The organism is Falsiroseomonas sp., from assembly GCF_041690465.1.
In the GTDB taxonomy this organism is placed as follows: domain Bacteria; phylum Pseudomonadota; class Alphaproteobacteria; order Acetobacterales; family Acetobacteraceae; genus Falsiroseomonas.
In genome coordinates, this window is sequence record NZ_JAWLHG010000013.1 from 1 (window position 1) to 108,820 (window position 108,820).

The following is a 108,820-nucleotide window of genomic DNA, read 5'->3' on the forward strand; positions in this document are numbered from 1 at the left end:
TCATCTCCGCCTCCAGCCAAAGCTGGACGCCTACGAATCACACCCTGCCGCGCCGCATCCAATCACAAGCCGATTCCAGCCTGGGCTACTCGGGTCTAGTCGCCGCCTCGTAGCTTCGCGCCGTCGCGAGCGCCTCCCAGGAGTGCCCGCCGGGCCGCCTTCGCCTGGTGCGGCCATGCGGGCGGTGCCGCGCCGCCTTGCGGCCCACGAGGAACAGCGCTGCTCATGAACACCTCTTCCAATGGACTCCTTGGACCTCGCGGCGGCATCGGCCGCCGTCTCGTGCTCGGCTTTGCGGCCGTGCTCGGGCTCCTCGTGGTGCTCGGCGCCGTGGCGATGCATCGCGTCAACGCCATCAGCGCCAGCCTCGCCACCGTGAACGACATCAACAGCGTCAAGCAGCGCTTCGCCATCAACTTCCGGGGCAGCGTGCACGACCGGGCGATCAGTCTGCGCGACGTTGTGCTGGTGACCGCATCGGCCGAGCGCCGCGCCGCGCTGGAGGAGATCGAGCGCCTCGCCGCCTTCTACGCCGAAAGCGCCGTGCGGCTCGACCGCATGATGGCGACGGGCGCGGAGGTCACGCCCGATGAGCAGCGCATCCTCGCCTCCATCAAGGAGACCGAGGCCCGCACCATGCCGATGGTCCGTGCCGTGATCGAGGCGCAGCAGGCCGGCGACGCGACGCGCGCCCGTACCCTGTTGCTGGACCAGGCGCGGCCCGCCTTGGTCGAGTGGCTCGCCCGCATCAACCAGTTCATCGACCTGCAGGAGGCGAAGAACGGCGTGGTCGCGCAGCAGGCGCGCAGCGTCGCGGAAGGCTTCCAGGCGCTGATGCTCGCGCTGGTGGCGATCGGGCTCGCGCTCGGGTCCGGCATTGCCTTCTGGTCCATGCGCGCCATCGCGCCGCTGCGTGCCCTGGCCAGCACCATGCGGCAGATGGCGGCGGGCGATCTCGGCCTCGCCATCCCGGGCCGCGACCGCAAGGACGAGGTCGGCCAGATGGCCGAGGCGGTGGAGGTGTTCCGCATGCAGGGTGAGGAGGCGGTGCGCCTGCGCGCCCAGCAGGAAGCCGACCGCGCCGCCGCGCAGGAAGCCCAGGTGGCTGCGCTGCGCGGCATGGCCGACCGGGTGGAGAACGAGACGCTGGTCGCGATGGCACGCATCGCCGAACAGGCGCGCACGCTGGCGACCGACGCCGCGGAGATGGCGGCCGCGACCCACCGGGTGGACGAGAATGCCGGCGCGGCCGGCAGCGCGGCCGCGGAATCGCTGCGCATGACGGAGCAGGTGGCGGCCGCCGCCGAACAGCTCGCCGACGCCATCCGCGCCATCACCACCGAGGTGCGCGAGGCCGCCGAGGTGAGTCGCGCCACCGCCACCGACAGCTCGGAGACGGAGACGGCGATCGTCGAGCTTTCCACCGCCGTCGGCCAGATCGGCGACGTGACGCGGCTGATCAGCGACATCGCCGGCAAGACCAACCTCCTCGCCCTCAATGCGACGATCGAGGCTGCGCGCGCGGGCGATGCCGGCAAGGGCTTCGCCGTTGTCGCGGGCGAGGTGAAGGAGCTCGCCGGCCAGACCGCGAAGGCGACGGAGGAGATCCGCCAGCACATCGAATCCGTCAGCCGCCGCACCGATGCCGCCGTCGGCACGGTGCGCCGCATCGCCGCCTCCGTCGCGCGGATCGACCGCTTCGCGGCGAACCTGGCGGATGCCGTCGGTCAGCAGGACAACGCGACGCGCGAGATCGCGCGGAGCATCGCGGAGGCGACGCAGGCGACGCGCGAGGCATCGCAGCGCATCGCCCATGTCACGGCGGACTCGCAGGATGCCGGCAGCCGCGCCAGCCGCACCCGCGCGGAGACCGCGAGCCTCGCCGCGGAAGCCGAGGGCCTGACGCAGCAGGTTGTCGGAATCGTCCGCACTTCGGTGCCCGAAGTGGACCGGCGCAAGGAAGCGCGCGACGCGGCGGGCGGCCAGGCGCAGGTGGAGTTCAGCGGCGTGGTGCGATCCGTTCAGGTCGCCGATCTCAGCAGCGGCGGCCTTGGCGTGATCGGCATCAGCGATCTGCAGCCCGGGCAACGCGGGGTGGTCCGACTGCCCGGCAAGCCGCCGATGCAGGTGGAGGTGCGCCATGTCCGCGGCGACCGCGTCGGGCTGGTCTTCACCGGCGCGGCGACCGCGCGGCAGGGCCGCGCCGCATAGGGCCGCCCGGCCCACGCCGCCAGGCGGCGATGCGCGGCGGTCAGGCGGGCCTGGCCTAGTCCGCCGCGTCCAGCCCCTGCCGCTCCACGCGGTAGCCCCGTTCCGGCGGGTAGTTGGCGGCAAGCCAACCCGGCCCGTCATGCGCAATCCAGGCGCCCGCCGCGATGCGCGAGCAGGCGACGATCACCGCCAGATCCACCGGCCGCATCGTTCCGCGCGCCTGCGCCGCCATGATCAGCTGCCCATGGAAGGCGCCGCGCCACATGATCGGCGCAAAGATCGTCGAGCCCATGCGCGACGTCTTCAGGTATTGCCGGAAGCTGCCGTGCTCGTCGGTGTTCTCCAGCAACAGCTTGCTTCGGTTGGCGTACACCCAGCCGGGATGCCCGCCGTCAATCGGCACCAGCAGCCTCTCCTGCTCCGGCGGAAAGCCCAGGCTGCCGACCAGCATGTGCCAGGCGCGGTCGGGCGTGACGAAGAAGGTGCCGGCAACGAAATACTGCCGCTCGCTCTCCTTGAGCGCGCCGGGCTGCAGATGCGCCTCGCGGTCGCCGAGCAGGTCGAAGCAGCCGCGGGCGATGGCGCGCATCGCCTCCTCCGGCCCCGGCGCATCCAAGGCTTCCGCCCCGGCGCGCTCCATCATGGCGAGCGCAGCGGCGGAGAGTTCGGCTTCCGTCATGCGCGGTTCTTCAGCGCCTCTATGCGCTGCACCAGCGCCCGCCCGTCGGTGCCGGAACGCTGGCACCGCTCGTACCAGTTCGCATAGACGGCTTCGACGTTCGGGGCCGCGAAGAGACGGTCGAGCTCGGCCTGCGGCGCCTCCCATACCTCCATCCCGCTCGATGCAAGGCGTCGGATGGCGGCCTGGCTGAATGGCGCATGGTTGGCGAAGTGCTCGTCCTCGGCCTTGCGGAACTCTGCCTGCGCCGCGGTCCGCACATCTTCCGGCAAGCGGTTCCAGGCATTCTGGTTCACGATCAACGACCACGGCACGATGGTGCCGATACGCCAGATCGAGACATGCTTCGCCACGTTGTGGAACCCGAAGCCGCCGGCGGTGCCGACCGAGGTCATCACGATGTCCACGATGCCGCGCTGCAGGGCCGGCACGATCTCGCCGAAATTCACCGGGGTCGGCGCCGCGCCCAGCCGCTGCATGAGCGCCGCGGCTTCGGTGTTGTGCACGCGCACCTTCTTGCCGCGGAAATCCTCCACCTTGCGCAACGGGTCGCGGCTGATGATGCACTGGTCCTCGAACACGCCGGTCATCACCTGCACCGAGCGGTAGCGGTCGCGCCAGACCTTCGCCATCTCCTCCCGCAGCAGCGGATCGAGCATGCGATGGTATTGCGCCACATCGGTCAGCAGTCCCGGCAGATGCCCGAAATTGATGTAGGGCGCCTCCGCCGAGAGCCATGGGCTGACCGCGAAGGAGCCGTCGAGCCGCCCATCCCGCACCGCCGCCGGCTGCTGGTCGCCGCTCACCAGCGTGTCGTAGAGCTCGAGCGCAAGGCGATTGCCGGTGGCTCGCCCGATCCGTTCAGGCAGCGGGCGCAGCGAGGCGACGTAGCTGCTGCCGGTGGCGTTGACGAAGCCCACATTCAGCTTCGTCGCGGATTGCGCAGTGGCGCCGCGCGACACCGTCAGCATCGCCGCAGCGCCGAGAACACCACGCCTGGTCGCAAAGCCGGACATGCACGCCCCCTCTTGCATTCGTACGGACAAGTCTACAGGCTCACGCCGGCGGGCTGTCAAGGCATCGGGCGGAGCGGAAATGTCGGCTGCGGCGCAGCAGGAATTGTCGGTGCCCGGCCGCCTAGCGCAGCATACCGCGCAACTTTTCCTGATCCTTGCCGCCGTCGGCGTCGTGCTGATGGCGGGCTCGACCGTATGGGAGGTCGGCGCGCGCTACCTGTTCAATGCGCCGACCATCTGGGCGACCGAGCTCAGCACCTATTTCCTCGTCGCCACCATCTTCCTTGGCGCCGGCGCCGCGCACCTCGCCGGCGCCAATGTGCGCGTCGAGTTCCTGGCCAACCTGCTGCCGCCACGCGGCCGGCGCGCGCTGGAGCTTGCGACGGCCTGGTGCGGCCTGGCCTTCGTTGCAGCGCTGGCCTGGCAGTGTGCACTGATGGTCTGGTCCGACTACGTGAACGGCGCGCGCATCTTCTCGCTTCTGCTGACGCCGACCTGGATACCGAAGCTGCCGATCGCGGTCGGCCTTGCCGGGCTGGCGCTGGCGCTCGCCATCGAGATCGAGCGGCTGACGCCGCGCGGCTGGCGGCGCATGGTGCCATACGCGCTGCTCGCCGCCCTGGCGCTTCTGTTCCTACTGCTCGGCGCCCGACCGGTGCCCTCCGGCATCGGGCGGCAGGATCTCGGCAGCGTGATGCTGCTCGCCGGCATGATTGTCGGCGCCTTCGTCGCGAATGGCGTGGCGGTCGCCGGGCTGGTGGTCGCCGTGCTCGGCGGCGGTGCGGTGGCCTTCGCGTCCGTGGCCGGCGGTGCGGCGGGGCCGGTGACGCTGGTTCTCTTCGCCGCCATCGCCATGGCGCTTGCGCTCGGCCTGCGCATCGCCTTCGCGCTCGGCCTGGTCGGCACGCTCGCGATCTACTGCCTGCTGCCGCTGCCCTTCCCCCTGACGCTTGCGGAGCGCAGCTGGGCGGGCGTGAACAGCTTCTCGCTCACCGCCGTGCCGCTCTATGTGCTGATGGGGGCGCTGCTGGTGCGCAGCCGGCTGAGCGGCGAGCTCTTCGCCGTACTGTCGCTGGTGCTGGCGCGGCTGCCGGGAGGGTTGGCGCATGCTGCGACGGCGGGCTGCGGCATCTTCGCCGCGGTCTCCGGTTCTTCGGTCGCCACCGCAGCAACCATCGGCACCGTCGCCTGCCCGGAGATGACGCGCCGCGGCTACAGCCCGGCGCTGGCCTTCGGCAGCGTCGCGGCTGGCGGCACGCTCGGCATCCTCATTCCACCTTCCGTGCCGATGATCATCTACGCCACCGCCGTGGGTGTCTCCGTCGTGGAGCTGTTCCTCGCAGGCATCCTCCCGGGGCTGCTGATGATGGTGTTGTTCATGGCGATCATCCTGGCCTGGGCGCTGTTGTGGCCAGGCGACGCACCGCGCCTGCCGCCCGGCGGCGCGCCGGCGATCGGGCGCGGCGCGGTACTGGATTCCGCGCTGGTGCTGCTGCTGATCCTTGCCGTGATCTTCTCGCTCTATGCCGGCCTCGCCACCGCGTCCGAAACCGGCGCGGTCGGCGCCGCGCTGGCGGCGCTGATCTGCATCGCACGCGGCCGGCTGCCGAAGGAAGCCGCCTGGGCCTGCCTGGTGGAGACGGTGACGGTCACCTCCTTCATCTTCCTGATCGTCGTCGGCGCGAGCATTCTCTCCTACGGCTTCGATTTCCTGAAGGTGTCGCAGCAGGTGATGGCGCTCGCCACCGATGCGCAGCTCGGGCGCTGGACGGTGCTGCTGCTGATCGTGCTGGTCTATGTCGCGCTCGGGATGTTCCTCGATTCCATCTCGATGCTCGTGCTGACGCTGCCGGTGGTCTACCCGGTCGCGCAGGCGCTGGGCTTCGATGCGATCTGGCTCGGCGTGGTTCTGGTCATCATGGCCGAGGTCGGGCTGATCACGCCGCCGGTCGGCATGAACCTGTTCGTGCTGCAGGGCATCGGCAGCGGCGTACCGCTGCGCACCGTGGCGTTCGGCGCGCTGCCCTTCCTGATCGCGATGCTGGCGACGGTGCTGCTGCTGTGCCTGGTCCCCGGCATTGCGCTGTTCCTGCCGGGCACGCTTGGCTAGAGCCCGAGATACGCCGCCCGCACAGCCGGGTCGTGCAGCAGGGCCACACCGCTGCCGTGATGCGCGATGCGCCCGGTCTCGATCACGTAGCCGCGGTCGGCAATCGCCAGCGCGGCAGAGGCGTTCTGCTCCACCAGCAGCACCGTCACGCCATCGCGCTTGAGCGCGACGACCGCGTCCAGGATCTGCTCCACCAGCACGGGGGCGAGCCCCATGCTCGGCTCATCGAGCAGCAGCAGCCGCGGGCGCGACATCAGCGCACGGCCGATCGCCAGCATCTGCTGCTGCCCGCCGGACAGACCCGCTGCGGCGAGTGCTCGCTTCTCCTTCAGGATCGGGAACATCTCGAAGGCCCGCTCAAGGCTTTCCTCCGTCTCGACACGCGCGCGACGAAAGGCGCCGAGGCGGAGGTTGTCCTCCACGCTCAACGGCCCGAACACCTGTCGGCCTTCCGGCGATTGCGCTATGCCGGCCGCGACGCGGCGATGTGGCGGCCAGGCAGTGATGTCCTCGCCATGGAATTTCACGCGCCCCGCGCTCACCGACTGCACGCCGGACAGGCAGCGCAGCAGCGTGGTCTTGCCAGCGCCGTTGCCGCCGACCAGCGCGGTGATCTCGCCGGTCTCGACGCGCAGGCTCACGCCCTTCAGGGCCAGGATGCGGCCATAGGCGGATTGCAGCTCCTGCACCTCAAGCATGCTGGTCCCCGCGCGCTCCGGCGCGGCTCGCCTCCGCGACGCCATGCGTACCGAGATAAGCCGCCACGACCTCCGGGTCGCTGCGCACCTGCTCCGGTGTGCCCTCGGCCAGCATGCGGCCCTGGTTCAGCACGACGACATGGCGGCTGATCCGCATCACCAGCTTCATGTCGTGCTCGATCAGCACCACCGCGACGCCGCGCGCCGCAACCTGCGCGATCAGGCGGTCGATCTCCTCCGTCTCCACGGCGTTGCAGCCGGCTGCGGGCTCGTCCAGCAGCAGCACGCGCGGCCCGGTCGCCAGCGCGCGCGCGATCTCCAGCCGCTTCAGCGCGCCATAGGGCAGCGATCCCGCTGGCCGGTCGGCTGCGTCGGCAAGGCCCACCTCCGCCAGCAGCGCCAGCGCGGCCCGCCGCGTCGCGGTGTTAGCCCGGCGCGCAGCGGGCAGGCGGAACAGGTCGGCGAACAGGCCCGAAGGCTCGTGCAAGTGCCGGCCGGCCATCACGTTCTCCGCCGCGGTCATGCGGAAGAACACCTGCAGGTTCTGGAATGTGCGCGACAGACCGAGGGCGGCGAGGCGATGCGGCGGCGCCTGCGTGACGTCCCGGCCATCCAGCAAGATGCGCCCGGCACCGGCGCGGTAGAGGCCGGAGACGATGTTGAACAAGGTGGTCTTGCCTGCGCCGTTCGGGCCAATGATCGCCAGCACCTCGCCGGCGCGCGCAGCGAAGCCCACACCATCCAGCGCGCGCAGCCCACCGAAGGAGATGCCGATGTCCTCCGCCGTCAGCAGGACCTCGCCGCGTGCATCCACGCGTGGCCGAGCCACCCCTTCGCGCCCACCGGGCGCCGCGGCGGTCGGCCGCGTTGCGTTCACGCCGGCTTCCTCCGCAGCAGCGCGGCGAGGCCGGGCACGATGCCGATGCGCAGGAAGATCATGAACAGCATGATCAGCAGGCCGATCACCGCCTGCTCGTATTCGTGCAGGAAGGTCAGCGCCTGCGGCAGAAGCACCAGCAGCGCCGCACCCACCACCGCGCCGGGCACCGAGGCGAGCCCGCCGATCACCACCATCGTCACGTATTCGATCGAGGCGAGGAACCCCGCCGCATCCGGCGTGACGAAGCCGTTGAGCAACGCGAGCAGCCCGCCGGCCACCGCGCCGTACACCGCGGCGATGACGAAGGCGCGCAGCTTGTGTCGTGCGACGTCGATGCCGACGGTGCGCGCCGCCACCTCGCTGTCATGCAGCGCGGCCAGCGCGCGGCCGGAGGGGCTGTGCTGCAGGTTCAGCGCCACCCAGACGCCGAGCAGCAGCGCGCCGCCGGTGATCCAGTAGAAGCTCTCGCCGCCGCGGATGACCCAGCCGAACAGCGCCGCACGCGGCACGCGGGTGCCATCCGGCCCACCGGTGATGCCGACCTCGTTCACCAGCACCATCGTCACCAGCATGCCGAAGCCGAGCGTCGCAACCGCGAGGTAATGCCCCTTCAGCCGTAGGATGGGCCGCCCCACCACGAAGGCCACCGCCGCCGCCACCGCGGCGCCGAGCGGCAGGCAGAGCAGCACGTCGAGGCCGAGGTATTTCGGCCCGAGCGCCGTCGTATAGGCGCCGATGCCAACGAAGCCGGCGTGCCCCAGGCTCACCTGCCCCGCCTGGCCCATCAGGATCTGCAGCCCCACCGCGGCCAGCGCCGTCACCCAGATCAGCGCGGCAACGCGGAAGTAGAAGCCGGAGGGGAAGAACCAGGGAATGATGGCGATCACCGCTGCCAGCATCAGCAGGGTGGCCCAGCGCGCGCTCACCCTATACGCGCTCCACGCTGCGCCGGCCGAACAGCCCCTGCGGCATTGCGAAGAGCACGCCGAGAATGACGATGAAGGCGACTGCATCCTTGTAGGCGGAGGAGATGGTGCCCGCCGCGAAGCTCTCGAGCAGGCCGAGGAGCAGCCCGCCCGCCACGGCGCCGAGGGGGCTGCCCATGCCGCCCAGCATCGCCGCCGCGAAGCCCTTCAGCGCCAGCAACGTGCCGACGTCGAAGCTTGTCAGCGTGATCGGCGTGATCAGGATGCCGCCCAGGGCGCCGATCGCGGCACTCAGCCCGAAGGACAGGGCGAGCACGAAGGAGGTGTCCACGCCGACCAGCCGCGCCGCCAGCCGGTTCGCCGCGGTGGCAAGCACCGCCTTGCCGAGCAGCGTCCTTTCCAAGAACAGGAACAGCGCGGTGAAGACGAGCACCGCACCGCCCAGCACCCAGAAGCTTTGCGGCAGGATCGCCGCACCGCCCAGGAGGATCGGGTCGTTTCCCGAGAAGGCAGGCAACTGGTGGAAGCGCTTGTCGAAGACGATCTGCGCGACGCCCCGCAGGAAGATCGAGGCTCCGATGGTGATGATGATCAGCGTAACCGCCGAGGCACCGCGCGCCGGCTCGATCGCCAGGCGATGCAGCAGCAGGCCGGCGGCAACGGCAACGATGATCGCCGCCGCCGCCGCGAGCGGCAGCGCCAGGCCGGCGGCGTGGACGAAGACCGTGACCATGCCGCCCAGCATGACGAACTCGCCCTGTGCGAAATTCACCACGTCGGAGGCGTTGTAGATCAGCGTGAAGCCGAGCGCGACGAGGGCGTACACGGCGCCGACGGTCAGGCCGGAAACGAGGAATTGGAGGAGTTCCGCGGTCATGATGTGCCCGGCCAAGTGGTCTCCCCCACCCGGACGCCTCCCTGCACTCCTGGGGGATGGCCGGAGTAGGGGAAAGGCCTCTCCCTCAGTTCCCGCTCAGCCGGAACTGCCCGTCCCTGATCTCCACCATCCGGAAGGCGCTGAGATCCAGGCCCATGTGGTCCGTGGCGCTCATGTTCACCACGCCGCCAGTGCCGACGAAGCCGCGCGTCTGGCGAATGGCGTCGCGCAGCCGCGTGCCGTCCGTGCTGTCGGCGCGCTTCAGTGCCTCCACCAGGATCATCAGCCCGTCATAGGCGTGGCCGCCGAAGGTGGAGACCGGCTGGTTGAACTCGCGCTCGAAGGCTGTCTTGTAGTCGATCAGCACCTGGCGCTGCGGATCGTTCGCCGGCAGCTGTTCGGCGACCAGCAGCGCGGCGGCGGGCAGGCGCACGCCCTCAGCCGCCGCCGGCGTGGCGAGCTGGATGAACTGCGCGCTGGCCACACCGTGCGACTGATAGAGCGGCAGCCGGATGCCGAGCTGCGCATAGCCGCGCGTGACGATCGCGGGACCCTGGCCGAAGCCTGGATTCACCACCGCCTGCACGCCTTGCGCGTTGCGGATGCGGGTGAGCTGCGGGGTCATGTCGGAATCGCGCGGCCCGTACTGCTCGTCCGCCACCACGGTGATGCCCATCGCCTGCGCCACCCGCAGGCATTGCGTGCGCATGGATTGGCCGAAGCCGTCGGTGCCGGAAATGAGGGCCACCCGCGTCAGGTTGCGGTCGCGGAGCTCGGCGAAGATCTTCTCGCAGGCCATGCGGTCGGTGTGCGGCGTCTTGAAGGTGTAGGGCGAGACCGGGTCCACGATCTCGATGCCGCCGGCAAGCGAGATGAAGGGGATACGCGCTTCCTCGAAGACCGGGCGCATCGCCATCGTCGTGCCGGTGGTGGTGCCGCCGACCATTGCGTGCACGCGGTCATCCTCCACCAGGCGGGTGGCGAAGGTGCGCGCGCGGTTGGCGTCGCCGCCATCATCATACACGATCAGCTGGATCTGCCGCCCGTTGACGCCGCCGGCCTGGTTGATGCGGTTGACGTAGAGCCGCAACGTCTTGTCCTCGGGGTCGCCAAGGAAGCTCGCCGGACCGGTGACCGACAGAACCGCGCCGATGCGGATGGGTTCGCTGCGCTGCGCGAGGGCAGGGAGCGCCAGCATCGCCGTGGCGCCGAGCGCGAGCACTCCGCGGCGGAACATCGAGCCCAGACCCATGACGTTGTCCTCCCTGTTCTGTCGTTGCGTGAAGGCTACGCGGCGGCGGGGCGGCGCGCCATGGCGATGTGGAAGCGGTTGGCCACGAAGGCGGCATCGGTCAGGCAGGAGGTGCCAGCCGGATTGGCGCCGGAGACGTGATAGTCGCTGAATGCCGCCGACTGGTTGACGAAGACGCCACCGGTCAGGTTCTCGCTGAGCGCGACGCCGGCGCGGGCGAAGGCGGCCTCGGCGCGGGCGAGGAACGCCTCGTCCGTGCTGTGCACCAGGGCGGTAATCGCGCCGCGCGTGCGCGCGGAATGCGCGGCATGGTCCAGCGCGGCGTCCGCGTCGGCGCAGCGGATCAGGAAGGCGATCGGGCCGAAGCGCTCCTCGCCCCAGGCCTCGCGGGCCCCGGCGTCCACCGCGACGAGCAACGGCGTGGCGCTGCGTGCCTCCGGAAAGCCGGGCATGTCCACGCTGCCGCTGTCGCGCACCACCTGGCCGAGCTTCCGTGCCTCGGCGATGCGGTCCAGCGTGGCCGGGCTCTGCACCGTGCCGAGCACGCCGGCGGCGCGGCCAGGATCCTTCAGCAGCGCATCCACTGCGGCGGCGAGTGCCCGGCCAATTTCGTCGAAGCCCTTGTGGCCTTCGTCGGTGGCAATGCCGTCCTGCGGCACGAAGAGGTTCTGTGGAGCGGTGCACATCTGGCCGCTGTAGAGGCTGAGCGAGAAGGCAAGGTTGCGGCACAGCCCTGCGAAGTCGTCGGTGGAGTGCAGCACGACCGGGTTGATGCCCGCTTCCTCGGTGTGCAGCGCCTTCCGGCCACCGACCTGCTCTCTCAGCCACCGCCCGAAGGCCGGGCCGCCGGTGAAATCCACGATGCCCACCGCCTCGTGCGCCGCGAGCTGCGCGGCAATCGGCGCGTCGGGCGTGTCCGGAGCGAGCTGGATGACATCCTCGGCAAAGCCCGCCTCGGCGAGCACCGCGCGGGCGGTTCGCACCGTCAACGCCAGCGGCAGGATCGCCGCCGGATGCGGCTTGACGATCACGACGTTGCCGGTGACGAGGTTCGCGAAGATGCCGGGATAGCCGTTCCAGGTCGGGAAGGTGGCGCAGCCGATGACCACGCCGATCCCGCGCGGCACGGCGCGGAATAACTTGTCGAGGACGAGCTGCTCCTTGCCGGCCTGTTTGGTCCATCGCACCGCGGGGGGAATCCTGCCGAGTTCCTCCATGGCGTAGGCCACGGCTTCCAGCCCGCGATCCTGCGCGTGCGGGCCACCGGCCTGGAAGGCCATCGCCCAGCCTTGCCCGGTGGTATGCATCACCGCCTGCGCCATCAGGAAACTGTCGCGGTTGAGGCGGTGCAGGATCTCCAGGCACACGCCGGCTCTGTCTTCCGGCGAGGCGCCGGCCCAACCGCGAGCCGCAGCCTCGGCACGCGCGATCAGCGCCGGGACGTCGAGCGCGGGATAGGTGACGCCGAGCGCGGAGCCCCAGGGCGAGCGCTCCGCGCCAATTTGCGGCGCACCTGCGGCGAAGGGATGATTGAGCAGCGCGTTGAAGGCGGCTTCCGCCTCGGCCTTCGCCGTCTCGCCGTAGATCTTGCCGGAGGGCGCTTCCGGATAGGCCGAGAAATGCCCGCGCCCGCGCGCGGCGGCGATGGCCTGGTCCAGCGTGGCGCGATGCTTCGCCGCGAGAGCTGCCGCCGCCGCGATCATCGCCATCCTCCCTGCACGCCGTTGACGCCCTGTTACCTCGAAAATAGACTGACTGAACGGCCAGTCAATAGTCTTGCACCAGAGGGATAATATTCCTTCGCTACTGAGTAGCGCAAAGGAATCACGTCACAGGAGAGACGCCGTGAACGACAGCGCTGCAGTGCTGCTGGTGGAGCAGAGGCCCGGCTTCCGGGTGCTGACGCTTCACCGACCAGAGAAACTCAATGCCTTTGACGCAGCGCTGCACGCGGCGCTGCGTGCGGCGCTGGAGGAAGCCGGGCGCGACGCTACGTGCCGCGCCGTGCTCCTCACCGGCGCTGGGCGCGGCTTCTGCGCCGGGCAGGATCTGGCGGAACCGGGGTTGACCGGGCCTGACGCGGACCTCGGCGCTGTCATCGACCGCGGTTGGAACCGACTGATCCGGACAATACGCGGGATGGAGAAACCGGTGGTCTGTGCGGTGCACGGTATGGCCGCGGGCGCCGGTGCCTCCATCGCCTTTGCCTGCGACATCACGCTGGCGGCGGAGAACGCCAGGTTCGGGCAGGCCTTCATCAGGATCGGCCTGATCCCGGATTCCGGGGCCACCTGGGCACTGCCGCGTCTCGTGGGGCCGGCGCGGGCGCGGGCGATGGCGATGCTGGGCGAGCCGATCACCGGCACTGACGCAGCCGCAATGGGGCTGATCCATCGCGCAGTGCCGGAGGCGGAGTTGATGACGGAAGCAGAGGCACTCTGCGCAAAGCTGGCGCGGCTGCCGGCGAAGGCGCTGGCGGCAACCAAGCGCGCATTGGACGCGGCGGAGGGCAACACGCTCGACGCGCAGCTCGAACTGGAAGCGCGGATGCAGCAGGAGCTCGGCCGAAGCCACGACTACAAGGAAGGCGTCGCGGCGTTCCAGCAGAAGCGGCCCGCACGGTTCGAGGGCGCGCCGGAATGACTCCGCAGGCGCTTGCGGAGGCATGCGCCGCAGCGATGTGGGCGGAGGATCGCGCTTCGGCGGGGCTTGGCATGCACGTCACACGCGTGGCGCCGGGGGCATGCGAGATGACGATGCGCGTGGAGGAGCGGATGGTGAACGGCCACGGCATCTGCCATGGCGGCTTCCTCTTCGCGCTTGCCGATTCGGCCTTCGCCTTCGCCTGCAACTCCTTCAACCGCCGCGCCGTGGCACAGAGCAACACCATCACCTATCTGCGCCCTGCGCGCCTCGGTGACAGGCTCACCGCCAGCGCCGTGCAGACCGCGAGCGCCGGCCGCAGCGGGATCACCGACGTCATCGTCACCGACCAGGAAGGCCGGCAGATCGCGGTGTTCCGCGGACTGTCGCGCACCATCGAGGGCAAGCTCGTGGAGGATGCGGCATGACCAGGCGACTCGGCGACACGCCGCCGGAAGGGCTGCTCGACCGTGCGGAGCGGTTCTCGCCTTCGGAGATGCGGGCGCTGCAACGCGAGCGGCTCGCCTGGACGCTACGCCATGCCTACGAGAACGTGCCGCACTACCGCCGCGCCTTCACAGCGGCCGGCATCACGCCTTCCGATTTCCACGACCTGCCGGACCTCGCGAAGTTTCCGTTCACGACCAAGGCGGATCTGCGGGACAACTACCCGTTCGGCATGTTCGCCGTGCCGCGCGAGCAGGTGGTCCGCATCCACGCCTCCTCCGGCACCACGGGCAAGCCGACCGTCGTCGGCTACACGAAACGCGACATCGAGACATGGAGCGGCGTCGTCGCTCGGTCCATCCGCGCATCGGGTGGGCGTCCGGGGATGATGGTCCATGTCGCCTATGGCTATGGCCTGTTCACCGGCGGCCTCGGCGCGCATTACGGCGCGGAGCAGATGGGCTGCACCGTCATCCCCGTCTCCGGCGGCATGACCGAGCGCCAGGTGCAGCTGATCGAGGACTTCCGGCCCGAGATCATCATGGTCACGCCTTCCTACATGCTGGCGTTGCTCGACGAGTTCCGGAAGCAGGGCGTGGATCCGCGCGCCTCCTCGCTGAAGGTCGGCATCTTCGGCGCCGAGCCCTGGACCGAGGCGATGCGCGCGCAGATCGAGGACGCATTCGACCTGCATGCCGTGGACATCTACGGCCTGTCGGAGGTGATGGGCCCCGGCGTCGCCAATGAATGCGTCGAGAGCAAGGACGGCCCGCATGTCTGGGAGGACCACTTCTTCCCCGAGATCGTGGACCCGAACACCGGCGCGCCGCTTCCCGATGGCGAACCCGGCGAGCTGGTGTTCACCTCGCTGACGAAGGAGGCGATGCCGATCATCCGCTACCGCACGCGCGACCTGACGCGGCTTCTGCCCGGCACGGCGCGCCCCGGCTTCCGCCGCATGCAGAAGATCACCGGGCGCAGCGACGACATGATCATCCTGCGCGGCGTCAACCTGTTCCCCAGCCAGGTGGAGGAACAGATCCTGCGCGTGCCGCAGCTGGCACCGCACTACCAGCTGATCCTCACGCGCGAGGGGCCACTGGACGCGATGACGATCGCGGTGGAGTGCGAGCCCGGCGCCGACGACGCCGAGCGCGAAGCGGCCGCGCGCGCGCTGGCGCAGCATGTGAAGGCGATGATCGGCGTGAGCGCGGCGGTGGAGGTGCGCGATCCCGGCGCGATCGAGCGCAGCATGGGCAAGGCGCGGCGCGTGCTGGACAGGAGGCCGAAGAGCTGATGGCACGCCCGCGCGCCGCGGACCATTTCGAGAAGCGCAACGCGATCCTCGCGCAGGCGGCGGAGCTGTTCGCAAGGCATGGCTACGACCGCGCCTCGCTGACGATGATCGCGCAGGCCAGTGGCGTCTCCAAGGCGCTTGTCTACCACTACTGGCGCGACAAGGAGGAACTTCTGTTCGACGTGCTGGCGCAACATCTGCAGAGACTGGTAGAGACCGCGCGCGGCGTGGCAACGCTGACGCGCGGCCCGCTCGATCGGTTGGAGACCTTTGCCTTCCTGCTGCTGGATGCGTATCGCGATGCCGACGCGGTGCATCGCGTGCAGATTGCCTGCCTGTCGCTGCTGTCGCCGGACCGGCAGGAGGCGCTGCGCTCGCTGGAGCGCGCGCTGGTGAACGAGGCGGCGGTGATCATCGCCGAGCTGCATCCGGAGGCCGCGCGGCAACGGCACCTGCTGATGCCGCTGACGATGAGCTTCTTCGCGATGCTGAACTGGCACCATCTCTGGCACCGCGAGGACGGGCGGCTGACGCGGCTGGACTATGCGCGGATGGTGGCGACCCTGATCGCGGCGGGCACGCCGGCGGTGGCGGAGAGCTTCCGGCCGGAAGGCGTGCCGGCAGTGTAGCCTTCGGGGGGACCACAGGGCCCGCGGGGTGCGAGCGGCGCCGGTCGAACTGCCGCGCCGCGCCGGTTGGGCGCGGCGCGGTTCGCGATCAGGTCCAGTTCAGCAGCAGCGCGCCACCCGCGACCACGGATGCTGCGGCGCCGGCGATGCGCAGCGCGTGGCGCGGTTCGCCGAGCCCGGCGCGAAGGGTGAGCAGCAGCCCGGCTCCGTGCAGCGACGCGGTCGCGACGAGGAAACCAGCCGCATAGCCCAGCGCGTCACCGGCCATCTCCGTGCCATGTGCATGGCCATGCAGCAGGCCGAAGACCGCACCAAGCGAGAGCGCCGCCGCGGCAGGCAGGCTGGCCCAGGCGGCGACGAGCGCGCCCAGCACGATGATCGAGGCCAGGATGCCTGCCTCCACAAGCGGCAGGACGACGCCGGCCATGCCGAGCGCTGCGCCGGCCGCCATGGCGCCGAGGAAGGCCAGCGGCAGCCGCAGCCGCGCTCTGCCACCCAGGATGCCGGCCCAGACGCCGATTGAGAGCATCGCCACAAGATGGTCCAGGCCGCCGAGCGGATGCAGCAAGCCGGCGGCGAGGCCGTGCGCATGGCCGATACCGGTGTGGGCCAGCGCCGGCGCCGGCGCGCAGAGGGCGAGCGCGAGAAGCAGCGGGCGCATCAGGCGGCCGGCCCGCGCGCGGTCAGCCCGCCCGATTTGAGGATGAAGGAAGCGATCTCCGCCACGCCCTGGTTCTCCTTGAGGTTCGTGAACATGAATGGCCGCTGGCCGCGCATCTTCCGCGCGTCGCGGTCCATGACACCGAGATCCGCACCGACCAGCGGCGCGAGATCGGTCTTGTTGATCACCAGCAGGTCGCTGCGGGTGATGCCCGGCCCGCCCTTGCGAGGGATCTTGTCGCCAGCCGAGACATCGATGACGTAGATCGTCAGGTCGGCGAGCTCCGGGCTGAAGGTGGCGGCCAGGTTGTCGCCGCCGCTCTCGATGAACAGGATCTCCAGCTGCGGGAAGCGCGCGCTCATCTCCGCGACGGCAGCCAGGTTGATCGAGGCGTCCTCGCGGATCGCGGTGTGCGGGCAGCCGCCGGTCTCGACACCCATGATGCGGTCCGCTGGCAGCGCGCCGGAGCGGGTGAGGAACTCCGCGTCCTCCTTGGTGTAGATGTCGTTGGTGATCGCCGCGACCTCGTTGCCGTCCCGCATGTGCTTGCACAGGCGGTCCACCAGCGCAGTCTTGCCAGAGCCGACGGGACCGCCGACGCCGACGCGAAAAGGGCCGTTCGTCCGATGACCGGAACGCACGTCCTGCGCGGAAGCCTGAACCGGACGATCCAACATCGTGCTCATGATCTGAACAGCCTTGTGTACTGTGTCTCGTGACGCATGGAGAAGAGGTCGAGCAGCGGCGCCGCGGAGCCGAGCGCGTCGTCGTCGCGCACCGCCAGCGCCGCGTCTGTGGCGCGCGTGACTGCCGGCAGCAGCGCGGCGGTGGCGATCTGGCCGTCGGTCTGGCCGAGCGGGATGAGACGCACGCCGGCGGAAACGATGTTGGCCGCGAAGGCGGTCAGCCAGCCGAAGCAGACTTCGCGCAGCGGCAGCGCGTGGAAGGCGGCGGCCGCGCCGAAGGCCACGGCATGGGTCAGCCTGCCGCTGTTGCGGGTGGCGTAGGCGGCGAAGCGCGGTTCCGGCCAGGCGGCGGCGGTGACCAGCGCGAAGGCGGCGCCCGGCTGCTTCGCCTCCACGCCGAGCTCCGCCGTGCCGCGCCAGGCGGCGGCGAGTTCCGTCACGTCGTCCAGCGCGTCGCCGTCGCCAGCATCGGCTGCACGCCAGGCGAGCGCGAGCAGCCCCGCATCCACCGCGCCGGCCCCGTGCAGCAGCGCGGCCTCGACATAGGCGACGAGGTCTTCGCGCCGCACCACCGCGCCTTCCTCCACCGCCATCTCCAGCCCATGGCTGTAGGAGAATGCACCGACCGGGTAGGCGGGCGACAACCAGGCCAGCAGCCGCGCGAGCGACGGATCAGTGCTGATGGTCGTCATCGCCATGGTCGTGGTGGTGGTGCCCGTGTTCGTGGTCGTGGTGATGATGATGGCCATGCGGATGGCCGGGCGCACGGTTGTGCTCGCCATAGGCGCCGCCTTCTGGGTTGAAAGGCGCCTGCACTTGCCGTGCGGTCGCGCCCAGCCCTTCGAGCATGCGCAGGATGACATGGTCGTGGCGGATCAGGATGCGGCCCTCGGCGATCTCCGCCGGCAGGTGACGGTTGCCGAGATGCCAGGCCAGCCGCAGCAGGTGCTGCGGCGATTGCGCCGTCACCTCGACCAGCGGCTCCGGCGCCGCCTTCACGCGCACGAAGCCGCCGGTGGCGAGCGCCAGCCCGTCGCCCTCGCGCAGCACCTGCGCCTCCGGAAGGTCGAGCAGGAAGGCGAGGCCACCCTCGCCGCTGTAGAGCCTGCGGCGGCGGAAACGATCGTCGAAATCCACCGTCACGGTATCGCGCGCTTCGCTCTCCGGCCAGGTGCCGGCGGCGGCGACCGCGGTGGCGCGCGGGATGCTCTCTTCCATGGTGATGTCCATCGTGCTTCTCAGAACAGGAAGTAGCGCTGCGCCAGCGGCAGCACGCTCGCGGGCTCGCAGACCAGCAATTCACCGTCGGCCCGCACCTCGTAGGTTTCGGGATCCACCTCGATTCTCGGCAGCGCGCTGTTCAGCAACATGTCCTTCTTGCCGATCCCGCCGCGCGTATTGCCCACAGCGAGCAACGGGCGTTGCAGCCCGAAGGCGTCCGCGATGCCCGCCTCGATCCCCGCCGCGCTGACGAAGGTGACGGCGGAGAGCGTCTTCGCCCGCCCGAAGCTGGCGAACATCGGCCGGTAATGGATCGGCTGCGGTGTCGGGATGGAGGCGTTGGGATCACCCATCGGCGCCATTGCGATGGAACCGCACTTCAGCACGTAGTCCGGCTTCACCCCGAAGAAGGCCGGCGACCACAGCACCAGGTCGGCCAGCTTGCCCACCTCCACGCTGCCGACATGCTGCGCCACGCCCTGCGCGATCGCGGGGTTGATGGTGTATTTCGCGATGTAGCGGCAAACCCGGTGATTGTCGTTGTCGCCTGTCTCCTCCGCCAGCCGGCCGCGCTGCTGCTTCATCTTGTGCGCGGTCTGCCAGGTGCGGATGATCACCTCGCCCACTCGCCCCATCGCCTGGCTGTCGGACGACATCATGCTGATCGCGCCGAGGTCGTGCAGGATGTCCTCCGCCGCGATGGTCTCCTTGCGGATGCGGCTTTCGGCGAAGGCGACATCCTCCGGGATGCGGGGGTCGAGGTGATGGCAGACCATCAGCATGTCGAGGTGCTCGTCCACCGTGTTGACGGTGTAGGGCATCGTCGGGTTCGTGCTGCTCGGCAGGAAGTTCGGCTCGCCAACGACGCGGAGGATGTCGGGTGCGTGACCGCCGCCGGCGCCCTCGGTGTGGAAGGCCTGGATGGTGCGCCCCGCCACGGCACGGATCGTGCTATCCACGAAGCCGCTCTCGTTCAGCGTATCGGTGTGGATCGCGACCTGGATGTCGAAGGCGTCGGCAACGCGCAGGCAGGTGTCGATCGCCTTCGGCGTGGTGCCCCAATCCTCGTGCAGCTTCAGGCCGCAGGCGCCGGCGCGGATCTGTTCCTCAAGCGCCGCGGGCAGCGCGGCGTTGCCCTTGCCGAGGAAGCCGAGATTCATCGGGAAGGCCTCGGCGGCCTGCAGCATCCGTTCGAGATGCCACGGCCCCGGCGTGGCGGTGGTGGCCAGCGTGCCGTGCGCCGGGCCGGTGCCCCCGCCGAACATGGTGGTGATGCCGGAGGCGAGCGCCTCCTCGATCTGCTGCGGGCAGATGAAGTGGATGTGCGGATCGATGCCGCCGGCGGTGAGGATGCGGCCTTCGCCGGCCAGGATCTCGGTGCCGGGACCGATGATGATGGTGACGCCCGGCTGCGTATCCGGATTGCCGGCCTTGCCGATCGCCGCGATGCGCCCGTCCTTCAGGCCGATATCGGCCTTGATGATGCCGGTGTGGTCCACGATCAGCGCGTTGGTGATGACGGTGTCCATCGCGCCGCCGGCGCGTGTCACCTGGCTCTGGCCCATGCCATCGCGGATGACCTTGCCGCCGCCGAACTTCACCTCCTCGCCATAGGTGGTGAGATCGCGCTCGACCTCGATGATCAGGTCGGTGTCGGCGAGGCGCAGGCGGTCGCCGGTGGTCGGGCCGTACATGCCGGCATAGGCGCGGCGGGACATGCGAGCGGGCATGATTCAGACCTTCCCTTCCGTCTCGCCGCGGAAGCCGTGCACGATGCGCGCGCCGGCGAAGGGCACCAGCCGCACGCGGCGCGCCTGCCCGGGTTCGAAGCGCACCGCGGTACCAGCCGCGATGTCGAGGCGCATGCCCTTCGCCTGCGCGCGATCGAATGCGAGGGCAGGATTGGTCTCGGCGAAGTGATAGTGGCTGCCGACCTGGATGGGACGGTCGCCGGTGTTCGCGACCTCGAGCTCGATCGCCGGGCGGCCGGCGTTCAACTCGATCTCCCCGTCGGCGGGAAGCAGCTCTCCCGGGATCATCGGATCGGCTCGTGTACGGTGACGAGCTTCGTGCCGTCGGGGAAGGTGGCTTCCACCTGGATCTCGTGGATCATTTCCGCCACGCCCTCCATCACTTGCGCCCGCGTCACGACCGTTGCGCCGTCGCGCATGAGTTCGGCCACGCTGCGGCCATCGCGCGCGCCTTCCACCACGAAGTCGGTGATCAGCGCGACGGCCTCGGGATGATTGAGCTTCACGCCGCGCTCCAGCCGGCGGCGCGCCAACATGGCAGCCATGGCGACCAGCAGCTTGTCCTTCTCGCGTGGCGTCAGGTTCATGCATTCCCTCCTTGCGCCGCCAAGCATGCCGCGTGCCAGGTCATGTTCGCCAGAGCCGCGGCAGGCGTGGCGGATGGCCGAAGGCAGCTTCCCGCAGCACGGCGATGGCGGCGCCGAGCGCATCGCGAACCAGGCCGGCCTCGCCCACCCAGCGCGCGACGAGCAGGTCCGGCGCCACCAGGCTCGCCCCGCCCGCGGCGAGGTCGCGCGCCTGGTCGCGACAGCGGGCGGCGGCGGAGCCAGCCAGCAGCAGGGTCGCCAGGGCGCCGGCGCCGCCGAGGGCGAAGGGCGCGGCCCGCGCCGCCGCCGGATCGTCCAGGCGCAGCGCATCGGCCCAGAGCAGCCGCCCCTCACGGCTCACGCGCCAGCGGTCGCGCAGGCTGCCGTGGCGCAGCGACTCGCCATGCGCCGCGCGGCCCAGGACCAGCGTCTCCGCCGCCAGCAGCCCCGCGCCAGGCGCGAGCGCAATGTCGATCCGCCGGGCCAGCCGGCAGCCGTCGAAGATGATCGTCTCCTGCGGCAGCCATTCGCAGCAGGCGTCTTCCCCGACCTGAAGCGAACAGGCGATCCGGGTCTCCTCGCCGAGGCTGCGATAGATCTTTTCCGCCGCCGGCGTCGTCGCGGTAAAGCGCGCGCCGGGTTCCAGTGCGAGGGCGACCTCGAGGGCATCGCCGCCGGCCAGCCCGCCCGCGACATTCACCAGTGCACCGAGCTTTGGATCGCCTGGATCCACCTCCGGGAACAGCCACCGCAGCGGCGCAGCCTGGAACAGATGCCGCAGCCGCGCACCCTCCGGCGCTGCCGCCAGCACGAGTTCGGCACGGCCACGGGCACGCTGATGGGCGATGGGTTGCGGCGCGTCGCGTGGCATCGCGGCAGAGACTTGCACGGCGCGGCGGAGGCGCAAACCCGTCGGCACGCGCAGCGTGATGTTGACTTTCCCTCATCTGCACAGCGTTGCGGCAGACGAGTGCACGCGACGGGCAGCGAACGCCTTCACGTGCGGCAACTCTAGACTGGCGTTCCCCGCAGGGCGCGAGATTGGGCGCAAAATCGTATGCAAAGGCGTTGGCACGCATCTCGCTAGGTGGGGCAAGGCGAAGACGCGCGCCGGCTTGCAGCGCGGTCGGAAGCGCCGTGCCCATCAAGGAGGCGAGTAGAAAATGACCAAGCACTTCGCGCTGACGCGCCGCGCGGCGCTCGCCGGCCTCGGGGCCGCGCTGGCTGCGCCCGGCATCCACCCATCCTTTGCGCAGGCCGCGCCGATCAAGGTCGGCGTGCTGCATTCGCTCTCCGGCACCATGGCGATCAGCGAGACCGCGCTGCGCGACACGGTGCTGATGATGGTGGAGTGGCAGAATGCCCGCGGCGGCATCCTCGGCCGCCGGCTCGAAGCGGTGGTGGTGGACCCGGCCTCCAACTGGCCGCTCTTCGCGGAGAAGGCGCGCGAACTGCTGCAAGTTTCGAAGGTGGATGTCACCTTCGGCTGCTGGACCTCGGTCTCCCGCAAGTCGGTGCTGCCGGTCTTCGAGGAGCTGAACGGCATGCTGTTCTATCCCGTCCAGTACGAGGGCGAGGAGGAGAGCAGGAACATCTTCTACACCGGCGCCGCGCCGAACCAGCAGGCGATTCCGGCGGTGGAATACCTGATGTCCGCCGATGGCGGCGAGGCGAAGCGCATCGCGCTGCTCGGCACCGACTACGTCTATCCGCGCACCACCAACCGCATCCTGCGCGCCTTCCTGAACTCCAAGGGCATCGCCGATGCCGACATCATGGAGGAATACACGCCGTTCGGGCACAGCGACTGGCAGGGCATCGTCAGCCGCGTCAAGCGCTTCGCCGGCGAGGGCAAGCGCACCGCCATCGTCTCCACCATCAACGGCGATGCCAACGTTCCCTTCTATCGTGAGCTCGGCAACCAGGGCATCAAGGCGGAGGACATTCCCTCGGTCGCGTTCAGCGTCGGCGAGGAGGAGCTCGCCGGCATCGACACCCGCCCGCTGGTCGGCCACCTCGCGGCGTGGAACTACTTCATGTCGGTGCAGTCGCCGGCGAACACCGAGTTCAAGACGCTCTGGGCCAACTACATCAAGAACCCGCGCCGCGTGACCAACGACCCGATGGAGGCGACGCTGGTCGGCTTCAAGATGTGGGCACAGGCGGTGGCGCAGGCCCGCACCACGGCGGTGGATGCGGTGCGCACGGCGATGTACGGCCAGAAGGTGGATGCGCCCTCCGGCTACACGCTGGAGATGCACCGCAACCATCACCTCTCCAAGCCGGTGATGATCGGCGAGGTGCAGGCCGACGGCCAGTTCAACGTCGTCTACAAGACGGCGAACGCCATCCCGGCGGAGAACTGGTCGCCCTTCATCCCCGAGAACGCCAACCGTCGCCGCGGCTGAGGCGAACCGGTGGGGGTGGCCTTGCGCCGCCCCTGCCTTCCCCGCGCATGAAGCGTTTCCTTCCCTTTCTCCTGCTGCTCGCGTTGGCGCTGCCGGCGCGCGCGCAGGATGCATTCGTCGCCGCGTTGCCCGGCCTGGCCGGCGGCTTTGCCGCACAGGCGCAGGCGGTGGAGCGGCTGGGCGTGCTCGGCGATCCGCGCGCGATTCCGGTGCTGCGCGCTCTCTCGGATGGGCGCCTGCTGAAGCGCGCAGATGGCACGCTGCTGATCCGCGAAGGCGACACCGCGACCGAGGCCGTCACCGGGGCGGCTGCCGATGCCGCCGGCGCGGAGCTGGTACGCATCAACAATCGCGTGCGCGGGGCGCTGCGCGGCGCGCTCGGCCTGCTGCAGATCATCTCGCCCGACCCTACCGAACGTCTGGCCGCCGCAGAATCAGTGTTGCGCAGCCGCAGCGCCAACAACGTGCCGCTGCTCGAAGGCGCGCTGGCGCGCGAGACGGTGCCGCGCATCCGCGAACAACTGGCGCTTGCCCTTGGTGCCTCGCGCCTCGCCTCGGACGATGCCGAGGCCAAGCGCGCCGGCATTGTCGTGCTGGGCGCATCCGGCTCGCCGGAGGCGCGCTCCGTGCTGCTGGAGGCGCGGGCCAGCAATCCGGCGCTGCAGGTGGAGATCGAGGCGGCCGTCGCCGCGATCGACCGCCGGCTGACCATTCGCCGCGGCGTCGAGACCGCCTTCCAGGGTCTTTCGCTCGGCTCCGTGCTGCTGCTCGCGGCGCTGGGACTTGCCGTCACCTTCGGCGTGATGGGCGTGATCAACATGGCGCATGGCGAGTTCGTGATGCTCGGCGCCTATACCACTTTCGTCGTGCAGGAACTCTGCCGCGACATCCCGTGGCTGCTGCCGTGGTCGCTGCCGCTCTCCGTGCCGGCGGCCTTCCTGGTGACCGCCGCGATCGGCGCGGCGTTGGAGCGTGGCTTGATCCGCCATCTCTATGGCCGTCCGCTGGAGACGCTGCTGATGACCTTCGGCGTCGGCATGATGATCCAGCAGGCGGTGCGGCTGGCCTTCGGCGCGCAGAACCGGGAGGTGCTGAGCCCCGCCTGGATGCAGGGCACGCTGCTGCTGCCCGGCGGCATCCCGGTGACGCAGAACCGGTTGTGGATCCTTGCCTTCAGCCTGGTGGTGCTGCTGCTCGTCTTGGCCGCGATCCGGCTGACGCGGTTCGGGCTGGAGATGCGCGCAGTGACGCAGCGGCGGCCGATCGCGGCTGCGATGGGCATCCGCACCGGCCGGGTGGACGCGCTGACCTTCGCCTTCGGTTCGGGCATCGCCGGCATCGCCGGCGTCGCACTCAGCCAGATCGACAACGTCTCGCCGAACCTCGGCACCGGCTACATCATCGACAGCTTCCTGGTGGTCGTGTTCGGCGGTGTCGGCAGCCTGGCCGGAACGCTGATCGGCGCCTTCAGCCTCGGCCTCATCAACAAGGTGATGGAGCCCTGGGTGGGTGCGGTGCTGGCGAAGGTGGTGGTGCTGGTGGCCATCATGCTGTTCATCCAGCGCCGGCCGCGCGGCCTGTTCGCGCAGAAGGGCAGGGCGGCGGAGGCATGAGCGCCACCGCGCTTCCCGCGCCGGGCATGTCGCGGCTCCGGCTCGGGCTGCGGGCCGGACTGATCGCGGCGGTGCTGGCGCTGGCGGCGATGCCGCTGCTGAACCAGTTGCCGGCGGACCACGCGCTCTACGTCTCGGACTTCCTGGTGAGCGTGACCGGCAAATGGATCTGCTACGCAATCCTTGCGCTCTCGCTCGACCTCGCCTGGGGCTATGCCGGAATCCTGTCGCTCGGCCACGGCGCCTTCTTCGCGCTCGGCGGCTATGCGATGGGGATGCACCTGATGCGGCTGATCGGGCCGCGCGGCGTCTACGGGCACCCGGTGCTGCCCGACTTCATGGTGTTCCTCGGCTACCGCGAGCTGCCCTGGTACTGGCTCGGCTTCGACAGCTTCCCCTTTGCGATGCTGATGGTCTTCCTGGTGCCGGGGACGCTCGCGCTGGTGCTCGGCTTCCTCTGCTTCCGCAGCCGCATCACCGGCGTCTATCTCTCGATCATCACGCAGGCGATGACCTATGCGCTGATGCTGGCCTTCTTCCGCAACGACATGGGCCTGGGCGGCAACAACGGCTTCACCGACTTCAAGGAGCTGCTGGGCATGCCGCTGAACACCGGGGCCGCGCGCATGGCGCTGTTCTACGCCTCGCTGGTATCTCTGGTCGGCTGCTACCTGCTGTGCCGCTGGATCACCGGCACGAAATACGGCCGCGTGCTGACCGCGATCCGCGATGCCGAAAGCCGGGTGCGCTTCCTCGGCTACTCCGTCACGCAGCACAAGCTGTTCGCCTTCGTACTCTCGGCAATGATGGCGGGGCTGGCCGGTGCGCTCTACGTGCCGCAGGTCGGCATCATCAACCCCGGTGAGTTCAGCCCCGGCAATTCGATCGAGGCGGTGGTCTGGGTCGCGGTCGGTGGCCGCGGCACGCTTGTCGGGGCGGTGCTCGGCGCGTTCGGCGTGAACGGGCTGAAGACCTGGCTGACCAGCGCGGCGCCGGATCTCTGGCTGTTCGTGCTGGGCGGCCTGTTCGTGGCCGTCACGCTGTTCCTGCCGCGCGGGCTGGTGGGTCTCGTGAAAGGCCGCGCACGGTGAAGGGGCGGCGCCTCTACCTTGATGGCGTGTCGGTGGTCTTCGACGGCTTCCGCGCGCTGAACAACCTCTCGCTGGTGGTGGACCCCGGCGAGCTGCGCGCGGTGATCGGTCCGAACGGCGCCGGGAAGACCACGATGATGGACGTGATCACCGGCAAGACACGCCCCACGGCGGGCACTGTCAGCTTCGGCGAGTCCGACCTGACGCGCATGGACGAAGCCGCCATCGCGAATCTCGGCATCGGTCGCAAATTCCAGAAGCCCACCGTGTTCGACGCGCTGACGGTGTTCGAGAATCTGGAGCTCGCGCTGAAGGCCCCGCGCGGTCCGCTCGCCTGCCTGCGCTGGGCGCTCTCGGGCGAGGCGGAGGCGCGTATCGCGGCGACGCTGGACGAGATCGGCCTGGCGGAGCGTGCGCAGGATGCCGCCGGCATCCTCTCCCACGGCCAGCGGCAATGGCTGGAGATCGGCATGCTGCTGATGCAGGACCCCGACCTGCTGCTGGTGGACGAGCCGGTCGCCGGCATGACCGATGCCGAGACCGAGCACACCGCCGCCCTGCTGGCCCGCATCGCCGGAAGGCGCAGCGTGGTGGTGGTGGAGCACGACCTGGAATTCGTCCGCGCGATGAATTGCCGCGTCACCGTGCTGCACGAGGGCAGCGTGCTGTCCGAAGGTTCCATCGACCACGTGCAGAACGACCAGCGCGTGGTCGAAGTCTATCTGGGACGGTAGGGCATGCTGGATGTCGCCGCGATAGACCTTTCCTACGGCGCCAGCCGCTGCCTGCGCGGCGTCTCGCTGATGGCGGAGCCGGGGCAGGTGACGGCCGTGCTGGGCCGCAACGGGGTCGGCAAATCCTCGCTGCTGCGTGCCATCATGGGGCTGGAGCGCGTACAGGGTGGGCGCATCGGCTGGGACGGGCGCGACGTCACCCACCTGCCGCCGGCGGAACGCGCGCGTGCCGGGATCGGCTACGTGCCGCAGGGCCGCGAGATCTTCCCCTTCCTGACGGTGCAGGAGAACCTGCAGACGGCGCTTGCCGCCGCGCCGCGCGGATCGAAGGTGCCGGACGAGGTGTTCGACCTGTTCCCGATCCTGCGGCAATTCCTGCGCCGGCGGGGCGGCGACCTCTCGGGTGGCCAGCAGCAGCAGCTCGCCATCGCGCGGGCACTCTGCGCGCGGCCGCGGCTGCTGATCCTCGACGAGCCGACGGAGGGGATCCAGCCGTCGGTCATCAAGGACATCTCGCGGGTCATCCGGCACCTGTCGCGCGACCGCGGGATGTCCGTGATCCTGGTGGAGCAGTACTACGATTTCGCTCGCGAACTGGCGGATCGCATCCTCGTGATGGTGCGCGGCGAGGTGGCGATGGCAGGGCGCACCGGGGAACTGGACGAGCCTCGTGTGCGGGCACTGCTGACCGTGTAGGCCAGCCGGGGCGCGGCGGTCGGTTCGGCGCCTGCTGGGATACAGCTTGTGTGCGATTGCGGCAGGCTGCTAGCCTGCCAGGGTCACTGCACGCCGGAACAGCCCGCATGAAGCCGTGGGACGGAATCATCTCCGAGGAGGAGCAGAGGGCGTATGGCGCCGCCGGGTTCGGGCGGCGTTCCGGCATCGGGACGCGGCCGGCCCTGCTGATCATCGACGTCCAGTATCGCACGGTCGGCACCAGGCCGATGCCGTTCTGGGACGCGATCAAGGAATTCCCGACCTCCTGCGGGCAGGTCGGCTGGGATGCGGTCATCCATATCCAGCGCCTGCTCGCGCTGTTCCGCGAGCGCGGCTGGCCCGTTCTCTACCCGCATGTCGCGCCGAAGGAGAGCTTCGATCAAGGGCGCCTGGCGGAGAAGGTGCCTGCGCTGATGACCGTCGCACGCCACGGCTACGACTTCGTCGAGGAGATCAGGCCGCGGGGCGACGACGTCCTGCTGCCGAAGAAGCATCCCAGCGCCTTCTTCGGCACGCCGCTGGCGAGCTACCTGATCGACCTGCGGGCCGACACGCTGGTGGTGACCGGCTGCACCACCAGCGGCTGCGTCCGCGGCTCCGTCGTCGACGCCTTTGCCTACAACTTCAAGGTCATGGTGCCGCAGGATGCGGTGTACGACCGCAGCCACACCTCTCATGCGGTGAACCTGTTCGACATGGCGGCGAAATATGCCGACGTGATGACGACCGATGCGTGCATCGAGGCGCTGCGCGCCCTTAACGGCGACGCAGGCTGAGGATCCGAGCTGGGAGAGACGGTTCCGGATGACCCCTTTCGATCTCCTGCTCACCGGTGGGACCGCCGTGCTGCCCGGGCATGCCGCGCCGGTGGCCTGCGACATCGCCGTGCGCGACGGCCGGATCGCGGCGATACTGGCCCCCGGCACGGGGGTCTCGGCCGCGGAGACGGTCTCGGTGAACGGCCTGGTGATCATGCCGGGCGCCATCGATGCGCATCTGCATCTCGGCCACGGCAAGGACATCGCACGGCCGCGCGTGCCGGAGGATGCCAGCCAGGAAAGCGCCGCCGCTGCCGCCGGCGGCATCAGCTGCTTCATCCCCTACCTGATGGCGACCGAGCCCTTCGAGGACATCCTCGCCGAGGTGATCGCCGTCACCGAGGCCGGCTGCCGGATCGATTTCGGGTACCACCCGATCATCTCCACCGAGGCGCAGCTGGCCGGCGTGCCGGCCTATGCGCGCGACTGGGGCGCGCCGAGCTTCAAGATCTTCATGAACAACCGCGGCGGCGAGGGAAAGCGGCTCGGCCTGCCCGATATCGATGACGGCTTCCTGCTGCGCCTCTGCGAGCTTGCCGCGGCGAACGGCGGCATGGTCTGCCCGCATCCCGAAAGCATCGAGATGGCGTGGGTGCTGCGCGAACGCGTGATGCGGGCCGATCCCGAAGGCACGGGTGGCCTCGCGGCCTGGAACGCGACCCGCCCGCCCTTCGTGGAGGCCGATGCCGTGCAGCGCGCGGCCCATGTCGCGCGGATCACCGGCGCGCCGCTCTACGTCGTGCACACTTCCTCGGCCGAGGCGTTGCACGCCGCGCTGCGCCAGCGTGCGGCGGGGGCGCAAGTCTTTGTCGAGACCTGCCCGCACTACCTGACGCACGATCTCGGCTGGGAAGGCGGCGTCACCGGCAAGATCAACCCGCCGCTGCGCGAGGCCGCCGACCGGGAGGCGCTGTGGCGCGGCCTCCTCGACGGCAGCATCGACACGGTGGCGACCGACCATGTGCATCGCGACATCTCATCGAAGTCGGGCGGGATCTGGGGCGCTTCGCCTGGCTGCCCCGGCATGGAGACGATGCTGCCGGTGCTGCTCTCGGAAGGCCATGCGAAGCGCGGCCTCGGCCTTGCCCGCATCGCCGCGCTGACGGCGACCAACCCGGCGCACGCGATGGGTCTCGGCCATGTGAAGGGCTCGATCACGCCGGGCATGGATGCGGATTTCGCCATCCTGGACCCGGCGGCGCGCTGGACGGTGGAGCGGGCGAAGGTGCTCTCCTCCGCCGGCTATTCGATCTATGAGGGATGGGAGTTGACGGGGCGCGTCGTCCACACCCTGGTGCGCGGACGCTTCGCGCTGCGCGACGGCGCGCTGCCGCAGGATGCCGTCGGCACCGGGCGCTATGTGCGGCGGAAGCTGGATCACCAGCGGGGCTGACGCGGCGCGCGGCCCTGCCCTATGCGAAGACGGGCCAGCTGGGATACAGCTTGGTCTTCTCCGTTCAGCCTCGCGCTTCGCCGCGCTGCAGCTGGAAGACGGCGAGCGAGCTTGGACGAGACATGGCCCGGAAATCCGCCCAGCCTCCCGCGAACCTGCGCGAGCAGGCACTTGCCAGCATCCGCCGCGGCATCCTCGATGCCCGTTACCCCGCGGGCAGCCTGCTGTCGGAAAGCCAGCTTGCCGAGGAGTTGAGCATCAGCCGCACCCCGATCCGCGAGGCGCTGCGCGAACTCGCCGGCAGCGGGTTGGTGCGCATCCTGCCGCAGCGTGGCGTGGTCGTCTCGGAGCCCTCGGTCCAGGACATCGTGGAGGTCTACCAGCTGCGCGAACAGCTGGAATGCTTTGCGGCGCGGCTTGCCGCGGAACGGCTGGCGCCGGCGGATGGCGCCGCCTTCGAGGCCGACCACGCGGAGGCCATGCGCCACATGGAGGCGGACCGGCTTCGTCAGGCCTATGACGCATCGATACGCCTGCACAGCCGCATCATTGAGCTCGCGCGCAACTCGCGGCTGACGCAGTTCATGAGCCAGCTCAGCGACCAGGTGCACCGTTTCGGCCTGCTCACCCTGCGCCACGGCCGCGTCGAACGGGCGCTGCAGGAGCATGGCGAGATCATCGAAGCGCTGCTCCGCCGCGATGGCGCTGCCGCCGACGCGCTGATGCGCGCGCATCTGCGCGCCGATCGCGACCTGGCGCTCCGAATTACCCTGCCGGCGGGCTTCGCCCTGCCGGAGTTGCCGGGCTGAGCGGCGCTGCTGCCCCATCCGGCGGCGGGTCCGGGCGCCGTCGCGCCAGCGTGATGGCCTCCGCAGGCTCGACGCGGCAAGATGCCGGTGTCATCGATGCGGGCCGACGAGAACGTGGCCCGGCGTGGCCAATGGCGGAGCTGTGCATGGCGCTCAGACTTGTTTCCTCCGGTGACGGCCCGGCCCTCGCGATCCGCGACCACCTGGTGCCGGTGGTGCGCAGGCTGGGAAGCATCGAGACCCAGCAAGGTGCCCTGCGCCTGGTCGCGTTCCGCCCGGAGGGCTGGGCTATCGAGCATTGGACCCCGTTCAACGAATTGGCGCCCGACGAGGCGGCCTCTCCCGGTTATCGCCATGCGCTCGAGCGTCAGCGCAGCGTCGCGGATCTGCCGTACGGGCTCGATGTGTGGCGGGGTGGAGTGAAGGTGCTGAGCATCCTCTGGGCCGATGACGGCCGCTTCGAGGTCGGCGCCTTCCATCGTGGCGCATGGGAGGAGCAGGCGCTGTCATTCTGACGCTGCGCGGGTGCGCGCGCCGGGCCGCGCGAAAGTCCCTTGCCGAGCGGCGGAATGCGGCGCGAACATATGGCGCTGCCTGCCTGCGCGCGGCCGCGGGCCAGGTCATCCGGCGCGATAGGAGATCTCGGGAGATGCGGAACAGGCAAGGGATGCGTGCCTTCGCGGCGGCCCTGCTGCTCGCCGGCACGGCGCTGACATCACCCGCGGCGCCGCAGGAGCTGCGCATCGGCATGAAGGCGCAGGTGGATGGGGCCGATCCGCACCAGCTCTACACGCCGAACCGCAACGTGCAGCTGCACGTCTATGAACCGCTGGTCTGGCAGGATGAGCGGCTGCACCCGCAGCCCCGGCTCGCCGTGTCCTGGCGCGTGGTGGATCCGCTGACCTGGGAGTTCACGCTGCGACAGGGCGTCACCTTCCAGGACGGCTCGCCGCTGACGGCGGAGGACGTGATCTTCTCCATCCGCCGCGCCCAGCAGATCGAGGGCGCACGCACCTACCGCGTCTATGTGCGCGACATCGTCGGCATGGAGGCCGATGGGCCGCACCTCGTGCGCATCCGCACGCGCGCGCCCGCGCCGACGCTGCCGAGCCTGTTGACCGGCTTCGGCATCGTCTCCGCCCGCGCCGCGCAGGATGCGACGGCGGCCGATTTCAACGGCGGCCGCGCCGCGATCGGCACCGGCCCCTATCGCTGGGTCCGCCTCGCCCTCGGCCAGGACGTGCAGCTCGAGCGCCACGCCGGCTATTGGGGCCAGGCGGAGCCGTGGTCGCGCGTGACCTTCAGCTTCGTGCCGAACGACAGTGCCCGCGTGGCTGCGCTGCTCGCCGGCGATCTGGACGTGATCGATACCGTCCCGCCGGGCCTCTACAACCGCGTGCGGGACAGCGACCGGACGCAGTTGCTCACCGCGACATCGAGCTTCACGCTCTACATGCAGCTCGACCAGAAGCGCGACCGTTCGCCCTTCGTGGTGGGCGCCGATGGCCAGGCGCTGGAGCGCAATCCGCTGCGCGACCGGCGCGTGCGGCAGGCCATCACCCATGCGCTGAACCGCACCGCCATTGCCGAGCGCGCGATGGAGGGCGCGGCGGAGCCGGCCGGGCAGTTCGCTCCGCCGGGCTTCGACGGCCATGTGCCCAGCATCGCGCCGCCCGCCTTCGATCCGGCCCTGTCGCGCCGGCTGCTGGCGGAGGCCGGCTATCCGAACGGCTTCGGCATCACCGTGCACTGCACCAGCGACCGCTTCGCGGGCGACGGGCGGGTGTGCCAGAGCGTCGGGCAGATGCTGAGCGCAGTGGGCGTCCGCGCGCAGGTGGATGCGCTGCCGGCCTCCGTGTTCTTCCGCCGCGCCGGCACCGCCACCAGCGATCCCGAATTCAGCATGCTGCAATCGATCTACAGCGGCCTGCCGGGCACGGCGCAGGAGAACATGACGGCGCTGCTGCGGACCTTCACGCCGAGCCTCGGCCTCGGCGCCGCCAATCGCGGCCGCTACAGCAACCCTGAGCTCGACGCGCTGCTCGCGCGGGCGGATGCGACGGTGGAGGATGCCGCACGCGAGCGGCTGGTCGCGCAGGCCGTGACCATGGCGATGGAGGATGTGGCGCTGGTGCCGATCTTCTACTGGAAGGGGTCGTGGGGCCTGCGGCGCGGCCTGACCATGACGCCGCGCGGCGACCAGTACACCTACGCCACCGATATCCGCGCGACGCGCTGATGCGGATCGCGCTGACGGGCGACAGCATCGCCACGCGGCGGGGGCTCACCGCGGACCCCGCCGCGGCCCCGCTCTACGATCTGCTGCGCGGCGCCGATGCGGCCTTCACGAATATCGAGGTGGTGCCGTGCGGCTTCCGCGGCGACCCCTCCTTCGAGAATGACGGCTCGCACCTGGCCGCGGAGCCCGGCGTGCTGGACGACCTGCTCGGCGCGGGCTTCAGCCTGTTCACCGCCGCCAACAACCACATCCTGGATTACGGCATCGCCGGGCTCCGCCTGACGATGCAGGAGATGGACCGGCGCGGCATGTGTCATGCCGGCCTGGGCGACACGCTGGAGACGGCGCGGATGCCCGCCTATCTCGACGTCCCGGCCGGCAGCGTCGCGCTGCTGGCCTGCTGCTCCACCTTCCCGAAGGGCAAGGAGGCCGGTGCGCAAAGGCCGGACATGCAGGGCCGCCCGGGCCTCAACCCGCTGCGCTACGACACCGTGCACGAGGTGACGGCGGCGCAGCTCGATGCGCTGAAGGGCATTGCGGACTCGCTCGGGCTGGAGGCGCAGCGGCGCGAGAAGATCCAGCTCGGCTTCGGGTTCCCGCCCGCCGATCCGGCGATCTTCCACTTCCAGGGCCAGAGCTACCGCGCGGCGGAGGCGCCCGCCATCCGCACCGCGGCGCTGCAACGCGACGTGGAAGGGATCGCCAAATGGGTACGCGAGGCGCGCGGCCGTGCCGACCTTGTCGTGCTCAGCCTGCATGCGCATGAGCAGGGCGCGACGATGGAGGATCCGGCCGAGTTCATCCCGCCCTTCTGCCGCCGCATGATCGAGGAAGGGGCGGACATCGTCGTCGGCCACGGCCCGCATCTGCTGCGCGGGATGGAGCTGCATCGCGGCCGGCCGATCTTCTACAGCCTCGGCAATTTCGTCGGCCAGAACGAGCTGACGCAGAAGCTGCCCGCGGATTCCTACGACCTGTTCCGCGTTCCGCAGGAGAGCACGCCGGGCGCGATGTACCGCCAGCGCCACGACGACGACCGCAAGGGCTTCCCCGCCGACCGGCGCTTCTGGGAAGCGGTGGTGCCGATCTGCCGCTTCGACGATGGCCGCCTGGTGGAGGTCGAGATCCACCCGATCGTGCTCGGGCATGGACTGAAGCCGCATCGGCGCGGCCGGCCGAAGCTGGCGCCGGGCGCAGACGCTCGCGCGATCCTCGACCGCTTCGCGCTGCTGTCGCAGCCCTTCGGCACCGCGATGGAGATCGGCGAGGGCATTGCGCGGCTGCGCATCCCCGCCTGACGGAGCCACGCCTCACGGATAAGGACAGCCCTGGCATGAACGCGATCCTCATCACCGCCGCGCGCCTGATCGACGGCACCGGCCGCGCGCCGATGGAGCGCGCTGCCGTTCTGGTCGAGGACGGCCGCATCGCCGCGGTCGGCCGTGCCGGCGAGATCGCCGCCCCGCCGGGCGCGACGCTGGTCCATCGCGGCGAGGAGACGCTGCTGCCCGGGCTGATCGATGCGCACACGCACATCTCGATCATTCCCGGCCTCGGCGACCAGGGCGGCCAGCTGAAGAGCCGCGCGGCGCTGGCGATGCTGCGCGCCGTCCCGAACATCCGGAAGGACCTGCTCTCCGGCGTCACCACGATGCGCGTGGTTGGCGAGGAGCATTTCCTCGATATCGACGTCCGCAATGCGGTGGCCGCCGGCCGCATTCCCGGCCCGCGCCTGCTGGTCGCCACGCGGCCGATCGCCGCGCGCCACGGCCACGGCACGGCGTTGACCGCAAGCGACGGGCCGGAGGAGATCCGCCGCCATATTCGCGAGAACCTCGCGGCCGGCGCCGACCTCATCAAGTTCTTCGCCACCGGCGGCACCTCCTCCGCGCGCGCCGCGGCGGATACCTGCTTCTACTCGCCCGAGGAGATCCGGCTGATCGTGGAGGAGGCGCATCGCGACGGCCGCCCGGTTGCGGTGCATGCGCATGGCGGACCTGCGATCCGCTGGTGCGTCGAGGCCGGGGTGGACACGATCGAGCACGGCAAGCTCGCGACGCGCGAGGATTTCGAGATGATGCGGCGCGCCGGCACATGGCTGGTCTCCAACCACGCGATCTCCTTCCATCCGGAGGGGATCGAAGGTGGTGACGGCGGCAATCCGCGCATCATGGAGAAGCTGGCGATCGCCCGCCGCCGCGCACCGGAGACCTTCGGCTTCGCACTGGAGAGCGGCGTGCGCTGGGCGCTCGGCACCGATTCGATGCACGGCCTGCTGTGGTTCGAGGCGCAGAAGGCGGTGGAGTTCGGTGCGACCAACGAACAGGCGCTGGCCGGCGTGACGCGCAACGCGGCGGAGGCGATCGGGCTGCTCGACCAGATCGGCACGCTGGAGGTCGGCAAGCGCGCGGACATCGTCTCGGTCCGCGGTAACCCGCTGCAGGACATCGCGGCGCTGCGCGAGGTCGGGCTGGTGATGAAGGAAGGGACGCGCTTCGACCAGCTCAGTGCGGCCTAGACCCGAGTTGCCCGGACTGTGTCCGGGCAACTCGGGTCCAGCCCTTTCGAGCCGGCGATTCACGCCCTGGCGTGCCCGCCTGCGGCGTGCACACCCAGGGCGATCGCGGGCTAAGCGTCGCCGCCGCGCTGTGCCGTGATGGCGTCGATCTCCGCCAGATCGGCTTCCGTCAGCGCCCAGCCGCCGGCCGCGGCGTTCGCCCGCACCTGGTCCGGCGTCGTCGCGCCCGCGATAACGCTCGCGATCGGCGGTCGGGCGAGCAGCCAGCTGAACGCCAGTTCGAGCAGCGTGTGGCCGCGCGCCGCGGCGAAATCGCCCAGCTTCTTGGCCACGGCCCAGTTCCCGCTCGTCAGGTAGCGGTCCGCCAGGCGTTGCGTCTTTGTCAGCCGCGCGCCTTCCGGCAGCGCAGTGTTGCGCTTGTACTTGCCGGTCAGCAGTCCGCTGGCGAGCGGGAAATAGGGCAGCAGCCCGAGGCCATGGGCACGCATGGCGGGCATCAGCTCCGCCTCGTGCTTGCGGACCAGCAGCGACACCTCGTCCTGGCAGGAGATGAAGCCCGCGAGGCCGGCGCTGCGGGCGGTCCACACCGCGTCCACCACCTGCCATGCCGGCAGGTTGCTGCATCCGGCGTAGCGGATCTTGCCGGCGCGCGTGAGATCCTCCAGCGCGCGCAGCGTTTCCTCGATCGGCGTCAGCGGATCGGGCTGGTGCTGCTGGTAGAGGTCGATCCAGTCGGTCCGCAGCCGCTTCAGGCTGGCCTCGACGGCGGAGATGACGTAGCGGCGGCTCGCCCCCTGCAGCGCGCCGGCGGCGTCCATCGGCATGGCGAACTTGGTGGCCAGCACGATGTCCTTGCGGTGCGGCCCCAGGATCTCGCCGAGCACCGTTTCCGATCCGCCGCGCTCGCCATAGACATCGGCCGTGTCGAACAGCGTGATGCCCGCGTCGAGGGCGGCATGCACCACCGCGCGGCTGGCTTCGAGGTCGATGCGGCCGCCGAAATTGTTGCAGCCGAGCCCGATTGCCGAGACCCGAAGGCCGGAACGGCCGAGATTACGCATGTCCACGGCGATGCATCCCTCCAGCACGGCGCAGGCCATGGGCCTGGCGCGGGGCCTTTGTCGAGCATACGCCGAGGCCCGGCCGCGGCAACGCGGCTGGGCAAGGGTGCCCCCACGCCGTTGACTCACACCGCACCCGGCCGCTATACGCCCCTCCCTCCGGCAGGCCCTGCGGCCGCCGGCGGTGGCGTTTGACCCGCTGGCCAGGGTAGCTCTGGCAGGGCGGGGCGGGCGCCGCCACCGACCACCGGGCGCTCCATGCCCATACGATTCAGAAGCACCGGACCCCGAAAGCCCGAGCGCGACCATGACCTACGCAGTGATCCGCACCGGCGGGAAGCAGTACCGCGTCACCCCCGACGCCGTGCTCACCGTCGAGAAGCTCGAGGCCGAGCCGGGCGCCACCATCACCTTCCACGACGTGCTGGCGATCAGCACCGAGGGCGGCCTGACACTCGGCGCGCCGACCGTGCCAGGCGCCCGCGTCACCGCGACGGTGGTCGAGCAGTCGCGCGGCGACAAGGTGATCATCTTCAAGAAGCGCCGCCGGCAGAACAGCCGCCGGAAGAACGGCCACCGCCAGCACCAGACCGTGCTGAAGATCGCCGAGATCGCGGCAGCCTGACGCAGCAGAGCTGAGAGAGAGCACCCCCACCATGGCACACAAGAAGGCAGGCGGCTCCTCGCGCAACGGGCGCGACACCGCCGGCAAGCGCCTCGGCGTGAAGCGCTCGGGCGGGCAGGTCGTGAAGGCCGGCAACATCATCGTCACCCAGCGCGGCACCAAGATGCGCCCGGGCACCAACGTGCTGGTCGGCCGCACCCACTCCATCCACGCCGCCGTGGACGGGCAGGTGAAGTTCGAGCGCAAGGCCGAAGGCCGCGTGCACGTCTCCGTCGTGCCGCTGCCGGCCGCCGCCGAATAAGCCTCCTCTCCGAGAGGATGCGGGACGGGGGCCCCCACGGCCCCCGTTTTGCGTTTCTGGAGGGACCAACGCCATGAAATTCCTCGACGAGGCAAAGGTCCATCTCAAGGCCGGCGACGGCGGCGACGGCGTCGTCGCCTTCCGGCGCGAGAAGTACATCGAGTTCGGCGGGCCGGATGGCGGCAATGGCGGCAAGGGCGGCGACGTGGTCGCCGAGGCGGTGGAGGGGCTCAACACCCTCATCGACTACCGCTACGCCCAGCATTTCCGCGCCCGGAAGGGTGGCAACGGCGCCGGCTCGGACCGCACCGGCGCGGCCTCGGAGGACGTGGTGCTCAAGGTGCCGGTCGGCACCCAGATCCTGGCCGACGACCGGGAGACGCTGCTCGCCGACCTCACCGAGGCCGGGCAGCGGGTTGTGCTCTGCCGCGGCGGCGATGGCGGCCGCGGCAATGCGCACTACAAGACCTCGACCAACCGCGCGCCGCGCCGCGCCGACAAGGGCTGGCCGGGCGAGGAACGCTCGGTCTGGCTGCGCCTGAAGCTGATCGCCGATGCCGGGCTGGTCGGGCTGCCGAATGCGGGGAAGTCCACCTTCCTCGCCGCGGTCTCCGCCGCGCGGCCGAAGATCGCCGACTACCCCTTCACCACGCTGCATCCCCAGCTCGGCGTGGTCCGGCCCGATGCCAACACCGAATTCGTCCTGGCCGACATCCCGGGACTGATCGAGGGCGCGCATGAGGGCGCTGGCCTCGGCGACCGCTTCCTCGGCCATGTCGAGCGCTGCGCCGTGCTGCTGCACCTCGTGGACGGCACCCAGCCCGACCCTGCCGGCACCTACGCCACCATTCGCGCGGAGCTGGAAGGCTATGGCGGCGGCCTGGCCGACAAGCCGGAGATCGTCGCGCTGAACAAGGCCGATGCGATGACGCCGCAGGCCCGCACCTCGCGGCTGAAGGCGCTGTCGCGCGCCGCCGGGAAGCCGGTGCTGCTGGTTTCCGGCGCCACCGGCGAGGGCGTGCCGGAGGTGCTGCGCGCGCTCGCCGCCATCATCGCGGAAGCGCGGCGCGCCCGATAGCGCGCCGGTTGCCTGTAGAGCGGGCCCGCGCTTTCGGGCGCGCCTCTCTACCCGACCGCCGGCGCCCTGGCCTGCCGGAGCACCCGGCCCAGCCGCTCCGCCACCACCTCCGCGCCGGCGGGCTTGCGCACCAGGGCGAAGGGGCCGCCGCGCTCGACCGAATCGAGCTGCTCGGGCAGCGCCTCGGCGGCATGGCCGGTGACCAGCACGGCTGGCAGGCGCGGCAGGCGCCGGCGGGCCTCCTCGACCAGGCCGAGCCCGTCCAGCCCGCCCGGCATGGCCAGGTCGGTGACCAGCGCATCGGGGTGCAACCCGCGGTCCAGCAGGGCGAGCGCCGCCGGGCCGCTGCCGGCGGCGGTCACCACGAAGCCGCGGTCGCCGAGCTCCGCCATCAGGATCTCCCGCACCTCCGGCTCGTCCTCCGCCAGCAGCACGGTCGCGGGCAGGTCGGTGGCGCAGGCCGGTTCGACGGATCGGGCGGCCGGCCGCGCCCCGGCTCCCGGCGTGACCGGCGAGGGCGGTGCCTGCGGCAGGATGAGCGCGACCGTGGTGCCCTGGCCGGGCGCGCTGCGGATGGTCAGCGCGCCGCCCGACTGCTCGGCGAAGCCGCGCGCCATCGCCAGGCCCAGCCCCGTGCCCTGGCCGCGTGGCTTGGTGGTGAAGAAGGGTTCGGTGACGCGCGCGAGCACCTCGGGCGACATGCCCTCGCCGGCATCCGACACGGATAGCCTCACCCAGTCGCCCGGCGCGAGCCCGGCCGCCGCCAGCGTCGCGCCATCGCGCACCGGATCGGCGCGGAACCGGATCTCGCCGCCTTGCGGCATGGCGTCACGCGCATTGTTCGCCAGGTTGACCAGCACCGCCTCCAGCTGGCCGCGATCGGCCCAGAGCGGGGGCAGCCCCGGCGGCGCCTCCACCCGCAGCGTGACGGCGGGGCCGAGCGCATGGCGCAGCATCTCGGCCAGGCTTTCCAGCAGCGGCGCGGGCGGCACCGCCTCGGCCTGCAGCGCGCCGCGGCGGGCGAAGGAGAGCAGCCGCGCGGTCACCGCGGCGCCACGCGCCGCGGCCTCGCCGGCCAGGGCGACGAAGCGCCTGGCCGCGGCAGGGTCGTCGGCCAGACGCTTCTCCGCCAGCCGCAAGCCGCCCTGCACCGCCTGCAGCACGTTGTTGAAGTCGTGCGCGATGCCGCCGGCGAGACGGCCGAGCGCCTCCATCCGTGCCGCCTCGGCCAGCCGCGCCTGGCTCGCGGCCAGCGCCCGGCCGCGCTGCTCGGCGAGGGCTTCGAGCTGCTCGGCCTCGCGCTCCAGCACCTGCGCGGCGCGGCGCATCGGCGTGACGTCGATCAGCGTGCCGATCATGCGCACCGCGCGGCCGGCCTCGAACTCCACCTTTCCCTGCGCGGCGACATGCCGCTCCACCCCGTCGGCCCGGCCGACCACGCGGAGCTCCAGCTCGAAGCGCCCGCCGCCGGCCGGGTCGAGTGCGGCGGCAAAGGCGGCGGCGGCGCGCTCCAGCTCCTCCGGCGGCAGGCCGGCCCGGAACGCGGCGCGCGAGGGCGCCACGCCCGCCGGCAGGCCCCAGAGCGCCCGCATCCGCTCGTCCCAGACCAGGCGGCCGCTGCGCAGGTTCCAGGCGAAGGTGCCGACATTGCCGGCCGCGAGCGCCAGGCGCAGCCGCGCCTCGCTCTCCGCCAGGGCCGCGTTCGCCGCCCGGCGCTCGGTGACATCGCGCGAGACGCCGCCGATCCGCAGCGGCCGGCCGCTCTCCGCATCGCGCTCCACCACGCCGCCGTAGGATTCCATCCAGAGCCAGCCATTGCCGTCCGCCCGGCGCACGCGGTACTCGATGCGGTAATGCGTCCTGGTGCCACCAGCCACCGCTTTGAAGGTGGCGCGGACGCGCGCGGCATCCTCGGGATGCACGGCGACGCGGAAGTAGTCCTCCAGCGTGTAGCCGGAGAGCGGCAGGTCGGGCCGCGGCTTCACCACGCGGCCGGCCCGCGCCATCGTGCCGCTTTGCAGGTCGAGCTCCCAGCTGCCGAGCCCGGCGGCATCGAGCGCGAGCCGCAGTCGCACCTCGTTCGCGCGCAGCGCCGCCTCGGCGGCGCGCTGCTCGGTCACGTCGGTGCTGGTGCCGAACCAGAGCATGATGCGCCCGGCCTCGTTGCGAACCGGCAGGGCGCGGGAGAGGAACCAGCGATAGGCGCCGTCCCGGCCACGCATCGGGAAGGTATCCTCCCAGGGTTCGCCGCTGGCGAAGGCGCGGGCGAGGCGGGCGACGACGCCGTCCACATGGTCGGGGTGGTGCACCGAGCGCCAGCCCCAGCCTTCCATCTCCTCCGGCGTGGCGCCGGTGTAGTCGTGCCAGCGGCGGTTGAACCAGAAGATCCAGCCATCCGGCCGGGCCATCCAGGCGAGCTGGGGGATGTTGTCGGCCATGGCGCGGAAGCGCGCCTCGCTTTCGGCCAGCCTCGCCGCCGCCGCCCGCTCCGCGGTCACGTCGCGGAAGAACACCACGATCCCGCCATCCGGGCGGGCGCGGCATTCGCCATGCAGGTGGCGGCCGAGGCGGGGATGGAAGGCATCGGCGGTGACGGTCACACGCTCCGCCATGCAGCGGCGGCAGGCGTCCCAGAACGGCCCGCCGGCGGCGTTCGGGAAGGCGTCCCACAGCACCCGGCCGCGCAGGTCGTCGCCCACGCCGAGAAGCGCCGCACCGCGGCCGTTGACGAAGGCGACGCGCCAATCGGGGGCGAGCACCAGCACCCCGTCGCCGGTCGCCTCCAGCACGCCGGCGAGTTCGGCCTCACGGCTGCGCAGCGCATCCTCGGCGGCGGCGAAGCCACGGCGGAGCTGTTCGAGTTCGGCGACGTCGGCGGCCGGCAGGGCGGCGGCCCCGCCCTGGCCCTTCCCGGTCGCGACAGCCAGCGCATGCTCGCGCAGCCGGTGCACCGGCCGGAGGATGCGGCGCGCGGCGACCAGTGCCAGCCAGCCGCCGAGCAGCAGGGCCAAGACGCCGCCGATCGCCAGGTTGATCAGCGGCCCCTGCCATGCGGCGGCGAGCACCGAAGCGGGTGCGCCCACGAACAGCCGCCAGCCGGGTGCCGAGGGCACCGCGTGAAAGGCATAGACGCGGGCAACGCCGTCCAGCCCGACGGCGCGGAACAGCCCGTCCTCCCGCCCGGTGAATCGCGGCACGTTCTCGGGTGCCAGCGGGCGGCCGGCGAGGCTGTCGTGCAACGCATCGGAGCGCGCCACCAGCACGTTGCGCGCATCGCTGACCGCGGCAATGACCCCTTGCGGCAGGCTCTGTGCCGCGAGCAGCCGGTGCAGCCGTTCCGCCTCGAGCGAGGCCGCGGCCATCAGCGCCACGCGACCGTCGGCGCCCTGTACCGGCACGCCGATGCCCGCGACCAGGCGCCCCGAGGCGGCGCCGGCGGCCAGGTTGCCGATGGCCGGCTCGCCGGTGGCGAAGACCCGGTCCACCAGCTCGCGCGCCCGCACTGGCGGACGGCCGGTGCCGAGCGGGCGCAGCGTGGTCATCACCAGCCGACCCTCGCGGTCCACCAGGCCGACCGGGGTGCCCAGCCGCTCCGAGACGCGGCGCGCCTGCGCGGCGATGGGCTGGGGATCGGCCGCCTCGGGGTCCGGCAGGAAGACGGGCGAGGTGGCGAAGGCCTGCATCGCGCCACTCAGCCCGGCGATCTCGCGGTCCACCGCCAGGGCGAGCGCCCGCGCGGTATCACTCAGGCGCCCCTCGGACGCCTGCTGCTGACTCCGGGCTGCCTGCCACGCGGCCGCGCCCGACAGCAGGAGGAGCGGCAGCAGCACGCCCAGCGCCAAGCCGAGCAACAGCGTGGCCAGCCTGCCCCCTTGCGGGCCGCCGGTGACGACAGCCGGCGGCGACATGTGCCGGGGCCCGGGTCGCGGCGGCTCGATGCCGGTCGCGTCCGCGCCATTGCGGGCCTCGGCGTGACCGGCAGCAAACGGGGGTTTCGGTGCGCGCACGGCCATCCGCCCGCCAGACTAGACCCCCGCCTCCGCACTCGCGGCCGCGCGAGCGATCACAACGGCGTGCGGCCGCCGGCCAGCTTGGCCGCCGCCGGAGGGGTCAGGCCTCGGCCTCGCGCAGTACTTCCCGCACTGGGCGGCGCACCGCGGCGATCGGGCGGGGCCCGCGGCCGATGCGCAGCAGGATCTGCGGCACGCCCGGCTCGCCGAGTTCCGCCGCCAGGCGCGGCCGCAGCGAAGCCACCTCGATCGACTGATTGAGGAAGGAGGCGGTGAAGCCGCCGGCGGTCACCGCCAGCAGCGTGCGCTGCAGCGCCTCGCCGGTGGCGATCCAGTCGCGCGGCGTGTCGCCCGGCGTTGCCAGCACCGCCAGCGCCGGCGAGCCCTCGGCCAGTTCCTGGTCCCTCGCCGCCTGGCCGGCGCCCATGTCGAAGGTGCGCACCACCAGCGCGGCGGCGAAGGTGAACAGGTCGGGCATCCCGAAGGCGGCGCCCGACAAGCCATCCCGCCCGGCCCCCCGGCGCGAGCGCATCCAGGCGGAAAGCTCGTGACGGAAGGCCGGGTCGGCCATCTGGATGCGGTCGCCTTCCGCGACCAGCGCCGCCAGCGCGTGTCGGCGGGCCGGAGCGTCGAACCAGTGCAGCCGGGCCGCGCCGGCCTCTTCCGCGGCGGCGATCGCCTCCACCCGCAGCGGTTCGGGCACCGGGTCGGGCGCGAAGGCGAAGCGGGTGGTGCGGCGCGCGGTGATGGCGCGCAGCAGCCGGGCGCTTGCGGGCGCGGCCGGGCAGGGTCCGAGACCGCGGATCGCCGCCAGCAGGTCGCGGTCGCCGGGATCGGGCAGCACCGTGACCTCCAACGCCTCGCCCAGCGCCGCGGCTGCGTGGCGAAGATTGGCCAGCGCGGCGCCGCAACTGATGGTCAGGGCGCGGTCCGCCGGGTCCACCACCGGCAGCGCGCGGGAGCGGTCGGCCCGCAGCTCCAGCAGATCATCGCCCCGCAGCCGGAACAGCCAGGGCTGGGTGTTGTGGCCTGAGGGCGCGAGGACCGCGTAGTTGAGCAGGAAGCGCAGCCGGGCGCCGCTGCCGTGGCAGTCGGCAAATCCCGCCGGGTCCACTGCCCAGGGGTCATCCATCAGGATGCTGTCCATGCCTGCTCCCCAAACGCGCCGCACCCGGGGTGGAGGATGGCGAAGGCCGCAGGCCGGCGGCCTTGCGCCCGGTCAACCCCGTCGGCCGGGGCGGGTCAATTGCCGGAGATTGGAAGCCACGCGGCGGTGCGCCGGGCGGAGGGCGGCGGCGGCCACCAGCTCCGGCCGGCTGCCGGCCAATGCCGCGCGACCGGCGGCCAGCGCGCCTTCGGCGAAGGCGCGCTGCTTCTCGGCCGCCATCGCCGCCAATGCGGTGGCGGCGCCCGCCGGCTCCGCCCAGAGCTGCGCGCTGCGCAGGGTGAACACCCAGCCGGCCTGCCAGGCGAGCCATGCGAAGTGGGCGGGATCGGTCATGCGGGAAGGGATCTCCTCAGGCCGGCACGGGTCCGCGGCGCGACGGCGCCGCCCGATCCGCGGTGTCAGAGTGCAGCGAGGATCGCTTCCGCCTTGCTGACCTCGAAGGCGCCGGCCGCCTCGACCCCGAGATGGGTGACCTTGCCGTCCTTCGCCACCAGGGCGAAGCGCTGGCAGCGGACGCCGAGGCCGCGCGCGGTGAGGTCCAGCTCCAGGCCGAGCGCCTTGGTGAAGGCCGCCGAGCCGTCCGCCAGCATCACGACATCCTCGCCGACGCCCTGGTCCTTGCCCCAGGCGGCCATCACGAAGGCGTCGTTCACCGCCATGCAGGCGATCAGGTCCACGCCCTTGGCCTTCAGCGCGCCGGCATTGGTCACGAAGCCCGGCAGATGCTTGGCGGAGCAGGTCGGCGTGAAGGCGCCGGGGACACCGAACAGCACCACCGTCCTGCCGCGGAACAGCTCGGCGGTGTCCACCTCCTTCGGTCCCTCGGCGGTGGCCTGCATGATCTTCACGGACGGAATCGCGTCCCCGACCTTGATCGTCATCGCTTTCGATATCCCCGGATATTGTCGGTTGCGGCATCATCTAGAGCGGATCGGCCGGCCGCGTCCATCGGCCGCCCGCCGGTCGCCCACGGGCCGGGCAACCCTGGCCGCGCTCGCGCCGTTCTTGCAGCGGCACCGTCGTGCCGCCATCTTCGAAGCCATGGCCAGGAAAACGCCAAAGCCCATCCCCGCAAGTGCTGGCATCGACCCCCGCGAGGGCTGGCTCACCGGCCAGTTGCTCGTCGCCATGCCGGCGATGCAGGACCCGCGCTTCGCCCGTGCGGTGATCTGCCTCTGCGCGCACTCCGGCGACGGGGCGATGGGAATCGTGCTGAACAAGCCGCTCGAGGGCCTGTCCTTCGAGGAGCTGCTGAAGCAGCTCAACCTCGACCCGGTGCCGCCGCAGCGGCGCATCCGGCTGGTCTCGGGCGGCCCGGTGGAGAATGGCCGCGGCTTCGTGCTGCACAGCGACGACTGGGAGACCGAGGGCAGCCTGAAGGTGCAGCCCGGCGTCGCGCTGACCGCCAGCGTGGACATCCTGAAGGCGATCGCCGGCGGCGGCGGCCCGCGCGAGGGGTTCCTCGCCCTCGGCTATGCCGGCTGGGGCCCGGGCCAGCTGGAGAACGAGATCCAGCAGAATGCCTGGCTCTCGGTGCCGGCCGATGAGCGCCTGCTGTTCGCCGCCGCGCCCGACCGGCTGTGGCGCGAGGCGCTGGCCAAGCTGCATGTGGATCCGGCTTTGTTGTCCGGGACGGCCGGGCATGCGTAGCACGCACGCCCTCAGGCGCCGGGCGCCGCCGCCCCGGCTCGCCGCGCTGGCGGGCCGCGTTCGCGGCCTCGGCCTGCCCGGGCGGGCCGCCTGCACTGCCGTGGTGATGGCGGTCTGACCCGCGCTGGGCGCGCTGGACGCGGCGCCGCGGCCTGTCAGACTGGCACCGATGTCCCGCACCCTCCAGGGCGTGCTGCTGCAGCTCGTGGCGCTCGCCCTTTTCGTCGCCATGGATGCGCTGCTGAAGGTGCTGGTGGCGAGCTACCCTGTGCCGCAGCTGATGTTCCTGCGATTCGTGGCCCACACCCTGGTGGTGGTGGTGGCGTTGCGGCTGATCACCGGATCGGTCCCCTGGCGCTCCCGCGCGCCCTGGCTGCAGACGCTGCGCAGCGCGACGCTGGCGGTGGCGAATGCTGCGCTCTCGGTCGCGCTGATCCATGTGCCGCTCGCCGATGCCACCGCGGTGATGTTCGCCGCCCCGGTGCTGACCGTGGCGCTGGCTGCGCTCTGGCTGGGCGAGCACGTCTCGGCACGCCGCTGGATCGGGGTGGTGATCGGGCTGCTCGGCGTCTTCGTGGCACTGCGCCCGCCCTTCCTCACCGGCGAGCCGCTGCACTGGGCGATGCTGCTGCCGCTGGTCACCGCCGTGGCCAATACCGCCTACCAGCTGCTGACCCGCCGGCTGGCAACGGTGGACGATCCACGCACGACCTTCGTGCATACCAGCCTTGCAGCCTGCGCGTTGACCGGCCTCGCCCAGCCCTTCGTCTGGGTGACGCCGGCGCTGTCCGACCTGCCCTGGATGCTGCTGCTCGGCCTGATCGGCGCCACCGGCCACTCCATCCTGGTGCTGGCCTTCGCCCGCGCGCCGGCCTCCATCCTGGCTCCAATGTCCTATACACAGCTGGTCTGGGCCGGGTTGGCGGGCGTTCTCGTCTTCGGCGACTGGCCGGATGGGTGGACGCTGCTCGGCGCCGGGGTGATCGCGGCCGGCGGCGTGCTGGTGGCGCTGCCGCAGCGGCGAAGGCCCCGCCCGGACGACGCAGGGGAACGATCCTGACGCGATCCCGACGTCCGATTGTCACGAAGCGCTTGCGCCCGGGGGCGCGAGGCACTAGCCAATCCGCCGCCGCCGGACACGGGTAATGAGCATCCGCACCGATTCCCCCGATCGCCACCATCCCCGCGCCGTGCTCGATGCCGCGGGCGTCCGCGACGCCTATCGGCGCTGGGCCGGCGTCTACGACCTGGTCTTTGGCGGCGTCTCCGCCCATGGCCGCCGCCGCGCGGTGGAGGAGGTCAACCGCCTGCCCGGCACCCGCGTGCTGGAAGTCGGCGTCGGCACCGGCCTCGCCCTGCCACGCTACCGGCCGGAGAAGCGGGTGATCGGCGTGGACCTCTCGCGCGAGATGCTGGCCAAGGCGGCCGAGCGCGTCCGCGAGGAGCGCCTGGCCCATGTCGTCGGCCTCTGCGAGATGGACGCCGAGCGCATGGCCTTCGCCGATGACAGCTTCGATATTGCGGTGGCGATGTTCACCGCCTCGGTGGTGCCCAACGCCAAGACGCTGTTCGCCGAGATGTCGCGCGTGGTGCGTCCCGGCGGGCACCTGCTGTTCGTCAACCACTTCGCCGCCGAGGCCGGGCTGCGCTGGTGGGCGGAGCGCAGCATGGCGCCGCTGGCCCGCCTGCTCGGCTGGCACCCGGATTTCGCGCTGAGCGACCTGCTCGACCCGCAGGAGATCCGGGTCGAGGCGATGGAGCCCTGCCAGCCGGCCGGGCTGTTCACCCTGCTGCGGGTGCGGAACCAGCCGGCAGCCGCGCTGGCCGCCGCGGCCTGAGCCCGCCGAACAGCGCGGCGCCCGCCACCATCAGCCCGCCCAGCGTGCCGATCACCCCGGCCGCGTTCAGCGCCAGGTCGATGCCGAGCACCGCCGGCACCGGCCCGGCCAGCGCATAGCCGACGGCGCCCAGCGCCGCGCCCAGCGCCGCGCCGCCCAGCACCTGCGTGTTGTAGCGGTCCGTCATCAGCCGCAGCGCCGCCGCCGGGCAGACCAGCATCGCCACCACCAGGATCGAGCCCACCGCCTCGAAGGCCGCAACCGCGGCGGCGGCGACCATCAGCGCCAGGCCGATCTCGATCCGCCGGCCGGGGATGCCGAGCGCCTGCGCATAGGCCGGGTCGAAGCAGATCAGCTTCAGCGGCCGCCAGATCAGCGCCACCGTCACGCCGACCGCCAGCGCCACCCCGGCCATCAGCCCGAGTTGCCGCGGCAGCGCCGACAGGGCCTGCGGATCGAGCAGGGCGGCGGCGGAGCGGCCCTCGGTCCAGACCAGCGTCTCGAGCTGGCCGAACAGCACGCAATCCAGGTCGAGGTCCACGGCGCGGGCGCCGGTCACCTCCAGCAGGACCAGGCCGATGGCGAAGAAGGTGGTGAACACCGCGCCGATCGCCGCCCCGGAATCCAGCCGCGCCACCTTCTGCACCACGGCGATCAGCGCCACCGCCGCGAGCCCCGCGAGCATCGCGCCGACCAGCATCGGCAGCCCGGCGCGCAGCCCGGTGACCGCGAAGCCGAGCACGATGCCCGGCAGCACCGCATGGGAGAGCGCGTCGCCGATCAGCGACTCGCGCCGCAGCACCAGGAAGGAGCCGAGCAGGCCGCAGGTCGTGCCGGCCATGATCGCCGCCAGCAGCGGCGGCAGGTCGAGCATGAGGAAATCGGAGAGGGTCATGTGTACGCCCTCAGGCGGCGGGCGGCCGCTCCGTTGCGCGTCGTTCGGTTCTGGCCGCTCATGCTGCTCATGCTCATCTGGTCCTTCTGCCGAGCGCATGCGGGCTGGCGGGGAGGGCGGAGGGCTCGGGCAGCAGGCGCGCGGCCATCTCGGGTGGCAGCCCGTGCTCGACGAGATCCGCCAGCCGGTCGGCCGAGGCGATGTCCGTCGCGCCGGCCGCCAGCAGGTGGTGCTCCACCGCGCGATGCGCCCGCACCGCGCGCCGCGCCGCGGTGGCGCCGCGTGGCGTCAGATGGACATGTCCCTCGGCGCGCGCGAGCAGGCCGCGCAGCCCGAGCCACCAGGCCAGGCGCCACGCCTTGCCCCGGCTCCAGCCACGCGCGCCCGCTACCGCGCCGAGCGGCGCCCAGCGGTCGCCCGCCGTTCCCGGGCCGGCGCCGGCGGCCTCCTGCGCTTCCCAGGCGGCGCGCAGGAAATGCTCGGTGTCGGCCGAGAGGCGGCGGCGCGTCAGCATCGCCAGCCGCGCGAGCAGCCCGCGCTCCGGCGCCAGCAGCAGCGCCAGGGTGAAGAAGCAGGCGGCGACCAGCACCACCGCGGCACCCGTCGGCACCTCCGGCCGCAGCGCCGAGAGCCAGGCGCCCGTCGCGCCGGCGATGCCGCCGGCGGTGGCCGCGATGGCCAGCATGCGCGGCAGGCGATGGGTCACCAGCCGCGCGGTGGCAGCCGGCAGCACCAGCAGCGCCACCACCAGGATCAGCCCCACCGCCTGCAGGCCACTGACGCAGACCAGCACGATCAGCCCGAGCAGCAGCAGGTCGCTGCGGTCCGTGCGAAGCCCCATGACGCGGGCGAAATCGGCATCGAAGGCCACCGCGCGCAGCCGCTGGAAGGCCGCCAGCACCAGCGCGAGCGAAACCGCCGCGACGCCGGCCGCGATCATCGCATCCTCCGCCCGCATCGCCGCCGCCTGGCCAAGGATGAACTTGGACAAGCCCGCCTGCGCCGCCCCCGGCAGCGTCTGCAGCCAGGACAGCAGCGCCGCGCCAAGCGCGTAGAAGGAGGAGAGCACGATGGCGATCGCCGCATCCTCGCGGATGCGCGTGGTGCGGGTCAGCGCCTGCACCGCCAGCACGCCGAGCAGCCCGGCGACCGCCGCGCCGGCCAGCAGCGGCGGCAGCGCGCGTGGATCGCCGCCGACCAGCGCGACGATCAGCGCGGCGACCGCCACGCCGGGCAGCGCCGCATGCCCGACTGCATCCGCCACCAGCGCCCGCCCGCGCAGCAGCGCGAAGGTGCCGACGGTGCCGGCGGCGACGCCCAGCAGTGCGCAGCCCAGCAGCACGACCGCGGTGTTGTAGGGGATCATGCCCCGCTCGCCTCGGCGCCGACGCGCGATTCCTCGAGCAGCGCCAGCCGCGCGCCATAGGTCGCGCCGATGTTCTGCGTGGTGAACACCTCCTTCACCGGCCCGGCCGCGAACACCCGCGCATTCAGCAGCAGCACGGAGGAGAAATACTCCGGCACCGTGCCGAGGTCGTGATGCACCGCCACCACATGCCGCCCCTTCGCCGCCAGGCCGCGCAGCACGCCGACGATCGCCTCCTCGGTCGCCGCGTCCACCGCCGCGAAGGGCTCGTCCATCAGCACAAGCTCGGCATCCTGCGCCAGGGCGCGCGCGAGGAAGACGCGCTGCTGCTGGCCGCCGGAGAGCTTGCCGATCTGGCGGTCGGCGAAGGCTTCCATGCCGACCTGGGCGAGCGCCGCCCGTGCGGCTTCCTTGTGCCGGCGGGGCATCATTCCCCACCAGCGCATCCGCGGGTAGCGGGCCATGCACACTACGTCGAGCGCGGTGGCCGGGAAGTCCCAGTCCACGCTGGCGCGCTGCGGCAGGTAGCCGACGCGGTCGCGCGCCTCCTCGAGCGGCCGGCCGAAGAAGCGCACCTCGCCCGAGAGCGCCGGCACCAGGCCGAGCGCGGCCTTGAGCAGCGTGGACTTCCCCGCCCCGTTCGGCCCGACGATCGCCGTCAGGCCCGGCGGCGCCGCCCAGGTGACGTCCCACACGGCCGGGCGCTCGCCATAGGCGACGGTCAGGTGGCTGACCGAGAGCGGGGCAGGCGGGGTCATGCTTGGTGCATCCGCTTCAGATCTCCGGTGCTCGCCGCCTTCGGCGGCTCCGCCCTCCGATCACCGGATGCAATCTGGCGCATCCGACTCAGATCTCCGGTGCTCGCCGCCTTTGGCGGCTCCGCCCTCCGATCATCGGATGCGGTCACGACGACAACCTCCCGTTCAGCCCGCGCGCCGGCGCCTGGCCGCCGAGAGCGCGGACGATGGTGGTGACATTGTGGTCGATCATCCCTTCATAGGTGCCCTCATAGGTGCCGGGCCGGCCCATCGCGTCGGAGAACAGGTTGCCGCCGAGTGCCACCTGGTGGCCGCGCGCCGCGGCGCCCTCGATCAGCGCGCGCACCGCGCGGTCCGGCACCGAGGTCTCGGCGAAGACCGCCGGCACGCGCTGGCGCACCAGCTTGCCGACCAGCTCCTCGATCGCCGCGAGATTGGCCTCCGCCTCGGTGGAGAGGCCCTGGATGCTCTCGACCTCCAGCCCGTAGCGCGCGCCGAAATAGGCGAAGGCGTCATGCGCGGTGACCAGCACGCGTGCATTGTCGGGCACCGTCGCGATCGCCTCCTTCGCGTAGGCGTCGAGCCGGGCGAGCCGTTCGCGGAAGCGCGCCAGATTGCCGGCGAAGACCTCGCGCGACTCCGGGACGAGCCGGCCGAGTGCGGCCTCCGCCGCGCCGGCGGCCTCGGACCAGAGCGCCGGGTCCATCCAGACATGCGGGTCGGCGGCGTCGGGATAGTCAGGGTTGGCGCGCAGCTTCTCGCGCGGCAGCGATTCCGCCAGCAGCACCACCACCTTGCCGGATTGGCGCACGCGCTCCAGCACGTCGCCCATCCGGCCTTCCAGGCGGTGGCCGTTGCCGAACACCGCGTCGGCGCCGAGCAGCTTGGCGATGTCGGCGCGGGTCGGCCGGAACAGGTGCGGGTCCACGCCCTCGCCGATCAGCGTCTCGGCCCTGACACGCCCGCCCGAAACCTCCCGCACCACGTCGCCGACCATGCCAACGGTGGCGATCACGCTGCGCGGCGCGCCGCCACGGCCCGCCTGGGCCAGGGCGGGCAGGGGCAGGGCCGCAGCGAGGGCGCCGAGCAGGGCGCGGCGCCGGACAGATGAAGGAGTGTTTACATGTAGGAGTGTCGAGACGTTATCCCTGTTCATATGTTCAGATATTCCCTGTTTTTTCAATAACTTCTCTGTTGTGCGCAGGTTGGGCGGATCGCTGCCGCCGTCAAGTGCGAAGGCGTGCCGGGTAGGATGCTGGACGCGCGGGCGGCGACGGCGGATGCTTGGGCGACAGCAACGGAACGTCGCGATGGCCGTGCGGGACCGGATCGCCGAGGACCAGGTGGTGGAGCTGGCGGAGATGTTCCGCCTGATGAGCGACCCGACGCGGCTGCGCATCATCCTCGCGTCGCTGGACGCGCCCGTCCCGGTGGGCGAGATGGCGGAGCGGCTGAACATCTCCGCCTCTCTGGTCTCGCACCATCTGCGGCTGCTGCGCGCGGCGCGCCTGCTGCAGGCCGAACGGCGCGGACGGCAGGTCTTCTACGTCGTTGGCGACAGCCATATCCGCTCGATGCTCACCGACATGGTTGACCACGTCGCCGAGGGCGAGGCCGAGGCGGAGGCCGCGCCCGGCGGGTGAGCGCGGCAAGGCCGTCTTGCCTTTCCAATCCCTGGCCTCACTTGTGCGGTGCGAAGTCGGCTTCTATAGGTCGGTCGTGGGGAGCATGAGGCGACGCGGTCCGCGATTGGCCGCGTGCGCCCCCTTGCCCAGCCCCACCCATGGCAGGTTGAAAAAAACCGCGCGGCCCTGGCCGTAGCGGCGGGACGGCAGAATGAGGCAGGCAATCAGCGCTCTCATGCAAAGGATGGCCCGGGTCGCCGGGACCGTCGCAACGGGGCTGGCGTTGCTGGCTGGTGGTGCCGGCGCCGCGCTGGCGCAGGCGGCGGCCGAGCCGCCGCCGATGATCGGCGCGCCGCTGCCCTGGGGCATCGGGCTGCAGCCCTCCGGCGGGCCGATCAAGGATGCGATCTCCTCGTTCAACTCGCTGGTGTTCTGGATCATCGTGGTGATCACGATCTTCGTGGCCGCCCTGCTGGTCTGGGTGATGTGGAAATACCGCGCGAGCGCGAACCCGAACCCGTCCAAGACCAGCCACAACACCATGCTGGAGATCGCCTGGACGGTGGTTCCGGTGCTGATCCTGGTGGTGATCGCGATCCCGTCCTTCCGGCTGATCTACTACCAGGATCGCGCGGTGGACGCGGAGATGACCATCAACGTGCAGGGCCGCCAGTGGTACTGGCACTACGGCTACCCCGACCATGGCAACTTCAACTACGACAGCTATCCGGTGCCGAACGAGGAGATCGCGGCGGGCCAGATCCGCAGCCTCTCGGTGGACAACCCGCTGGTCGTGCCGGTCGGTGCCAACATCCGCATCCTGACCACCGGCCAGGACGTTATCCACAGCTTCTTCGTGCCTTCGCTCGGCGTGCAGAAATACACCATTCCCGGCCGCACGCTGGAGACCTGGATCCGCGCCGACCGCCCCGGCATCTACTATGGCCAGTGCAACCAGATCTGTGGCGTGAACCACTGGTTCATGCCGATCGAGGTCCGCGCCGTGCCGCGGGAGGAGTTCGAAGCCTGGGTCGCGCAGGCCCGGACGCGCTTCGCCCAGGGTCTGCCGCCTGGCCCGCCACCCTCCGCCCTGGCGCAGCAGCAGCCCGCCGAAACCACTCTCGCCGAGGCGCGCCGCTAAGGCGCGCCCCTGAACCGCAAGGATCGGACACACCCCGATGGCGACCGCCTCACACGCCCACGACGAGCACCACGACCACAAGCCCGGCTTCGTGCAGCGCTGGCTGTTCAGCACGAACCACAAGGATATCGGCACCCTCTACATCGGCTTCTCGATCTTCGCGGCGATCATCGGCGTCGGCCTGTCGCTGCTGATGCGGCTCGAGCTGCAGCAGCCGGGGATGCAGATCTTCGCCGACGGGCAGATGTGGAACTCCTTCGTCTCGGCCCACGGCCTGATCATGGTGTTCTTCGTGGTCATGCCGGCGCTGATCGGCGGGTTCGGCAACTGGTTCGTGCCGATGATGATCGGCGCGCCGGACATGGCCTTCCCGCGCATGAACAACATCAGCTTCTGGCTTCTGGTCCCGGCCTTCCTGATGCTGGGCGCCAGCCTGTTTGTCGCCGAGGGGCCCGGCGGCGGCTGGACCATCTACCCGCCGCTGACCGACAACACCTATCACCCATCCATGGCGATGGACCTGGCGCTGTTCTCGCTGCACCTGGCGGGGGCGAGCTCCATCCTCGGCGCGGCGAACTTCATCACCACCATCTTCAACATGCGCGCACCCGGCATGACGCTGCACAAGATGCCGCTGTTCGTGTGGTCGATGCTGGTCACCGCCTTCCTGCTGCTGCTGGCGGTGCCGGTGCTGGCGGGCGCGATCACGATGCTGATCACCGACCGCAACTTCGGCACGGCCTTCTTCGACCCGGCCGGTGGCGGCGACCCCGTGCTGTTCCAGCACCTGTTCTGGTTCTTCGGCCACCCCGAGGTCTACATAATGATCCTGCCGGCGTTCGGGATCATCTCCCACGTCGTCAGCACCTTCAGCCGCAAGCCGGTGTTCGGCTACCTCGGCATGGCGTACGCGATGGTGGCGATCGGCTTCGTCGGCTTCATCGTCTGGGCGCACCACATGTACACCTCGGGCATGAACGTCGATACGCGCGCCTACTTCATGGCGGCGACGATGGTCATCGCGGTGCCGACCGGCATCAAGATCTTCAGCTGGATCGCCACCATGTGGGGCGGCAGCCTGAGGTTCGAGACGCCGATGCTGTTCGCCATCGGCTTCATCTTCCTGTTCACGGTCGGTGGCGTGACGGGCGTGGTGCTTGCGAATGCCGGCATCACCCAGATCCTGCACAACACCTACTACGTGGTGGCACACTTCCACTACGTGCTGAGCCTGGGCGCGGTGTTCGGCATCTATGCCGGCATCTACTACTGGCTCGGTAAGATGTCGGGCCGCCAGTACCCCGAGAAGCTGGGCCAGATCCATTTCTGGCTGACCTTCGTCGGCGTGAACCTGACCTTCTTCCCGATGCACTTCCTGGGCAACCAGGGCATGCCGCGCCGCTACCCGGATTATCCGGACGCCTTTACCGGCTGGAACCTTGTTGCCTCGGTCGGGTCCTACATCTCGGTCGCCTCCTTCCTGTTCTTCTTCTATGTGATCTACGTGACCTTCACGAAGGGTGCGAAGGCGGCCGCCAATCCCTGGGGCGAGGGCGCAACCACGCTCGAATGGCAGGTCAGCTCCCCGCCGCCCTTCCACACCTTTGACGAGTTGCCGCGCGTTCGCTGAACACGCGCGGAACCAGCTCCCGCGCCAGGCGTGACCTGGCGCGGACCCGGAGGACGCCAGCATGAGCGGCGCAACCATCGAGAAGGGGGGGGCGCGAGCCCCCCTCGATGCATATCAGGCCGACCTCTCCGAGGTCCGCGACTGGATCGCGCTGCTCAAGCCGCGCGTGCTGACGCTGGTGGTCTTCACCGGCATCATCGGGCTGCTGGTCGCGCCGGTGAGGCTGCCGCCGGCGCTGGCGGTGGCCGCGATTCTCTGCATCACGGTTGCCGCCGGCGCGGCGGGCGCGTTGAACATGTGGTACGACCGCGACATCGATGCGGTGATGCGCCGCACCGCGCGCCGGCCTATCCCGGCCGGCCGGATCGCGCCGAATGCCGCACTCGGCTTCGGGCTGACGCTCGCCATTGCGTCGGTCGCCGTGATGGGCCTCGCCACGAACTGGGTGGCGGCGGGCTGGCTGGCCTTCTCGATCCTGTTCTACGTGCTGGTGTACACGATGTGGCTGAAGCGGCGGACGCCGCAGAACATCGTGATCGGCGGCGCCGCCGGCGCCTTCCCGCCGCTGATCGGCTGGGCGGCCGCGACCGGCGACGTCTCGCTGGTGCCGCTGCTGCTGTTCGCCATCGTCTTCATGTGGACGCCGCCGCATTTCTGGGCGCTGAGCCTCTGGGCGCATGGCGACTACGCCCGCGCCAAGGTGCCGATGCTGCCGGTCACCCATGGCGCGAGGGAAACCCGCAAGCAGATCCTGCTCTACACCGTCGCGCTGTTCCCGCTCGGCCTGGCGCCCTGGCTCGTCGGCTTCAGCGGGCCCGCCTACGCCTTGGTGGCGGCGATCCTCGGCGCTGCCTTCCTTTGGCATGCGGTCCGCGTGCTGCGGGAGAAGCAGGACGAGGCGGGCCGCAGCCTGGTCAATGACGCGGCGGCACGGGCGACCTTCCGCTTCTCGCTCTACTACCTGTTCGTGCTGTTCGGCGCGCTCGCCGTGGACAAGCTGTGGCTGTCATGACCCCCGAGGAACGCGCCGCCTTCGAGAAGCGCCGCCGCGCGCGCAACTGGGCGATCCTGCTGACGCTGATCGCGCTGGTCGTGCTGTTCTACTTCATTTCGATGGCGCGGCTGCTGCGGACTTGAGCGCAGCAGCCGCAGGAGCCAAGTGACGACCATGGACGCCGAACGCCGAACTCTCCTCGCCAGGCGCAACCGCCGCGTCGCCACCGGTGTCTTCGCCGTGGTGTTCGGGATGGTCGGCGTCTCCTTCGCCGCGGTGCCGCTCTACGATCTGTTCTGCCGCGTCACCGGCTTCAACGGCACGCCGATGATCGGCCAAGCGGCACCCGCCCAGGCGGGCGAGGCGCTGGTCACCGTCCGCTTCAACGCCAATACCCAACCCGACCTGCCCTGGCGCTTCGAGCCGGCGCAGCCTTCGGTGCAGCTGCGCGTCGGCGAGGAGGGAATGGGCTTCTATCATGCCCGCAACCTGTCGGACCGGCCGGCCACCGGCGTCTCCACCTACAACGTCACGCCGGAAGTGGTGGGCAAGTATTTCCACAAGACCGCCTGCTTCTGCTTCGAGGAGCAGACGCTCGCTCCGGGGCAGCAGGCCGACATGCCGCTGGCCTTCTGGGTGGACCCGCGGATCGCCGAGGATCCCAACACCCGTGGCATCCGCACCATCACGATCAACTACACCTTCTTCCGCAGCCTGAACGATGCCGAGCGTGCCGGTGCACTGGCCAATGCCGGCCCGCATGTCGGCCGCCAGGGCCCGCCCACGGCGACGCGCTGATTCTGCCCTCCACCGGGCACCGTTCAGCCCGTCGCGGGCTTGATCTGCGGCGGCTTTTCGCGGATTGATGCCGGCACAAGGCCAGGGGCGCGAAGCCCCGGCGCGACCACCCAGGACGAGCGATGGCAAGCCATAGCGAGACGGGCGCAAGCCCCTACAAGCACCCCTATCATCTGGTGGATCCCTCGCCCTGGCCGCTGCTCGGCGCCTTCGCCGGCGGTGCGCTGGTGCTTGGCATCATCCTGGTGGCGCACAACAACAGCTGGTGGATGCTCGGCGTGGGCCTGGCGTCGATGCTGGCGGTGATGTTCTTCTGGTGGCGCGACGTGCTGAAGGAGAGCCGCGACGCCTCCATGCACACCCCGGTGGTGCGGCTCGGCCTGCGCTACGGCATGGTGCTGTTCATCGCGTCGGAGGTGATGTTCTTCGTCGCGTTCTTCTGGGCGTATTTCCACTTCGCACTCTTCCCGAACCATGTCTCCGGAGCGGAGACGGCAATCTGGCCGCCATCCGGGGTGCACACCTTCGACCCCTTCGGCCTGCCCTTCCTGAACACGATGATTCTGCTGCTGTCCGGCACGACCGTGACCTGGGCGCACCACGCCCTGCTGCAGAACGACCGCAAGTCGCTGATCACCGGCCTGGCGCTGACCGTGCTGCTCGGCATCAGCTTCACCGGCTTCCAGCTGTTCGAATATTACGAGGCGCCGTTCGAGTTCACCGGCGGCATCTATCCCTCCACCTTCTTCCTCGCGACCGGCTTCCACGGTTTCCACGTGTTCGTCGGCACCTGCTTCCTGGCGGTGTGCCTGGTCCGCGCCATCCGCGGCCATTTCTCGCCCGAGCGCCATTTCGGCTTCGAGGCGGCGGCCTGGTACTGGCACTTCGTGGACGTGGTGTGGCTGTTCCTGTTCATCTTCATCTACTGGTGGGGCGCCGGCGTCATCGCCGAGCACTGAGCGCCCTTCGATGCGTCCTGGAGCGACCCTGTCCGCCGGCGCGGGCAGGGTCGCGCCGTTCTGGGGGGTGGTGCTGCGCGGGCGCTGCCCGCATTGCGCCAAGGGTCGGTTGTTCAACGGCCTGCTGGATGTTGCGCCGGTCTGCACCGTCTGCGGGCTGCACCTGGCCGATCAGGATGCCGGCGACGGGCCGGCGGTGGCCGCCATCTTCCTGCTCGGCGCGCTGACGGTCATCGGCGCCTTCCTGGTGGAGTTCCGGCTGGAGCCACCCTTCTGGGTGCATCTGGTGCTGTGGCCGGCGCTGCTGATTCCGGCTGCGGTGGTCACCATGCGCCTCGCCAAGGCGGCGCTGATCTGGGCGCAATGGCGCCACCGCGCCGGCGTGGTGCGCTGAGCGCGGGCGGCAGCGTCAGAGGCGCACCGCTTGCACGATCCCGCGAACCGCCCGAGGCTCGATCCGACCGTCGCGATGCCAGAGGAGTGACATGAAGCGCCCGATGCTCGCTGCCCTGTTGGGCGGCGTGATCCTGGCGGTCGGCGGGACGAGCGGCCTCGGCGCCGTCTGGCTCGCCGGGGGCACCGCGCTGGCCGCCGGGTTCGGCTGGATGATCGGCGGCCTGCCGGGCGGCGCGGGGGCGGAGGGCTCCAGCGGCGGCCACGACGACGGCGGCGACTCGGGTGGCTCCGGAGGCGATGGCGGAGGTGGCGGCGGCGAGTGACGCATCCCACATCCATGGCACGATGCGCCGCCCGCTGCTGATCGCCGTCCTCGCCGCCGTTCCGGTCCTGCTGTTGCTGCTGTTCCTCGGGACCTGGCAGGTGGAGCGGCTGGGCTGGAAGAACGACCTCATCGCCCGCATCGCCGCCAGCGAGGCCGCGCCAGCCGCGCCGCTTGCCGAGCCGCCGGAGATGCTGGCCAAGGTTCGCGTCAGCGGCCGCTTCGACCATGCCCGTGAAGGCCTGCTCGGCCTCGAGGTGCGCGGGCCGGTGCTGGGCGCGCGGCTCGTCACGCCGCTGCTGCGCGAAGGCGCGGCGCCGATCCTGGTGGACAGGGGCTGGGTGCCGCTGGAGCGGCAGCACGCCGTCGCCCGGCCGGAGGGCGAGGTGACGGTGGAAGGCTGGGTGCATCCGGGCGACCGGCCGAATCTCTTTTCCGCCACCGACGATCCCGCCGGGCGACGCTTCTATACCTTCGACCCCCCGGCGATCGGCGCGGCGCTCGGCCTGGCGGAGGTGGCGCCCTTCGGGCTGGTCGCGCTCGGTCCTGCCGGTGGCAGCCTGCCGGACCCGTCGCGCACGCTGCCGCGACCGACGAACAACCACCTCGGTTATGCGATCACCTGGTATGGGCTCGCGCTGTCGCTTCTCGGCGTGCTCGCGGCCTTCGCGCTGAGACGGAAACCCGCATGAGCAACGCCGCCTATGACCGCCTGAAGGCCCGCTTCGCCCGCATCGGCGCGATCAACGAAGCCGCCGGCATCCTGCACTGGGACGCCAGCGCGATGATGCCGCCGGGCGGCGGCCACGCGCGCGGCGAGCAATTGGCGGCGCTGGCCGGCGTGGCGCATGAACTGCTGACCGCGCCGCGGACCGAGGAGGACCTGGCCGCGGCAGAAGCCGATGGCGAATGGGACGCGCCGAACCTCGTGCTGATGCGCCGCGCCCATGCGCGCGCCACCGCGCTGCCGGTTGCGCTGGTGGAGGCCAGCAGCCGCGCCAATTCCGCCTGCGAGAAGGTGTGGCGCGAGGCCAAGGCGGATGCCGACTTCGGCAAGGTCGAGAAGCTGCTGACCGAGGTCGTGGCGCTGCAGCGCGAGATCGCGCGCGCGCTGGGCGAGCGGCTCGGCATGGATCCCTATGACGCGCTGATGGATGGCTACCAGCCCGGCGTCACCTCGGCCGATGTCGAGCCGGTCTTCGCCGCCTACGAGGCCTGGCTGCGCGAAGCGTTGCCGCGTGCCGAGGCGATCCAGGCGAAACGTCCCGCGCCGCTGCCGCTTTCCGGCCGCTTCCCGGTGGCGGCGCAGCGTGCGCTCTGCCGCGAGATGGCCGAGCGCATCGGGCTTGAGTTCAGCCATGCGCGGCTCGACGAGTCGCTGCACCCCTTCTGCGGCGGCAATCCCTCAGACGTGCGCATCACCACCTTCTACGACGAGGAAAATCCGGCGAAGGCGCTGCTCGGCGTGCTGCACGAGACCGGCCACGCGATGTACGAGCGCCACCTGCCCGCCGGCTTCGCGCGCCAGCCGGTGGGCGAATCGGCCGGCATGGCGGCGCATGAATCGCAGTCGCTGATCGTGGAGATGCAGGCCTGCCGATCGGATGCCTTCCTGGCCTTCCTCGGCGGCAGGCTGCGCTCGGCGTTCAGGGCGGAGGCGAAGGCGACGTCGCCGGAGAACCTGGCGCGGCTCTGGCGCCATGTCTCACGCGGCGTCGTCCGCGTGGATGCCGACGAGATGACCTATCCCGCGCATGTCATCCTGCGCTTCCGGCTGGAGCGCGCGCTGATCGCGGGCGAGCTCGAGGTGGCAGATCTTCCCGCGGCCTGGAACCAGGCGATGCGCGACATGCTAGGAATCGTGCCGCCGGACGACGCGCAGGGTTGCCTGCAGGACATCCACTGGCATGACGGCGCCTTCGGCTATTTCCCCAGCTACACGCTGGGCGCGATGGCCGCGGCGCAGCTGATGGCGGCGCTGCGGCGCGACGTGCCGGAGCTCGATGCGCAGCTGCGCAAGGGAGACCTCTCCAGCATGATGCGCTGGCTGAACCTGCATGTGCACGGAGAGGGGGCGCGACTCGGCTTCCAGGACCTGCTGCGGCACGCGACGGGCAAACCGCTCGACCCGGCGGATTTCACGGCGCATCTGGCTACAAGGTATCTCTCGGCCTGAGCGCAGTCTGCCGCGCCCGGAACGGCCAAAAAATATAACATCACGAATTCTTAATATATGACATTGATCAAGTTAAACGCCTGCCATTCGGCGCATGGTTTGCCCGGTTGAGAATCAAATGAGGGCAAGCCAATGGCCAAATCGCAGACAGCCTCCGGCGCCGGCGCGCACGCGCTTGTTGACAACTATGCCTTCACGCCTGATGCGCCGACCGAGGCCGCACGCGGTCCCGGCGGCGGTGGCGGCCCCGGCGGCGGTGCGGGGGGCGGAGGCGGCATGGGCGGCGGCAAGCCCCCGGGTGCCGGCAGCAAGAAGGGCGACCTCTTCGGCGACCAATGGGTCCTGCTGCGTGACCTCGACCCGTCGGGCGGCGGCGGCGACGGCGAGCCGGCGCTGGACGGCAACGGCCAGGTCATCCCGATCGGCTACGACGAGGCGACCGGCGCGACCTTCCCGATCTACTTCGTCGAGGCCGAGGAGGGAGAGTACGAGATCCCGGCCGACCAGCTGATCTACGTACAGGAAGTCGAGCTGGAGCGGGCCAACGTGGCGCGCGCACCGACCAAGGTGATGGAGAAGTCGCTCGACGCCGCACTGACGAAGATCGCGAACGGCACCGACATTACGACGGATACCGCCGGCCGCATCGTCGTGGACGGCGTGACGATCGACTCGCCGCTCGAGAACCTCGCCCTCTACCAGTTCATCATGAACACCGGCGGCAGCGACAGCTGGACGGACGTGCTGGCCAATGCCGACGCCAACCTGCCGGCGGAACTCGCCGATCTGCTCGCTTCCGGCTGGGATCCGACCGGGCTGCTCGCCGGTGGCTTCTCCAAGTTCGTGCCGATCACCATGGACGCCGTGCTCTACGAGCACACGACCCTTGGCGTGAACGAGGTGACGGGGTCGGGCAGCACGCTGCAGATCGACTACTTCAGCTTCACCAACGGCACCACCGAGACCTACGACTACGACCGCGAAGAGCGCTACGGCGACGTCTGGATGCAGTGGTACCAGGATCTGGACGGCGATCCGTCTACCCTCGAACTCGTGCAGTCCACCGTGTTTGATGCGGTCTGGGGCAGCGACGACGACGGCGACGGCGTGAACGACGCGGGCAGCGGTGTGAACTGGAACGACGAGTACATCCAGCTCTCCACCGACGGCCAGAGCTTCGAGACCTTCGCCGCGACCGCCGCCGGCATCAACGACTGGGCCCAGGCGGTCGAGGATGCCCGTGCGGTGATCTACATCATGCACGAGAGCCTCGGAGCGGTGGAGATCCCGGCGCCCACGGCGGCGGACGCCCTCGTCGGCTGAGCCGCGAGAATCCCGACCTGGCCGGCACGGCCGGCCAGGTCGCCCGGCGGGGTTCCGCCGGGCCATCCGAAGCCTGAACCCGACGGGGCAAGCCCATGGCGAAGAAGCCTGCATCCCCCCTGCCGCTCGCGGCGGCGGCGGAGGACCACGAGCACGAGGTCACACTGATCGAAGGTACGAACCAGTCCGACGAGATCATCCTGGGGCATGGCGCAGGTGGCGGTCGCCAGCACATCGTCGGCGGCAATGGCGAGGACACGCTCGGTGCCGGCGGTGGCCCTGACACCGTCGAAGGCGGCAATGGCCGCGATTACCTCATGGGCGGCGGCGGCCCGGACCTGATCGAGGGCGGCAACGGCAAGGACACCCTCGTCGGCGGCATGGGGCCCGATACCCTGGTCGGCGGAGAGGGGGCCGACCTCTTCGTCTACACGGCCCACACCGACGACGACCACGGCCCGGGCCCTGGCGGCGAGGAGGGCGGTGGCGAGGAGGGCGGTGGCGAGGAGAGCGACGGCCACGAGGGCGAAGACCCCGCCGGGCGACGCGAGACCATCGCGGATTTCCAGACCGGCCTCGACGACATCGACCTCAGCGCGCTTGACCTTGACGGCTTCGCCGATGCGCCGACCGCCCTGGCGGTCTGGGTGGAGCAGGATGGCGAGGACACGCTGGTGAAGGTGGACCTCGACGGGAGCCTTGAGGGTGAGCACACGGCGGAACTCACCATCGTGCTGCTCGGCCTGGATGCCGCCGCGCTGTCCGCCGCCGACTTCATCTTCTGAACGGATCGCACTGAAGGCAAAGGAGAAACCCATGAGACAGATGAACCGCAGGCTGGCGCTCCTCTCGGCGTTGGCCGCCATCCCGGTGCTCGGCGCCACACCGTCGGTCCTGGCGCAACCGGCGCGGACCGCGGCCGGGCAGGGCATGGGCGCGACCGCCCTCGGGCAGGACTTCGACGCGCTGCCGGTCGAGGCGCGCGAGCGAGTGCGGAATGCCTTCCGCGTCGGCGCGCCCGACCTGGAGGACGCGCAGATCCGGCAGCGCTGGAACGCGATGACGCCTGCGCAGCGCAGCGAGGCCCTCCGGACGCGCGACCGTGATCGTGACCGCGACCGTGACCGTGATCGCGATGGCGACCGTGATCGCGATCGTGACCGTGACCGCACCCGCTCCAGCGCACCCCAGCCTGGCGGTGCTGCCGCAGGACCGGGTCCGGGCGGCAGCCCAGGCGGTGGTGCCGGCGGCGCTGGCGGCGCCGGCGCCGGCGGCGGAAGCGGACGCTGAGATCACCCCTCCGGGGTATCTGACGCGTCGGCGGAGCGGTCAGGGCTGCGCCACCGGAAGGGCGCCCTCCCGCCCGCCGCGCAGGAACTCAACCACGGCCCGCCGCTCCGCTGCGGCGGGCAGCCCGTTCGCGCCCATCCAGACGCCGGGGTACATCTCCTCCGGATCGTCCAGGAAGCGGATGAGGCGGGCGGTGTCCCACCGCTCGCCCGCGCGGCCGGCTGCCTGCAGCGCGGGCGAGTAGTCGAAGCCCGGGTCACCGCCGACGCGGCGCCCCAGCACGCCATGCAGGTTCGGCCCGGCCATCTCCTCCGCACCCGCCGCAACGGCGTGGCAGGAGGCGCAGCGCTGCTCGAACAGCGCGCGGCCGTCTTGCGCCGCTGCCGGCAGCGCCAGCAGCAGCGCGGCCGCCAAGGCCAGCCTCACAGCCCGTATTCGATCCTGACGATGCGGTCGGTGCCGCTCTCGCCGCCCCAGGCTTCGCCGGCGACGCCGTCCATCTGGCGGACATTGGCGCCCGGCCGGTCGGAGGGGAAGCCGAGGAAGCTCTCCGTCGCCGGGTCGAAGCGGACGATGGCGTTGGCGCCGAAATCGGTCAGCCACACCTTGTCTGCGGGATCCACCCAGACCGAATAGGCGCGCGGCCGCTCGCCCGGCAGCTTCCAAACCTTCCACGTGCCGTCGCGTGGATCATGCATGGAGACGTTGCCGCTGTTCCATTCGCTGATCCACAACCGCCCGGCGCTGTCGCTCCAGACGCGGCGCGCGCCCTGGCGCGGCGTCGGCGGCTCCACGATGCGCACGCGCAGCTCGGCCGCGTTGGTCGCCTCGGTGTCGATCTGCGCCAGGTGGTTGCCGGCAAGCGAGACGTACCAGACCCCGCCCTGCGGCGTCCTCGTGATGCCGTAGGGGCCGCGGCCGCGCGGCGCCTCCCACACATCCATCCGCTCGGTCGCCGGCCCGAAGCAGCCGACGATGCCGTTCTGGCCGGTGAACCAGTAGGTCCCGCGATCGTCGAACACGCCGGTGTTGAGGTTGGTGTTCGGAAACCGCTCCGGCAGCTTCCAGACCTGCACGCGGTGGTCGCCCGCATCCACGCGGGCGATGGCGTTCTGCCCGCCTTCCGTCACCCAGGCGGCGCCGTCCGGCCCGCGGATCACGCCATGCGGCGCGGCGCGGTCTGCGCCCGGCGCGCGCAGATCCATCGCGCGGATCGAACCGTCGCGGGGATCCAGCCGGTTCAGCGTGCCGTTACGCTGGCCGCAGAACCAGAAGGTGCCGTCGCCCGCCGCGGTGATGTCGCGGGAGCCGACGCGGCCGGTGACGCCGGGCGCCTTGGCGTCGAAATACGTCACGCGATAGCCGGGCGGCGTGGCCGGCTGGGCGACGGCAAGGCGGGGAAGTGCCGGTGCCGCCAGCGCGGCGGCTCCCAGGGCGAAGAGGTCGCGGCGACGCATGGGGATCCTCCCTTGCAGCTGCCCTCGACTCTATGCCGCGGTGACGGCGCCGCAAGCGTCGTAATGTAAGCGCCGGGCAGGCCGCGTGGGCGTCAACGCCCCGGCCAGTGCAGCGGGTCCAGCCGCAGCACCGGGATGCGCGCAAAGGTCAGCATGCGGTCCTCCAGCGTCACCGGCACCTCGATCTCCGGCGCGCCGGTCTCGTCATTGGGGCGGGAGAGCAGCGGCAGCACGCTGCGGGCGGTGAGCGCGGCGCGGCTGCCGACCAGGCCCGCCGCGCTCAGCGCCTCCAGCGCCGCGCCCGCGCCGGTCAGGCGCAGCGTGCCGGCGCCCATCGGCTGCAGCGCCTCGTCGAAGGTGAGCGTCGCCGCGGCGGCGGCGCCGACCGGACCCCAGCTGATGTCGAGCGCCCGCAGCTCCACCGTGCCGCCGCCATCGCGCCAGGCCGCGGCCCGCGCCGCGGGGGCGCGGCCGGGCGGCAGTGGCCCGGTGACAGAGAGATCGGCCGCTAGCGCGGCGATGCGGCGGCCGAACACCGGCGCCGGCGTGCCGGGGGCAGGGGCCGGCAGCTCGATGTCCGTGGCCGAGAAGGTCAAGGCCAGTGCGGATTCCTGCTCCGTCGCGGAATTGCTGCCCTGCGCCGAGAGCGCTGCGCTCCGCAGCTCGATCCCGCCCGCCGGGGTGCCGATGCGCAGGCGCTCCGCCGTCACCTCGGCCGCGCTCGGCGGCGTGTCCGGCTCCAGCGGCACCACGGCGGCGAGCGTGTCGGCGGTGAAGGGGTATTCGGTGGCGCCGAGCCGCAGCCGCTGCTGGCCGGGCAGCGAGACATGCAGCCGGTCGAGCCAGGGCAGCGTCACCCGCAGGACCACGCGCTCGGCGGCCAGTGCCGCGCCGCCGGGCAGCGTGGCCGCGGCCCCTTCCAGGCGCACGCGATCGAGGGTGAGCGTGGCGGAGAGCGGCCAGCCGCCACGCGTCGGCGGCGCGTGCTCCACCCGCCAGCCCTGGGCGCGGCGCAGCGACACCCAGGCCTGCCACCCGGCCTCCAGCTGCTCCGCCATGGCGCGCCACAGCAGCGTGTGCCCGGCGCCGAGCGCGAGCAGGGCGATCAGCCCCAGCAGCAACAGCCTGCCGGGCAGGCGGGAGGGGGGCTTCCGGTCGATCACGCCACGGCCTATAGCCCACGCCTGCCCGCCCGTGCAGATCTCCCGCCCGCATCATCGGCCAGCCGACCACCCGCCGCTCGCGCCCTGCGGGCACATGTGGGTGTTCGCCTACGGCTCGTTGATCTGGCGTCCAGGCTTCGACCATGCGGGACAGCATCGCGCGCTGCTGCGCGGCTTCCATCGCAGCTTCTGCCTGTGGTCGCACCGCTACCGCGGCACGCCGGAGCAGCCCGGGCTCGTGCTCGGGCTCGACCGCGGTGGGGCCTGCCATGGCGTCGCCTTCCGCGTGCCCGGCCGCGAGGCGGCGGAGGTGCTGCGCTACCTCGATGACCGGGAACTGCCCGATGGGGCGGAGGTCGTCTATCACCGCCGCCTGGTGCCGGTGCGGGTGCTGGACATGCCGGGGACGGTGGTGCCGGCGGTGGCCTATGTCGTGAACCGCGCCTGCCGGAACTACGTGCCGAAGCTGGACCCGGCCAAGGCGGCGGCGGTCATCGCCCAGGGGATCGGCCAGATGGGCGCAAACCGCGACTACCTGCTCAACACGCTCGGCCACCTGACCCAACTTGGCGTGCGCGATGCCGGGCTGGAGAGGATCGCGGCGCTGCTGCCGGCCGCACAGGGCGCCGCCTGAACGTCCCGCCCGCGGGCCGAACCATCCACATTCGCCCCGGCATGGCAATGGGCGGGGCAGGGCGTGGGGCCACTTCTCCGCGCCGAACCTGCGATTCACCTGCTGTCAAGGCATTTACTGAGATAATTCAGCTACTTGCCGGTTTCCTTGGCCTGGGGAGAACGCTTGCCCCCAGGATTTGCGCTGCAAAAAATTTGTCATTTGTAAGGGGTTGGCGGTCGTGCTTCGCCGTTGGCGCGAAAGGCTAGCCCACAGCCTTATCCACAGGACGCGACGCCTCCTCGGCATACAATCGGTCGGTCTCGGTCTCGATCGCTTCCTCCAGCGCGGCCAGCAGGCGGGCCCGCGGCAGCCCTGGCGGGATCGGCGGCAGGACGGAGATGCGGATCACGCCCGGGCGCTTGCGGAAGGCGCGGCGGCCCCAGACGCGGCCGCTGTCGGTCGCCACCGGGATCACCGGCGCCTCCGACGCGCCGGCGATCGCCACCACGCCGGGCTGGTAGGGCACGCGCTCGCCGGGCGCGGTGCGGGTGCCCTCGGGGAAGATCACCACCTGGCGACCGTCGTCCAGCGCGACCTTCGCGGCGCGCAGCATCGCCCGCAGCGCCGGGCCGCCGCCGGCGCGGTCCACCGGGATCATCCCCATGCGGCGCGCATGCCAGCCATAGAGCGGGATGGAGAGCAGCTCCTTCTTCAGCACATAGGCGGGCCGGGGCAGCAGGCCCAGCCAGATCACGGTGTCGAAGGCCGACTGGTGCTTGGCGACGATCACGCAGGCACCGGGCGGGATGGTCTCCATCCCGCGCAGTTCCACCCGCACGCCGCAGATCACGCGCAGCAGGGCGGCGACCATCCACGACCAGGTCCGCCCCAGCCACAGCATCGCGCTGCGCGGGGCGGCCAGCAGCGGCAGGGCGAACAGCGCCAGCAACGCCGTCAGCACGAAGAAGGCGGCGTTGAACAGCAGGGACCGCAACAGGGTCATCGGCGCGAGGCCTCCCTGGCCGGCACCAGGGCGGAGAGCCCCGTCAGCGCCAGGCCATATTTCAGGTATTCGCCCACCAGCAGCTGCGCGACGCGCGCCCGCGGCATGGCGCCGGCACGCAGGCCGGAGGGGCCGACCGGATGCGCCAGCAACTCCACCCCCGGCAGCGCCCGGCGCAACTCGAGCAGGGCGCGCGGCATGTGGTAGCCGGCGGTCACCACCCGCACCGCCGCGCCTGGTCCGATCCCCGCCGCGCGCAGCCACGCGGCGGTCTCCGCGGCGTTGCCCACGGTCGTCGCCGCGGCATGCCCGAGGGTGACGCGGTCTGCCAGCGTCGCCGGCTCGCGTCCATGGGCGCGGGCGAGCTCCGCCAGGGTCAGCCGCGGCGCCGCGCCGGAGACCAGCAACCGCGGCGCCAGCCCGGCTTCGAGCAGGGCGAGCCCGGTGGCCACCCGCTCCGCCCCGCCGGTCAGCACGACGATGGCTTCGGTGCGGCGCGCCGGCGCCTCGGCCTCGGCCGTCGCCATGCCGAGGAACCAGAGGAAGCCGCCGGCCAGTGCCGCCAGCAATGCCAGTGGCGGCAAGGCCCAGCGCAGCCAGCGGATCAAGGCAGCTGCCTCAGCCAGCGGCGCACGGTGGCCTGGGCGGTGGCCCAGCCGACCAGGTAGGCGAAGGGCGGCACGGCGGCCAGCGCCGGCCAGGGCAGCGAGGCCCAGCCGCCGGCCGCGGCGCCGGTCCAGGGCGCTGCGAGGTCGGCGAGCAGAACCAGCGCCGGCACCGCCGCCGCGGTGCCGAGCAGCGCTCCGCCCGCCGCCATCAGCCCGAGCCGGCGGGCGAAGCGCCCGGCGATCTCGCCGTCGCGCGCGCCGAGGCCGTGCAGCACCTCCACCGCGTCGCGCCGAGCGGCCAGGCCGGCGCGCGTCGCCACCGCGACCACCGCCGCGGCCACCGCCGCGACCAGCCCGAGCACCACCCAGGACAGCGCCTGCAGGCTGCGCGCCAGCGCCGCGAGCCGCCCGACCCAGAGGCCATGCGCCTCCACCACCGCGCCGGGCACGGTCGCAGCCAGCCGGTCGCCGACCAGCACCGGATCGGCGCGCGGGTCGCGCAGGCGGATCTCGATCACCGCCGGCAGCGGCAGGCCGGCGGTGCCGCCGAGCCAGGGGCGCAGCAGGTCCGCAAGCCGCGCCGCATCCATCGCCTGCGCCTCGGCCACCTCCTCCATGCCGCGCAGCGCCGTGACGGCGCGTTCGGTGGCGGCGGCGTCGGCATCGGGCAGTTGCACCGTCACTGCGGCGCCGGCACCGCGCTGCCAGCGCTCCGCCAGCGCGGCGGCCCCCTGCGCGCCGGCCACGGCGAGCGCGGCAAGCAGGGCCATCGCCGCCACCAGCCCCGGCAGCAACGGTCCCGACAGGGCGCGCCGCAGCCCGAGCGGGTCCCTCGAGTAGCGCCTACGCCGGGCCAAGCGCATCGTCCCCCTCGCCGGGCTCGCCGAAGGCGTCGCCGGCGGCATGCAGCGCGCGCGCATTGTCCGGGTCGTGCAGCCGGCCCTCATGCAGGAACAGCGAGGGGGCGGGGAAGCGCGCCACCAGCTCCTCGTCGTGGCTGGCGACGACGACGGTGGTGCCGAGGCGGTTCATCTCCCGCAGCAGCGCCAGCAGGCGCCGCGCCTGGCGCGAATCGAGATTGCCGGTGGGCTCGTCGGCCAGCAGCAGGTCGGGGCGCGCGATCACCGCGCGGGCGATGGCGATGCGCTGCTGTTCGCCGCCCGAGAGTTCCTGCGGCGCCGCCGGCGCCTTCGATTCCAGCCCGACCCAGCGCAGCATCTCCGTCACGTCGGCGCGCAGCGAGGCTTCCGGCCGGCCGGCGAGGCGCAGCGGCAGGGCGATGTTGTCGAACACGGAGAGATACGGCAGCAGCCGGAAATCCTGGAACACCACGCCGATGCGCCGTCGCACCGCCGGCAGCGCGCTGCGCGGCGCGCGCGCCAGGCGGAGGCCGAGCACCTCCACCTCGCCGCGGCTCGGCCGCAGGGCCAGGTGCATCAGCTTCAGCACCGAGGACTTGCCGGCGCCGGAAGCGCCAAGCAGCCAGGTGAAGGAGCCACGCGGAAGGGCGAAGGTGATGTCGGACAATGCTTCCGGGCCCCAGTCGCCGCGTTGGGGACCTCCGCCGGGGTAGCGCAGTCCGACCGCCTCGAAGCGGACCATGGGTGCTTCCTGCCCCGCGCGCGCAGGCGCGCCAAGAGGCTATAATGCACGCAGGCACGCCAAGAGGTGCCCGCGCGCGCCGGCGGGCCGAAGCGTCATTGCTCACACGGGGGTGTGCGCAGCCGGCCGCCGCGTGTTTGAATGTACTGGGCGGCCTTGCCGTCCGTTTCGCCGAAAACGGTCCCACCGGATGCGCATCGCCTGCCCGAACTGTTCCGCCGAATACGAGGTGCCGGATTCGCTGCTCGCGACCGGCCCGCGGCTGCTGCGTTGTGCGCGCTGCGGCCACCAGTTCCAGGCGGCCCTCCCCGGCGCCCCGCCGGCGCCCGAGGCAGCGCCGCCGCCGCCCGCCGCGCCGCCGCCGGCCGCCGCACCGGAGGAGGCAGCGCCACCGCCGCCACCCGAGCCCCCACCTCCGCCACCCGAGCCGCCGCCGCCGGCGGAGCCGCCGCGCCGCGCGCCGCCTGCCGTGGACCAGCCGATGGGACCGGAGCGCGACCGGCCGCCGCCCACCCGCGGCCCGACGCGGCACTCGCCGATCGATCCGCCATCGCCGGAGCCCTCGCCGGAGGAGCCGGAGCGCTCCACGGCCGCGGTGGCGCTGGCCTGGCTGCTCTCGCTCGCGCTGGTCGCCGCGGCGGGCTGGGCGACCTGGCGCTACCACGCCGAGATCACCGCGTTCTGGCCGCCGGCAGCGCGGCTCTACCAGGCGCTGGGCGTGCAGTGAGACCGGACAGGAACAGGCATGACCGACGAGGATTCGGCGATCCGCGACCTGCTGCTCTCGACCCGGCGCATCGCCGTGGTCGGTGCCTCCGACCGGCCGTCGCGGCCGAGCCACGGGGTGTTCGGCTTCCTGCTCGCCCGCGGCTACGAGGCGGTGCCGGTGAACCCGGTGCTGGCAGGGCGCGAGATCCATGGCCGCACCGTGCTGGCCAGCCTGGACGAGGCGCAGCCGCTTGACATGGTGGACGTGTTCCGCCGCAGCAGTGAGGCCGGCGCGGCGGTGGATGCGGCGATCCGCCTGCGCGCGCGCTCCGTCTGGCTGCAGCTCGGCGTGGTGGACGAGGCGGCGGCGGGCAGGGCGCGGGCGGCGGGGCTTGTCGTGGTGATGGACCGCTGCCCCGTCATCGAGTGGCGGCGCCTCGGCCTGCCGGCGCGGATCGGCTGAAGCCGGACGACACAGCCTCACCCGCCGGCCGCTTGAAAAGCGCCGGACAGCGGGCCACGTTGCCGGCGGTTGATGAACTGCCGGTAAGGTTTTGCAGGGGCGCCTTGCCGGGATCGCCCGCCCCCGCCCGAACCAAGCGGATCGAGAGGACAGAGACGACAATGACGGACGAGGAACGCCGGATCATCACCAGCTTCGTGGAGCGGGTGAGCGGCGCTGCCGGCGCCGCGGCGCGCCCGGCCTCGCCCTGGGGGGCGCTCGGCGGGCAGCAGGCGCAGGCGCCGCTGCCCCCGGTGGACCCGGAGGCCGACCGGCTGCTCGCCGATCTGATGGACCGCCATCCGGAGGCGCGCTACCGCCTCACCCAGATGGCCTTCGTGCAGGAGCACGCGCTGGTTGAGATGCAGAACCGCATCCAGCAGCTGGAGTGGGAGGTCGAGAACGCCCGCCGCCAGGGCGCCGCGCAGCAGAATCGCGGCATGCTCGGCGGCCTGTTCGGTGGCGGCGGCGCGCGCCCGGCGGCGATGCCGCCGCGCCCGCAGCCGCAGTATCCGCCGGGCTACAATCCGGGCGCCCTGCAGGGACGCGGCGGCTCCGGCTTCCTCGGCACCGCGATGATGACGGCGGTGGGCGTCGCCGGCGGCATGATGCTCGGCAATGCGCTGATGTCCGCCTTCTCCGGCGGCGCGGCCGAGGCGGCGACGGCTGCCGGTGACTTCGCGCAGGATGCGGTGCCGACCTCCTCGCCCTGGACCGATCCGGGCGCCGCGACGCAGCCGGATGACGCGCAGAACCATGGCGACGACGCCGGCGCCTATGATGACGGCGGCGGCTACGACGACGAGATCTGAGCCTCCGCTCGGGTCCGAGCCCCGGCGCCGTGCGGCGCCGGGGCTTTTTCATGCCTTGATCGCCACCGCATTGCCGCGCCATCTGCGCAGGCCATGCGGCTTCCCGACCTCGACCTCGACCTGCTCCGCTGCTTCGTCCTCGTCGCCGAGGCGCGCGGCTTCACCGCTGCCGGCGAGGCGCTCGGCCTGACGCAGTCGGCCGTCAGCCTGCGCGTGAAGAGGCTGGAGGAGGTGGTCCGCCGCCCGCTCTTCGACCGCACCACGCGCACCGTCTCCCTGACGCGGGAGGGCGAGTTGCTGCTCGGCTACGCCCGTCGGCTGCTGGCGCTCAACGACGAGGCGGTTCGCCGGCTGGTCGCGCCGCCGGTTGCAGGCAGGCTGCGCCTTGGCGTCGCCGACCATTTCGTGCCGCGCAGCCTGGCGCCCATCCTGGCCCGCTTCGCCCGGACCTACCCCGAGGTGCGGCTGGAGGTGGAGGTCGGGCGCAGCCATGAGCTTCGCGCCAAGCAGGCGGCAGGCTCGCTCGACCTGGTGCTCGGCAAGCGCCGCGACGGCGAGACGGCGGGCACCCCGATCTGGACCGAGCAGGTGGTCTGGGCGGCGGCGCCCGATTGGACGCAGCCCGAAGACCGCCCGCTGCCGCTCGCGCTGCTGCCGGAGGGGTGCCTGTTCCGCGAGCGTGCGCTGGCCGCGCTCGGCCGCGCCGGCCTGCCCTTCGAGGCGGTGTTCACCTGCGACAGCCTGCTGGGCCTCGCCGCGGCGGCGCAGGCGGGCTTCGCGCTGACGGTGCTTGGCCGCTCCGGCTTCCCGCCGGGCCTGGTGGAGGTGCCGGGCATGCCTGAGCTCGGCGTGGTGGAGATGGCGGTGTTCGGTGACCCCGCTGGGCGGCACCAGGTGGTGGCGCCGCTGGTCGGCTTCATCCGGGAGAGCCTGGGAAGCTGAATTCCGCTCCTTTTCGTCAATTGAGGGTTGAGAAACGGAGCGCTTTCCGCGACTCTTGTTGCGGCGCGGCACCGCGCCGGTAGCAACGGGCGACGGCATTCCATGGCAGGACCACCGCAGGCTGCGGCGGAGCGGGTGATGCTCGTCTTCGGCACGCGCCCGGAGGCGATCAAGATGCTGCCGGTTGCCGCCGCGCTGCGCCGCCGCGGCTTCGCGCTCTTCCTGCTCTCCACCGGACAGCACCGGGAGATGCTGGACCAGACGCTGTCCGCCTTCGGTGCCAGCTGCGACGAGGATCTCGGCCTGATGGCGCCGGGGCAGGGGCTGAGCGAGCTGTTCGCCCGGGTGCTGCTCGGCGTCACCGCCGTGCTGGAGCGGGAGAGGCCCAGCCTGGTGCTGGTGCATGGCGACACCACCACCGCCATGGCCGCGGCACTCGCCGCCTTCCATGCGCGCATCGCGATCGGCCATGTGGAGGCCGGGCAGCGCTCCTTCGATCTCGACCGGCCCTTCCCGGAGGAGCTGAACCGGGTGGCGGTGGATGCGATGTCCACGTTGATGTTCGCAGCCACCGATCAGGCCGCCGCCAATCTGCGCGCCGAATACGCCGCGCGCGGCCGCATCCTGGTGACCGGCAACACCGGCATCGACGCGCTGCTCGACACCGCCGCGCGCATCGCTGCCGAGCCGGGCCTGGCGGCTCGGCTGCAGGCGTCGCTGCCGCCGCTCGATCCCGAGCGTCGGCTGGTGGTGGCGACGGCGCATCGGCGCGAGAGCCTGGAGGCGGGGCTGGCGCGGATCTGCGACGCGGTGGCGGCGATCGCGGCGCGCGGCGATGCGGAGGTGCTCTGGCCGCTGCACCGCAATCCCGCCGTGCGCATCCCCGCGCTGCGCCGGCTTGCCGGGCGGCCGAACGTGCATCTGGTGGAGCCGCTCGGCTATCTCGAGATGGTCTGGCTGATGGGCCGCGCCACGATCCTGCTGACCGACAGCGGCGGGCTGCAGGAGGAAGGGCCGGCGCTCGGCAAGCCGGTGCTGGTGATGCGCGAGGTGACGGAGCGGCCGGAGGCGCTGGCCACCGGCACGGTGAAGCTGGTCGGCACCGATCCGCGCGTGATTCGCGCCGAGGTGGCACGGCTGCTGGACGACGACGCGGCCTACGCCGCGATGGCGCGGCACGCCTTCCCCTTCGGCGACGGCAGCGCCGCGCAGCGCATCGCCGCAGCGATCGAGGACTGGGTCATCGCGCGCCGCAACAGGCGGAGCGACGCGGCTTGAGCGATGTCTGTGTCGTCGGGCTCGGCCATGTCGGCCTGCCCACCGCGGCGCTGCTGGCCGAGGCCGGGCATCGCGTGGTGGGGTGCGACACCGCGCCCGAGGTGGTGGCGCGGGTGAATGCGGGCCGCGCCGGCCTGCACGAGCCGGGCCTTGATGCGCTGCTGGCGCGGGCCGGGGAGCGTCTGCGCGCACAGGCGGTGCCCGCGGCCGCGGAGTTCCACCTCATCACCGTGCCGACCCCGCTCGGCGAGGTGCGCCGCGCCGATCTGTCGCATGTCTGGGCGGCGGCGGACGCCGTCGCGCCGGTGCTGCGCGCGGGCGACTGCGTGATCCTGGAAAGCACCGTGCCGGTCGGCACGACGGAACGACTCGCGGCGCGGCTGGCCGGGCGGCGGCCGGACCTGGTGTTCCCCGCCCATGGCGGGCCATCCCTGCCGGGCTGCGTGCATGTCGCGCATTGCCCGGAGCGGGTGATGCCGGGCCGTGCGCTGCACGAGCTGGTGCACAACGACCGGGTGATCGGTGGCCTCGGGGCGGGCTGCGCGGCGCGTGCGGCGGAGGTCTATCGCGGCTTCGTGCGGGGCGCGCCGGTGCTGGCTGATTGCCGCATGGCGGAGCTGGTGAAGCTCGCCGAGAATGCCTTCCGCGACGTCAACATCGCCTTCGCCAACGAGCTTGCTGCGGTCTGCGGGCGGTTCGGTCTTGATGTGTGGCAGGCGATCGGGCTGGCGAACCGGCACCCGCGCGTGAACGTGCTCTCGCCCGGCGCGGGCGTGGGCGGGCATTGCGTGGCGGTGGATCCCTGGTTCCTCGTGGAAGGCGCGCCGGAGGAGGCGCGGCTGGTCCGCGCGGCGCGCGAGGTCAACGACGCGACGCCGCATCGCGTGGTGGCGCAACTGCGACAGGCGGCCGCACGCTTCGCGGCGCCCCGGGTGGCCTGCCTCGGCCTGGCCTACAAGCCGGATGTGGGCGACCTGCGCGAGAGTCCGGCGGTGGTGATCGCCGAGGCGCTGCTGCGCGAGGGAATGGCCGTGAGCGTTTGCGATCCCTTCGTGGCCCGCCTGCCGGATGCGGTGGTGGGTGCCGTGCTGCGCGATCCCGCGGCGGCGATCGCGGAGGCCGACGTGGTGGCGATCCTGGTGGCGCACACCGCGTTCCGCGGGCTGGATCGCGCGCTGTTCGGCGGCAAGGCGGTGGTGGATGCGGTGGGCCTGCTGAGGGGGTAGCAGCCCCGCCACGCCGCGCGCCTACTCCACCGTGACGCTCTTCGCCAGGTTGCGCGGCTGGTCCACGTCGGTGCCCTTGAGCACCGCGACATGGTACGCCAGCAGCTGCACCGGAATGGCATAGAGGATCGGCGTGGAGAAGGCCCCGATGCTCGGCAACTCGATCACCCGCTCGGCAAAGCGCGACAGCGCCGGCGCGCCCTCGGCGTCGGTGAAGGCCATGATGCGGCCGCCGCGCGCCGCGGCTTCCTGCAGGTTGCTCGCGGTCTTCTCGAACAGCGGACCGGAGGGGCACAGCGCGATCACCGGCACCTGGGAATCGATCAGCGCGATGGGGCCATGCTTCATCTCGCCGGCGGCATAGCCCTCGGCGTGGATGTAGCTGATCTCCTTCAGCTTCAGCGCACCTTCCATGGCGATCGGGTAGAGGCTGCCACGGCCGAGGAACAGCACGTCGCGCGCCTTCGCCACCTCGGCGGCCAGCTCGCGGATCTGCTCGTCCTTCTCCAGCACCGCCGCGGCGTGGGAGGGCACCGAGAGCAGCGCCTGGGTCAGCCTTCCCTCGTCGAGCGTGGACAGCTCCCGCCGCGCACGGCCGAAGCCGACGGCCAGGCAGGCCAGCACGGCGAGTTGCGCGGTGAAGGCCTTGGTGGAGGCGACGCCGATCTCCGGGCCCGCCACGGTCAGCACGGCGGCGTCGCTCTCCCGCGCCATGGTGCTTTCCGGTACGTTGACGACGGAGAGCACCTTCTGCCCGCCGGCCTTCAGCAGCCGCAGCGCCGCCATGGTGTCCGCCGTCTCGCCCGATTGCGAGACCAGGATCGCGCCGCCGCCTTCCAGCAGCGGCGGGTCGCGGTAACGCAGTTCGCTGGCCACATCGGCGTCGCAGGGGATGCGGGCCAGCTTCTCGATCCAGTAGCGGCCGACATGCGCGGCGAGGAAGGCGCTGCCGCAGGCGGAGAGCGTGAGCCGCGGCACGCGGGCCGGGTCGAAGGGCAGGCGCGGCAGCCGCACCTCCAGCGTGCGCGGATCGAGGTACTGGCGCAGCGTGTCGCCGAGCACCGCGGGGTGCTCGTGCAGCTCCTTCTCCATGAAGTGGCGGTAGTTGCCCTTGCCGACCACCGCGCCGGAAACCGCGGTCTGCACGATCTCGCGCTCCACCGGCACGTCCTGCGCATCGTGGAAGCGCGCGCCCTCCCCGGTCAGCACCACCCAGTCGCCTTCGTCGAGATAGGCGATGCGGCGGGTGAGGGGGGCCAGCGCCAGCGCGTCGGAGCCGACGAACATCTCGCCCTCGCCGAAGCCCACGGCCAGCGGCGCCCCCTGGCGGGCGGCGAGCAGCAGGCGCGGATGGCCGGCGAAGACCGCGGCGATGGCGAAGGCGCCATGCACGCGCTTCAGCGCCGCGCCGAAGGCGGCCACCGGCTCCGCGCCATCGGCCAGCAGCTTGTCGAGCAGGCGGACGAAGGTTTCGGTGTCGGTCTCGGTCTCGAACAGCGCGCCCTCGGATTCCAGCTCGGCGCGGAGTTCGGCGTGGTTCTCGATGATGCCGTTGTGGACCACCGCGACGCGGCTGGTGGCGTGCGGGTGGGCATTCCGTTCGGTGGGCGCGCCGTGCGTGGCCCAGCGGGTATGGCCGATGCCGGTGGTGCCCGGCAGCGTGTTGCGCTCCAGCACGGAAGCCAGGTTGCCGAGCTTCCCCTCGGCGCGGCGGCGCTCGATGCCGCCCTCCACCAGCGTGGCGATGCCGGCGCTGTCATAGCCGCGATATTCCAGGCGCCGCAGCGCATCCAGCAGCAATGGCGCCGCCTCGGCCCGGCCGATCACACCGACGATCCCACACATGGTGCGCCTGGTCTCCTTGGCTGATTGTAGCCGGGGGGCCGTTCTCCCTCTAGCCGGTTCGCGGCGCCTGCGAAACCGCCTGGGGATGGCAGGGGGAATCACGCGCTGTTTCGTCGCGTTTCCCCGGCATGCCGCACCTGCACAGCTGCGCATTGACCGCCGCCGCCGCCCGGCGCAGCCTTTGCGGAGTCTCCACGGAGCCCGCCTCGGCATGGCCGAATCCGCGCCGCCGGGCCGAGACGCGCGGATCCTCGCGCTGATCGGCACCGGCCACTGCCTCAGCCATTTCTACATGCTCTGCCTGCCGCCGCTGTTCCTGGTCTGGCGGGAGGAGTTCGGCGTGAGCTTCGCCGAGCTCGGCCTGGCGGTGGCGTTGATGAGCGGGGTGACGGCGGCGCTGCAGACGCCGGTGGGCTTCCTGGTGGACAGGCACGGCGCGCGGCCTTTCCTGGTGGGCGGCATCCTTCTGATGGCGCTGTCCATCGCGGCGATGGCCGCGTCGCCGGGCTACTGGGCGATCCTGCTGCTGGCGATCGTCTCCGGGGTGGGCAATTCGGTGATCCACCCGGCGGATTACGTCATCCTCGGCTCCGCCATCGACAAGTCGCGCATCGGCCGCGCCTTCGCGGTGCATACCTTCACCGGCAACCTCGGCTTCGCCTTCGGCCCGCCGGTGATCGCGGCGATGCTGCTGGTGATGGATTGGCGTCCGGCGCTGCTGATCCTCGGCCTGCTCGGCGTGCCGGTGGCGGCGGCGGTGTTCTGGCAGTGCCGCATCCTGCCGAGGACGGTGAAGGCGAAGGAACGCGCGGCCGGCCCGACGGGGCGGGAGCTGCTGCTCTCGCGCCCGATCCTGCTGTTCTTCGGCTTCTTCCTGCTGAGCGGCATGGCTGGCACCGCCTTCCAGGCCTTCTCGATCGCCGTGTTCGGCACCTTGTGGGGCACGCCGGTGGCGGTCGCCTCGCTGGCGCTGACCGGCTACATGGTGGGGGCGACCGGCGGCGTGCTGGTGGGCGGCTGGTTCGCCGACCGCTCGACGCGCCATTTCGCCTTCATCGTCGGCCTGACCACCACCGCCGCCGCCCTGATGGTCGCGATGGGCACGGTGCCGATGCCGGAGTGGATGCTGCCCGTTGTGTCGCTGGGCGCGGGGCTGGCCATGGGCGCCTCCCGCACGCCGCGCGACGTGATGCTGAAGGATGCCGTGCCGCCCGGGGAGATGGGCAAGGTGTTCGGCTTCGTCTCCTCCGGCCTGCCGCTCGGCCAGGCGGTCACGCCGGTGCCCTTCGGCTTCCTGATCGATTTCGGCCTCGCCTGGCTGGTGATGCCGGCGGCGGCGGGGCTGCTCATGGCATCCCTGTTCTGCATGGGCTCGGCGGCGGGCGCGGCGCGGCAGGCGCGGGCTGCGCGTGTCGTGCCCGCCGAGTAGGCCGTGGCGGCGCTCGACCTCGCGCTCCGGCTGCTGGACTGGCTGGGCATCGCCGCCTTCGCGGCCTCCGGCGCGCTAGTGGCCAGCCGCAAGCAGATGGACGCCGTGGGCTTCGTGCTGATGGCAGCGGTGACGGGCTTCGGCGGTGGCACGCTGCGCGACCTGCTGCTCGGCCGCACGCCGGTGTCCTGGCTCGCCAGGCCCGAGCTGCTGGCGATCGCGGCCGGCGCGGCACTGCTGGTGTTCTTCACCGCGCATCTGGTGGAAAGCCGCTTCCGGGCGCTGGTGTGGGTTGATGCGGCGGGTATGGCGCTGTTTGCGGTGGTCGGCGCCGAGATCGCGCTAGTGGCGGGCACCGATCCTTGGGCGGCGGTGCTGCTCGGCGTGGTGACCGCGACGGCGGGCGGCATCATGCGCGACGTGATCTGCGACGAGTTGCCGCTGATCCTGCGGAGGGAGATCTACATCACCGCCGCGGCGGCCGGCGCGGCAGCCTATGTGGCGCTGCGGCTGGCGCCGCTGCCGCGCGACGTCGCGCTGCTGGCCGGGCTGCTGCTGGCCTTCGGCATCCGCGCCGCGGCGATCCTGCGCGGCTGGTCGCTGCCGCCCTATCGCGCGCGGCCGGCGCGGGACTACCCCGACCGGCGCTGACCGCCCGTCACCAGTAGTTGCAGCGCTCCCACTGCGCCACCAGCCGCCCGCCCTCCAGCACGTGGTAGCGCTGATGCGCGGCGGCGGTGAGGCAGACATGGTTCGGCGCCACCCGCACCAGCGCGCCGACCGGTAGGCGGTCGAGCGGCAGCGTGGCGCCTTCCGCCGCGCGCACCTCGCCATGTTCCTGGTGCACCCGCGTGACCATGGCGTCGCCGAGCGTCGGCTTGCCGTCAAGGTCGAGCACGCGGCCGAACTTCCAGTCGCGCGGCGCGGCCTCCGTGCTGCGGTCCTTGGACAGCGCCAGCGCGCCGGCATCCAGCAGCACCGCGTTGCGCTGCGGATAGCGCCCGATGACGGAGGCCAGCACCGTGACCGCAATATCCTCAAGCGGATGCGTGCCGATCTGCGCCTGGAACAGGTCGCCCAGCATGTAGACGCCGGCGCGGGTCTCGGTAACGCCGTCCAGGTGCTCCGCGTACATCGCGGTGGGCGAGGCGCCGACCGAGACGATGCGCACCGCATGCCCCGCCGCGCGCAGCCGTTCCGCGGCGCGCACGATGCCGGCGCGCTCGATCTCCGCGATCTCCGCCATCGCCGCCTCGCTGCGGCCGGCATAGGAATGGCCGGAGTGGGAGACGACGCCCGCCAGCCGCTGGCCGAGCGCGGCACCGATGGCGAGCAGTGCATCCGACTCGGGCGCCACGCCGGCGCGCCCCTCGCCGACATCCACCTCGATCAGCGCCTCGATCGGGCCGCGATGCGCGGCGATGGCGCGCGCGGTGTCGAGGTCGTCGGTGATCACCTTCACCGTGCTGCCCGCGGCGTTGAGCGCGGCGACGGCATCGAGCTTCGCGGGCACGATGCCGACCGCATAGATCTGGTCGCGGAAGCCGTGGTCGGCGAAGTAGCGCGCCTCGGCCAGCGTGCTGACGGTGATCGGCCCCTTGCCCGGCGCGGCCAGGTCGGCGACCTGCGCGTTCTTCGCTGTCTTCATGTGCGGCCGCAGCATCACCCCGGGATGCCGCGCCACCGCCTGCGCCATGCGCGCGATGTTGCGCTTCAGGATGTCGAGGTCCAGCAGCAGGCAGGGAGTCGGCAGGTCATGGAGCGTGGTCACAGCGAAACCCCCAGCATCTCCGCATAGCGCGGCGTGGATTTGAGGCCGGTGCCGGTCAGCACGACCACCGCGGTCTCTCCCGCGCCGATCTTCCCGGCTTCGCGCAGCTTGCCGAAGGCGGCGGCGGCCTGGGCGCAGGTCGGCTCGACATAGACGCCCATGCGCGCCAGCGCGAGCGAGGCGGCGGCGATCTCCTCCTCCGCCAGCAGCACCGCGCCGCCGTTGCTCTCCCGCATCGCCGTGAGGCATTCGGGCAGGCGGATCGGCTGGGCGATGGCGGTGCCCTCCGCGATGGTGGGCTGCGCCTCCGCCGCCGGAAGGCCGAGCGCCGCACGGGCTATGGGTCCGCAATTGGCCGGCTGCGCCGCCCAGATGCGCGGCAGCGCGCCGATCTGCCCGGCGCGCAGCAGCTCGCCGAAGCCGAGCCAGCAGCCGAGCACGTTGGAGCCCGCGCCGCAGGGCACGATCACATGATCGGGCGCGCGGAAGCCGAGATCCTCCCACAACTCATAGGCGAGAGTCTTGGTGCCTTCCAGGAAGAAGGGCTGCCAGTTGTGGCTGGCGTAGAAGATCTCCGCCGACCGGCGCAGCGCGGCGTCGGCGCAGTCCTGGCGGCTGCCGGGGATCAGTTCGATCGCGGCACCGGCGGCGCGCGATTGCACGGTCTTCGCCGGGCTGGTGCTGGCGGGCACGTAGATCGTCGCTGCCATCCCGCCAGCCGCGGCATAGGCCGATACGGCGGCGCCACCGTTGCCGGAGCTGTCCTCCAGCACGGACGTGACGCCCTGGTCGCGCAGCAGCGACAGCATCACCGAGGCGCCGCGATCCTTGAAGCTGCCGGTCGGCATGAACCACTCGCATTTCAGCAGCGCGGTGCCGCCGGGAAGCTCACGCTCGATCAGCGGCGTGCAACCTTCGCCCATGCTGATCGGCGCCTTCGGCGCGAAGGGCAGGGCGGCGGCGTAGCGCCAGATGCTGCGCGTGCCGGTTGCGATCTCGTCGCGGCCGATGCCGGCGCGCGGCGTCAGCATCAGCGGTTCCTGCGCATCGCCGCTCCAGCGCGGGGTGCCGAGCGGCCAGGTGCGGCCGGTGCGGGGGTCGAGGTAGGACTGCATGGGGGGATACTCACTTGCGGCCGGCGCCCCGGCAAGCGAGGCTGCCCCGCATGCACGACATGACCGACCCCGTCCTCAAGCTGGCCGCCGACCTCGTCGCGATCGACAGCCGCAGCTTCGTCTCCAACATCCCCGTCGCCGAGCGGGTCGAGCAGGAACTCGCCGGATTCGAGCTGGAGCGGCTCGACTATACCGACGCCGCCGGCGTGGCGAAGCGCGCGCTCGTTGCGCACAAGGGGCCGAAGGGCGGCTACGCGCTGTCCGGCCACATGGACACCGTGCCGGCCACCGGCTGGGAGAGCGACCCCTGGACGCCGCGCCTCGACCAAGCCGGGCTGCTGCACGGGCTCGGCAGCGTGGACATGAAGGGCCAGGTCGCCGCCGCCGTCGTCGCCGCGCAGCGCGCACCGGCCGGGATCCCCGTCACGCTGCTGATCACCGCCGACGAAGAGACCAGCAAGGAAGGCGCGCGGCTGATCGCGCAGCGCAGCCAGCTCGCGAAGTCGCTCGGCCTCAATGGCATCATCGTGGCGGAGCCGACCAGCCTGGCGCCGGTGCGCGGCCATCGCAGCCACATCGCCTTCACCGCCACGGCGCGCGGCGTGCAGGCGCATTCCTCCACCGGCAAGGGCGTCAACGCCAACTGGAAGCTGGTGCCCTTCCTGGTGGAGATGCGGAAGGTGTTCGACCGGCTGCGCAGCGACGCGAACCTGCAGGATGCGGCGTACGACCCGCCCTTCTCCGACTTCAACCTGATCCTCGACAATCACGGCACGGCGACGAACGTCACGCCGGCGCGTGCCACCGCCCTCATCAAGTTCCGCTACAGCGCGAAGGTGGACCCGGCGCCGGTGGTCGCGGCGGTGCGCGCGGCGGCGGCCGAGGCCGGGCTCGAACTCGCCGAGCAGCGCGAGGGCTTCCCGCCCGAATTGCCGGTGGACCATCCGCTGGTCGCGCTCGGCATCGCACTGACCGGGAAGCAGCCGCGCACCGCACCCTACGGCACCGATGCGAGCGAACTGCAGGCGCTGGCCCCCTGCCTGGTGCTCGGCCCCGGCGATGTCGGGCTGGCGCATACGCCGCGCGAATGTGTCGCCGTGCAGGAACTGCTGGATGCGGTGCCGCTGTTCGGCCGCGTGCTGGCGGCCGGGGTCGCCTAGAAGCCGGCTTCGTTGACGGTCCGAAGCCCGGCCACTAGACCCGCAAAGCCCTGCCGGGGCGAGCCCTGCTGGCCGCGAGTCAGGTGCTCGCATCCTCGCCGGCTGTGCACTGCCGCTGCGCCATTGGGGCACGCTGCTGCGCGGCGCGGGCATCGGCGCCCTGATCGGCGCGGTGCCCGGCGTCGGCTCCTCCATCGCCAACCTGCGCTCCTATTCCGAGGCGAAGCGCACGGCGGCGGACCCGGAGAGCTTCGGCAAGGGCAATCCGCAGGGCGTGATCGCGGCCGAGAGCGCGAACAGCAGCTCCGAAGGCGGCGCGATGGCGACGATGCTCGCGCTCGCCATCCCCGGCGGCGGCGCCACGGCGATCCTGCTGGCGGCCTTCGCGATGCACAACGTGGTGGGCGGGCCGAACTTCATCGCCCAGAACAAGGACGTGGTCTACGCGATCATCCTCAGCAACTTCGCGCAGGCGGTGCTGCTGCTGGTGCTCGGTGCCGGCTTCGTCTTCGTGGCCAGCAGCATCGTGCGCGTGCCGCTGCGCTTCCTGGTGCCGGTGGTGCTGGTGATGGCGACCCTCGGCGCCTACGCGATCGACGGCAGCATGGCGGGCCCGATCACGCTGTTCATCGCCTCCCTGGTCGGCTGGGTGCTGGCGCGGTACGGCTATCCCATCCCGGCGGTGGTGGTCGGCATCCTGCTCGGCCGCATGCTGGAGACGGAGGCGCTGCGCAGCTGGCAGGTGAGCGGCGGCGATCCGCTCTACATCCTGGAGCGCCCGGTGGCGGCAGTGGCCTTCGTGCTGATGCTGGGCACGCTGGCGCTTACCGCCTGGCGCCGGCGGCGGGCGCGCCGCACGATCCCGGCCGCGCCACGCACTGCATAGGCGGCCATGCCACCGCCACCGGCCACCGCATCGTGACCGGTTGCAGCCTGGAACAGCCCGCCCGACGGTTGACGCAACGCTCCTGCACGGCAGGCTTCCGCTTCGGCATCGCTTCGACAGGCCACTGGGAGAGGGGGAATCATGCGGAACCGGCAAATTCGGTCAAGACCGGCAATGATCGTCATGGCGCCGCTGGTGCTCGCATCGCTCGGCGGCTGCGGCTACACGCTGGAGCGGACCGACCGCATCGCGGCCACGCGGAGCGCACTGGCGGATGTCGAGGCGCAGGGGGTGGCGCTGCGCTCGCGCGTCTCGGGGCTCGAGGAGGCGTTGGCAGCGGAACGCCGGGCGGCCGGCGACCTCGCCGCGCTTGAGCAGCAGCTGGCGCAGGCCAGGCGCACCCTCGCTGCGGCGCAGACCGGCCGCGACACCGCCAGTGCCGAGGCACGGCGCCTGCGCGAGCAGCTGGCCGAGGAGGAACGCCAGCTCGCTGCGCTGCGCGGCGAGACGGCCGATCTGCGACAATCCTCCAGCGCCAACAGGGAGGCGCTGGCCGAGGCCGAGGCACGGCTCGGCGGGCTGCGCAGTGCGGCCGCCGCGGAGGACCAGCGGCTGGCCGGACTGCGTGGCGCGGTGGCGCAGGCGGAGCAGCGGCTGGCGAGCCTGCGCGAGCAGGCGACGGCCGAGAATCAGCGGTTCGCCGCCCAGACGGAGCGCCGGGCCGCGGAGGAGCGGCGCCTCGCCATCCTGCAGGAACAGGCCGCCCAGTCGGAGCGCCGTCTCACCGGGTTGCGCGAGCAGGCGACCGCCGAGGAACGGCGCCTGGCCGGGCTGCGCGACCAGGCCGGTGCGCAGGACCGCCGCCTGGCCGAGCTGCGCGGCAGCATCGCACAGGCCGAGGGCACGCTGGCCCAGCGCCAGCAGGCAGGCAGCGAGGCGGATCGCCGCCTGGCCGGGCTGCGCGAGCAGGCCGGCGGCGAGGAACGGCGCCTTGCCGAGCTGCGCAATTCCATCGAGCAGGCGCAGCGGACGCTGGCGCAGCGCGAGCAGGCCGGCAGCGAGGCGGAACGGCGCTTGGCCGGGCTGCGCGAGCAGGCCGCCACGGCGGAGCGCCGGCTGGCGGAGCTGCGCGGCAACATCGAGCAGGCGCAGGGCACGCTCGCGCAACGCGAGCAGGCCGGCGGGGAGGCGGAACGGCGGCTGGCCGGGCTGCGCGAGCAGGCGGCCGCGGCAGAGCGCCGGCTGGCCGAGCTGCGCGGCGGCATCGCACAGGCCGAGGGCACGCTGGCGCAGCGGCAGCAGGCCGGCGGCGTGGCGGAGCAGCGGCTGGCCGGGCTGCGCGAACAGGCGGCCGGCGAGGAACGCCGGCTCGCGGAGCTGCGTGCCAGCATCGAACAGGCGCAGGGCACGCTGGCGCAGCGCGAGCAGGCCGGCGGCGCGGCGGAGCAGCGGCTTGCCGGCCTGCGCGAGCAGGCGGCGGCCGAGGAACGCCGGCTCGCGGAGCTGCGCGGCAGCATCGCGCAGGCGGAGGGGACGCTGGCGCAGCGGCAGCAGGCCGGCGGCGCGGCGGAGCAGCGGCTTGCCGGCCTGCGCGAGCAGGCGGCGGCCGCGGAGCGCCAGCTGGCGGAGCTGCGCGGCAACATCGAGCAGGCGCAGGGCACGCTGGCGCAGCGCGAGCAGGCCGGCGGCGAGGCCCAGCAGCGGCTTGCCGGCCTGCGCGAGCAGGCGGCGGCGGAGGAACGCCGGCTGGCGGAGCTGCGCGACAGCATCGCGCAGGCGCAGCGCGCGCTGGAAGAGCGGACCCAGTCTGTCGCAAGCGTCGAGCAGCGCCTCGGCAGCCTGCGGGGCGATCTGGGCAGCACGGAGCGGGAGCTGGAGGCGCGGCGAAGCGCCTTGGCCGACGTCGAGGCGCGGCTCGGCCGTGCGACCCAGGCCGAGCAGGAGGTCACCGGCCGCACCCGGAGCCTGGAAGCGCGCGCAGCCGAGCTTGGCGGTCAGGCGGGCGCGGCAGAGCAGCGCCTGGCGCGGCTGCGCGATGAGCTGGCCAGCGCCGAGGCCAACCTGGCGGAGCAGCGCCGCACGACCAGCCAGGCGGAGGCGGAACTCGCCAACCTGACCGCCGCCCGAGACCGGGCCGCGGCGGAGCTCAGCGAATTCGAGGCCCGCAGCGCCGCGCTGCGCCAGGAGATCGGCGCCGGCGAGCGGCGCCTCGCCGAGCTGCGGCAGTCGGCGGGCGTCGAGGAGCAGCGCATCCAGGCCACGCGCACCGAGCTGCAGGCGGCGGAGGCGCAGCTCGCCGCCCGTCGCGCTGCCCTGGCCGAGGCCGAGAACCGCCTGGCCGCAGCCACCCAGGCCGCGGAGGCGGCGGTGGCCCGGCTGGACGCCCTGGAGTCCCGCGCGCGGGAGGCCTCGGGCATCACAGATGCGGCGCGGCAGGAGCAGATGCGGCTGCGCGAGCAGGCGCAGCGGCTCAGCTCGGAGGTCGCCGACATGGAATGGCGCCGGCAGCAGCTCGGTGCCGAGATCGCCCAGGCCGAGCAGGTCCTGCGGCAGCAGCAGCGCGCCTTCGACTCGCTGCAGGGCACCGGTGGCAGCGGCGTGCCGCTACCGGGCCCGGGACCCGGCCCGGGCGGCGCGCCCTTTCCGCGCTGAGGCGGCCGCTCAGTGCGCCACCGCACGCGCCGCCTCGGCATAGCCGATGCGGCGCTGCGGCGGCACGGGATGGCGGCCGGCGACGCGTTCCAGCAGCAACCGCGCATCCGCGGTCAGCCCGGCCTTCATCGCGGCATCGAGGAAGAGCTGTTCCAGCACCTCCTGCTGCGCATGGCTGCCGCCGAGGCGGTACATCCCGCCGAGCGCCGGGCGCAGCGCCGCGACTGCCTCGGCGAAGCGGCCCTGGCGGTGCGCCAGCACGGCGCGGCAGGCGGGCAGCGCGGCCTCGCGCAGCGTCGCCGCATGGGGCGTGTTGCCGCGCCCGGCGTCCTCCAGCGCGGCCAGCAGGCGCTGCGCCGCTTCCTCCCGCCCGGTCGCGGCCAGCGCCATCATCCAGTGCGGCTGGGTGAAGGCGGAGAGCGTGTCGCCGATCCGCGCCTCGGCCTTGTCGGCCAGCTCCACCCAGCGGTCGCCGACCGGCACGCCCTGGCGCTCGAGCCGCCACAGCATGGAGGCGGCGTTCTGCACGTCGATGTAGAGGTCGGGCATCGCCTGCGTCACCGGCGAGGCATGGTCGCGGAAGCGGCGGTCATGCAGCGCGAGCACGGCGCCGAACTCGCCGCGTTCCACGTGGAACATCGCCTGGTGCCACCAGAGGTGGTGCATCAGGTTGTTGCCGCCTTCCCAATGCGGCTCGCCGGCCTGCAGCCAGGCCAGCCCCTCGCTGCGGCGGCCCTGCATCTCCAGCACATGGGCGACGCCATGGGTGGCCCAGAGATCGCCTGGGTCGAGCGCCACCGCCGCGCGGCCGGCGTGTTCCGCGACGGTGTAGTTGCCGCATTCCTCGTTGGCGAAGCAGCGGCAGGCGAGGATGGCGCCCCAGCCGGGCATCGCCTCCGACCAGCGCGGCAGCACGCCTTCCACCGCACCCAGCATGCGTTCCGCCTGGCCGGACCAGAAGGCCTGGAAATGGTGCAGGCGGAAGGCGAGGAGGTCGTGCGGATGCTCGGTCAGGATCTGCTCCCAGATCGCGAGCGCGGCATCCGGCCGCCATTCGACCATGGCGCGCAGCGCCGCGATATGGGCACGCTCGCGGTCATTGGCGGGCAGGGCGGCGGCGCGGGCGAGGGCGGCTTCGGCGCGCGGCAGCAGGGCGCGGTCGAAGGCGAGCGTGGCGAACAGCCCGCCCATCGCCTGCGCCAGCGGTGCCTGCGGATCCAGCGCCAGCAACGCCTTCAGCCGCGCGCCGGCATCGAAACGCTGGCGAAGGAAGCCCTCGATCACGTGGTCATAAGCGCGGGCGGCCTCGTCGGAGGCGACGGTCAGTGTCAGGCCCTGGGCGTCCTGCGGCATGTCAGAAGGTCTCCACCCAGGGCCGCACCGTGATCTCATGCGACCAGGCGCTGCGATGCTGGCTGATGGCCGCGAAGGTGGCTTCGGCGATCGCGTCCGGGTCGAGCAGTGTGTCCTCGCCCGGGTCGGGGCGGCGGGCGCTGCGGATGCCGCCGTCGATGACGATGTGCACGACATGGATGCCCTGCGGGTGCAGCTCCCGCGCCAGCGCTTCGCCCAGGCCGCGCAGCGCGAACTTGCCCATCGCGAAGGGGGCCGAGCGCGGAAATCCCTTGATGCCGGCCGAGGCGCCGGTGAGCAGGATCGTCCCCCGCCCGCCCTGGACGGGAGGACGCGCCAGCATGCAGCGCGCCGCCTGCTGTGCGACGAGGAAGGCGCCGAAGGCGCAGACCTCCAGCGTGCGGCGCACCGCCTCCGGCTCCAGCTCGGTGATCGGCCCGCGCAACCGGAAGGAGGGGTTGTAGAGCACCACCTCCGCCGCCTGCGCCTGCGGCGTGGCGAACAGCGCGGTGACCTGCGCCGGGTCGGCGGCGTCGCAGGCATGGGTGGTGGCGCCGGTCTCTGCGGCGAGGGCGGCGAGCTTGCCGGTGTCGCGTGCCGCGAGCGCCACCGCATACCCCGCGCGCGCCAGCCGGCGCGCCAGGGAGGCCGAAAAGCCATCGCCCGCGCCGACGATCAACGCCTGCATCCGCCGCACCCCCGGCCTGTCCCGTGACGGACAGGATGGCGGCGGGGCTGCCCGGGCACAAGAAGCCGTGCCCCCGCCCGCCCGGGTGAAGGCTGCCGGCCTCCGAAGACCAGCATGCCGACGGCCGCCGCAACCCGCCGCCGCGTGATCGAGGTCGAGGGCGCTTCGCGCACCGGCCGCATCCGCGGGATCGGGCGCGACGACTGATGGCGCCCGCGCACGGGTTCATCGGCCGTCGAAACCGCCCCCGACAGCCAGCGCCCGCTGCGCGTCGGGCGGAGCCCTGCGGAGCCCTGGTCCGCCCGGGCTCCCCGGCGGGACCGCCGGCCGGGCTCCAGCCGGCGCTGCTGCGCAACTGGGCGGCGCAGGCCGGCCCCCCCACGCCGCGTCAGCCGATCTCCTCGAGCAGGGCGCAGAGCGTGGCGCAGCGCGGCGCCAGGTCGCGCCAGAGGATGTGCTCGTGCGGCGCATGCGCGCCGGCGCCGGTGCAGCCCAACCCGTCCAGCGTCGGCACGCCGAGGGCCGCGGTGAAGTTGCCGTCCGAGCCGCCGCCGCGGTGCTGCTTCGGCAGCTCGTAGCCATGCTTCGCGGCCAACCCGCGCGCATGGTCGTAGAGCGCCACGATCTCCGGCGTCTCGGCGAAGGGCGGGCGGTTCATCCCGCCGGTCACGCTGACCTTGATGCCGTCCTGCTCATGGGAGAGGCCGAGGATCGCCGCCTCCAGCTGCTCGCCGAGCGCGATGGTGGGCACGCGCAGGTCCACCTCGCAGCTCGCCTCGGGCGGGATGACGTTTGGCCGCGTGCCGCCCTTGATTGGCGCGACGTTGGTCGTGATGCCGGCGGCGAGGTCGGTCATGGCGTGAATCTTCAGGATCACCTGCGCGAGCGCGACCACGGCGCTGCGCCCCTCGCTCCAGTTGCCGCCGGCATGTGCGGATACGCCGCGCACCTGGATGTCGAAGCGGCCGACGCCCTTGCGGGCGGTGACGCAGGCGCCGCCCTGCCCGGCGGGCTCGGGGATCAGCACGGCGCGCGCACCCTTCGCGGCCGCCTCGATCGCCGCGCGGCTGGTCGGGCTGCCGACCTCCTCGTCGGGCGTCAGCAGCAGGATGATCGGGCGCTTCGTCGCGGTCTTCTGGCGGAGGATTTCCCGCACGCTGTGGAAGGCGAAGAAGCTGCCGGCCTTCATGTCGTAGATGCCCGGTCCGAAGGCCTTCGCCTCCTCCACCCGCCACGGCATGGAGGAGCCGAGCGTGCCGTGGTCCCACACGGTGTCGAGGTGGCCAGCCACCACCACCGGTGCGATATCCTGCCCCCCTGGTCCCGGCGTGCGGCAGAGCAGCGTGTCGCCATAGCCGTCGCGGCCCGGCAGGCGCTGCAGCGCGCCACCCGCCGCGGCGAGGTCGGCCTGGCAGCGGTCCAGCAGGCGGTTCACGGCGGCGGGATCGGTGGTCGGCGTCTCCGCCTCCACCCAGCTGCGCAACTCGTCGAGAAGGCGGTCGGAGGAGCCGAGTTCGGTGCGTGGCATCGCGGGGTCCGGGCAGGAAAGCGGCGTTCTTGCGCGGCCGCACGGGCTTGTAAATCCGGCCCCTTGCCGCCGGCGCACCCCCCGGCTACGGGAAGTGTTGCGGTGCAGCGGAACAGGGCGGACACGGCATGAGCGAAGGCTGCTTCTTCGAGGATCTCTCGGTGGGCCAGAAGGCGAGCTTCGGCAAGACCATCACCGAGGCCGACATCGTGCTGTTCGCCGCGGTGACGGGCGACACCAACCCGATGCACCTGAACGAGGAATATGCACGCGACAGTTTCTTCGGCGAGCGCATCGCGCACGGCATGCTGGCCGCCGGCCTGATCACGAAGGTGATGGGCACGCAACTGCCGGGGCCGGGAACGATCTACATGTCGCAGTCGTTGCGCTTCCGCAAGCCGGTGCGGATCGGCGAGACGGTGACCGCGACGGTGGAGATCACTGCGCTGAATACGGAGAAGCATCGCGTGACGCTCAGCACCGTCTGCACGGTGAAGGGCGAGCCGGTGCTGGAGGGCGAGGCGCTGGTCACCGTCCCCTCGCGCGCGGCGCTGGCCGCGCATCGCGCGCGCCGGGCGGCGGCGGAGTGAGCGGATCCGGCCGCCCGCCGCAGGCGAAGGAGAGCTGATCCGCATGCCCCAACTCAAGCGCGTCTGCGTCTTCTGCGGCTCCTCGGTCGGCGCCAGGCCGGCCTATGCGGAGGCGGCGCGCGCGCTGGGCCAGGCAGTCGCGCAGCGCGGGATCGGCCTCGTCTATGGTGGCGGCGCGGTGGGGCTGATGGGCATCGCCGCCGACGCGGCGCTTTCCGCCGGCGCGGAGGTGATCGGGGTCATCCCCTATGGCCTGCTGAAGCGCGAGGTCGGCCATGGCGGCGGCGTCGAGATGCACATCGTGGACACCATGCATGAGCGCAAAGCGAAGATGGCCGAGCTCTCGGACGGCTTCGTGGTGCTGCCCGGCGGCTACGGCACGTTGGAGGAGGCGGTGGAGGCGCTGACCTGGGCGCAGCTCGGCATCCAGGAGAAGGGCGTCGTGTTCCTCGATGTCGAGGGCTATTGGGCCCCCTTCCTCGATGCGCTGGACCACATGGCGGAGCAGGGCTTTGTTCGCCGCGCCCACCGGCCGTTGGCGATGCGCGCGGCCAGCGTGGGTGAGGCGCTGGACGCTCTCGCCACCTTCGCGCCGCCTGACGGCACCCAGGTCTGGCTGCGCCCCGAACAGATGTGATGCTGCCAGCGATCATCCAGGACTGGCGCGCGGTTCCCGCGCCGCTGCGCGGCGCCACCGTCGCACTCGGCAATTTCGACGGCGTGCATCTCGGCCATGCCGCGGTGATCCGCGCCGCGCATGCCGCGCGCCCCGAGCTGCCGCGCGCCGCGCTGACCTTCGAGCCGCATCCGCGCGAGCATTTCCGCCCCGACGACCCGCCCTTCCGCCTGACGCTGCTGCCGGCCAAGGCGGAGGCGCTGGCCGGCCTCGGCATCTCCATCGTCTATGCGCTGCCCTTCGACGCCGCGCTGGCCGCCATGCCGGCGGAGAGCTTCGTCGAGGAGGTGCTGCATCGCGGCATCGGCGCGGCGCACCTGGCCTGCGGCACCGACTTCGCTTTCGGCCACCGCCGCGGCGGCGACACCGCCTTCCTGGCGCGCGAGGCGGAGGCGCGCGGCATCGGCCTGACCATCGTGCCGCCGGTGGCCGATGAGGGCGGCCCGGTCTCCTCCACCCGCATTCGCCGCCTGCTGCAGGATGGCTACCCCGAGCGCGCGGCGGGCGAACTCGGCCGCGACTGGGAGGTGCGCGGCGAGGTGTTCCACGGCGACCGGCTGGGCCGCGAGCTCGGCTGGCCTACGGCGAACATCCTGCTCGGTCGGCAGCTGGAGCCGGCGCGGGGGGTCTATGCGGTGACGGTGGCGCTGCCGGATGGGACGGTGGTGCCGGGCGTCGCCAATGTCGGCCGGCGGCCGACGCTGGGGGGCGACCCGGTGACGCGGCTGGAAGTGCACCTGTTCGACTGGTCGGGCGACCTCTACGGACAGGAGATCCGCGTGCGGCTGAAGAGCTTCCTGCGGCCGGACGCGACCTTCGGCGGGCTCGACGAGCTGAAGGCCGCGATCGCCGCGGACGCGGCGGAGGCAAGGCGCGTGCTCGGCGAGAGCGAGGCGCCGGGGTAGCGCCTACCTGGGTGCTGCCGTCTGTTGCTTCACATGCGCCAGCTCGTGGCCCAGCAGCGCCTGTCCATCGCTGGTGTGCGGGCTGTAGGCGCCTGGCGCGAAGAACACGTCGTTGCCGCTGACGTAGGCGCGCGCGGATGCCTGCGATGAGCCGCCCTGCGGCTTCACCCGGCTGAGGTCGAGGCCGAAGGCCATCTCCATCCGGGTGACGATGGCCGTATCGAGTGCCTTGTCGCCGGGCGCGTTCATCAGCGTGATCTTCTCGGGCATCGGATCGGTCTCCCTGTCTGCCGGGAGACCCTATCCGTCGCGCCTGCCGCGGCGAAGCGGGCCGGTGTTTCCGAATGGTTGCGCGCACTTCGCCAGCGGCGAAACGCGCACCCCTCCGGTCAGAACCGCTCCAGCAGCGCCCCGCACCCCGCGACCTTGTCGGTGATGCCGCGCGCGCGCAGCGCGTGCCAGTAGGTCGCGGTGTTGATCGCGATCACCGGCTTGCCGAGCCACATCTCCGCCATCGCGGCCAGCTTCACCATGGACAGGTTGGTGCCGACCTGCACGATGGCGTCCACGTCGTCGCCGTCGATCTGCTTGATCGCCTCCACGCAGCGCTGCGGCGTGACCTCCGCGATGGCGGTCCAGCTGGCGCAGCGCAGCGCGATGTCGCGCACCACCAGGAAGCCCATGTCGGTGAAGTAGCGCGCCACCTCGCCGTTCATGGCAGGCCAGTAGGGCGAAAGGATGGAGATCCGCTTCACCCCGCCATGAGCGTTCAACGCCGCGGTGCAGGCATGGCTGCCGACGCTGATCCTCAGCCCCGAGAGATCCTCCACTTCCTTCACGAAGCTATCGGCGCCCTTCGCGCCGTCGAAGAAGGTCACTGCCGACATGCCCATCACCAGGTGGTCGGGCCTGCACGTCATCACGCTGCGCACCGCATCGAGCGTGTTGCCGCCGATCAGCTTCGCGCCGGCAAGGAACGTCTCGTTGGAGATCGCATCCGCGTTCGGCGTGTAGATGCGGCTGTAGTGGTTGGTCACGCCGGCAGGTCGCATCATGTCGAAGTCCGGCTGCACCACCGTGTTGGTGGAGGGGCCCATCACTCCGAACTTGCACCGCCAGCCCAGTATGTCGCCCATCCTCGGCACCCCTTCCGCGCGAACCGGGAACAGCCTGCCACAGCCGGGGCCGGAGGGAAGGGGCGTGCGGTGGACTCGGGGACGGAAAGCTTGCGCACACCGGCCGCCCGCCACAGTCTTGTATCGGAGAGGCTCCAGGAGACCAACGACAATGCCGATTCTCCCCGTGTCGCGCCGCGTGGCGCTGCTCGGCCTCGCCGCCGCGGGACTCTCCAGGCCCGGGCAGGCGCAGACCTCATCGGCCATCGGCGACTGGCCGAACCGGCCCATCCGCTGGGTCAATCCCGGCCCGGCCGGCGGCGCAGGCGATGTCATCTCGCGCCTGGTTGCGGACCGGCTGGGAGCGAGGCTCGGCCAGCCGGTGCTCGTGGACAGCCGGCCAGGCGCCGGCACCAATATCGGCATGACGATCGTCGCCCGCGCGGCTCCCGATGGCTACACGGTCGGCCTGGCGACCATCGCGGCGAACGCCGCGAACAAGTGGCTCTACCGCACCATGCCCTTCGACCCGGAGAAGGATTTCGCCGCGGTGGGGATGATCGGGCTGGTGCCGAACATCGTGGTGATCCCGCCTTCCGTGCCGGCGCGCACGCTGCAGGAGTTCATCACCTGGGCGAGGGCGCAGAACCGGCCGATCAACTTCGGCTCGGTCGGCGCCGGGTCCTCGCAGCACCTGGCGGGGTCACAGTTCCAGGTGATCACCGGGCTGCCGATGCAGCATCTGCCCTATACGAACAGCGGCCAGATGAACACGGACCTCATCGAGGCGCGCATCGACATGCTGTTCCAGTCCATCTCCGCGGTGACGCAGATGGTGCAGACCGACCGCATGCGCGCCATCGCGGTCAGCGGGACCGAGCGCGTGCCGGCCTTCCCGGATGTGCCGACGATGCGTGAGCAGGACGTGGACATCACCTCCACCGGCTGGTTCGGGCTGTGCACGCCGGCCGGCGTGCCGGAGCCGATCCTGGCGCGGCTCGACGCCGAACTCGGCGCGATCGTCGAGGATCCGGCGTTCAGCACGCGCCTTGCCGCGACCGGCTCGGTGCCTCGCCGCATGGGCCGGGCGGAGTTCACCCGCTTCATGGCGGAGGAGAGCCAGCGCTGGCGCGGCGTGATCCAGGCGGTGGGTGCGACCGCCGGCTAGACCCGGCGAACCACGCCCTGGCATGCCGCGCCTGCGGCGTGCACACCGAGGACGGTCGCGGGCCAGCCTGCCCTGCACGAAGGTCGCCGTGCAGGCGGCGACCTTGTGAAGCGCGACGCCGGCGCGGCACACCATGCGCCGGGCGTATCGAAACCATGCGCCCCATGACAGGCGCGATGCGTAACCCTGCCTTCCCGGCCGCGAATGGAGTGCACGACCGGTGCACGGGGCGCGGTCGGATGAAGGAGCCTGAAGATGACGAAGTCATTTCGACCGATGGTCGCCGCTGCGCTGCTGGCCGGCGCGGCCCTTTCGCTGCATGTCGGCCCGGCACAGGCGCAGAGCTATCCGCGGCTGACCGGCATGGGCGAGGACCTGACCGTGGATTACGGCCCGATGGGCCAGGGCAATCTCGTCGGCGGCGGGCGCGTGATGGTCTCGCGATCCGACGCGATGAACCTGGACGTCGTGCATCTCGATATGATCTTCACGCAACGGCCGCGCGAGGGCTACGTGCCGCTGACGATCGGCGCCGGTGAGGCGCAGGAGATCATCTGGGTTCCGGCCACGATGGTGGATATGATGCGCCGCGCCCGCGCGGGCATGCCCACCCGCTGACCTCGCGGCATATTGCACGACCGGGCGCTCGCCCGACCAGGGACTCGAGCGGCAGCGCGTGACGCACCCCGTCGCCGCGTGGCGCCAGGACATACCGCACGGTTGCGGCATCGCCCTGGCGGCACGCGGCTTCCGGCGCGGCGTGCGACAGGATCGGGACACGACCAATGGAGCTGCGCGACATCGAGTATTTCCTCGCCGTGTGCCGCACGATGAACTTCACCCGCGCGGCCGAGCAATGCGGCGTGGCGCAGCCGACGCTGACCCGTGCCATCCAGAAGCTGGAGCGTGAGCTCGGAGGGCTGCTGGTGGCGCGCGAGCGCAACCTCACGCACCTCACGCCGCTCGGCAGGCTCGTGCAGCCGCAGCTTGAGGAGCTCGCCACGCGCAGCCGCAACCTCCGGCGCCAGGCGCAGCAGCATGCGCGGCTGGACTGCGCCGATCTGCGCATCGGCGTGATGTGCTCGGTCGGGCCGCAGCGCTTCGGCCGCTTCTTCAGCCGTTTCCGCGCCGACCATCCCGGTGTCGAGATCATGCTCGCCGACGCCACGCCGGAACGGTTGGCGGAGCGGCTGCTGCAGGGCGAGTTCGACGCCGCGGTGACGGTGGTGCCCGCCGGGTTCGGTGAACGGCTGCAGGTTGAGCCGCTCTATGCCGAGCGCTTCGTGGTCGCCTGCGGCCCCGATCATCCCTTCGCGCTTCGCAATTCGATCTCGATGCGCGACATGGATGGGCAGAGCTATCTGATGCGCATCAACTGCGAGCACACGGAAGTGCTGGAGGAGGCGCTGCGCGCCGCGGGCGCGAAGCTGGTGCTGGCCGCGCGGAGCGAGCGCGAGGACTGGATCCAGGCGCTCACTGCCGCCGGCATGGGCGTGTGCTTCCTGCCGGAGTTCAGCGCGGCGATGCCGGGCTTGGTCGCCTGCCGGGTGGAGGATTCGCCGGTGGCGCGCCAGGTCTGTCTGCTGACCGTCGCCGGCCGTCGCTGGTCCGCCGCGATGGCGCGCTTCGTCGAGGCGCTGCGCCGCGCCCGCTGGGACGGCTGAACGCTGCAGCGCCGGCATCCCCCTGGAGGCGCCGGCGCCGTGCGTGCCGGGCGTCTCTCCGCGGTCAGCGGAAGCGCGCGCCGATGACCGGCAACCTGGCCAGCCAACCCGGTATCTCGTGGCGGTGGAGCACCAGAACCAGCGCCGCCATGCCGAGGGTGAACACCGCTTCCTTGAACAGCACGCCGCCATCGCCGTAGGGGTCGATGCCGAGCGGGCTCACGACGTGGAAGAAGATCGCGCCGGCCATGGTGGCGAAGGACAGCGCCGCGCCCGGCACCCGCGTCCAGGGCAGCAGCACCAGCACCGCGGCGATGATTTCCTGCGTGGCGACGAACAGGCGGAACGGCTTCTCGCCGCCCGGCGTGCCGAGCCAGTCCGACAGGATGGTGAACAGATGCACCGACCCTTCGTTGCCGGTGAGCTTGTACTGCTCGTAGAAGCCGAACTCCCAGGCGATCCAGCCGGCCGCCAGCCAGGAGGCGATGCGCGCCGTGCGCGGCATGGCGGCGAGGCCGGCAGCGCCGATCGGCGGCAGCGGCGCCGGGGCGGGGGCGTGGGCGGCGAGCGGCGCGGTTCCGGTTGACATGGTCGGGATCCCTTCTGCGGCTCCGGACGCAGCGCGGCCCGGATGCCGGCTCTTCGCAAGGGTGGGCAGCGACGTTACGCTTGCCGGCCGCCGGCGGCGTGGAGCGCCCGTCCCCTCCGGCCGCCCTTGCGTCCGCGCCCCGCTTCCGCTACGGCCTCCCCCGCGTCGGCACCCCTGGAGGCCGGCGTTTTCGTTTTGCGCAAAGGAGCCTGGCGATGGTCCAGACTGTTCGGATCGAGGCCGTGGCGCGCGAGCGTGCCGGTAAGGGGGCGGCGCGCGCGACCCGGCGTGGGGGACTGGTCCCCGGAGTTGTCTATGGCGCGAAGCAGGAGGCGACGCTGGTCGCCCTCGACCCGCGCGACGTGATGAAGGAACTGACCAAGGGCGGCTGGCAGTCGCACCTCTACGAGGTGGCGGTGAAGGACGGCCCGACCGAGCGCACCATCATGCGCGACGTCCAGTTCGATCCCGTCACCGACCGGCCGATCCATGTGGATTTCCAGCGCCTGGCTCCCGGCGCCCGTATCCGCATCCGCGTGCCCGTGGTGTTCCTGCACGAGGACACCTCGCCCGGCATGAAGGCGGGCGGCGTGCTGAACGTGGTCCGCCGCGAGGTCGAGGTGCTGGCCGAGCCGGACAAGGTGCCGGAGAAGTTCGAGATCGACCTCGCCGAGGTGAAGATCGGCGACAACCTGCGCTGGTCCTCGATCAAGGACCATCAGGGCGCGCGCCCCGGCATCGTCGGCCGCGACTTCATGGTGGCCTCGGTTGCCGCCCCGACCGTCGAGCTGGAGGCCGCCCCGGCGGCACCGGCCGCGCCGGAGCCCGCCAAGGGCAAGGGCAAGGCGGCACCCGCCAAGGGTGGCGCGGCGCCAGCCGCCGCCAAGCCGGCGGCGCCCGCCAAGAAGAAGTAACCCGCGCGCCGGGGAGACGGTGTGGTGCTGCTGTGGGTGGGACTCGGCAATCCCGGGTCGGAACATTCGCGGCAGCGCCACAATATCGGCTTCATGGCGCTCGACGCGATCGCCAGGCGCCACGGCCTCTCGCCGTGGCGCAAGCGATTCAAGGGCGAGGTGGCGGAAGGTGCCGTCGGCGGCGTGAAGGTTCTGGCGCTCAAGCCGATGACCTACATGAACGCCAGCGGCGACGCGGTGCAGCAGGCAGCGTCCTTCCACAAGATCGCGCCCTCCGACATCTGGGCCTTCCATGACGAGCTGGACCTCGCGCCCGGCAAGGTGCGGGTGAAGAAGGGTGGCGGCACCGCCGGGCATAACGGCCTGCGCGACATGCAGCGTGCGCTCGGGACGCCGGATTTCGGCCGTGTGCGGCTGGGCATCGGGCATCCCGGGCACAAGGACCGCGTGACCGGCCATGTGCTCGGGAATTTCGCCAAGGTGGACACCTGGGTGGAGCCGCTGCTCGACGCGGTGGCGGATGCTGCGCCGCTGCTGGCGGCCGGCAAGCCCGAGGAGTTCATGACCCGCGTGGCTCTTTTGACCCAGGAGGCGTGACGACCATGGCGACCGAGGAAAGCATGTTCGAGGACAGCTTCGGCGGCATGCAGCACGGGCCCGGGCCGGAGGATTTCGCCAATGGTGGCGCCGCGCTCGCGGCCGGGCTGGTGCGGGAGGCGCAATCCCTCGCCCAGGCTGCCGCGGCGCTGCGCGCGGCGAGCGCGCCCGGGCCGGACGGCGCGGGCGATGTGCGGCGCCTGCGGCTGGCGCTGCATGCCGCCGGCGAGGCCGCGATGCGCGCCGCGCTCGCACTGGATGCCGCGGTGCTGCTCGGCGAGCGACGCCAGGCCGCCGAGATGGCCCCGCGCATCGCCGATGCGGCGAAGCGCGCGGGCCTGCCGCCGGCGACGCTGGCGCCGATGCTGCGCGCCGCCGCGCTGGATTTCCGCACCGACGACGCGGCGGCGCGCATCGCCGCCTCCACACTGGCCGCGGAGCTGTGCGTGCTCCTGGCCGCCGACACGACGGGCTGAGTCACCATGGGTTTCAACTGCGGCATCGTCGGGCTGCCGAATGTCGGCAAGTCCACGCTGTTCAACGCGCTGACGCAGACCGCGGCCGCGCAGGCGGCGAACTATCCCTTCTGCACGATCGAGCCGAACGTCGGCCGCGTCGCGGTGCCCGATCCGCGGCTGGAGGTGCTGGCGCGCATCGGCAAGAGCCAGAAGATCATCCCGACCAGCCTGGAATTCGTGGACATCGCCGGCCTGGTGCGCGGCGCGAGCAAGGGTGAGGGCCTCGGCAACCAGTTCCTGGCGAACATCCGCGAGGTGGACGCGATCATCCACGTGCTCCGCTGCTTCGAGGACGGCGACGTCACCCATGTCGAGGGTAGCGTGGATCCGGTACGCGACGCCGAGACGGTCGAGACCGAGCTGATGCTCGCCGACCTCGACAGCCTGGAGAAGCGTGGCGTTGCACTGGCCAAGCGCGCGCGCGGCGGCGACAAGGAAGCGATGGCGCAGATGGCGCTGATCGAGCCGCTGAAGGCCGCGCTGGAAGCCGGCAAGCCCGCGCGCACCGCGGTGCCGAAGGGCGAGGCGGAGGCGGCCTCGCGGCTGCAACTGATGACCACCAAGCCGGTGCTCTATGTCTGCAATGTCGAGGAAGCCAGCGCCGCGACGGGCAACGCGCACAGCGCGCGGGTGCAGGCGATGGCGGCGGCGCAGGGTGCGAAGGCGGTGATCGTCTCGGCCGCGATCGAGGCCGAGATCAGCCAGATGCCGGAAGCCGACCGCGCGGATTTTCTCGAGTCGCTCGGGCTCGCCGACAGCGGCCTCGACCGCATCATCCGCGCTGGCTATGAGCTGCTTGGGCTCGTCACCTATTTCACCGTGGGCCCGAAGGAGACGCGCGCCTGGACCATCACGCGCGGCACCAAGGCGCCGGGCGCGGCGGGCGTGATCCATGGTGACTTCGAGCGCGGCTTCATCGCGGCGGAAACCATCGCCTTCGACGACTACGTGACGCTCGGCGGCGAGGCGGGCGCGAAGGAAGCGGGGAAGATGCGCGTCGAGGGCAAGGAGTACGTCGTGAAGGATGGCGACGTGCTGCTGTTCCGCTTCAACGTGTGAGGCGGCGCTACGCCGCCTCGCCGGCCGCCCAGCCGCTCGACCACGCCCATTGGAAATTGTAGCCGCCGAGCCAGCCGGTGACGTCCACCGCCTCGCCGATCACGAACAGGCCGGGCACCGACTTCGCCATCATCGTCCGTGACGAAAGCCCGGCGGTGTCCACGCCGCCGAGCGTGACCTCGGCCTTTGCATAGCCCTCGGTGCCGGAGGGCTTCAGCGTCCACGCCTTCAGCAGCGCACCGAGTTTCCGCAGGTCGGCATCGCCGACTTCGCCGATCACGCGCGGCGGCAGGTGCCGCTCGGCCAGGGTCTGCGCCAGCCTCTGCGGCAGCAGCGCCGAGAGCGCCGTCTTCGGCTCCACCTTCGGGCGCGTGCGCTTGGCTTCGAGCAGCAGTGCGCCGGCGTCGCGGTCGGGCAGCAGGTCGAGCGTGATCGGCGAACCTTCCCGCCAGTACGACGATGCCTGCAGGATCGCCGGGCCGGAGAGACCGCGGTGGGTGAACAGCATCGCCTCGCGGAAGGCCGCCTTGCCGCACCGCGCGATCGCCTCCAGCGCAACACCGGCGAGCGGGCGCATCAACTCCAGCGCGGCATCGCCGAAGGCGAGTGGCACCAGGCCGGGGCGGATCTCGGTCAGCGCCAGGCCGAAGTGCTGCGCGACGTCATGCGCGAGGCCGGTGGCGCCCATCTTCGGGATGGAAAGCCCGCCGCTGGCCAGCACCAGCGAGGCCGCGGTGAAGTCGCCCTGGTCGGTGGCGATGCGGAAGCGCTCGGCGCGGGTGATGTCGGTGACGCGGTGTGCGACGCGGAGATCCACGCCGGCGGCGTCGCATTCGGCCAGCAGCATCGCCACGATCTCCCGCGCGGAGCCGTCGCAGAACAGCTGGCCGAGCGTCTTCTCATGGAAGGGAATGCGGTGCTTCTGCACCAGCGCGATGAAATCGTGCTGCGTGTAGCGCGCCAGGGCGGAGCGGGCGAAATGTGGATTGGCGCTGAGGAAGCGCTCCGGCACGCAATCCGTGTTGGTGAAGTTGCAGCGGCCGCCGCCGCTGATCAGGATCTTCTTGCCCGGCGCCTCGGCATGGTCGAGCAGCAGCACGCGCCGCCCGCGCTGCCCGGCGCGCATCGCGACCATCAGACCGGCAGCACCGGCGCCGATCACCACCACATCGAAATCCTGAACCATGCTCAGGCGGCCACCGCGTCCAGCCCTGCCATGTCGCGGCCGACCGCCTCGGCGATGCGGATGCCGTCCACGCCCGCCGAGAAGATGCCGCCCGCATAGCCCGCGCCCTCGCCGGCCGGGTAGAGCCCGAGCGTGTTGACGCTGCGGAAGGCCGCATCGCGGCGGATGCGCACGGGGGAGGAGGTGCGCGTCTCGACGCCCGTCATCACGGCGTCCTCCATGTCGAATCCGCGGATCTGGCGCCCGAAGGCGGGCAGGGCCTCCCGGATCGCCGCCACCGCGAAATCCGGCAGGCAGCGCGCGAGATCGGTCGGCGTGACGCCTGGCTTGTAGCTGGGGACCACGCTGCCGAGCTCAGTCGAGGCGCGGCGCTGAAGGAAGTCGCCGACGCGCTGCGCGGGCGCGGCATAGGTGCCGCCGCCGGCGGCGAAGGCCGCCTCCTCCCAGCGCCGCTGGAAGGCGATGCCGGCGAGCGGGTCGCCGGGATAATCCACCTCCGGCGTGATGCCGACGACGATGCCGGCATTGGCGTTCCGCTCGGCGCGCGAATACTGGCTCATGCCATTGGTCACCACGCGGCCGGGCTCGCTGGTGGCGGCGACGACGGTGCCGCCGGGGCACATGCAGAAGGAATAGACGCTGCGGCCGGTGCCGCAATGATGCACCAGCTTGTAGTCGGCCGCACCCAGGATCCTGTTGCCTGCGAAATCGCCGAAGCGCGCGCGGTCGATGATGGATTGCGGATGCTCGATGCGCACGCCGATGGAAAAGGGCTTGGCCTCCACATGCACGCCGCGCGCATGCAGCGTGGCGAAGGTGTCACGCGCCGAATGGCCGATGGCGAGCACCACATGGTCGGTCTCGATCGTCTCGCCGGCTTCCGTCACCACGCCGCGCATGCGGCGCTGCCCGTCGCGGCCGGTTTCGATGACGAAGTCCGTGACCTTGGTGCCGAAGCGGTATTCGCCGCCCAGCGCCTCGATCTTGGCGCGCATGGATTCGACCATCTGCACCAGGCGGAAGGTGCCGATATGCGGCTTGGCGACCCAGAGGATCTCCTCCGGCGCGCCGGCCTCGACGAACTCGGTCAGCACCTTGCGGCCGAGATGCTGCGGGTCCTTGATGCCGGACCAGAGCTTGCCGTCGGAGAAGGTGCCGGCGCCGCCTTCGCCGAACTGCACGTTGCTCTCGGGCGTCAGCACGGAGCGCCGCCAGAGCGCCCAGGTGTCCTTGGTGCGCTCCCGCACCACCTTGCCGCGGTCGAGGATGATCGGCCGGAACCCCATCTCGGCCAGGATCAGCGCGGCGAAGATGCCGCAGGGGCCGGTGCCGATCACCACCGGGCGCTTCGGGGCCGGGGCAGGCGCGCGGGCAACGTGGCGGTAGGCGGTATCGGGCGTGGGCGCGAGGGTGCGCGCCAGCACCTTGTCGCGCGCGTGGCGGCGCAGCAGCGCGGCCTCGTCCTTCACGGCGAAGTCCACGCTGTAGACCAGCTCGATCGCGCTGCGCCGGCGCGCATCCCAGGCGCGGCGCGCGACGGTGCAGGACAGCAGCTCGTCCTCGCGCAGGCCGAGGCGCGCGCGGAGCGCGGCCTCGATCGCGCCCTCGGGGTGGTCGAGCGGCAGCTTGAGTTCGGTGAGGCGGAGCATGACGCGCCTATATGGCCCGCCACGCGCCGCCATTCCAGCGCGTCAGCCCTCGGCCAGCACCGCCGGCGCGATGCCCCAGACGTCCGATCCGGCTTCCGGCGGGGGGGTGATGTGCAGGGGCAGGGCATTCGGCGTGCGGACATTCGCCTCATGGCCCAGCGCCAGCCGCAGCGCGCGGAACAGCGCGCCATGCGCCACCACCAGCACCGGCGCCGGCCGCTCCAGCGCGCGGTTCACGGCCCGCACGGTGCGTTCCAGCAAGTCCTGGAAGGTCTCGCCATTGGCGGGAGTGAAGGTGCCGGCGATCCAGTCGTCATACCAATCGCCCATCGGCTGGCCTTCCTGGTCGCCGAAATTCACCTCGGCCAGATCGGGGTCGAGGGCCACCGGCAGGCCGAGCGGCTCGGCCACGATCTCTGCCGTGCGCCGCGCGCGGATCAGCGGGGAGGCGACGATGGTGGCAATGCGGCTGGCGCGCAGCGTCAGCGCGGCGCGCTCGGCCTGCATCAGCCCCACCTTGTTGAGCGGGATGTCGGTGCGGCCCTGGGAAAGGCCCTGCGCGTTCCAGTCCGTCTCGCCATGGCGGAGGAACCAGAAGGGGGCGCGGGTCAGTGTCGTCATCAGCCCTGTGCCTTTTCGCGTGCGAGCGCCGCGGCGACCGCGGGCATCGCGGCCACCCGCCGCATCAGCGCGCCGATGCCCGGCAGGTCCGAGATGTCGAGCTTCAGGAACCCCGCGAAACCGCCAAGCGAGGCGAGGAAGATGTCCGCCGCGCCGGGCTGGGCGGTGCCGAGCAGCGTGCCGCCCTTGGCCGCGAGCGTCGCCTCGGCGAGGTCGAGTGCGGCGCGGACCCGCTTGAGCGCGGCGGTGCGGACCGCGGTGGCGGCCTGCTCGTCGTCGCCTGCGAAGCGCAGCGGCGCGAAGGCCGGGTTGAAGTGGCGGCCCATGCACCAGTGGCACCAGGCGATCCATTCCAACGCCTTTATGCGGAGCGCCGGCTGCTGCGGCAGCAGGCCGGAGCCGGGGGCGGCCTCGGCGAACCACTGGATGATGGCGGGCAGCTCGGTGACGACGGTGCCATCGGGCAGTTGCAGCGCCGGGACCTCGCCCTTCGGATTGAGGGCGAGGTAGCCGGGCTTCTTGTGGTCACCGGCGCGCAGCGAGATGAAGCGCAGCTCGAAGGGCAGGCCGGAGACCGCCGCCACCTGGTGGGCCAGCGTCCCGGAGGTGAAGGTGGAGGTCCAGAGAACCGGCCCGCCCGCCGGCTGCGCCTCGGTCACAGGGCCAGGCCTTCCTGCGTCAGCGTCCGCTGCACCGCCGGCCGGGCCAGCATCGCCTTGAGGTGCGCGTCGAGATGCGGCGGCAGCGTCATGCCGGAGCGGCGGGTCGCCCAGTATTCCACGAAGAACAGCGCCGCATCCGCCACCGAGTAGCCCGAAGGCAGCACCCAGGTGCCGCCGGTCCAGTTCTTCTCGATGGTGTCGAAATACTTGGCGGCGTTCTGCTTGCCGAGCTCCACCGACTTCGGGTGGTCCGCCTCGCTGAAGGTGAAGTTCGCCGGCCGGAACTGGCGGGTGAAGCCATGCGGATGCACCGTGCCGCAGACGTAGTCCATCATCTCGAGGCAGCGGGTCTCGCCCTCGGGATCGGTCGGCAGCAGCTTCGCCTCGGGGTTCGACTTGCCGAGCCAGAAGGCGATCACGGGGAACTCGGTCAGCACCTTGCCGTCGCCGCGGTCGAGTGCCGGCACCTTCGATTTCGGGTTCACAGCCAGATATTCCGGCTTGTGCTGCGCGCCCTCCTTCAGGGCCACGAAAGAGAGCTCATAGGGCTTGCCGATCTCTTCCAGGATCACGTGGATGCCGATCGAGCATGCGCCAGGCGAGTAGTAGAGCTTCACGGTGTTCCTCCATTTCGGTGGCGCCCTTGTAGGGCGGGCGGCCGCCGGCTCGCCAGCCCCCCGCGCACGGGGCCGCGCGCTACGTCCGCCAGCGGCGGTGCTGCCAGAGCCATTGGCCCGGATGTTCGCGGATCCACTCTTCGATGATGTCGTTGATCGCCTGGGTCGCCTGCTGCACATCCACCTGGCCGCGTGCGTCGCGCGGCAGCTCGATCGCCTCGGTCAGCTCCAGGCGGAAGCGGTTGCCGGGCAGGCGGATGGCGCGGGTGCCGTGCACCGGGCAGTCGAAGCGCCGCGCAAGGCGCGCGAGCAGCGGGTTGGCGCTGGCGGTGCGGCCGAAGAAGCGGATCTGCGGCCCGCGGCCGAAGCGCTGGTCCACCAGCATGCCGAGATGCAGCCCGGCATCCAGCGCCTCCATCATGCGGATCGGCGCGGAGATGCCGGCGGGGATCAGCTCGCCCATCACGTCGCGGCGCATGCGCAGCACGTCGCGTGCGATGGCCCGGTTGTTGGGCGTGCGGTAGAGCGCGGCCGAGGGCAGGCCGTGCCGCCGGGCGGCGACCGCCGGCAGTTCCCAGTTCGCCAGGTGCGCGGCGAAGAACAGCGCCGGCTTGCCATCATCGCGCAGGCGGAGGAAGCGCTCGGCGCTGTCGGGCGGGATGCTGATGCGGCCGGCGTCGAACTGCTCCGGGTCGTGGTCCCAGAGCGCGCCGAGATGGACGTATTCGCTCGCGGTGCGGCCGAGATTGTCCCAGGACGCGCGCAGGATGGCGGCGCGTTCGGCGGCGGACTTCTCCGGGAAGGCGAGGGCGATGTTCTCGCGCGCGATCCGGTTTGCCGAGGTCAGCGGGCCGAGCAGCCGCGCGCCGAAGCCGCCGAGATTCGAGGCGCGATCGGGACCGAGCGCGCGGACAAGCGCGAAGGTGCCGCGGACGAGGGCGGCGAGGGATTCGTCGGCGATGTTTTGCAGCGTTTCACGCATGGGCTAGACCCGGCGGCCCGCGCATCTTCGCGGGCCGAGCGCGCGAATGCGCGCCGCGCACCGACCACCCGTCCTGTCTAGCGCGCCCGTGGCCTGCGCGAAGCCAGGGCCGCGGAGCGGCCGCGTCGTGCCGCAGGCACGCCTTTGGCGTGACGCGTCTGAGGGCATGTCATAGAGTCACGATGATCTTGCCGAACACCTTGCGGCTCTCCAGGCGCTCCAGCCCTTCGCCGAAGCGCTCCAGCGGCACCACGGTGTCCAGCACCGGGCGGATGCCCTGCGCCATCTTCGCCACGCCGTTCGCCACGTTCTCGATCCGGCAGCCGAAGCTGCCGAAGATGTGGAGCTGGCGCTGGAACAGCATCATCAGGTTGGTGTCGGCCGAGACGCCGGAGGTGCTGCCGCAGGTCACCAGCCGTCCGCCCATGCGCAGGCTCAGCAGCGAGGGCGCCCAGGTTGCGGCGCCGACATGCTCGAACACCACGTCCACGCCGCGCTTGCCGGTCACGCGCCGCGCCACGCTCGAGAAGTTCTTTTCGCTGTAGTTCACCACATGGTCGGCGCCGAGCGCCTTCGCCTTCGCGCATTTCTCGTCGTCGCCCGCGGTGGCGATAACCGTGCACCCCAGCGCCTTCGCGCTGCGGATGGCGTAGGAGCCGATGCCCGACCCCGCCGCCTGGATCAGGATGGTCTCGCCCGGCTGCAGCTTCGCGTTGTCGAACAGCATGTGCTCGACCGTGCCGGCGGTGACGACGGAGCAGGCGGCGTCTTCGAAGCCGACGCCCTCGGGCACCTTCACCATGGTGCGCGCCGGCCAGTTCGCGACCTCGCGCGCGAAGCCGTCCACATGGAAGCCGGCGACGCCCTGCACGTTCTCGCAGAGGTTGTCGCGGCCCTCGCGGCAGGCGGCGCAAACGCCGCAGGTGCGCGCGCCATAGGGGGTCGCGCGGTCGCCGATCTTCCAGCCGGCCACGCCCTCGCCAAGCGCCACCACCTCGCCGGCGGCTTCGGCACCGACCACGAGCGGCAGTTGGCGTTGCGCGAAGGCCATGCCGCGCCAGCCCCAGACATCGATGTGGTTCAGCGCAACGGCGCGGACGCGCAGCTGGATCTCACCCGGGCCGGGCGGGGGCGGGGCGTCGAGGTCCTCCAGCCGCAGGTCGCGGTCGCCGTGCAGGCGCAGCGCGCGCATCAGGCGGGCTCCGCGCTCAGCACCAGGCACACATTCTGCCCGCCGAAGCCGAAGGAGTTGGAGAGGATGTGGCTGACCTTCGCCTCCCGCGCGACGTTCGGCACCACGTCGAGCGTGATGGCGGGGTCGGGCTCCGCATGGTTGATGGTCGGCGGCAGCACCTGGTCGCGCAGCACCAGCAGGCTGAACGCCGCCTCGATCGCGCCAGCCGCGCTCAGCGTGTGCCCGATCATCGACTTGTTGGAGGAGATCGGCGGCGCATCGTTGCCGAAGACGGTGCGCATGCCGAGCGTCTCCATCTTGTCGTTCTCGGGCGTCCCGGTGCCATGCGCGTTGACATAGGAGATGTCGGAAGGCTCCAGCCCGGCATCGGCGATGGCGTTGCGCATTGCCTTGATGACGGCGCCGCCATCCGGGTTCGATCGCGTGCGGTGGAAGCTGTCGGACTTCTCGCCGCAGCCGCGCAGGATGCCGAGCACCCTGGCGCCGCGCGCGCGGGCGTGTTCCAGGCTTTCCAGGACCAGGCAGGCGGCGCCCTCGCTCATCACGAAGCCGTCGCGCGTCTTGTCGAAGGGGCGGGAGGCGCGGGCGGGATCCTCGTTGCGGGTGGACAGTGCGGAGAGCAGCGAGAAGCGGATCAGCGCCTCGGCCTGCACCGTGCCGTCGGCGCCGATGGCCAGCGCCGCTTCCGCCTCGCCGCGGCGGATCGCCTCGACACCGAGCTGGATCGCGGAAGCACCCGTGGCGCAGGCCGTGGTGATGGCGACCGGCGCGCCGCGGGTGCCGAAGCGCGCGGCCAGGTGCTCGCCGACGCCGGCGAAGGCGGAGGCTTCGTACATCTCCTCCCAGTTCGCCGCGGCATCGGCCAGCGCCGGGTAGAGCGGCGCGGCGGGTGCGACCTTCGCGGCAAGCGCGGCACGGTAGGGCCACTCGGTTTCCACCGGCGGCATGCCGAGCATCAGCGGGCCGGGAAAGTCGCCGCGCGGCAGGCCGGCCTGCGCCAGCGCCTCCTCGGCGGCCATGGTGGCGTAGCGCTCGACGCGGACGGCGGAGGTGACGGCCGGACTGTCCAGCCCGGGCAGGTCCACCGTGCCGGCAATGGTGGTGCGCAGATGGTCGGTCGGGAAGCGGGTGATGTGGCGGATGCCCGAACGCCCGGCGCGCAGCGCCGCCCAATTGTCCTCGACGCCCAGGCCGAGCGGCGTGACCAGCCCGATGCCGGTGATGGCCACCAGCGGCCGGCCGGCGTGGTCGCGAAACATGCTCATGGCTGCTCCCCGGCCGGGATGGCGGCGAGATGCGCCAGCGCCTCGCCACGCCAGGCGCCGAAGCCGGTGACGAGGATGTCGCGTGGCGTGCCCTCGAAGGGTGCCTCCAGCTTCTCCATCGGTGCCGGGAAGCGGCCCTCGGCCAGGCAGAGCGCGGCCAGCGCGGCATTGGCCGGGAACGTCGCCTCGACGCCCCAGCCGATCCGGCTGCCGGTGGCGCGCACCGCGAGCGGCCGCGACAGGCCGCCCAGGACCTCGCGCTCCAGCACGGTCGGCACGGCAGCGCCGGTGCAGCCGGAGATCACTGCCAGGCGGCCCTCCGGGAGGCGCGGGGCGAGCCGGGCATAGGCCTGCGCCATGGCCTCGTGCCCCCGATCGGCGGCGTTGCGCCGTGCCTGGGCGGTGGCGATGGCGCCGAGCCGGGCGAGGCCCTTCGCGCCGCGTGCCCGCGCACTTTCGGCGGTCTCCAGGACCAGGAAGGCGGCCTGGGTGGCGGTGACGGCGCCCGGCGCATCCTCGCGCGAGAAGACCGGCTGGTACGGCCCTTGCCGCAGCAGGCCGCCGGAATGATACAGCGCCAGCAGGTCCCAGCGCGCGGCGTTGTAGGCGCCGCCGACCAGCGCGATGCGGGAATTGCCCTCCGCCAGCCGCGCCGCAGCGATCCGCAGCGCATCGGCGCCGGCCTGCTCCTCGCCCATCAGGGTGCGGGAGGCGCCGGTGACGCCGTGCACGATGGAGATGTTGCCGGCCAGCAGGTTGGAGAGCTGCGCGAGGAACAGGGTCGGGCGCAGCCCGCCGGCCAGCATCTCGTTCAGCTTCACCGCGGCCGCTTCCGGCGGCAGCGGGCGGAGCGCGGCCATCACCGCCTCGTCCAGCGCCTGGTCGCGCTCGCCGCCGCCGGCGGCGACGATCAGGTCCATCTCGGCGACCAGGGCGCGCGCGCCGGCATCATCGATCGCCAGCCCCGCGGCGTAGGTGCCGAGGCGCTGCCAGGGCTCCATCTGGCGCTGGTCGCCCTTCTTCGGGATCTGCCGGTCGAGCTCCAGCGCCGGGCCGGGATGGATGGCGAAGGGCGCGAAGCTGGTCTGGTCGAGCGCCGGTGGCGCGGTGGAGTCCAGCGCCGCCAGATGCGCGGCCCGCCCCTCGCCGGCGCAGGAGACCAGGCCGATGCCGGTGATCCAGATGTCGTTCCCGGCCATGGCTCAGGCGAGTCCCGGCAGGCCCAGCCGCGCGGCCTGGGCGCGCATCGCCTGTTCCAGCGCCGCATCGGGGAAAGGCAGCAGGCGGTAGGTGATCTCGGCATCCGCCACGCGCTTGCCGGCGACCTCGATCTGCGCCTCGGTCACCGCATAGCCGGAGCCGTCATGGGTGCGGCGCGACCGCACGGCGAGCTCGGCGCCCGGCGTCACGAAGCCGCGGAACTTGGCCTCGCCCACCTTGGAGAGGAAGGGCATGCGCGCCATGCCGTTCAGCGCCATCAGTAGCCACCCACCGGTCTGCGCCATGGTTTCCACCATCAGCACGCCGGGCAGGATCGGGTGGCCGGGGAAATGACCCTCGAAGACCGGGCTTTCCATCGGGACGGTGCAGGTGACGGCGATGGACTCCGCATCCAGGCTCACCACCCGGTCCACCATCTGGAAGTATTCGAGCCGCATGGCGGCGAGCTGCCTCCCTGGCCTTCGCCGGTCAGGCGCCGGCCGGCTTCGCCGCCACCAGCTCTTCGATCCGGCTCGCCAGGTTGCCGAGCAGGAAATACTGCTCCGCCGGCGCCTTGCCGGCGTTGACTTCCTGGGTCCAGGCCTCGACCGGCACCTTGATGTCGAATTCCTTGTCGATCGCGAAGACGATGTCGAGGAAGTCCAGGCTGTCTATCCCGAGGTCGTTGATGACATGGGCATCGGGCGTCATCTTCTCGGGCGCCACGTCGCTGTTCTCGGCGATGATCTCGACGATGCGGTCGAAGACCGGGGAGGTCATTGGCGGGGACTCCGGGGGGCGGCGGGGCGCGAAGGCGCCTCTTCGCGCGATCCGGCCGGCTTGTCCAGCCAGCGGCCGTGCCGGGCGGTGGGGCGGGCCGGGCAGGCCCGCCCCGGTCGGACTATTGCGGCTGCAGGCCGGTGGCCTGCACCAGCGCCCGCCAGGTGGCGCGCTGCGCCCGCATCATCGTGGCAAACTCCGCAGGCGTG

114 protein-coding genes (1 of these 114 cut by a window edge) are annotated in these 108,820 nt (G+C 71.7%); 61 read left to right on the forward strand and 53 right to left on the reverse strand.

Translation table 11 applies throughout. The features are described from left to right. The first annotated feature begins 225 nt into the window (after positions 1-225). Positions 226-2,211, forward strand: a complete 1,986-nt coding sequence (locus ACESM1_RS14340; protein ID WP_372621119.1) for a methyl-accepting chemotaxis protein — start codon at positions 226-228, stop codon at positions 2,209-2,211. A 55-nt stretch (positions 2,212-2,266) separates the two neighbouring features. On the opposite strand, the gene ACESM1_RS14345 is transcribed toward ACESM1_RS14340, so the two are convergent. After that, positions 2,267-2,890 (reverse strand): hypothetical protein, encoded by a 624-nt coding sequence (locus ACESM1_RS14345; protein ID WP_372621121.1) that lies wholly within the window; start codon positions 2,888-2,890, stop codon positions 2,267-2,269. Beyond that, entirely contained in the window at positions 2,887-3,906 is a 1,020-nt protein-coding gene (locus tag ACESM1_RS14350; protein WP_372621122.1) for a TRAP transporter substrate-binding protein, read from the reverse strand. Before ACESM1_RS14350 ends, ACESM1_RS14345 begins: the two co-directional genes overlap by 4 nt. A gap of 79 nt (positions 3,907-3,985) precedes the next feature. Between ACESM1_RS14350 and ACESM1_RS14355 the strand changes: the two genes are divergently transcribed. Further along, on the forward strand, positions 3,986-6,016 hold the full coding sequence (locus ACESM1_RS14355) for a TRAP transporter large permease subunit (RefSeq protein WP_372621124.1): 2,031 nt from the start codon (positions 3,986-3,988) through the stop codon (positions 6,014-6,016). Here ACESM1_RS14355 and ACESM1_RS14360 read toward each other — a convergent pair. The 6 genes from ACESM1_RS14360 to paaN all read right to left on the reverse strand — a co-directional run bounded on the left by ACESM1_RS14360 (position 6,013) and on the right by paaN (position 12,352). After that, on the reverse strand, positions 6,013-6,714 hold the full coding sequence (locus tag ACESM1_RS14360; protein ID WP_372621126.1) for an ABC transporter ATP-binding protein: 702 nt from the start codon (positions 6,712-6,714) through the stop codon (positions 6,013-6,015). The two genes, ACESM1_RS14355 and ACESM1_RS14360, sit on opposite strands and share 4 nt — an antisense overlap. Further along, complete coding sequence (locus ACESM1_RS14365; protein WP_372621128.1) at positions 6,707-7,591, reverse strand: ABC transporter ATP-binding protein; 885 nt, start codon at positions 7,589-7,591, stop codon at positions 6,707-6,709. Before ACESM1_RS14365 ends, ACESM1_RS14360 begins: the two co-directional genes overlap by 8 nt. Beyond that, positions 7,588-8,520 carry a branched-chain amino acid ABC transporter permease gene (locus ACESM1_RS14370; RefSeq protein WP_372621130.1) on the reverse strand — a complete coding sequence of 311 codons (933 nt, stop codon included), beginning with the start codon at positions 8,518-8,520 and terminating at the stop codon, positions 7,588-7,590. Before ACESM1_RS14370 ends, ACESM1_RS14365 begins: the two co-directional genes overlap by 4 nt. A 1-nt stretch (position 8,521) precedes the next feature. Beyond that, positions 8,522-9,412 (reverse strand): branched-chain amino acid ABC transporter permease, encoded by an 891-nt coding sequence (locus tag ACESM1_RS14375; protein WP_411278368.1) that lies wholly within the window; start codon positions 9,410-9,412, stop codon positions 8,522-8,524. A 70-nt stretch (positions 9,413-9,482) separates the two neighbouring features. Continuing rightward, positions 9,483-10,649 (reverse strand): ABC transporter substrate-binding protein, encoded by a 1,167-nt coding sequence (locus ACESM1_RS14380; protein ID WP_372621132.1) that lies wholly within the window; start codon positions 10,647-10,649, stop codon positions 9,483-9,485. A gap of 35 nt (positions 10,650-10,684) precedes the next feature. Continuing rightward, entirely contained in the window at positions 10,685-12,352 is a 1,668-nt protein-coding gene (paaN, locus tag ACESM1_RS14385) for a phenylacetic acid degradation protein PaaN (protein ID WP_372621134.1), read from the reverse strand. Between the two features lie 142 nt (positions 12,353-12,494). Here paaN and ACESM1_RS14390 point away from each other — a divergent pair, with 142 nt between their 5' ends. The 4 genes from ACESM1_RS14390 to ACESM1_RS14405 all read left to right on the forward strand — a co-directional run bounded on the left by ACESM1_RS14390 (position 12,495) and on the right by ACESM1_RS14405 (position 15,665). After that, positions 12,495-13,292: an enoyl-CoA hydratase-related protein gene (locus ACESM1_RS14390; RefSeq protein ID WP_372621136.1), complete on the forward strand. Its 798-nt coding sequence runs from the start codon at positions 12,495-12,497 to the stop codon at positions 13,290-13,292. 71 nt (positions 13,293-13,363) lie between these two features. After that, complete coding sequence (gene paaI / locus ACESM1_RS14395; RefSeq protein WP_372621138.1) at positions 13,364-13,720, forward strand: hydroxyphenylacetyl-CoA thioesterase PaaI; 357 nt, start codon at positions 13,364-13,366, stop codon at positions 13,718-13,720. Further along, positions 13,717-15,036, forward strand: coding sequence for a phenylacetate--CoA ligase PaaK (gene paaK / locus ACESM1_RS14400; protein ID WP_372621140.1), 1,320 nt, complete (start codon positions 13,717-13,719; stop codon positions 15,034-15,036). The genes paaI and paaK overlap by 4 nt, the downstream gene beginning before the upstream one ends. Beyond that, a complete protein-coding gene (locus ACESM1_RS14405) occupies positions 15,036-15,665 on the forward strand; it encodes a TetR/AcrR family transcriptional regulator (RefSeq protein ID WP_372621141.1) in 630 nt (209 codons plus the stop codon). The genes paaK and ACESM1_RS14405 overlap by 1 nt, the downstream gene beginning before the upstream one ends. A gap of 88 nt (positions 15,666-15,753) precedes the next feature. Here the strand turns inward: ACESM1_RS14405 and ACESM1_RS14410 are convergent, their stop codons facing one another. Genes ACESM1_RS14410 through ACESM1_RS14445 form a run of 8 tightly spaced genes read right to left on the reverse strand, consistent with a single transcriptional unit; the run spans position 15,754 to position 21,442 of the window. Continuing rightward, entirely contained in the window at positions 15,754-16,326 is a 573-nt protein-coding gene (locus tag ACESM1_RS14410; protein WP_372621143.1) for a HupE/UreJ family protein, read from the reverse strand. Further along, entirely contained in the window at positions 16,326-17,003 is a 678-nt protein-coding gene (gene ureG, locus ACESM1_RS14415) for an urease accessory protein UreG (protein ID WP_372621365.1), read from the reverse strand. Before ureG ends, ACESM1_RS14410 begins: the two co-directional genes overlap by 1 nt. A gap of 5 nt (positions 17,004-17,008) precedes the next feature. Beyond that, positions 17,009-17,794, reverse strand: a complete 786-nt coding sequence (locus tag ACESM1_RS14420; protein WP_372621145.1) for an urease accessory protein UreF — start codon at positions 17,792-17,794, stop codon at positions 17,009-17,011. Then, positions 17,685-18,242 carry an urease accessory protein UreE gene (locus ACESM1_RS14425; protein ID WP_372621147.1) on the reverse strand — a complete coding sequence of 186 codons (558 nt, stop codon included), beginning with the start codon at positions 18,240-18,242 and terminating at the stop codon, positions 17,685-17,687. Before ACESM1_RS14425 ends, ACESM1_RS14420 begins: the two co-directional genes overlap by 110 nt. Positions 18,243-18,250: 8 nt before the next feature. Further along, the gene (ureC, locus tag ACESM1_RS14430; protein WP_372621149.1) at positions 18,251-19,963 is read right to left on the reverse strand and encodes an urease subunit alpha; all 1,713 of its coding nucleotides are present in this window, start codon (positions 19,961-19,963) and stop codon (positions 18,251-18,253) included. A 3-nt stretch (positions 19,964-19,966) separates the two neighbouring features. Beyond that, positions 19,967-20,272: an urease subunit beta gene (locus ACESM1_RS14435; protein ID WP_372621151.1), complete on the reverse strand. Its 306-nt coding sequence runs from the start codon at positions 20,270-20,272 to the stop codon at positions 19,967-19,969. Beyond that, positions 20,269-20,571, reverse strand: a complete 303-nt coding sequence (locus tag ACESM1_RS14440; protein ID WP_372621153.1) for an urease subunit gamma — start codon at positions 20,569-20,571, stop codon at positions 20,269-20,271. Before ACESM1_RS14440 ends, ACESM1_RS14435 begins: the two co-directional genes overlap by 4 nt. Positions 20,572-20,611: 40 nt before the next feature. After that, complete coding sequence (locus tag ACESM1_RS14445; RefSeq protein WP_372621154.1) at positions 20,612-21,442, reverse strand: urease accessory protein UreD; 831 nt, start codon at positions 21,440-21,442, stop codon at positions 20,612-20,614. 292 nt (positions 21,443-21,734) lie between these two features. Between ACESM1_RS14445 and urtA the strand changes: the two genes are divergently transcribed. The 12 genes from urtA to ACESM1_RS14505 all read left to right on the forward strand — a co-directional run bounded on the left by urtA (position 21,735) and on the right by ACESM1_RS14505 (position 34,911). Continuing rightward, positions 21,735-22,979, forward strand: a complete 1,245-nt coding sequence (gene urtA / locus ACESM1_RS14450) for an urea ABC transporter substrate-binding protein (RefSeq protein ID WP_372621156.1) — start codon at positions 21,735-21,737, stop codon at positions 22,977-22,979. Between the two features lie 47 nt (positions 22,980-23,026). Continuing rightward, a complete protein-coding gene (gene urtB, locus ACESM1_RS14455) occupies positions 23,027-24,592 on the forward strand; it encodes an urea ABC transporter permease subunit UrtB (protein WP_372621157.1) in 1,566 nt (521 codons plus the stop codon). Further along, positions 24,589-25,683, forward strand: coding sequence for an urea ABC transporter permease subunit UrtC (gene urtC, locus ACESM1_RS14460; RefSeq protein ID WP_372621158.1), 1,095 nt, complete (start codon positions 24,589-24,591; stop codon positions 25,681-25,683). The genes urtB and urtC overlap by 4 nt, the downstream gene beginning before the upstream one ends. Continuing rightward, positions 25,680-26,417, forward strand: a complete 738-nt coding sequence (gene urtD, locus ACESM1_RS14465; protein WP_372621160.1) for an urea ABC transporter ATP-binding protein UrtD — start codon at positions 25,680-25,682, stop codon at positions 26,415-26,417. Before urtC ends, urtD begins: the two co-directional genes overlap by 4 nt. 3 nt (positions 26,418-26,420) lie before the next feature. Further along, complete coding sequence (gene urtE / locus ACESM1_RS14470; protein ID WP_372621162.1) at positions 26,421-27,113, forward strand: urea ABC transporter ATP-binding subunit UrtE; 693 nt, start codon at positions 26,421-26,423, stop codon at positions 27,111-27,113. 107 nt (positions 27,114-27,220) lie between these two features. Next, positions 27,221-27,910, forward strand: a complete 690-nt coding sequence (locus ACESM1_RS14475) for an isochorismatase family protein (protein ID WP_372621164.1) — start codon at positions 27,221-27,223, stop codon at positions 27,908-27,910. A gap of 28 nt (positions 27,911-27,938) precedes the next feature. Beyond that, complete coding sequence (locus ACESM1_RS14480; protein ID WP_372621166.1) at positions 27,939-29,345, forward strand: dihydroorotase; 1,407 nt, start codon at positions 27,939-27,941, stop codon at positions 29,343-29,345. A gap of 122 nt (positions 29,346-29,467) precedes the next feature. Then, complete coding sequence (locus ACESM1_RS14485) at positions 29,468-30,154, forward strand: GntR family transcriptional regulator (protein WP_372621168.1); 687 nt, start codon at positions 29,468-29,470, stop codon at positions 30,152-30,154. Between the two features lie 131 nt (positions 30,155-30,285). Next, the gene (locus tag ACESM1_RS14490) at positions 30,286-30,669 is read left to right on the forward strand and encodes a hypothetical protein (RefSeq protein WP_372621170.1); all 384 of its coding nucleotides are present in this window, start codon (positions 30,286-30,288) and stop codon (positions 30,667-30,669) included. A 134-nt stretch (positions 30,670-30,803) separates the two neighbouring features. After that, positions 30,804-32,393 carry an ABC transporter substrate-binding protein gene (locus ACESM1_RS14495; RefSeq protein ID WP_372621172.1) on the forward strand — a complete coding sequence of 530 codons (1,590 nt, stop codon included), beginning with the start codon at positions 30,804-30,806 and terminating at the stop codon, positions 32,391-32,393. Next, positions 32,393-33,691: a CapA family protein gene (locus ACESM1_RS14500; protein ID WP_372621173.1), complete on the forward strand. Its 1,299-nt coding sequence runs from the start codon at positions 32,393-32,395 to the stop codon at positions 33,689-33,691. The genes ACESM1_RS14495 and ACESM1_RS14500 overlap by 1 nt, the downstream gene beginning before the upstream one ends. Positions 33,692-33,726: 35 nt before the next feature. Continuing rightward, entirely contained in the window at positions 33,727-34,911 is a 1,185-nt protein-coding gene (locus ACESM1_RS14505; RefSeq protein WP_372621174.1) for an amidohydrolase family protein, read from the forward strand. 110 nt (positions 34,912-35,021) lie between these two features. On the opposite strand, the gene ACESM1_RS14510 is transcribed toward ACESM1_RS14505, so the two are convergent. After that, positions 35,022-35,972 carry an aldo/keto reductase gene (locus tag ACESM1_RS14510; RefSeq protein ID WP_372621367.1) on the reverse strand — a complete coding sequence of 317 codons (951 nt, stop codon included), beginning with the start codon at positions 35,970-35,972 and terminating at the stop codon, positions 35,022-35,024. A gap of 307 nt (positions 35,973-36,279) precedes the next feature. On the opposite strand from ACESM1_RS14510, the gene rplU reads away from it, so the two are divergent. The 3 genes from rplU (at position 36,280) to obgE (ending at position 37,976) form a co-directional block, all read left to right on the forward strand. Then, positions 36,280-36,597 carry a 50S ribosomal protein L21 gene (gene rplU, locus ACESM1_RS14515; RefSeq protein ID WP_372621175.1) on the forward strand — a complete coding sequence of 106 codons (318 nt, stop codon included), beginning with the start codon at positions 36,280-36,282 and terminating at the stop codon, positions 36,595-36,597. A 31-nt stretch (positions 36,598-36,628) separates the two neighbouring features. After that, positions 36,629-36,898, forward strand: coding sequence for a 50S ribosomal protein L27 (gene rpmA / locus ACESM1_RS14520; RefSeq protein ID WP_372621176.1), 270 nt, complete (start codon positions 36,629-36,631; stop codon positions 36,896-36,898). A 73-nt stretch (positions 36,899-36,971) separates the two neighbouring features. Continuing rightward, a complete protein-coding gene (obgE, locus tag ACESM1_RS14525; protein WP_372621177.1) occupies positions 36,972-37,976 on the forward strand; it encodes a GTPase ObgE in 1,005 nt (334 codons plus the stop codon). 47 nt (positions 37,977-38,023) lie between these two features. Here the strand turns inward: obgE and ACESM1_RS14530 are convergent, their stop codons facing one another. The 4 genes from ACESM1_RS14530 to ACESM1_RS14545 all read right to left on the reverse strand — a co-directional run bounded on the left by ACESM1_RS14530 (position 38,024) and on the right by ACESM1_RS14545 (position 44,035). Then, positions 38,024-41,884, reverse strand: a complete 3,861-nt coding sequence (locus tag ACESM1_RS14530) for a PAS domain-containing protein (RefSeq protein WP_372621179.1) — start codon at positions 41,882-41,884, stop codon at positions 38,024-38,026. Positions 41,885-42,086: 202 nt separating this feature from the next. Beyond that, a complete protein-coding gene (locus ACESM1_RS14535; RefSeq protein ID WP_372621181.1) occupies positions 42,087-43,133 on the reverse strand; it encodes an Acg family FMN-binding oxidoreductase in 1,047 nt (348 codons plus the stop codon). 72 nt (positions 43,134-43,205) lie between these two features. Then, a complete protein-coding gene (locus tag ACESM1_RS14540) occupies positions 43,206-43,487 on the reverse strand; it encodes a hypothetical protein (RefSeq protein WP_372621182.1) in 282 nt (93 codons plus the stop codon). Between the two features lie 65 nt (positions 43,488-43,552). Further along, positions 43,553-44,035 carry a peroxiredoxin gene (locus tag ACESM1_RS14545; RefSeq protein WP_372621184.1) on the reverse strand — a complete coding sequence of 161 codons (483 nt, stop codon included), beginning with the start codon at positions 44,033-44,035 and terminating at the stop codon, positions 43,553-43,555. Positions 44,036-44,195: 160 nt separating this feature from the next. On the opposite strand from ACESM1_RS14545, the gene ACESM1_RS14550 reads away from it, so the two are divergent. The 4 genes from ACESM1_RS14550 (at position 44,196) to ACESM1_RS14565 (ending at position 46,642) form a co-directional block, all read left to right on the forward strand. Next, positions 44,196-44,804: a YqgE/AlgH family protein gene (locus tag ACESM1_RS14550; RefSeq protein WP_372621186.1), complete on the forward strand. Its 609-nt coding sequence runs from the start codon at positions 44,196-44,198 to the stop codon at positions 44,802-44,804. Continuing rightward, positions 44,797-44,922: a hypothetical protein gene (locus ACESM1_RS14555; RefSeq protein WP_372621187.1), complete on the forward strand. Its 126-nt coding sequence runs from the start codon at positions 44,797-44,799 to the stop codon at positions 44,920-44,922. Before ACESM1_RS14550 ends, ACESM1_RS14555 begins: the two co-directional genes overlap by 8 nt. Positions 44,923-44,973: 51 nt before the next feature. Beyond that, positions 44,974-45,864 (forward strand): DMT family transporter, encoded by an 891-nt coding sequence (locus ACESM1_RS14560; RefSeq protein ID WP_372621188.1) that lies wholly within the window; start codon positions 44,974-44,976, stop codon positions 45,862-45,864. Positions 45,865-45,949: 85 nt separating this feature from the next. Next, positions 45,950-46,642 carry a class I SAM-dependent methyltransferase gene (locus ACESM1_RS14565; RefSeq protein WP_372621190.1) on the forward strand — a complete coding sequence of 231 codons (693 nt, stop codon included), beginning with the start codon at positions 45,950-45,952 and terminating at the stop codon, positions 46,640-46,642. Here the strand turns inward: ACESM1_RS14565 and ACESM1_RS14570 are convergent. The 4 genes from ACESM1_RS14570 to ACESM1_RS14585 all read right to left on the reverse strand — a co-directional run bounded on the left by ACESM1_RS14570 (position 46,587) and on the right by ACESM1_RS14585 (position 50,676). Then, complete coding sequence (locus ACESM1_RS14570) at positions 46,587-47,537, reverse strand: metal ABC transporter permease (RefSeq protein ID WP_372621192.1); 951 nt, start codon at positions 47,535-47,537, stop codon at positions 46,587-46,589. The genes ACESM1_RS14565 and ACESM1_RS14570 overlap by 56 nt on opposite strands. Positions 47,538-47,610: 73 nt before the next feature. Then, complete coding sequence (locus ACESM1_RS14575; protein WP_372621193.1) at positions 47,611-48,903, reverse strand: metal ABC transporter permease; 1,293 nt, start codon at positions 48,901-48,903, stop codon at positions 47,611-47,613. Next, positions 48,900-49,661, reverse strand: a complete 762-nt coding sequence (locus ACESM1_RS14580; protein WP_372621195.1) for a metal ABC transporter ATP-binding protein — start codon at positions 49,659-49,661, stop codon at positions 48,900-48,902. Before ACESM1_RS14580 ends, ACESM1_RS14575 begins: the two co-directional genes overlap by 4 nt. A 145-nt stretch (positions 49,662-49,806) precedes the next feature. Next, positions 49,807-50,676 (reverse strand): metal ABC transporter solute-binding protein, Zn/Mn family, encoded by an 870-nt coding sequence (locus ACESM1_RS14585; RefSeq protein ID WP_372621197.1) that lies wholly within the window; start codon positions 50,674-50,676, stop codon positions 49,807-49,809. A 295-nt stretch (positions 50,677-50,971) separates the two neighbouring features. Between ACESM1_RS14585 and ACESM1_RS14590 the strand changes: the two genes are divergently transcribed. The 14 genes from ACESM1_RS14590 to ACESM1_RS14655 all read left to right on the forward strand — a co-directional run bounded on the left by ACESM1_RS14590 (position 50,972) and on the right by ACESM1_RS14655 (position 62,315). Further along, a complete protein-coding gene (locus ACESM1_RS14590) occupies positions 50,972-51,304 on the forward strand; it encodes an ArsR/SmtB family transcription factor (protein ID WP_372621199.1) in 333 nt (110 codons plus the stop codon). A gap of 217 nt (positions 51,305-51,521) precedes the next feature. Then, complete coding sequence (coxB, locus tag ACESM1_RS14595; protein ID WP_372621200.1) at positions 51,522-52,427, forward strand: cytochrome c oxidase subunit II; 906 nt, start codon at positions 51,522-51,524, stop codon at positions 52,425-52,427. A 37-nt stretch (positions 52,428-52,464) separates the two neighbouring features. Continuing rightward, positions 52,465-54,057 (forward strand): cytochrome c oxidase subunit I, encoded by a 1,593-nt coding sequence (gene ctaD, locus ACESM1_RS14600; protein WP_372621201.1) that lies wholly within the window; start codon positions 52,465-52,467, stop codon positions 54,055-54,057. Positions 54,058-54,118: 61 nt separating this feature from the next. Beyond that, a complete protein-coding gene (locus tag ACESM1_RS14605) occupies positions 54,119-55,069 on the forward strand; it encodes a heme o synthase (protein ID WP_372621203.1) in 951 nt (316 codons plus the stop codon). Next, positions 55,066-55,194 carry a hypothetical protein gene (locus ACESM1_RS14610; protein WP_372621205.1) on the forward strand — a complete coding sequence of 43 codons (129 nt, stop codon included), beginning with the start codon at positions 55,066-55,068 and terminating at the stop codon, positions 55,192-55,194. The genes ACESM1_RS14605 and ACESM1_RS14610 overlap by 4 nt, the downstream gene beginning before the upstream one ends. 31 nt (positions 55,195-55,225) lie before the next feature. Then, entirely contained in the window at positions 55,226-55,849 is a 624-nt protein-coding gene (locus ACESM1_RS14615; RefSeq protein ID WP_372621206.1) for a cytochrome c oxidase assembly protein, read from the forward strand. Positions 55,850-55,971: 122 nt separating this feature from the next. Beyond that, on the forward strand, positions 55,972-56,808 hold the full coding sequence (locus ACESM1_RS14620; RefSeq protein WP_372621207.1) for a cytochrome c oxidase subunit 3: 837 nt from the start codon (positions 55,972-55,974) through the stop codon (positions 56,806-56,808). A gap of 10 nt (positions 56,809-56,818) precedes the next feature. Next, positions 56,819-57,202: a DUF983 domain-containing protein gene (locus ACESM1_RS14625; protein WP_372621208.1), complete on the forward strand. Its 384-nt coding sequence runs from the start codon at positions 56,819-56,821 to the stop codon at positions 57,200-57,202. 91 nt (positions 57,203-57,293) lie between these two features. Then, the gene (locus ACESM1_RS14630) at positions 57,294-57,527 is read left to right on the forward strand and encodes a hypothetical protein (protein ID WP_372621209.1); all 234 of its coding nucleotides are present in this window, start codon (positions 57,294-57,296) and stop codon (positions 57,525-57,527) included. Further along, positions 57,502-58,218, forward strand: coding sequence for an SURF1 family protein (locus ACESM1_RS14635; RefSeq protein ID WP_372621211.1), 717 nt, complete (start codon positions 57,502-57,504; stop codon positions 58,216-58,218). Before ACESM1_RS14630 ends, ACESM1_RS14635 begins: the two co-directional genes overlap by 26 nt. Continuing rightward, positions 58,215-59,702, forward strand: coding sequence for a carboxypeptidase M32 (locus tag ACESM1_RS14640; RefSeq protein WP_372621213.1), 1,488 nt, complete (start codon positions 58,215-58,217; stop codon positions 59,700-59,702). The genes ACESM1_RS14635 and ACESM1_RS14640 overlap by 4 nt, the downstream gene beginning before the upstream one ends. Before the next feature lie 132 nt (positions 59,703-59,834). Then, on the forward strand, positions 59,835-61,025 hold the full coding sequence (locus ACESM1_RS14645; RefSeq protein WP_372621214.1) for a hypothetical protein: 1,191 nt from the start codon (positions 59,835-59,837) through the stop codon (positions 61,023-61,025). Positions 61,026-61,120: 95 nt separating this feature from the next. Then, positions 61,121-61,810 (forward strand): type I secretion C-terminal target domain-containing protein, encoded by a 690-nt coding sequence (locus ACESM1_RS14650; protein WP_372621216.1) that lies wholly within the window; start codon positions 61,121-61,123, stop codon positions 61,808-61,810. Positions 61,811-61,841: 31 nt separating this feature from the next. Then, the gene (locus tag ACESM1_RS14655; RefSeq protein ID WP_372621217.1) at positions 61,842-62,315 is read left to right on the forward strand and encodes a hypothetical protein; all 474 of its coding nucleotides are present in this window, start codon (positions 61,842-61,844) and stop codon (positions 62,313-62,315) included. 39 nt (positions 62,316-62,354) lie between these two features. Here ACESM1_RS14655 and ACESM1_RS14660 read toward each other — a convergent pair whose 3' ends face one another. The 3 genes from ACESM1_RS14660 to ACESM1_RS14670 all read right to left on the reverse strand — a co-directional run bounded on the left by ACESM1_RS14660 (position 62,355) and on the right by ACESM1_RS14670 (position 64,935). Next, positions 62,355-62,741: a c-type cytochrome gene (locus ACESM1_RS14660; protein WP_372621219.1), complete on the reverse strand. Its 387-nt coding sequence runs from the start codon at positions 62,739-62,741 to the stop codon at positions 62,355-62,357. Next, the gene (locus tag ACESM1_RS14665) at positions 62,738-63,772 is read right to left on the reverse strand and encodes a hypothetical protein (RefSeq protein WP_372621221.1); all 1,035 of its coding nucleotides are present in this window, start codon (positions 63,770-63,772) and stop codon (positions 62,738-62,740) included. Before ACESM1_RS14665 ends, ACESM1_RS14660 begins: the two co-directional genes overlap by 4 nt. A gap of 92 nt (positions 63,773-63,864) precedes the next feature. Further along, positions 63,865-64,935: a DUF2125 domain-containing protein gene (locus ACESM1_RS14670; RefSeq protein WP_372621222.1), complete on the reverse strand. Its 1,071-nt coding sequence runs from the start codon at positions 64,933-64,935 to the stop codon at positions 63,865-63,867. Positions 64,936-65,029: 94 nt separating this feature from the next. On the opposite strand from ACESM1_RS14670, the gene ACESM1_RS14675 reads away from it, so the two are divergent. Further along, a complete protein-coding gene (locus ACESM1_RS14675; RefSeq protein ID WP_372621224.1) occupies positions 65,030-65,569 on the forward strand; it encodes a gamma-glutamylcyclotransferase in 540 nt (179 codons plus the stop codon). A 244-nt stretch (positions 65,570-65,813) separates the two neighbouring features. Here ACESM1_RS14675 and ACESM1_RS14680 read toward each other — a convergent pair whose 3' ends face one another. The 4 genes from ACESM1_RS14680 to ACESM1_RS14695 are packed head-to-tail and all read right to left on the reverse strand — an operon-like array spanning position 65,814 to position 68,764. Beyond that, on the reverse strand, positions 65,814-66,554 hold the full coding sequence (locus tag ACESM1_RS14680) for a lysophospholipid acyltransferase family protein (protein ID WP_372621226.1): 741 nt from the start codon (positions 66,552-66,554) through the stop codon (positions 65,814-65,816). Continuing rightward, positions 66,551-67,162: a YdcF family protein gene (locus tag ACESM1_RS14685; protein ID WP_372621228.1), complete on the reverse strand. Its 612-nt coding sequence runs from the start codon at positions 67,160-67,162 to the stop codon at positions 66,551-66,553. Before ACESM1_RS14685 ends, ACESM1_RS14680 begins: the two co-directional genes overlap by 4 nt. Beyond that, positions 67,159-68,019, reverse strand: coding sequence for a cell division protein FtsX (locus ACESM1_RS14690; protein WP_372621229.1), 861 nt, complete (start codon positions 68,017-68,019; stop codon positions 67,159-67,161). Before ACESM1_RS14690 ends, ACESM1_RS14685 begins: the two co-directional genes overlap by 4 nt. Continuing rightward, positions 68,006-68,764 carry a cell division ATP-binding protein FtsE gene (locus ACESM1_RS14695; protein ID WP_372621230.1) on the reverse strand — a complete coding sequence of 253 codons (759 nt, stop codon included), beginning with the start codon at positions 68,762-68,764 and terminating at the stop codon, positions 68,006-68,008. Before ACESM1_RS14695 ends, ACESM1_RS14690 begins: the two co-directional genes overlap by 14 nt. Before the next feature lie 190 nt (positions 68,765-68,954). On the opposite strand from ACESM1_RS14695, the gene ACESM1_RS14700 reads away from it, so the two are divergent. The 6 genes from ACESM1_RS14700 (at position 68,955) to wecC (ending at position 74,232) form a co-directional block, all read left to right on the forward strand. Then, positions 68,955-69,491, forward strand: coding sequence for a zinc-ribbon domain-containing protein (locus ACESM1_RS14700; RefSeq protein ID WP_372621232.1), 537 nt, complete (start codon positions 68,955-68,957; stop codon positions 69,489-69,491). Between the two features lie 18 nt (positions 69,492-69,509). Beyond that, positions 69,510-69,935: a CoA-binding protein gene (locus ACESM1_RS14705; RefSeq protein ID WP_372621233.1), complete on the forward strand. Its 426-nt coding sequence runs from the start codon at positions 69,510-69,512 to the stop codon at positions 69,933-69,935. 161 nt (positions 69,936-70,096) lie between these two features. Continuing rightward, a complete protein-coding gene (locus ACESM1_RS14710) occupies positions 70,097-70,786 on the forward strand; it encodes a DUF2076 domain-containing protein (RefSeq protein ID WP_372621235.1) in 690 nt (229 codons plus the stop codon). Between the two features lie 93 nt (positions 70,787-70,879). Further along, entirely contained in the window at positions 70,880-71,728 is an 849-nt protein-coding gene (locus ACESM1_RS14715) for a LysR family transcriptional regulator (protein WP_372621237.1), read from the forward strand. Positions 71,729-71,830: 102 nt separating this feature from the next. Continuing rightward, on the forward strand, positions 71,831-73,006 hold the full coding sequence (wecB, locus tag ACESM1_RS14720; protein ID WP_372621239.1) for a non-hydrolyzing UDP-N-acetylglucosamine 2-epimerase: 1,176 nt from the start codon (positions 71,831-71,833) through the stop codon (positions 73,004-73,006). Beyond that, positions 73,003-74,232 carry a UDP-N-acetyl-D-mannosamine dehydrogenase gene (gene wecC, locus ACESM1_RS14725; protein WP_372621240.1) on the forward strand — a complete coding sequence of 410 codons (1,230 nt, stop codon included), beginning with the start codon at positions 73,003-73,005 and terminating at the stop codon, positions 74,230-74,232. Before wecB ends, wecC begins: the two co-directional genes overlap by 4 nt. A 21-nt stretch (positions 74,233-74,253) precedes the next feature. On the opposite strand, the gene glmS is transcribed toward wecC, so the two are convergent. After that, positions 74,254-76,077 (reverse strand): glutamine--fructose-6-phosphate transaminase (isomerizing), encoded by a 1,824-nt coding sequence (gene glmS / locus ACESM1_RS14730; RefSeq protein WP_372621241.1) that lies wholly within the window; start codon positions 76,075-76,077, stop codon positions 74,254-74,256. A 211-nt stretch (positions 76,078-76,288) separates the two neighbouring features. On the opposite strand from glmS, the gene ACESM1_RS14735 reads away from it, so the two are divergent. Both ACESM1_RS14735 and ACESM1_RS14740 read left to right on the forward strand, forming a co-directional pair. Then, complete coding sequence (locus ACESM1_RS14735; RefSeq protein WP_372621243.1) at positions 76,289-77,506, forward strand: MFS transporter; 1,218 nt, start codon at positions 76,289-76,291, stop codon at positions 77,504-77,506. Positions 77,507-77,509: 3 nt separating this feature from the next. Continuing rightward, positions 77,510-78,157: a trimeric intracellular cation channel family protein gene (locus tag ACESM1_RS14740; RefSeq protein ID WP_372621244.1), complete on the forward strand. Its 648-nt coding sequence runs from the start codon at positions 77,510-77,512 to the stop codon at positions 78,155-78,157. Between the two features lie 7 nt (positions 78,158-78,164). Here ACESM1_RS14740 and ACESM1_RS14745 read toward each other — a convergent pair whose 3' ends face one another. Continuing rightward, positions 78,165-79,277, reverse strand: a complete 1,113-nt coding sequence (locus tag ACESM1_RS14745) for an alanine racemase (RefSeq protein ID WP_372621246.1) — start codon at positions 79,275-79,277, stop codon at positions 78,165-78,167. Further along, positions 79,274-80,392, reverse strand: a complete 1,119-nt coding sequence (locus tag ACESM1_RS14750) for a pyridoxal-phosphate dependent enzyme (RefSeq protein ID WP_372621248.1) — start codon at positions 80,390-80,392, stop codon at positions 79,274-79,276. Before ACESM1_RS14750 ends, ACESM1_RS14745 begins: the two co-directional genes overlap by 4 nt. 59 nt (positions 80,393-80,451) lie before the next feature. Between ACESM1_RS14750 and ACESM1_RS14755 the strand changes: the two genes are divergently transcribed. The 3 genes from ACESM1_RS14755 to ACESM1_RS14765 all read left to right on the forward strand — a co-directional run bounded on the left by ACESM1_RS14755 (position 80,452) and on the right by ACESM1_RS14765 (position 85,090). Further along, a complete protein-coding gene (locus ACESM1_RS14755) occupies positions 80,452-81,552 on the forward strand; it encodes a M20/M25/M40 family metallo-hydrolase (RefSeq protein WP_372621249.1) in 1,101 nt (366 codons plus the stop codon). Positions 81,553-81,667: 115 nt separating this feature from the next. After that, positions 81,668-82,438, forward strand: a complete 771-nt coding sequence (locus tag ACESM1_RS14760) for a tripartite tricarboxylate transporter permease (RefSeq protein ID WP_372621369.1) — start codon at positions 81,668-81,670, stop codon at positions 82,436-82,438. 183 nt (positions 82,439-82,621) lie between these two features. Then, positions 82,622-85,090 (forward strand): hypothetical protein, encoded by a 2,469-nt coding sequence (locus ACESM1_RS14765; protein WP_372621250.1) that lies wholly within the window; start codon positions 82,622-82,624, stop codon positions 85,088-85,090. Between the two features lie 9 nt (positions 85,091-85,099). Here the strand turns inward: ACESM1_RS14765 and ACESM1_RS14770 are convergent, their stop codons facing one another. From ACESM1_RS14770 to ACESM1_RS14780, 3 genes are all read right to left on the reverse strand, one after another. After that, a complete protein-coding gene (locus ACESM1_RS14770; RefSeq protein WP_372621252.1) occupies positions 85,100-86,443 on the reverse strand; it encodes a tetratricopeptide repeat protein in 1,344 nt (447 codons plus the stop codon). A 1-nt stretch (position 86,444) separates the two neighbouring features. After that, positions 86,445-87,131, reverse strand: coding sequence for an SDR family NAD(P)-dependent oxidoreductase (locus tag ACESM1_RS14775; protein ID WP_372621371.1), 687 nt, complete (start codon positions 87,129-87,131; stop codon positions 86,445-86,447). A 388-nt stretch (positions 87,132-87,519) separates the two neighbouring features. Next, a complete protein-coding gene (locus tag ACESM1_RS14780) occupies positions 87,520-88,659 on the reverse strand; it encodes a M20 family metallopeptidase (RefSeq protein ID WP_372621254.1) in 1,140 nt (379 codons plus the stop codon). A 128-nt stretch (positions 88,660-88,787) separates the two neighbouring features. Here ACESM1_RS14780 and ACESM1_RS14785 point away from each other — a divergent pair, with 128 nt between their 5' ends. Genes ACESM1_RS14785 through ACESM1_RS14795 form a run of 3 tightly spaced genes read left to right on the forward strand, consistent with a single transcriptional unit; the run spans position 88,788 to position 90,830 of the window. Next, the gene (locus tag ACESM1_RS14785) at positions 88,788-89,249 is read left to right on the forward strand and encodes a MaoC family dehydratase (RefSeq protein ID WP_372621255.1); all 462 of its coding nucleotides are present in this window, start codon (positions 88,788-88,790) and stop codon (positions 89,247-89,249) included. A gap of 43 nt (positions 89,250-89,292) precedes the next feature. Then, positions 89,293-89,886 (forward strand): TIGR00730 family Rossman fold protein, encoded by a 594-nt coding sequence (locus ACESM1_RS14790; RefSeq protein WP_372621257.1) that lies wholly within the window; start codon positions 89,293-89,295, stop codon positions 89,884-89,886. Next, entirely contained in the window at positions 89,886-90,830 is a 945-nt protein-coding gene (locus ACESM1_RS14795; protein ID WP_372621259.1) for a bifunctional riboflavin kinase/FAD synthetase, read from the forward strand. The genes ACESM1_RS14790 and ACESM1_RS14795 overlap by 1 nt, the downstream gene beginning before the upstream one ends. Positions 90,831-90,833: 3 nt before the next feature. On the opposite strand, the gene ACESM1_RS14800 is transcribed toward ACESM1_RS14795, so the two are convergent. Continuing rightward, positions 90,834-91,100 (reverse strand): DUF4157 domain-containing protein, encoded by a 267-nt coding sequence (locus ACESM1_RS14800; protein WP_372621260.1) that lies wholly within the window; start codon positions 91,098-91,100, stop codon positions 90,834-90,836. 119 nt (positions 91,101-91,219) lie between these two features. Continuing rightward, positions 91,220-91,966 (reverse strand): arylmalonate decarboxylase, encoded by a 747-nt coding sequence (locus ACESM1_RS14805; RefSeq protein ID WP_372621262.1) that lies wholly within the window; start codon positions 91,964-91,966, stop codon positions 91,220-91,222. Between the two features lie 151 nt (positions 91,967-92,117). Here ACESM1_RS14805 and ACESM1_RS14810 point away from each other — a divergent pair, with 151 nt between their 5' ends. From ACESM1_RS14810 to ACESM1_RS14820, 3 genes are all read left to right on the forward strand, one after another. Beyond that, positions 92,118-93,113, forward strand: coding sequence for a Bug family tripartite tricarboxylate transporter substrate binding protein (locus ACESM1_RS14810; protein WP_372621264.1), 996 nt, complete (start codon positions 92,118-92,120; stop codon positions 93,111-93,113). Between the two features lie 255 nt (positions 93,114-93,368). After that, positions 93,369-93,731: a hypothetical protein gene (locus ACESM1_RS14815; RefSeq protein WP_372621265.1), complete on the forward strand. Its 363-nt coding sequence runs from the start codon at positions 93,369-93,371 to the stop codon at positions 93,729-93,731. A 167-nt stretch (positions 93,732-93,898) separates the two neighbouring features. Next, the gene (locus ACESM1_RS14820; RefSeq protein ID WP_372621266.1) at positions 93,899-94,777 is read left to right on the forward strand and encodes a LysR family transcriptional regulator; all 879 of its coding nucleotides are present in this window, start codon (positions 93,899-93,901) and stop codon (positions 94,775-94,777) included. Between the two features lie 64 nt (positions 94,778-94,841). Here the strand turns inward: ACESM1_RS14820 and ACESM1_RS14825 are convergent, their stop codons facing one another. Continuing rightward, positions 94,842-95,366, reverse strand: a complete 525-nt coding sequence (locus ACESM1_RS14825; RefSeq protein WP_372621268.1) for a hypothetical protein — start codon at positions 95,364-95,366, stop codon at positions 94,842-94,844. Between the two features lie 215 nt (positions 95,367-95,581). On the opposite strand from ACESM1_RS14825, the gene ACESM1_RS14830 reads away from it, so the two are divergent. From ACESM1_RS14830 to ychF, 4 genes are read left to right on the forward strand one after another with little or no spacing between them, the layout of a single operon-like run. Beyond that, positions 95,582-96,280, forward strand: a complete 699-nt coding sequence (locus ACESM1_RS14830) for a 50S ribosomal protein L25/general stress protein Ctc (RefSeq protein WP_372621270.1) — start codon at positions 95,582-95,584, stop codon at positions 96,278-96,280. A gap of 24 nt (positions 96,281-96,304) precedes the next feature. Continuing rightward, on the forward strand, positions 96,305-96,877 hold the full coding sequence (gene pth, locus ACESM1_RS14835) for an aminoacyl-tRNA hydrolase (RefSeq protein ID WP_372621272.1): 573 nt from the start codon (positions 96,305-96,307) through the stop codon (positions 96,875-96,877). Positions 96,878-96,882: 5 nt separating this feature from the next. Beyond that, positions 96,883-97,353 (forward strand): hypothetical protein, encoded by a 471-nt coding sequence (locus ACESM1_RS14840; RefSeq protein ID WP_372621274.1) that lies wholly within the window; start codon positions 96,883-96,885, stop codon positions 97,351-97,353. A 6-nt stretch (positions 97,354-97,359) separates the two neighbouring features. Further along, complete coding sequence (ychF, locus tag ACESM1_RS14845; protein WP_372621276.1) at positions 97,360-98,454, forward strand: redox-regulated ATPase YchF; 1,095 nt, start codon at positions 97,360-97,362, stop codon at positions 98,452-98,454. 7 nt (positions 98,455-98,461) lie between these two features. On the opposite strand, the gene ACESM1_RS14850 is transcribed toward ychF, so the two are convergent. The 12 genes from ACESM1_RS14850 to ACESM1_RS14905 form a co-directional block, all read right to left on the reverse strand. Next, on the reverse strand, positions 98,462-99,640 hold the full coding sequence (locus tag ACESM1_RS14850) for an NAD(P)/FAD-dependent oxidoreductase (protein ID WP_372621277.1): 1,179 nt from the start codon (positions 99,638-99,640) through the stop codon (positions 98,462-98,464). Positions 99,641-99,642: 2 nt separating this feature from the next. Continuing rightward, positions 99,643-101,289, reverse strand: coding sequence for an NAD(P)/FAD-dependent oxidoreductase (locus ACESM1_RS14855; protein WP_372621279.1), 1,647 nt, complete (start codon positions 101,287-101,289; stop codon positions 99,643-99,645). A 42-nt stretch (positions 101,290-101,331) separates the two neighbouring features. Further along, positions 101,332-101,910 (reverse strand): histidine phosphatase family protein, encoded by a 579-nt coding sequence (locus tag ACESM1_RS14860; protein ID WP_372621280.1) that lies wholly within the window; start codon positions 101,908-101,910, stop codon positions 101,332-101,334. Beyond that, complete coding sequence (locus ACESM1_RS14865; RefSeq protein ID WP_372621282.1) at positions 101,910-102,569, reverse strand: glutathione S-transferase family protein; 660 nt, start codon at positions 102,567-102,569, stop codon at positions 101,910-101,912. The genes ACESM1_RS14860 and ACESM1_RS14865 overlap by 1 nt, the downstream gene beginning before the upstream one ends. After that, positions 102,566-103,189 (reverse strand): glutathione S-transferase family protein, encoded by a 624-nt coding sequence (locus ACESM1_RS14870; protein ID WP_372621284.1) that lies wholly within the window; start codon positions 103,187-103,189, stop codon positions 102,566-102,568. Before ACESM1_RS14870 ends, ACESM1_RS14865 begins: the two co-directional genes overlap by 4 nt. Positions 103,190-103,268: 79 nt before the next feature. Next, positions 103,269-104,171, reverse strand: a complete 903-nt coding sequence (locus ACESM1_RS14875; protein WP_372621286.1) for a lipid A biosynthesis lauroyl acyltransferase — start codon at positions 104,169-104,171, stop codon at positions 103,269-103,271. 169 nt (positions 104,172-104,340) lie between these two features. Next, positions 104,341-105,363 carry a zinc-binding dehydrogenase gene (locus ACESM1_RS14880; RefSeq protein ID WP_372621288.1) on the reverse strand — a complete coding sequence of 341 codons (1,023 nt, stop codon included), beginning with the start codon at positions 105,361-105,363 and terminating at the stop codon, positions 104,341-104,343. Continuing rightward, a complete protein-coding gene (locus ACESM1_RS14885) occupies positions 105,363-106,631 on the reverse strand; it encodes a beta-ketoacyl-ACP synthase (protein WP_372621289.1) in 1,269 nt (422 codons plus the stop codon). Before ACESM1_RS14885 ends, ACESM1_RS14880 begins: the two co-directional genes overlap by 1 nt. Continuing rightward, positions 106,628-107,830 (reverse strand): beta-ketoacyl-ACP synthase, encoded by a 1,203-nt coding sequence (locus tag ACESM1_RS14890; protein WP_372621291.1) that lies wholly within the window; start codon positions 107,828-107,830, stop codon positions 106,628-106,630. Before ACESM1_RS14890 ends, ACESM1_RS14885 begins: the two co-directional genes overlap by 4 nt. Before the next feature lie 3 nt (positions 107,831-107,833). Beyond that, entirely contained in the window at positions 107,834-108,289 is a 456-nt protein-coding gene (locus ACESM1_RS14895; RefSeq protein WP_372621292.1) for a 3-hydroxyacyl-ACP dehydratase FabZ family protein, read from the reverse strand. A 31-nt stretch (positions 108,290-108,320) separates the two neighbouring features. Further along, the gene (locus tag ACESM1_RS14900; RefSeq protein WP_372621294.1) at positions 108,321-108,611 is read right to left on the reverse strand and encodes an acyl carrier protein; all 291 of its coding nucleotides are present in this window, start codon (positions 108,609-108,611) and stop codon (positions 108,321-108,323) included. A gap of 121 nt (positions 108,612-108,732) precedes the next feature. Beyond that, positions 108,733-108,820 carry the final stretch of a Bug family tripartite tricarboxylate transporter substrate binding protein gene (locus ACESM1_RS14905; RefSeq protein WP_372621295.1) on the reverse strand. It continues 914 nt past the right edge of the window, so only the last 88 of its 1,002 coding nucleotides appear in the window; the start codon falls outside the window, past its right edge; the stop codon is at positions 108,733-108,735.

What these genes read in the sequence shown, in the direction of transcription:
- ACESM1_RS14695 (WP_372621230.1), bottom strand. Translation starts at nt 68,764, where the DNA reads ATGGTCCGCTTCGAGGCGGTCGGACTGCGCTACCCCGGCGGAGGTCCC.
- paaK (WP_372621140.1), top strand. Translation starts at nt 13,717, where the DNA reads ATGACCAGGCGACTCGGCGACACGCCGCCGGAAGGGCTGCTCGACCGT.
- glmS (WP_372621241.1), bottom strand. Translation starts at nt 76,077, where the DNA reads ATGTGTGGGATCGTCGGTGTGATCGGCCGGGCCGAGGCGGCGCCATTG.
- ACESM1_RS14885 (WP_372621289.1), bottom strand. Translation starts at nt 106,631, where the DNA reads ATGAGCATGTTTCGCGACCACGCCGGCCGGCCGCTGGTGGCCATCACC.
- ACESM1_RS14615 (WP_372621206.1), top strand. Translation starts at nt 55,226, where the DNA reads ATGGACGCCGAACGCCGAACTCTCCTCGCCAGGCGCAACCGCCGCGTC.
- ACESM1_RS14625 (WP_372621208.1), top strand. Translation starts at nt 56,819, where the DNA reads ATGCGTCCTGGAGCGACCCTGTCCGCCGGCGCGGGCAGGGTCGCGCCG.
- ACESM1_RS14610 (WP_372621205.1), top strand. Translation starts at nt 55,066, where the DNA reads ATGACCCCCGAGGAACGCGCCGCCTTCGAGAAGCGCCGCCGCGCGCGC.
- ACESM1_RS14345 (WP_372621121.1), bottom strand. Translation starts at nt 2,890, where the DNA reads ATGACGGAAGCCGAACTCTCCGCCGCTGCGCTCGCCATGATGGAGCGC.
- ACESM1_RS14840 (WP_372621274.1), top strand. Translation starts at nt 96,883, where the DNA reads ATGGCGACCGAGGAAAGCATGTTCGAGGACAGCTTCGGCGGCATGCAG.
- ACESM1_RS14850 (WP_372621277.1), bottom strand. Translation starts at nt 99,640, where the DNA reads ATGGTTCAGGATTTCGATGTGGTGGTGATCGGCGCCGGTGCTGCCGGT.
- ACESM1_RS14555 (WP_372621187.1), top strand. Translation starts at nt 44,797, where the DNA reads ATGCGTAGCACGCACGCCCTCAGGCGCCGGGCGCCGCCGCCCCGGCTC.
- ACESM1_RS14815 (WP_372621265.1), top strand. Translation starts at nt 93,369, where the DNA reads ATGACGAAGTCATTTCGACCGATGGTCGCCGCTGCGCTGCTGGCCGGC.
- ACESM1_RS14700 (WP_372621232.1), top strand. Translation starts at nt 68,955, where the DNA reads ATGCGCATCGCCTGCCCGAACTGTTCCGCCGAATACGAGGTGCCGGAT.
- ACESM1_RS14825 (WP_372621268.1), bottom strand. Translation starts at nt 95,366, where the DNA reads ATGTCAACCGGAACCGCGCCGCTCGCCGCCCACGCCCCCGCCCCGGCG.
- ACESM1_RS14675 (WP_372621224.1), top strand. Translation starts at nt 65,030, where the DNA reads ATGTGGGTGTTCGCCTACGGCTCGTTGATCTGGCGTCCAGGCTTCGAC.
- ACESM1_RS14680 (WP_372621226.1), bottom strand. Translation starts at nt 66,554, where the DNA reads ATGACCCTGTTGCGGTCCCTGCTGTTCAACGCCGCCTTCTTCGTGCTG.
- ACESM1_RS14495 (WP_372621172.1), top strand. Translation starts at nt 30,804, where the DNA reads ATGCGGAACAGGCAAGGGATGCGTGCCTTCGCGGCGGCCCTGCTGCTC.
- ACESM1_RS14755 (WP_372621249.1), top strand. Translation starts at nt 80,452, where the DNA reads ATGACCGACCCCGTCCTCAAGCTGGCCGCCGACCTCGTCGCGATCGAC.
- ACESM1_RS14485 (WP_372621168.1), top strand. Translation starts at nt 29,468, where the DNA reads ATGGCCCGGAAATCCGCCCAGCCTCCCGCGAACCTGCGCGAGCAGGCA.
- ACESM1_RS14380 (WP_372621132.1), bottom strand. Translation starts at nt 10,649, where the DNA reads ATGGGTCTGGGCTCGATGTTCCGCCGCGGAGTGCTCGCGCTCGGCGCC.
- ACESM1_RS14775 (WP_372621371.1), bottom strand. Translation starts at nt 87,131, where the DNA reads ATGCAGGCGTTGATCGTCGGCGCGGGCGATGGCTTTTCGGCCTCCCTG.
- ACESM1_RS14420 (WP_372621145.1), bottom strand. Translation starts at nt 17,794, where the DNA reads ATGGCGAGCACAACCGTGCGCCCGGCCATCCGCATGGCCATCATCATC.
- ychF (WP_372621276.1), top strand. Translation starts at nt 97,360, where the DNA reads ATGGGTTTCAACTGCGGCATCGTCGGGCTGCCGAATGTCGGCAAGTCC.
- paaI (WP_372621138.1), top strand. Translation starts at nt 13,364, where the DNA reads ATGCACGTCACACGCGTGGCGCCGGGGGCATGCGAGATGACGATGCGC.
- ACESM1_RS14490 (WP_372621170.1), top strand. Translation starts at nt 30,286, where the DNA reads ATGGCGGAGCTGTGCATGGCGCTCAGACTTGTTTCCTCCGGTGACGGC.
- ACESM1_RS14820 (WP_372621266.1), top strand. Translation starts at nt 93,899, where the DNA reads ATGGAGCTGCGCGACATCGAGTATTTCCTCGCCGTGTGCCGCACGATG.
- ACESM1_RS14900 (WP_372621294.1), bottom strand. Translation starts at nt 108,611, where the DNA reads ATGACCTCCCCGGTCTTCGACCGCATCGTCGAGATCATCGCCGAGAAC.
- rpmA (WP_372621176.1), top strand. Translation starts at nt 36,629, where the DNA reads ATGGCACACAAGAAGGCAGGCGGCTCCTCGCGCAACGGGCGCGACACC.
- ACESM1_RS14860 (WP_372621280.1), bottom strand. Translation starts at nt 101,910, where the DNA reads ATGACGACACTGACCCGCGCCCCCTTCTGGTTCCTCCGCCATGGCGAG.
- ACESM1_RS14605 (WP_372621203.1), top strand. Translation starts at nt 54,119, where the DNA reads ATGAGCGGCGCAACCATCGAGAAGGGGGGGGCGCGAGCCCCCCTCGAT.
- ACESM1_RS14445 (WP_372621154.1), bottom strand. Translation starts at nt 21,442, where the DNA reads ATGCCACGCGACGCGCCGCAACCCATCGCCCATCAGCGTGCCCGTGGC.
- ACESM1_RS14540 (WP_372621182.1), bottom strand. Translation starts at nt 43,487, where the DNA reads ATGACCGATCCCGCCCACTTCGCATGGCTCGCCTGGCAGGCCGGCTGG.
- ACESM1_RS14570 (WP_372621192.1), bottom strand. Translation starts at nt 47,537, where the DNA reads ATGACCCTCTCCGATTTCCTCATGCTCGACCTGCCGCCGCTGCTGGCG.
- obgE (WP_372621177.1), top strand. Translation starts at nt 36,972, where the DNA reads ATGAAATTCCTCGACGAGGCAAAGGTCCATCTCAAGGCCGGCGACGGC.
- ACESM1_RS14890 (WP_372621291.1), bottom strand. Translation starts at nt 107,830, where the DNA reads ATGGCCGGGAACGACATCTGGATCACCGGCATCGGCCTGGTCTCCTGC.
- ACESM1_RS14355 (WP_372621124.1), top strand. Translation starts at nt 3,986, where the DNA reads ATGTCGGCTGCGGCGCAGCAGGAATTGTCGGTGCCCGGCCGCCTAGCG.
- ACESM1_RS14440 (WP_372621153.1), bottom strand. Translation starts at nt 20,571, where the DNA reads ATGAACCTGACGCCACGCGAGAAGGACAAGCTGCTGGTCGCCATGGCT.
- ACESM1_RS14780 (WP_372621254.1), bottom strand. Translation starts at nt 88,659, where the DNA reads ATGCCACGCACCGAACTCGGCTCCTCCGACCGCCTTCTCGACGAGTTG.
- ACESM1_RS14635 (WP_372621211.1), top strand. Translation starts at nt 57,502, where the DNA reads ATGGCGGAGGTGGCGGCGGCGAGTGACGCATCCCACATCCATGGCACG.
- ctaD (WP_372621201.1), top strand. Translation starts at nt 52,465, where the DNA reads ATGGCGACCGCCTCACACGCCCACGACGAGCACCACGACCACAAGCCC.
- ACESM1_RS14810 (WP_372621264.1), top strand. Translation starts at nt 92,118, where the DNA reads ATGCCGATTCTCCCCGTGTCGCGCCGCGTGGCGCTGCTCGGCCTCGCC.
- ACESM1_RS14705 (WP_372621233.1), top strand. Translation starts at nt 69,510, where the DNA reads ATGACCGACGAGGATTCGGCGATCCGCGACCTGCTGCTCTCGACCCGG.
- ACESM1_RS14530 (WP_372621179.1), bottom strand. Translation starts at nt 41,884, where the DNA reads ATGTCGCCGCCGGCTGTCGTCACCGGCGGCCCGCAAGGGGGCAGGCTG.
- ACESM1_RS14805 (WP_372621262.1), bottom strand. Translation starts at nt 91,966, where the DNA reads ATGGGCGACATACTGGGCTGGCGGTGCAAGTTCGGAGTGATGGGCCCC.
- ACESM1_RS14710 (WP_372621235.1), top strand. Translation starts at nt 70,097, where the DNA reads ATGACGGACGAGGAACGCCGGATCATCACCAGCTTCGTGGAGCGGGTG.
- ACESM1_RS14770 (WP_372621252.1), bottom strand. Translation starts at nt 86,443, where the DNA reads ATGCCGCAGGACGCCCAGGGCCTGACACTGACCGTCGCCTCCGACGAG.
- ACESM1_RS14405 (WP_372621141.1), top strand. Translation starts at nt 15,036, where the DNA reads ATGGCACGCCCGCGCGCCGCGGACCATTTCGAGAAGCGCAACGCGATC.
- ACESM1_RS14765 (WP_372621250.1), top strand. Translation starts at nt 82,622, where the DNA reads ATGGCGCCGCTGGTGCTCGCATCGCTCGGCGGCTGCGGCTACACGCTG.
- ACESM1_RS14655 (WP_372621217.1), top strand. Translation starts at nt 61,842, where the DNA reads ATGAGACAGATGAACCGCAGGCTGGCGCTCCTCTCGGCGTTGGCCGCC.
- ACESM1_RS14855 (WP_372621279.1), bottom strand. Translation starts at nt 101,289, where the DNA reads ATGCTCCGCCTCACCGAACTCAAGCTGCCGCTCGACCACCCCGAGGGC.
- ureC (WP_372621149.1), bottom strand. Translation starts at nt 19,963, where the DNA reads ATGCCCGCTCGCATGTCCCGCCGCGCCTATGCCGGCATGTACGGCCCG.
- ACESM1_RS14410 (WP_372621143.1), bottom strand. Translation starts at nt 16,326, where the DNA reads ATGCGCCCGCTGCTTCTCGCGCTCGCCCTCTGCGCGCCGGCGCCGGCG.
- ACESM1_RS14500 (WP_372621173.1), top strand. Translation starts at nt 32,393, where the DNA reads ATGCGGATCGCGCTGACGGGCGACAGCATCGCCACGCGGCGGGGGCTC.
- ACESM1_RS14565 (WP_372621190.1), top strand. Translation starts at nt 45,950, where the DNA reads ATGAGCATCCGCACCGATTCCCCCGATCGCCACCATCCCCGCGCCGTG.
- ACESM1_RS14560 (WP_372621188.1), top strand. Translation starts at nt 44,974, where the DNA reads ATGTCCCGCACCCTCCAGGGCGTGCTGCTGCAGCTCGTGGCGCTCGCC.
- ACESM1_RS14620 (WP_372621207.1), top strand. Translation starts at nt 55,972, where the DNA reads ATGGCAAGCCATAGCGAGACGGGCGCAAGCCCCTACAAGCACCCCTAT.
- ACESM1_RS14475 (WP_372621164.1), top strand. Translation starts at nt 27,221, where the DNA reads ATGAAGCCGTGGGACGGAATCATCTCCGAGGAGGAGCAGAGGGCGTAT.
- urtA (WP_372621156.1), top strand. Translation starts at nt 21,735, where the DNA reads ATGACCAAGCACTTCGCGCTGACGCGCCGCGCGGCGCTCGCCGGCCTC.
- ACESM1_RS14715 (WP_372621237.1), top strand. Translation starts at nt 70,880, where the DNA reads ATGCGGCTTCCCGACCTCGACCTCGACCTGCTCCGCTGCTTCGTCCTC.
- ACESM1_RS14665 (WP_372621221.1), bottom strand. Translation starts at nt 63,772, where the DNA reads ATGCGTCGCCGCGACCTCTTCGCCCTGGGAGCCGCCGCGCTGGCGGCA.
- ACESM1_RS14630 (WP_372621209.1), top strand. Translation starts at nt 57,294, where the DNA reads ATGAAGCGCCCGATGCTCGCTGCCCTGTTGGGCGGCGTGATCCTGGCG.
- ACESM1_RS14640 (WP_372621213.1), top strand. Translation starts at nt 58,215, where the DNA reads ATGAGCAACGCCGCCTATGACCGCCTGAAGGCCCGCTTCGCCCGCATC.
- ACESM1_RS14790 (WP_372621257.1), top strand. Translation starts at nt 89,293, where the DNA reads ATGCCCCAACTCAAGCGCGTCTGCGTCTTCTGCGGCTCCTCGGTCGGC.
- ACESM1_RS14535 (WP_372621181.1), bottom strand. Translation starts at nt 43,133, where the DNA reads ATGGACAGCATCCTGATGGATGACCCCTGGGCAGTGGACCCGGCGGGA.
- urtE (WP_372621162.1), top strand. Translation starts at nt 26,421, where the DNA reads ATGCTGGATGTCGCCGCGATAGACCTTTCCTACGGCGCCAGCCGCTGC.
- ACESM1_RS14480 (WP_372621166.1), top strand. Translation starts at nt 27,939, where the DNA reads ATGACCCCTTTCGATCTCCTGCTCACCGGTGGGACCGCCGTGCTGCCC.
- urtC (WP_372621158.1), top strand. Translation starts at nt 24,589, where the DNA reads ATGAGCGCCACCGCGCTTCCCGCGCCGGGCATGTCGCGGCTCCGGCTC.
- coxB (WP_372621200.1), top strand. Translation starts at nt 51,522, where the DNA reads ATGCAAAGGATGGCCCGGGTCGCCGGGACCGTCGCAACGGGGCTGGCG.
- ureG (WP_372621365.1), bottom strand. Translation starts at nt 17,003, where the DNA reads ATGTTGGATCGTCCGGTTCAGGCTTCCGCGCAGGACGTGCGTTCCGGT.
- ACESM1_RS14435 (WP_372621151.1), bottom strand. Translation starts at nt 20,272, where the DNA reads ATGATCCCGGGAGAGCTGCTTCCCGCCGACGGGGAGATCGAGTTGAAC.
- ACESM1_RS14800 (WP_372621260.1), bottom strand. Translation starts at nt 91,100, where the DNA reads ATGCCCGAGAAGATCACGCTGATGAACGCGCCCGGCGACAAGGCACTC.
- ACESM1_RS14650 (WP_372621216.1), top strand. Translation starts at nt 61,121, where the DNA reads ATGGCGAAGAAGCCTGCATCCCCCCTGCCGCTCGCGGCGGCGGCGGAG.
- rplU (WP_372621175.1), top strand. Translation starts at nt 36,280, where the DNA reads ATGACCTACGCAGTGATCCGCACCGGCGGGAAGCAGTACCGCGTCACC.
- wecB (WP_372621239.1), top strand. Translation starts at nt 71,831, where the DNA reads ATGGCAGGACCACCGCAGGCTGCGGCGGAGCGGGTGATGCTCGTCTTC.
- ACESM1_RS14830 (WP_372621270.1), top strand. Translation starts at nt 95,582, where the DNA reads ATGGTCCAGACTGTTCGGATCGAGGCCGTGGCGCGCGAGCGTGCCGGT.
- ACESM1_RS14645 (WP_372621214.1), top strand. Translation starts at nt 59,835, where the DNA reads ATGGCCAAATCGCAGACAGCCTCCGGCGCCGGCGCGCACGCGCTTGTT.
- ACESM1_RS14545 (WP_372621184.1), bottom strand. Translation starts at nt 44,035, where the DNA reads ATGACGATCAAGGTCGGGGACGCGATTCCGTCCGTGAAGATCATGCAG.
- ACESM1_RS14750 (WP_372621248.1), bottom strand. Translation starts at nt 80,392, where the DNA reads ATGCAGTCCTACCTCGACCCCCGCACCGGCCGCACCTGGCCGCTCGGC.
- paaN (WP_372621134.1), bottom strand. Translation starts at nt 12,352, where the DNA reads ATGATCGCGGCGGCGGCAGCTCTCGCGGCGAAGCATCGCGCCACGCTG.
- urtB (WP_372621157.1), top strand. Translation starts at nt 23,027, where the DNA reads ATGAAGCGTTTCCTTCCCTTTCTCCTGCTGCTCGCGTTGGCGCTGCCG.
- ACESM1_RS14880 (WP_372621288.1), bottom strand. Translation starts at nt 105,363, where the DNA reads ATGCGCGCGCTGCGCCTGCACGGCGACCGCGACCTGCGGCTGGAGGAC.
- ACESM1_RS14580 (WP_372621195.1), bottom strand. Translation starts at nt 49,661, where the DNA reads ATGACCCCGCCTGCCCCGCTCTCGGTCAGCCACCTGACCGTCGCCTAT.
- ACESM1_RS14360 (WP_372621126.1), bottom strand. Translation starts at nt 6,714, where the DNA reads ATGCTTGAGGTGCAGGAGCTGCAATCCGCCTATGGCCGCATCCTGGCC.
- ACESM1_RS14505 (WP_372621174.1), top strand. Translation starts at nt 33,727, where the DNA reads ATGAACGCGATCCTCATCACCGCCGCGCGCCTGATCGACGGCACCGGC.
- ACESM1_RS14735 (WP_372621243.1), top strand. Translation starts at nt 76,289, where the DNA reads ATGGCCGAATCCGCGCCGCCGGGCCGAGACGCGCGGATCCTCGCGCTG.
- ACESM1_RS14510 (WP_372621367.1), bottom strand. Translation starts at nt 35,972, where the DNA reads ATGCGTAATCTCGGCCGTTCCGGCCTTCGGGTCTCGGCAATCGGGCTC.
- ACESM1_RS14340 (WP_372621119.1), top strand. Translation starts at nt 226, where the DNA reads ATGAACACCTCTTCCAATGGACTCCTTGGACCTCGCGGCGGCATCGGC.
- ACESM1_RS14795 (WP_372621259.1), top strand. Translation starts at nt 89,886, where the DNA reads ATGCTGCCAGCGATCATCCAGGACTGGCGCGCGGTTCCCGCGCCGCTG.
- ACESM1_RS14895 (WP_372621292.1), bottom strand. Translation starts at nt 108,289, where the DNA reads ATGCGGCTCGAATACTTCCAGATGGTGGACCGGGTGGTGAGCCTGGAT.
- ACESM1_RS14425 (WP_372621147.1), bottom strand. Translation starts at nt 18,242, where the DNA reads ATGGACATCACCATGGAAGAGAGCATCCCGCGCGCCACCGCGGTCGCC.
- ACESM1_RS14785 (WP_372621255.1), top strand. Translation starts at nt 88,788, where the DNA reads ATGAGCGAAGGCTGCTTCTTCGAGGATCTCTCGGTGGGCCAGAAGGCG.
- ACESM1_RS14590 (WP_372621199.1), top strand. Translation starts at nt 50,972, where the DNA reads ATGGCCGTGCGGGACCGGATCGCCGAGGACCAGGTGGTGGAGCTGGCG.
- ACESM1_RS14875 (WP_372621286.1), bottom strand. Translation starts at nt 104,171, where the DNA reads ATGCGTGAAACGCTGCAAAACATCGCCGACGAATCCCTCGCCGCCCTC.
- ACESM1_RS14550 (WP_372621186.1), top strand. Translation starts at nt 44,196, where the DNA reads ATGGCCAGGAAAACGCCAAAGCCCATCCCCGCAAGTGCTGGCATCGAC.
- ACESM1_RS14350 (WP_372621122.1), bottom strand. Translation starts at nt 3,906, where the DNA reads ATGTCCGGCTTTGCGACCAGGCGTGGTGTTCTCGGCGCTGCGGCGATG.
- ACESM1_RS14575 (WP_372621193.1), bottom strand. Translation starts at nt 48,903, where the DNA reads ATGATCCCCTACAACACCGCGGTCGTGCTGCTGGGCTGCGCACTGCTG.